We start from the raw sequence: 112598 nt of genomic DNA on the forward strand, positions 1-112598 counted from the left end.
CGCCATCCGGGTGGCGGGTCTGCACAAGTCCTTCGGTGAGCTGGAGGTGCTCAAGGGCATCGATCTCACCGTCCGGCGGGGCGAGGTGGTCTGTGTCATCGGCCCCTCGGGATCCGGCAAGTCGACGCTGCTGCGCTGTGTGAACCTCCTGGAGGAGCCGACCTCGGGCTCGGTCGCCGTGGCGGGGACCGAGGTCACCGACCCGGATGTGGACATCGACCGGGTGCGGCGGCGGATCGGCATGGTCTTCCAGGCGTTCAACCTCTTTCCGCATCTGACGGCGCTGGAGAACCTCACCATCGCCCAGCGGCGGGTGCTGCGCCGCGACAAGGCGGAGGCGGCGCGGATCGGCCGGGAGACCCTGCGGCGGGTCGGCCTGAGCGACAAGGAGTCGGTCTATCCGGCGCAGCTGTCGGGCGGACAGCAGCAGCGGGTGGCCATCGCCCGGGCGCTGTCGATGGACCCGGAGCTGATGCTGTTCGACGAGCCGACCTCGGCGCTCGATCCGGAGCTGGTCGGCGATGTGCTCGCGGTGATGCGCGCCCTGGCCGACGAGGGCATGACGATGCTGGTCGTCACCCATGAGATGAGCTTCGCGCGGGAGGTCGCCGACCGGGTCGTGTTCATGGACGACGGGGTGATCGTGGAGGAGGGCGGACCGGAGCAGGTCGTGTCCGATCCGGTCCACCCCCGCACCCGGGCCTTTCTCACCCGGGTGCTGAACCCGGCCGCGGCGCGGGTCGGGGAGGTGCCGGACACGGGCCCGCACGGAGCGCGGATCGACCGCTGAGCCGCGGGTGGGCGGGGTCCGCGTGGTCGACGCGTCGACGGCTCCCGGGACCACACGAAAAGCGGGCAACCTTATCGGGGGCGGCGGCGACAAGGAGTCGCGGGCCTCCCACCTCGACGACCGGGGTCTTCCCGGCGACTTGAGGCGGCCTTAGGGTTGGTAACCGATTGCTGCCCGGTCAGGGGTTCCACGTGGGCGGTTAGGGAAGGGAGTCTCAATGGCTCGTTCCTCGGGATCGACGGGCCCCACGCTGGCGGTCGTCGCCCGTGAGGCGGGTGTGTCGGTGCCGACCGCGTCGAAGGTGGTCAACGGCCGGGAGGACGTCGCCCCCGAGACCCGCCGCCGGGTCACCGAGGTCCTGGACCGCCTGGGGTACATCCGCAGGCAGCGCTGCGAGGCGCCCAAGCCGACCGCGATCGTCGATCTGGTGGTGCACTCGCTCGACAGCGCCTGGTCGGGGGCGGTACTGCACGGCGCTGCCGAGGCCGCGCACGAGGCGGGCCTCGAGGTGGTGGTCTCGGCCGCGGCCACCCGAAGTCGCGGCGGCCGGCTCGAGTACGGCTGGCCGGAGAAGCTGTACGCCCGGGGCAGCTCGGGTGTGCTCTTCCATCTCATCGAGCTCGCCCCCGCCCAGCATTCCTGGCTCGACGAGCGGCGGATCCCGTTTGTGCTGATCGACCCCGCGAACGACCCGCCGCCCGGGGTGCCGTCCGTGGCGGCCGCCAACTGGCAGGGCGGGATGGCCGCGACCGAGCACCTCATCGGGCTGGGGCACCGCCGGATCGCGGTGATCGGCGGTCTGGGGCGGGCGGTGCGCGACGGCGGCCGGGTCGCCGGATACCGTTCGGCGATGGCGGCGGCCGGGTTGCCGGTGCCGTCCGCGTATGTGCGCTACGGCGAGATCAGCGAGGCCGGAGCGCGCCACCGGATGGGTGAGCTGCTGGATCTGCCCGAGCCGCCCACGGCCGTCTTCGTATGCTCCGATCAGATGGTGCCGGGTGTGTACCAGGCGGTCAGGGGGCGGGGCCTGAGGGTGCCGCGGGACATCAGCGTCGTGGGCTTCGACGATCTTCCGCAGGCCCGCTGGATCACGCCCGCGCTGACGACGGTCCGTCAGCCGCTGTCGGAGATGGCGGGCGCGGCGCTGCGCACACTGCTGCGGCTGATGACCGGCGAGGTGCCGGAGGCCATCCGGACCGAGCTGTCCACCCGGCTCATGATCCGGTCAAGTACCGCTCCGCCACTCCGCGCTCGCTTATGACCGAGGAGTCGAACACTGCACGGATGACCGGACGATCCCATATCCCCCGTCCCCTCCATCACCCCCGACCCGACTCCCGAGCCCACTCCTCACCCGTAACCCCTTCACCGCACCGATCGCTACGGAGGTCCGCCCACCGTGTTCATCGACCTGCCCCTGGAGCAGCTGCGCACCTACCAGCCCCCGCTGCCCGAGCCGGACGGCTTCGACGCCTTCTGGAAGCGGACGCTCGCCGAGGCCCGCACCAGCGAGCTGAACGCGGTGTTCACCGAGGAGGACACCGGACTGACCCGAGTGCACACCTACGACGTGGAGTTCTCCGGCTTCGGCGGGCACCGGATACGCGGCTGGCTGCTCGCCCCGCGGGACGTGGCGGGCCCGCTGCCGTGCGTGGTGCAGTACCTCGGCTACAGCGGCGGCCGGGGACTGCCGCACAACTGGCTGCTGTGGCCGTCGGTGGGCTACGCGGTCTTCGTGATGGACAGCCGGGGCCAGGGGTGGGTCCAGCACTCCCCCGGCGTCACCCCCGATCCGGTCGGCGGCACCGGACCCGAGACACCGGGCAAGATGACCCACGGCGTCCTCTCCCCGGACGACTACTATTACCGCCGCCTGTACACGGACGCGGTGCGGGCGGTGGAGGCCGCCCGTGAGCATCCGCTGGTGGACCCCGCGCGGATCGTGGTCAGCGGGGGCAGTCAGGGCGGTGCGCTGGCCCTGGCGGCGGCCGGGCTGGTGCCGGACCTGACGGCGGCGCTGGTGGATGTGCCGTTCATGACCCACATCCGGCGCGCGGTCGAGATCACGGACGCGGAACCCTATGGTGAACTGGCGCGGTTCTGTGCCACACAGCGCGAGCTGGCCGAGCGGGTCTTCGCCACGCTCGACCACTTCGACGGGCTCAACTTCGCGGTCCGCGCCAACGCGCCGGCGCTGTTCTCGACCGCCCTGCGCGATGAGACCACCCCGACCTCCTGCGGCTTCGCCGCCTATCACCACTACGCCGGTGAGAAGGACCTCAAGGTGTGGTCCTTCAACGGCCACGAGGGCGGCGGTACCCATCAGCAGGCCGAGCAGATCGCCTATCTGCGGAGGCTGCTGGGCTGAGCCGGACGTGCCGGGCGGCGTTCGATCGCCGCCCGGCACGGGGTAGACAGGGGCTACCCGCATCGAAGGAGCCGCCCGTGCCCGCACAGCCCCTGGAAGGCATCACCGTCGTCGCCCTGGAGCAGGCCGTCGCCGCCCCGTTCGCCACCCGTCAGCTCGCCGATCTGGGGGCCAGGGTCATCAAGGTGGAGCGGCCGGGGCGCGGGGACTTCGCCCGCGAGTACGACCGCGAGGTCAAGGGCGCGTCGGCCTACTTCGTCTGGGTCAACCGCGGCAAGGAGAGCGTCGTCCTCGACGTCAAGGACGCCACCGACCGGGCACTGCTCGACGCGATGCTCGCCCGTGCCGACGTCTTCGTGCACAATCTGGCGCCCGGCGCCGTGGACCGGCTGGGCCTGGGGGCGCAGACGCTGCGGGCCGCCCATCCCCGCCTGATCACCTGCGCGATCTCCGGATACGGGGACAGCGGCCCGTACCGCGAGAAGAAGGCCTACGACCTGCTGATCCAGTGCGAGGCGGGGCTGCTGTCGATCACCGGCAGCCCGGAGGCACCGGCCCGCCCCGGAATCTCGATCGCCGATATCGCGGGCGGGATGTACGCCTACACCGGCATCCTCACCGCGCTGTACGAGCGGGAGCGCACCGGCACGGGGACCGATCTGAGCGTGAGCCTGCTCGACGCGCTGGGCGAGTGGATGGGCCACCCCTTCTTCGCCCAGGCGTACGGCGGCACCGGAGTCGTCCGCAGCGGCGCCCGCCATCCGTCCATCTCGCCGTACGGCGCCTACCGCTGCGGGGACAGCGGTCAGGTGTTCCTGAGTGTGCAGAGCGACCGTGAATGGGTGGCCCTGTGCGAGCGGGTGCTCCGCCGCCCGGAGCTGATCCGCGATCCCCGCTTCGCGGACAATCCGCTGCGCCGCACCCATGACGAGGAGCTGACGGCCGAGCTGGAGGCGTGTTTCGCGGGCCACACCGCCGACGGGCTGATCGCGCTGCTGGACGGGGCCGGTATCGCCAATGCCCGGCTGCGCGACCTCGCGGAGTTCGCCGCCCACCCCCAGTTCGACGCCCGCGACCGCTGGGGCGAGTTCGGCTCCCCGGTGGGACCGCTGCGCGGTCTGCTGCCACCGGTGGAGGTGGCGGGACGCAGGGCCCCGATGCGGCCGGTGCCGGGGCTCGGCGAGCACACGGAGGGGGTGCGCGCCGAGTTCTCCGAGCCGGTCCCCCGCCCCGGGAATCCGGGACCCGCCTGACGGGCGGCTCGACCTCCTGTGCTAGGACGCTGGTCATGGAGATCGAGCCGATCACCCTGTCCACGCCACGGCCCGTGCGACGGCCGACGCTGGTCCAGCGCTGGGATGAACTCACCTTCCTGCACTGGCCGGTGGAGCCGGAGCGCGTGGCCCCGCTGCTGCCCGCCGGTACGCGTCCCGACACCCTCGACGGCGTCACCTATGTCGGGCTGGTCCCGTTCCTGATGCGCGGTGTGGGCTTCGGGCCGGGGCCCGGCCTGCCGTATCTGGGCACGTTCTGCGAGACGAACGTGCGGCTGTACTCGGTGGACGGGCAGGGCCGGCGCGGTGTGGTGTTCCGGTCCCTGGACGCGGCCCGGCTGCTCCCCGTGCTGGTGGGCCGGCTCACCGTCCGGCTGCCCTATCGGTGGTCCACGATGCGGCTGCGCCGTGAGAACGACGTGATCACCTACAGCTGCGGCCCGCGACGGCGCCCGGCGGCCCGGGGTGGCACGAGCCGGGCCGTGGTGAGGATAGGCGGGGCCATCGCGGAGCCCACACGGCTGGAACGGTTCCTCACCGCCCGGTGGGGTCTGCACGTCTCCTGGCACGGCCGCACAGTGCACCTGCCGAACGACCACGCACCATGGCCGCTGCACCGGGCCGAGCTGCTCGATCTCGACGACGGCCTGATCGCCACCGCGGGCCTGCCGCCCATGGCGGGCCCGCCGGTGAGCGTGCTCTACTCCCCCGGGGTCGCCGTGCGCTTCGGGACCCCGCAGCGCGCCTATGAGTCCGGGAAGTGAGGAGCGGCACAGTGCTGGTGGAGCCGGTGCGGTCGCCGTCGGGTACGCGGTGCGCGGCGCCGCGTCGACGACGCGCATCAGCGTGGCACCACTGCGGGCCCTCCACGTTCCGGGACTGCGAGTTCGCCCGCGTCAGGCGATGACCGGCGCGATGGCCTCACCCAGCCAGCGTGCGATGGCGACCACGCGGGCATCAGTGCCCGGTTGTCCCATCACCTGAAGGCCGAAGGGCAACCCACCGACGGCCATGAGCGGAACGTTCACGGCCGGAGCGCCCAGGAGCGAGCTCGGGGTATTGAATACCGGGTCTCCGGTCGGCCACCGCGCCGGCGGCTCTCCGGCGACATCGCCAAGCCACTGCGGCGCCGAGCCGGTGGATGTCGGCGCGACGACGGCGTCCACGACGCCGCCCAGACCCGCGAAAGCCGCCTGCACGACTTCGCGGTCCTGCAATGCCCGTTCGTAGCCTGCCGCACCCAGCCTCTCCGCGGCGTCGATGAAGAAGCGCTTGCTTCGCGCGCTGATGCGGTCCGGGTGCGCCTCCGCCAGGTCGCGGAAGGCCCACAGATGCTCGCGCGCGAGGATCAGGCTGGTCAACTCGGTAGCACCGACCAGTGCCCGCTCGAACCGCTCGATCAGTGGTTCGTCGCCTCGGCGGAGCACGGTCACGCCGCGGGCCTCGATCTGTCGAGTCACGCGGTCGAACGCTTCGCGGCTCCGATCGTCCAGACGGTCCCAGCCTTCGGTCTCCATGACGGCGAGGGTGAGGGGCTTTCGAGCCGGTGGCGGCGTGGAGGGCCCGCGCAACGCCGGCCAGCCAGGATCGCCGCCCACGCGACTGGCGATCTCGATGGCCACCTGCCACATGTCCTCGGGGCACGCCGCCACCACGCCGTGGGCCGTCGTGCTCGCGGTCTGCCGTTCACCGCGGTTGATGGCTCCGCGTGACGGCTTCAGACCCCAGTTCCCACAAAAGCTCGCAGGCCGCATGAGCGATCCGCCGGACTGTGTGGAGATCGTCGCGGGCACCATCGACGCCCCGACGGCCGCCGACGAGCCGGACGACGATCCACCCGGCGTGTGCTTCGGGTTGAACGGGTTGGTTGTCGGCCCGGGTTCCGGGCCCGCCAGTTCCGTGGTGACGGTCTTCCCGACCAGGACGGCGCCCGCCTGCCGCAGTGCCCACACCGCGGCGTTGTCCCGCTTCGGGAAGTTGCCCGCGTACGCGGCGCAGCCGTACTCGGTGGGCATGTCCTTCGTTTCGAGCACGTCCTTGATCCCGATGGGCATTCCGTCGATGGGGGAGAGCGGCTCCCCCCGGCGGTAGCGACGGGTACTGGCGTCAGCCTGCTCGCGCGCACCCGACTCCTCGATCACGACCCAGGCTCGCACGGTCGACTCGAGTTCGGCGATCCTCGAAAGGCAACGCTCCAGGTAATCCCGCGGCGTGTCAGCGCCGCTGCGGAACTGCTCCACCGCCGTGTGGAACCGCAGTCCTCCGAACGCGACCGGGTCGTACGTGCCGACGGTCGCGCCAGCTGAAGTAGTCACGAACACCCCCATCATCGCCGTTCCGGAAGGCGAAGCTTTCACTTCGGACCGGTTGGTGTGCCGCATGATGGCACGGCATCTCTTTATGCAGCACACGCTAGGGATGGGCCGATCCGCATGTCAAGACCATCTCGGCCGACGGCAGCGCCGGGTCGGCCCGCCCGGAAGGTACGGCCACCGGGCCGCGTGCGCGGTCATGGGGCACCCCGTGGACGGGGCGATGGCCGTCGACGTCGTGGGCACATATGGGCACATAGGGGACGAGCACGGCTGACTTGCCGGTCAGGCGGACGAGACCAACTTGCTGATCTCGTCCGCAGCCGCGACCACCATTCGCGCGAGCGCCTTCTCCCGCGAGCGGACGTAACGCATCTGCGGAATCGCCAGCGTGACCGCCGCGATGGGCCGTCCAGCGGCATTCATGACCGCCGCTCCGATGGAGGAGACGTGTGGGCGGTACCACGACGACATGTCCAACGCGTATCCCCGCTTGACCGTCCGGGCGATCTCCTTCCGGAGTTCCCCGGAAGTCAGCACCGGCGTGTCCGCGAACTCCTCCAGCTCGGACTTCAGGAGTTCGTCCACCTCGCCCGGTTCCATGCGCGCCATGATCGCGCAACCGGCCGAGCTGGCGCGAAGCGGCACCCGCGTACCGACTTCCAGGAACACGCGGATGAGTTGCGTGCTGTCCTCCCGCGCGACGATGAGGTACTCATCGCCGTCACGCAGGCCGAGGAGGACGGTCTCGTCGGTCTCGGCGGCGAGGCGCTTGATGACCGGCCCGGCCAGTTCCCGCAGATCATGCTCGCCGGCGCCGCGCAACCCGAGCGTGAGAGCCCTGGTGGTCACCCCCCACCGCACGCGCTCCGGGTCGACGATCCTCAACCAGCCGGCTTGCTGAAGCGTCACCAGGCACCGCTGCGCAGAGCTCTTCGGAATGCGCATCGCTCGCGACAGTTCCGACACGCCGATCGGCTGGCGCACGGCGACTTCCTCAAAGACGCGAAGGGTGCTCAGCACACTGTTCATCGAGGAGCGGGGGCTGCTGCCGGCGCCTCCCCGGGCGGCCGGGCCGTCGGCGGAGTGATCTGTGCGCATGGCCTGGTCAGCGTAACACCCCCCAGCACCGCGCCCACCAACTCCGGGACCGCCTGATCGAGATGGCGAACCCGGAACGCCTCCGGAACGAGCGCACCGGTCACGAGATCGATCATGTCAACTCCCAACGGCCCGAGCCGCAACCGGCCGTCCACGCGCCCGCGAGCGAGGACAGCGCCACCCATGGCAACGATCTTCACCGCCTTCGCTCCGACCGGCAGAGAGTCCCGCGCGGTGGTTGACAGAACCGCCGCGCTCCCTTCAGATTCGTTCCGGGACGCAGCACATCGTTCCGTATTTCAGCACAACAGCAGTTGAGCCATGAGCGCGCTGCCTGGACCACGCGCCCCCTGTGCGACACATCGCACACGCGGAACCTGTCCCGGCGCCACCGAATCCAGCCGCGCCACGTGGCCTTGCCGGGCATCGCCCGGCGGGTCACCGTCACCACCGCCGCGGTCTCAGCAAGGCCGAGTCATGTCGTCGCTCCGGGCCTTTGGTGCCGCACGGCCCGGGCACACCACAGGCCTCCCCGCCCTCACTTCGGCCCGGGCCCCTCATACGGGTCCCGCCGGCAGCACGCCGTTTCGCAAGCAGTACGTCCACACTCACATGGAGGCGAAGTCGCGATGGCAACCAAGCGCTATACCGGTTACCGGTCCTTCTCATATCTGGAAGCCGGAACGGACTACACCGAGTTCACGCCCTCCGCCGATGTGGACCGGCTGCCCGAGCACGACCTCGGATTGACCGCCGACGAACAGGCCCGGGCCGAGCACCTGCTGACCGACAACATCGCGGTATCGCTCCACGACCACCCGGTGCGCCTCCCCCAGCGGGCCAGGACGGAACTGCTCCAGTGGAACCGCGAGGCCCGCCTCGCCTACGGCTACGAAGGACTGAGCCGGTCCGGACTGGACGCCGTGTTCGACAACCTCGGCTGGGGCGCCTGCGAGTCCCGGAACGGGTGGAAGTGGGACGACGTCATCACCGACCTGGGAATGCGCTTGTGCGACTTCGCCCACCAGGACTACGTCATCCGTGCCGAGTCGGTCGCCGACATCCGGCGCGCCCACGCCGATGGCCGACTCGCCGTGGTCGCCGGCCTCGAGGGAGCGGCACTGATCGAGAACGAGATCGACCGGCTCGACGTGCTCCACGGACTGGGCGTCCGTCAGATCGGCATCGCCTACAGCGACGCGAACTCCCTCGGCGGCGGACTGCGAGAGCAGACCGACGGCGGCCTGACCGCACTCGGACGGCGCGCGGTCCGCCGGATGAACCAGCTCGGCATCGCCATTGACCTCTCGCACGCCGGGGACCGGACCGCGCTCGAGGTGATCGAGGCCAGCGACAAGCCCGTACTGATCACACACGCCGGTGCCCGGGGACTGTGGAAGACCGCGCGGATGAAGCCCGACGAGGTCATCCGCGCCTGCGCCGAAACAGGCGGCATGATCGGCATCGAAGCGGCCCCCTACACCACCGTCAGCCCGCAGCACCGCCGCCACACCATCGAGTCCGTAATGGACCACTTCCGCTACTGCGTCGACCTGGTCGGCATCGAAAACGTCGGATTCGGTCCGGACACCTTCTTCGGGGACCACCTGGACCTGCACCACGTGATGAGTAAGAAATGGGGGGTCGCCGACACCATCCGGTCCGGCCCCGAATTCGAAACCATCGAATCCGTAGCCGGGTTGGAAAACCCCGGCGAATGTTTCCGCAACATCACCCGCTGGCTCGTCAAGCACGGGTACTCGGACAAGGATATCTCCGCGGTCATCGGCGGCAACGCACTACGGGTGCTCGAGAAGATCTGGTGAACCGCTGACATGCGCGGCAGCGCAAGCGAGAAACGTCCTCACAACATCCAATCCTTCTCCCATGGAGCAGTGGTGCAAAAGAAAATTCTCGGCGCCGCTATGATCGGGCACGCCGTCGAGTCCTACGACTTCGTCATCTACGGCTCCTCGGCGACAATCATCGCCAGACACTTCTTCCCCGAGGACAACCCGACCCTGGCGATCCTGTCGACCCTCGCCGTCTACGGCATCGCCTTCGTGGTCCGCCCCGTCGGTGCCGCCGTCTTCGGCAGCATCGGCGACCGTCTCGGCCGGCGCATCGCGCTGTCCACCGTGGTCCTGATCATGGCGATCTCGACCGCCGCGATCGCGCTGCTGCCCGGTTACACCACAGCCGGGATCGCCGCCCCGCTGCTGCTGCTGTGCTGTCGGCTCGCCCAAGGGATATCAATGGGAGCCGAATACACCAGCGCGGCGTCCTACGTCATGGAACAGGCCCCTCCGAACAGGCGCGGACTGTGGATCAGCGCCGTAGGCAGCGCCACCTTCATCGGCTCCGCATTCGCCGCCTTCGCGCTCCTAGCCCTCCACTCGGCGTCGCCACACGCCTATACGGAATGGACCTGGCGGATCGCCTTCCTCATCGGAGGCCTCATGGCCCTGGTCGGCCTCTACATGCGCCTCAGCCTCGAGGAGACCAGCACTTTCCGGAACCTGGAGGCCCACGGCGAAACCTCGGCCCGCCCCGTCAGGGACTCATTCCGCGACTGGCGCCTCTTCCTCCTCCTGTTCACCATCTTCGCCCTCCTCGCCGTCGTCGTCCACAACCTCCTGGGCTACCTGCCCACCTACCTCACGACCACCGGCGGTCTCACCCAGACCACCGCACTCGTCGCAGGCGGCATCGCCCTCCTGCTGTGCACAGGCCTGTGCGTCCTTACCGGCGCCCTCACCGACCGCATCGGACGCAAACCACTACTGATCACCGGAGTGGTCATCGCGGTCACGGGCTCCGTACCCGCTTACATCCTTGCCGGCGGCGGAACACTCCTCACCACACTGGCCGCGGAGACCCTGCTCGTCATTCCCGCCGCCCTCATCGGCATGCCGGCGACAATCATGGCCGTAGAACTCGTCCCACCCCACATCCGCACCACCAGCACGGCACTCGCCTACAACACCGCCTACGCCGTATTCGGCGGCACGGCCCCACTCCTCGGAGCCCTCCTCACCCAGCACTTCGGACACCTGGCGCCCGGCACCTACATCACAGTCCTCGCGGCCATCGCACTCGTCATCACCACCACCGCACTACCCGAAAGCCGCAACCACACGACGACCACACGCCCGCCACACAGACACGACCGCAAGCCCACCGGCCCGTGCCCCGCTCCCTTCGGGACGACCAGGTAGTCGGCATACTTCGGCCGGTCACCGGGTGTGCGCGAGCAGCGAGGACACCAGCGGGTCGCTCCCGGCGATCAGGTCCGCACCTGCATTGACGGCATCGCTGCGGGTCCCGGTCCTCATCCGTCGGCCACGGCCACGCGCAGAGGCGCCCGGAACGACAGCAGCCCGAGCATCGGTGCGCCCTCCGCGCCTTCCACGAGGCGTGCCTTCGGCAGGCTGCGGGCCGCTGCCCGCAGGGCCACCGCCGCCTCCGTTCGGGCCAACGATGCGCCCGGGCAGCGGTGGCGCCCGGTGCCGAAGGCCAGGTGGTGGCGGATGTTCGGCCGGTGTGGGCACATCCGTTCCGGATCTGCGAAGACCTCCGGGTCCGAACCGCTGCCCATGAGCATCAACAGCATCGGTGCTCCTGCCGGCAGTTCCACTCCGCCCAGTTCCACCGGCCGCGCCACGACCCTGCGCCAGGTGGTCACCGGTGGCTCGCGCCGCAGCACCTCCTCCACCCAGGCCCAGGCCGTATCCGTCTCCTGTGCCGCGCGCGGCCACAGCCCGGGCTCGGCAAGCGCTCGGCGCAGCACGGTGGCGATGAGCTGTCCGGTGGTCGACTGGCCGGCGATGAAGACGAAGAAGCAGGCCGCGACCGCCGTCTGGGGGTCCAGCGGTGTTCCGTCGGGCAGCCGGTGCCGGGCGAGTGCTCCGAGGAAGGAGTCGGCGGTGGCCTTGCCGGTGCGCACGGTCGTGGTCAGCCATTGGTGGAACTCACCGGCCTGTTCCGCCAGTTCCAGCTGTCGGTCCGGTGCGGGCCTGCCCCAGAACAGCTCCAGTGAGGCGTCGCTCCAGCGGATCAGCGTGGCCGGGTCGATGTCGTGGATGCCCAGCAGCTCCATCAGTACCCGACAGGGAAGGACCTGGGCGAAAGCGGTGAACAGGTCGTATTCGCCGTCGGCGTCGGTCCGCGCCCGCGCCGCCTCGAGCAGTTCCGCGGCCAGGCGCTCGATCACCGGTACGGCGGCCGCGACGCGCCGTGCGTTGAAGAACCGGGTGACCACCCGGCGCAGGCCGGGGTGGCTGTCGGTGCCGTTGTTGGCGAGCGCGGGCGGGAGCTGGAAGCCGGCCCGGGCGAGCACCCGCAGCACGGCCACCGGCAGCGGGGTGACCGCGTGCTGGGCGTTGTCCGGTCGGAAGGTGGCGGGGTCGAGCAGCACCCGGCGGATGTCCCGGTGGCGGCTGACCAGCCACAGACCGGTGCCCGCGTCGTGGTGCACAGGCGCCTGCGAGCGCAGCAGGTCCAGCCAGGGGTGGGGGTCGCGAACGAAGCCGTCCCCGAACAGGTCCAGACCCTCCAGCGGACCGCCCGCGCCGGGCGGCAGCGGTCCCGCCATCCCGCTGCCGGGTCCGCCGTCGCGGACCTCCGTACCAGGTGCGGAGGTGTCCAGGGCCGGGAGGTGCACGGACGGACGCTAACACGTGGCCGCCCCGGCACCGCCGCCCTGTGCGCGGTATCACTCGGACACCCGGCGGCCGCACCGGTCGCCCGCACCGCAAGCCTCCCCCACCCGCCGACCGGTCACCGGGCGCGTGCCAGAGTACCGATTCATGGCCCAGCACCCAGTCCAGCCGACCACGCCCACCCCGGCCTCGGGCGATCGGTCGCTTCCCGCACCGGATGCCACCGCGCCTTCCGCGAGCCGGACCGATCCACAACGCGCCCACCCAGGACATGCCGCCCCCGCCCCGGCGGCGGTCTTCGACTGGATCGACCGGCGCACCGAGTTGCGCCGCCGCGCCGGGCTGACCCGTCACCTGCGCCCACGACCGGCCGACGAGCCCGTACTGGATCTGGCGGGCAACGACTACCTGGGCCTGGTCCGCCATCCGCGAGTGGTACGGGCGGCCACGGAAGCGGTGGCCCGCTGGGGCGGCGGTGCCACCGGTTCACGCCTGGTCACGGGCACCACACAACTGCACCAGGAACTCGAGGACGAACTCGCGGACTTCTGCGGCTTCGAAGCCGCGCTGGTCTTCTCCTCCGGATACACGGCCAACCTTGCCGCCCTCACAGCTCTGACGGGGCCGGGCACACTCATCGTCTTCGACGCCTGCAACCACGCCTCCCTGGTCGACGGCTGCCGACTCTCCCGGGCGAAGGTCGCACAGGTGCCGCACCGCGAGCCGGACGCGGTGCGCACCGCGCTCACCCGGCACCGCGGGGGTCGCGCCCTGGTGGTGACCGACTCGGTCTTCTCGGTGGACGGGGACGCCGCGCCGCTGACGGAGTTGGCCGAGGCGTGCCGTGCGCATGGCGCCGCGCTGCTGGTGGATGACGCGCACGGCCTCGGAGTCGTCGGCGACGGAGGCAGCGGCGCGCTGTCCGCCGCCGGTCTGGCCGGATCCCCGGACGTGGTGGCCAGCGTGACACTGTCGAAGTCGCTGGGATCCCAGGGCGGGGCGGTGCTGGGCCCCCGCAGGGTCATCCGGCACCTCACGGAGACGGCCCGCACCTTCATCTTCGACACCGGGCTCGCCCCGGCCGGCGTGGGCGCGGCCCTGGGCGCGCTGCGGCTGTTGCGCGAGGAGCCGGAGCGCGCCGCACGAGCCCGAGAGGTGGCCCGGCGGCTGTCGGCGGGCCTGGCGTCCACCGGGCTGGAGGCGAGCGTGCCGGACGCCGCCGTGGTATCCGTCCGCGCACCCTCGCCGGAAGCCGCCGTGACATGGGCGCAAGCGTGCCGGGAGGCAGGCGTGGCGGTGGGCTGCTTCCGCCCGCCGTCCACACCGGACCACCACTCCCGGCTAAGACTCACCGCACGCGGCGACCTCACCGACGAGCAGATCGAGCAAGCCGTGGCGGTGATCACCCGCTGGGCCCCGCGCGGTGGCACGGACGCCTGACTCACCAACGCCACCGGTCCCGGGCTTCAACCCGGCTGGACGGACGGCCCGGGCCGTCCGCCGCAGCACCCGGATACGAGGGGATCACTCCGGATGGGCCACCGCGTCATCCCGTAGCCGCACCGCCGCCAGCAGACTCAGCCCCGGCTCTGCCCCGCGCAGCGCCTTTATCGCCGCGACCGACGTGAGGTCCCCGGAGAAGCCGACGTCGGCCAGCCGGGAGCGGACCCAATGACCGCGCACCTGGGTCTCGGTGGCGGCCGTGGTGGATTCGACGAGCGCGACCGCGTGTTCCAGGCCCGGGCGCGTCTCGGCCGTGGCCTCGTCCAGTGCCTGGCGCAGGGCCGCCGCGACCACATGCGCGTCCCGGATCAGCACGACGTTGTGGCTCTTGCTCATTTCTCGGTTCCTCCCATATGGATCACTGGTCTTGTCATGTCCGAGGTCCAGGCATACGCGAGCGCTGGAACCGCGATACGAACATTCCGGCGCCGACCAGCGACAAGGCTCCCGATCCGAAGGTCAACCCGAGCGGTTCGTCATTGACCAGGCTGAGCGTGAGCCCCATGGCCGAGCACACGGTGAAAATGGCCGCCCGGGTATCGCCCCGCGTCAGCCGGCGCACCCGGCTGGGCTCCTGTTCCGCCAACCGGAGTGCGTACAGCCCCACCGGGCCGAATTCGTCCCGGGGCGCCCGCTCAGCATCGATGACGTGCCGGGCCGCCTCTTCAGTGAGCTCCGCCGCGCGGGCACGAGACAGGCCGTGCCGTTCTTCCAGCAGCCGCGGCAGGATCCTCAGCCACTCCTCGGGCGAGTGAACGGTCTCCGGGATTACGTCAAGTCCACCCTTGCTGGTCGGCTTGCCGGGTACGGCGAACCAGATCGCCATCAGGGCGATCCCCACCAAGCAGACGATCGGCGTCGGAAGCCTGCCAAGTCCCGTCCTGGGCAGGGCGGTGAAGGCGATGGCCGCCAGGATCGTCGTAGCGGCCGAGGCAGACCACCACCCGACAGCCCGGCGCCGGGATGCTGACCGCGGCCCGTGCGCCGCGACCAACGCGGTCGCCAGAGCGAGCGCGGTAAGGGCTGTCCCCGCCAGGCCGGCCAGGGTCAGCGGGAGACTGCCACCAGTCGAGATCCACAGCAGGACGCCGGCCACCACCGTACTCATTCCCAGCAGACCGAACACGCCGGAGCGGCGGTCGGCCGGGGTCAGGCCGTCCCGGTCGCGGGCGGCACGGACCTGATCCGGGACCCGTTCGGCGGCGACCGTCGCCGCGAACTCCGCCGGTGAGCCGAAGGCCTCCCGCGGATGCTCACCGCTCTCCGCGCGGTGCTGCCCCACTTCGGTCAGCACCGTGTCGGCGGTGTCGCCCGGCACCGACAGGGCGGCAAGCCTCAGCCGAACCCTGGCGTACCAGACTTCGACGGTCTCGTCACTCACGTACGCTCCCTGTCGACGTCGTCAACTCTGGCCAGCAGACGATCCACGGAGCCGGAGAAGTGCTCCCAGCCCACCCGCTCCTCGCGCAGCCGCGCCCGCCCGGCGTCGGTCAGCCGGTAGACCTTGCGTCCCGGGCCGCCCTCCCCCGCCTGCCAGCGGGCCTCGACCAGTCCGTCGTTCTCCAGTCGGGCCAGCACCGGGTAGAGCGCACCGCCACGGACCGTGCCGAACCCCTGCGCGGCCAACTGCTGGACCAGTGCGTACCCGTGCTGGTCGCCCTGCGCGAGCAGAGCGACCAGCAGCAGAGGCAGCATTCCTCGCAGCCAGCCGGACGAGGGCTCTCCTGTCGGCATGAGCTACTCCCCTCATCCAACTAGTCGCGGTTCGTATCTAGTTCTGTTTCAGAGTAGTTAAACACGCTTCAAGATCCGACACCACCCCGGCCCGGTTCAGCGCGCGGCGGGCAGTTGGCCGCGGAACCGCGAAGTCAGCCGATGGAGAGACCCAGGTCGGTCACATACCAGCGGCCTTCCACGACGCCGGCCTCGATCCTGATACCGACCTGGTCCTCCTCCGCTCCGGTGGAGTGCGACAGGACGATGGCCTTCAATGTCTGACCGTCCACGGTGATCTGCTCACCGTCGACCGTCGCCTTCTTGTCCTTGACCGGGACCGCGGCCACCTTCACCGTCGGGGGATTCTTCGGCTGGTCGGGCGTGAACGAGGTGTGCATACGGTGGACTTGATCCGCCATCTGTTGCGCTTCCGGCCCCTTGCCTCCGCACATCGCCTCAGTGCTGGGCTTCGCGGGAGACCCGTTGGTGGCCGGTGTGGCCATGACCGAGCAGGCCTCCTTGGGACGGTCCTCGACGACCGCGGTCACCCACTTGGCCACCACCGCCTGCACCGTGGACTGATCACCGGGCTGCCCCTTCGGGGATGGAGTGGCCCCGGCCGTCGAGGCCGAGCCCTTCGGGTCCTTCGCGTCCTTCGTGTCCTCCGCCTTCGTCGAGTCCGCCGAACACCCCGCGAGGACCGACGCCGTGGCCATCACACATACGCCGACGATCCAGCCGACGACAGCATTCCTCTTCGACCTGGTCATTCCCATTTTGCTCACGTTTCCTCAGTGGTTCCTCATGGTCCGGCATCCCCGGAATGAATTGCACACGTTCCCCGGGTGGGGAGGCCAGCCTCCCGGTACCCCCGCCAGGGGAGTGGTCGTTCCGCGTTATGTCTGGGCGATTTCCATGTCCATGAGCGGGGCGTACTGCTGGCCGGCGTAGCAGTCGGTGTCGTGCGGGCCGCCCTGGGCGGCGGGCCGGGGCAGGGAGACCTTGACGGCGAGGGCCAGGGGGTGGTGGACGAGGAGGATCTGGTCGGGGGTGGTGCCGTAGAGGGTGGCGAAGAGCTCCTTGTTGAGGAAGCCGGTGGCGACGAGGGCGTCGTAGGCGGTCTGGTCGTGGCACATGAAGTCGAAGGTGAGGGTGAAGGGGCCGGCGTTCTTCGAGCGGATCAGGGAGCAGTAGTCGAGAAGGGTGGTCACGGGGTCACAGCTCCTCGGTGACGGTGCGGAACAGTTCGGTGGGGGTGACGCCGGTGGCGACGTGGTTGAGGGTGAAGCGGTACAGGGCTCCGCGGTCCATCTCGGGTGGGGAGTAGGGGTAGGCGAGGGTGGAGACCAGGCCGTCGTACTCGGCGATGGGCAGGTGGCTGCTGGCGTGGGCGACGAACGTGGCGATGGCGTGGGCGGTCTCCTGGTCGGGTGCGGTGACGGTGATCAGGACGCCGAGTTCGCGTGGGGTGAGCGGATCGGGTTCGCTGCCGGTGAGGACGGCTCCGGCGCCGTAGAGGCGGTAGTCGATGTCGATGTCGGCGGGGTCGACCTCGCCGTCGAAGATGTCGAGGATCTTGGCGTCGAAGTACCGCTCGGCCGTCGGCAGGAGCTTGGGGAGGGCGTCGATGACGACGCGGTCGCGTACGCCGCCGATGATGACGGTCTGGTAGCCGACGAGTTCGGCGCCTTCGAGCTTGTTGGTGTAGCCGTCGGCGGGGAGGTAGCGGGCGCCGCGGACACGGACGGTCTGTTCGTCGACCGGCTCGTAGGTCGCCTCGGTGGTGTCCAGCACGCCTGACGGTTCGGCGATGTGATAGGGGTCGGCGTTCTCGTACAGGGTGTGCGCGGCGACCGACCGGGGGGTCAGCCGGGTGCCGGCGGCCAGTGTGGTGACGTCGAAGTGGTCGTCCCGCAACGTGGCGAGCAGGCCGTTGGCGGATGGCGGGACGGCACAGGCGGCGCCGCACTCGATGGTCTTGGCCATGTGCCAGGTCAGGCCCGGGTCGGCACCTCGCATATGGGGCAGTGCCGCGAACAGGGCGGTGTCGCTGGCACGACCGGCGAGGATGACGTCGCAGCCCTTCCGGAGGGCTTCCCGGAGGGGTTCTACGCCCATCATCGCGACGGTGTGACCGCGCTCGAACAACTCCCGGTCGATCTCCGGCGCGTTCGCCAGGGGCTGGATCCGGCCCGTGTCGTAGAGGTCCTTCAGCCGCTGGGCGGGCTGGTCGGAGTAGATCAGGCCGAGCTTGACGTGCAGGTCTTCTTCCGCGGCGATGGTCCGGCAGAGGGAAGCGACCTGGTCGACTCCTGCGTCACGGCCGGAGGTACCGCAGGAGCCGATGATCAGCGGCACGCCGAGCTCGTCACGGCCCCTCAGGAGCAGCCGCAGATCGCGGGTGACCGCCCGCGCGGACAGCTTCGGGGTGCCCGAGCCGAGGGCGGCGGGGCCGGAATCGGTCGAACCGGCGTCGCAGGCGATCACGTCAGGGCGGGCGGCGAGGCCGCGCGCGAGCGCGTCGGCGTCGAACCCGGCGCCGAGCGCGCCGGTGGGGGCCAGGATGCGGAGTTCCATCAGGGTGGTGCCTTTCATCGTGTCTGGAGGGAGAGACGCGTTTCGCCTCAGGCGGTGACGCGGTCAGGGGCGCGTCGAGCCAGGCGGGTGAAGACGAGGAAGGTGACACCGGCGGCGACGGCGGCGTTGAGGAACATGTAGCGCCAGCTGGTCAGGTCGACCGTGGTGCCGAGGATGGCCGGGCCCAGCGCCATGCCGGACGCGGAGGCGATGGTGTAGAGGGCGGTGTAGGTGCCCAGCACCTTCTGCGTCGGCGCGAGGTTCCACAGCGCGACCAGCGCGTTGACCGCGAACGACGCGTACCCGAGGGAGGAGAGCACCATCGCCGCGACCGTGCCCGGGGCGGTGGGGACGGTGAAGCCGACCAGGACTCCGGCGATGAACAGAACGACGCCGTAGCGCACCGCGCGCAGCTGCCCGAGCCGGTTCGAGGCGTAGGCGATCGGCAGCACGGACACCAGGAACGCGACCGCGCCGGGCAGCACGAGGCCACCGGCCTCACCGCGGGTCAGGCCGAGAACCTGCGTACCGTACGGGGTCATCAGCGAGCGCAGCGCGGTCCACATCCCGGCGAAGCAGAAGATGCCGATCATCAGCAGCGGCGTCGGGCTGGACGGGGAGCGGAGCGCGTCCTTCAGCACCGCCCACGGAGAGCCGAACTCCCGCGCCCCGTCCGCAGTCTCCCCGTCCGCCGTCTCCTCGCCGGGCAGGAGGACGTCGGTGTGGCGGCGGCCGAGGAAGGCCCAGGACAGCGCGAGCACGATCAGCATCAGCAACGGGGGGATCGCGAAGGCGAGACGAAGGGACCGGTCGACGACCAGGAGGCTGATCAGGGAGGAGACGACGATGGTCAGGCTGACACCGGCCTTGATGAAGCCCTGGGCCTTGCCGCGGGCGGACGGCGCGACATAGTCCGAGATCAGGGTCTCGGTGACGCCCTTGAAGGCGTTGGCGACCGCGGCGAAGCCGACCACGCACACCATCAGCGCGGGCAGGTTCGTCGCCCAGGGGATGAGGACGAACGGCACGGTGGCGAGCGCGGCGCCGACCAGGACGATCGGCCACCGGCCGGTGCTGCGGCGGGCGAGCTTGTCGGAGAGGAACCCGACGGACGGCTGGGTGAAGATGCCCCAGGAGTGGTCCAGGCCCATGATCAGCCCGATCACGCCCGCGGAGGAGAAGTAGTGCCGCAACTGCTCGGGCACCTGGGCGTCGTAGAAGTTCCAGACCGCTTCCTGCGCGAACACCGCGAGGGTCACCCAGAGCACCGCACCGCGGTTCATGCGCTCGCCCACTGCCGGGCGGGGCGATGTCGTGGCCGTGTTGGAGGCGGGCGGGGAATCGAGGGTCATGGGGTAGTGACTCCTGTGCCATATGCTATAGCAAGCGTGTTATGGGGAGAGCCCCTCGGCGCATCCCGCACGTCGCGTCGGGGGAGGCAGGCGGATCGGGGGTCAGTCGCCGGACAACTGGGCGAGGGCGGCGCGGTGATGCCGCACGGCAAGCTCCTCGGCGCGGTCCTCATCCCGTTCGAGGAGAGCGTCAAGCAGCTCGCGATGCTCGTGATAGCGGGCGCGGAACGCCTCGGCATGCTCGGGAGCGAGCCGCATCGTCAAGTCGAGCCGCTCCTCGTCGCTGAAGGCCCGGGCCTGATCCAGCAGGCCCTCCAGGACGGGGTTGCCCGCGCACGCCTCCACCTGACGGTGAAACAGGCGCAGCTCCTGGAAGACGGCAGCGAGCCCGTCGGCCACATCGGCTTCCACGCCCTGCCCGGCGACGGTCTTCTCGATCCCGGCGACGATCCGGTCGGCCTGGGCGAGCAGTGAGACCAGGCCGGTGAGCTGCTCCGCGGTGGCGTTGCGGGCGGCGAGGCGCGCCATGAGGGCGGACAGGCGGACCTCGGCCTCCACGATCTCGGAGCGGGCCGCCGAGGAGTGGTCGGCGATCCGCAGGGCGCGCGGCCCCGCCCTTTCGACGACCTTCTCGTGCACCAACTGCCGCAGGGCCTCACGGACCGGGGTCGGGCTGACGCCGAGGCGGGCGGCCAGATCCCGCTCGGTGATCTTCTCACCCGGCCGCAGGACACCCCCACGGATCGCGTCGCGAAGCCGACGGTATGCCTGGTCGGCCAACGACGTGGTCTCCACGGAACCCAGGGCGTCAGCGCTCATGTCGATGAGAGTACTTCTGCTATAGCAAACAGTCAATGTGTCCAAGCTCCTGCATGAGCCCGGGAAACGGGCTTACGGTGGAAGGGTCATCGCGCGGATGTCCGCCACAGGCCGATGAGCGGATCGAACGGATCGAAACAATGGCCGAAGCGACCAAGACAGCCCCTCGTACCAGCGCGTCCTCACGGGGACAGGCATCGGCTCCGGCCGCGAGGAGACGCACCCGCGGCCCCCGCGCCGCGGCCGAGGACGTGTGCGCGCGCCATTCGGTGACCGTCCAGCTCGACGGGCGGCGGGTGGAGTTGCCGTCGGAGGACCAGCTCTGCTTCCTCGCCGGGCTCGGCGTCCTCGCCGCCGTCGGGATCATCGAATGGCCGGTGGCGGCGGCCATAGCGATCGGGCACGGGCTGGCCCACAGCCAGCACGGCAAGGCGCTGCGCGAGTTCGGAGAGGCTCTGGAAGAGGCATGACACAGCAGACGCCGGACACGCCGGAAACACCGGACACGCCGGACTACCCCGCGATGATCGTTCCGGTCGGGCACGTGGAGCCCGTGCCGCGCCGCATCCGTGGCTTCGTGGCCGGACGTCCCGTCTTCGACACCGTGCGGGCGCGCTATGTGTGGCTCTGGCCGGGCTATCCGCAGTACTGCGTGCCCCGCGACGACATCGCCGAGGGGGTGCTGGTCGACGAGGGCCGGAGCATGGCGCTCAAGGTCGGCGGGGCGCACCGCCGGACCCTCCAGCTGGGCTCGCTCACCCGCCCGGGCGCGGCCTGGGAGTGGGGCGGGGACGCGCCATCCGGCATCGTGGGCCATGTCAGCTTCCGGTGGGAGGCCATCGACGCCTGGTTCGAGGAGGACGAGCAGGTCTTCGTCCACCCCAGGAGCCCGTACACCCGCGTCGACGCGCTCCGGTCGGGCCGCGCCGTGCGCGTCGAGCTGGACGGCGCCGTGATCGCCGACGCCCCGGGCTCGGTGATGGTGCTGGAGACGGGGCTCCCGACGCGCTACTACCTGGACCGGGTGTATCTGGACTGGACGCGCATGGAGCCCACCGAGACCGTCACCAGCTGTCCGTACAAGGGCATGACGAGCGGATACTGGTCGGTCCGGACCGGCACCGCCACCCATCCGGACCTCGCCTGGACCTATGACTTCCCGACCCGTCAGGTGTCCCCCATCGCGGGGCTCGTCGCCTTCTACAACGAGAAGGTCGACCTCTACCTGGACGGCCGGCCGCTTCCCCGGCCCGCCCCGGTCTCCAGGGCGGGCTGGGAGAAGGAGCACCGGCAGGCGTAGAACTCCTCCTCGCCCGGAAGGGCCCTGGGCCTCGGCCCGGGGCCCAGGCGTGTGTCCCACGGCTAGGATTGACGACCCGTCAGTTCCGGTCACGGAACGCGCACGCCCCAGGCCCACGAGAGGAGAACCGCCCATGAAAGCGCACCGCGCCACCAGGTGGCTCCCGCTGCCCACCGCACTCCTGCTCGCCCTGCTCCCCACCAGCGCCTCCGCCTACCCCAACCCCGGCCGGGTGACGGGCGACACCGTCGTCCACGACCCGTCGATGGTCCGCGCCGCCGACGGCACCTATCTGCTCTACTCCACCCACGGCGGTCTGGAGGCCCGCACCTCCACCGACCGGATCGCCTTCAGCCGCTCGGGCAGCGCCTTCACCACCCCGCCCTCCTGGTGGCGGACGTACTCGGCCGACAACGACCCCTGGGCGCCGGACATCTCGTACCAGGCTGGCGGCTATCTGATGTACTACGCCGTCTCGTCCTTCGGCGCCAGCAATTCCGCCATCGGCCTCGCCACCTCCCCCAGCGGCCGGGCCGGGACCTGGACCGACCGCGGCATCGTGCACTCCACCACCGTCTCCAGCGACTACAACGCCATCGACCCCAGCCTCTTCGTCGACAGCGACGGAAAGTGGTGGCTGTCGTTCGGCTCGTGGTGGTCGGGGCTGAAGATGATCCGTCTGGACCCCGCCACCGGCAAGCAGTACACGGGCGACCGGACGGTCTACGCCATCGCCTCCCGGCCCACCGGCACCAAGGCGATCGAGGGCCCGTCGGTCGTCAAGCGCAACGGCTACTACTACCTGTTCGCGTCGTACGACACCTGCTGCGCGGGCACCAGCTCCACGTACAAGATCAAGGTCGGCCGCGCCACCAGCCCCACCGGTCCGTACTACGACAAGAGCGGGGTGAACATGATGAACAACGGCGGCACCCCGGTCCTCGAGTCCCACGGCCGCTACATCGGCCCCGGCGGGCAGTCGGTGCTGAGCGACGTCGACGGTGATCTGCTCGTCTACCACTACTACGACGGCCAGGACAACGGCACCCCGAAGCTGGGCGTCAACCTGCTGAGCTGGTCCGGCGGCTGGCCGACCGCGTACTGACCGCCGCGGGCCACACCGCTCGTGCCGCACGGTGCCGTGCGCACCGCCGGGACCGAGTCCCGAGCACATGGCGGCCACCATGTGCTCGGGACGCGTCATTTGACGCCGATGTGCGCTCCGGGGCCGAGCGGCAGGTCCAGGCCGTAGAAGATGCCGAGGATCGCCAGCCACACCAGCAGGAACGGCACCACGAAGATGGCCAGCCGGGAGATGAGGGTCCCGAGACGGGCCTCCGGTTCGTATTCGCGGACCATCGCCAGGACCAGGAGGAGATACGGGTTCATCGGGGTGATGGCGCCGGTCGCCGAGTCGCCGATGCGGAAGGCCGCCTGGCTGAGCGCCGGGCTCATGTCCATGAGCATGAACGCCGGGATGAAGACGGGGCCGACCAGGGACCACAGGGCGGATCCGGAGAGGATCACCAGATTGAGGCAGGAGGCCAGCAGGACGAACGCGATGATCGCCCAGAAGCCGGTCACGCCGATGGAGTTGAACAGCGCGGCCGCCTTCACCGCCAGCAGCACCCCGAGGTTGGACCAGGTGAAGACCGCGATGACCTGGGCGGCGAAGAACATCATCACGATGTAGCCGGACATGTTCTTCACCGAGTCGGTCATGGCGGTGACCACGTCCTCGGTGCCGGTGAGCCGCTTGACCGTGAAACCGTAGGTGAGCCCGGCGAGCAGGAAGGCGCCGAAGAGCACCGGTACGACACCGTTCAGCACCGGCGAGGGCACGAAGGCGCCGCCCTCCCCGCGCAGCGGGGCGCCCGGCGGCAGCCACAGCGCGAGGACCGCCGCCAGATACACACCGACGACCGCGCAGGTGACCGCGAGCCCCTTGCGCTGTACCGGGGTGAGCGCCAGGTCCTCCCCCGTGGCCTCGCCGTCGGCCGCCTGGTAGGTGCCCAGGCGTGGTTCGAGGACGCGGCTGATGAGGAATCCACCGAGCAGCCCCAGGACGACACTGCTGGCGGCGGTGAAGAAGTAGTTGATGAGCACATGGATATGGAGGCCCTCGGCGGCCGGGAGCACCGAGGCCGCCTGCTGGGTGATGCCCACGTACAGGGCGTCCAACGAGCCGATGGTGAACCCGGCGGCGTAGCCCGCGGTGACACAGGCGAAGCCACCGATGAGACCCGCGACGGGATGGCGTCCGGCGCTCTTGAACACCAGGCCCGCCAGGGGTGGCAGCACGATGGCGCCGACGTCGCTCATCATGTGCGCCTGGCTGGCGATGATCGCCACCGCGTACGGCAGCACGGCGCGCGGCACCCGGGCCAGCGTGGCCCGCATCGCGGTCTCCAGCAGACCGGTCTTCTCCGCGAGCCCGACCACCATCATCAGCACCAGCACGGCGCCGATCGGCGGGAAGGTGGCGAAGTTGGGGATCAGGTTCTCCAGCAGCCAGCGCAGCCCCTCACCGCTGAGCAGCCCGCCGATGGGCTTGGTGTCATCGGTGCCGGGGACGGTGACGGAGACACCGGCGAGGGCGAGGACGGTGGAGACGACCGCCAGCAGCGCGAAGAGCCCGGCGAACAGGACGATGGGATTGGGCAGGGCGTTGCCGGCGCGTTCGATGAAGGAGAGGACACGGTCGAGTCGGCCACGCCGCTCCTTGTCCGGCGAGGTGCCCCCGGGGGCGGGGAGCCCGGTCACCGCGGGCATCAGGGCCGCCCTCCGGCTGGCGTGGCCGAAGGCAGGAGGCCCTTGGTGTCCTTGCGGACGTGTCCGTCCTGCACGACGCACACCACGTTGGCGGGGTCGCCGAGCACACCGATGTCCGCGAGCGGATCGCCCTCGCAGACGACGAGGTCGGCGACGCGGCCGGGGGCCAGCGTGCCGAGCCGGTCGGCGACGCCGAGGAGTTCGGCGGCGGTCCGGGTGCCGGCCACGATGGCGTCCATGGGGTCCATGCCCAGGTCCACGAGGTAGGAGAGCTCCATCAGGTTCTGTCCGTGCGGACAGACGGCGGCGTCGGTGCCGAGCGCGATCCTGGCGCCCTGTTCGATGGCGCGGGAGATGTTCTCCTTGGTGATGCCGGACCAGCGCACCTTCTTCTCGTAGTGATAGTGCTCCATCGTGGCCTTGTTGATGCCCGCGTAGACGGTGGAGAGGGTCGGGACGACGAAGACGCCGCGCTCCCCCGCCATCTCCAGGGCCCGGTCGTCCAGTCCGTAGCCGTGCTCGATGCTGGTCACCCCGCCGCGGATGGCGTTGAGGATGCCCGCGTTGCCCTGGGCGTGGGCGGCCACCGGCTTGCCGCCGTGGCGCCGGCACTCGTCGACCACGGCGCGGATCTCCTCCTCCAGGAGCCCCTCGTCGTCCGGCTGGTCGTAGGGGCTGCCCATGCCACCGGTGGCGCAGATCTTGACCAGGTCGGCCCCCGCGCGCAGCACCTTGCGCACGGCCAGCCGCGCCTCGTCCTCGGTGTCGGCGAGCTCGGACATCTCACCGCCGCTGAGGTCGGTGCCGTCGGGCAGGCGCACATCGGCGTGGCCACCGGTGTGGCTGATGATCCGTACGGCGGTGTGCAGCCGGGGGCCCTCGATCCGCCCGGTCTCGACGGCGGTGCGGTATCCGGTGGACAGGCCGCCCAGGTCCCGGGCGGTGGTGATGCCCGCGTCGAGGGTCTGCCGCATGCGGGTGGCGGTGTCGAAGGTGACCAGGACCGGGTCGAGTTCACCGCGGCGGCCGGGCGGTGTGGCATGGCCGTAGGCGAGGTGGGTGTGACAGTCGAAGAAACCCGGCAGCACGGTGCGGCCGCCCGCGTCGATGACACGGCCGGTGAAGGCGGTGCCGGAGGCCGGGGGCGCGGTGGCCGCCGGGCCCGCATAGGTGATGGTTCCTTCGGCGTCGGCGATGACCACGGCGTCCGCGATCGGGGCCGCCCCGGTACCGTCGACCAACGTGGCGTTCTCCACGCGCAGAGCGGTCCTGGTGGTCTCGGACGTGGTGGGTTCCGTCATGAGCTCGATCTCACTCCTCGTTGAGAGAACTGGTGGGGAGGAGTGTCGGTCCATCGTGTGTTTCGGGTGTTATCATGCAGCATTCCATCGAGATTCACATGCGATACGCAGAAAAGCGCCGCCCATGCACACGCAGGATTTCGCCGCGCATGACCTGGACGAGCTGGATCGCGGCCTCATACACGCATTGCAGATCCACCCCAGGGCCCCATGGACTCTCGTCGGTGATGTTCTCGGGGTGAACCCGGTGACGGCCGCGCGACGCTGGCACCGGCTCCAGGAGGCCGGGCTGGCTTGGGTGACCGCCTACCCCCGGCTGTCGGACTCCCGGATCGTGGTGACCGGCATCGTCGAGGTGGACGCCGAGCCCGGGGTCGGGGAGGACGTGGCCGAGGCCCTGGCGGCCGACCCCTCGGTGGCGAACGTCAAGGTCACGGCGGGAAGCCGGGATCTGGTGATCGCGCTGCAGGCTTCCGACCTGGGTGAGCTCTCCCAGCTCAGCACCCTCCTCTTCCGGGGCGCGCCGGGGGTGCGGGCGACACGTACCCATGTGACGACGGCCCTGCCCTTCGAGGGCAGCCGGTGGCGACTGCGCGCCCTGGACGCCACGCAGTGTGCTCGGCTCCAGGAGGCGCTCCCGCCGACCGAGCCGCTCCCGTCGGGGACGACCGGCTGGGAGCCCCTGGATGTCCGGCTTCTGGAACTGTTGAGCATCGACGGCCGCATGGCGATCAGCGAGCTGGCGGAGCACGCCGACGCGCCACTGACCACGGTCCGGCGAAGGCTGCGGACGCTGCTCTGTTCACGGGTGTCACTCCGCTGCGACCTCGCCCGGCCGCTGTCCGGGTGGCCGCTGTCCGCGGTGTACTTCGCGTCCGTACCGGCCGAGCGTCTGGAGGAGACCAGCCGGGCGCTGGCCGGGGTGCGGGAGGTGCGGTCGTGTGCGATCACGGCCGGTCCGCACAACCTGGTGATCGACGTCTGGCTGCGCGCGTCCGGCGATGTGCACGCCTTCGAGGCACATCTGTCGAGGCGGCTGCCGCGGCTGACCATCGAGGACCGCTCGGTGGTGCTGCGCACCGTCAAGCACATGGGCCGGCTGCTGGACCGCGACGGCCACAGCGTGGGCATCGTCCCGCTGCGCCCCTTCGCCGCCCCCGCTGCCGGGAGTGCCACCGCCACCTGAGGCGCGGGCGCACGGTCCGGTATCGCGGTCACCTCGTCCGAAATGGCCGAACGGGCGGACCGGACGTGAAGGCGCTGTCCGGTGTTCGTGTGGGTGCCATCTGCCGGTACCCGCCGCCGGACACGCTGGGGCGCCATGGCACCTGTGCGCGCGATAGTCCAAGCCGTTCCGCTGGTGGCTACGGCCATCGTCATGCTCGACGCGGCCACCGACTTCTTCCCGGACGCCCCGCTGGTCGGCGTCATCACACCGGTGCGCCTCGCCGTGCTGGCGGGGCTGGCCGCGACGGTGGTGACGGCCCCGAGACTCGCCACGTTCCGCACCCGGCTCGACCTCGCCATCGCGCTGCTCCTGCTCAGTGCCATCGCCACCACCTACGTCGGCGGACACCCCGACGCGCCGCTGCGCGCCCTGATGACCGCTCTCGCCACCTTCTATCTGCTGGTCGGGGTGCGGCGGTCGCAGCCCGAATCGTGGCGGGCGGTGGCGCTGCTCGCGCTGGTCGGCGTGGCGGCCGCGGCCACTTCGGCGTTCACCCAGGTGACCAATGAGGTGCCGACCGGCTTCTGCCGCACCGGTCTCTTCACCGACGTCGACTGCGACAGCGGCGGGGCCGGTGCGATGATCCGCGCCACGGGCACCTTCGCCAACCCCAACCTGCTCGCCGCGTTCCTGGTGCTGCTCACCCCGATCGCCCTGCTGACGGCGGTGACGGTGGCCGAGCGCACGGCCCGGGCCGCCGTCGTGGCCGTGGGCCTCCTCGCGTACGGCGCGGTGCTGACCACCTTCTCGCGGGCGGGCTGCGTCGCGGCCGCGGCGGGTCTGCTGGTGCTCGGTGGCGCGTACTGGCTCGCCCCCCGCCTCGGCCGGTGGGGGGTGCGGACGCTGACGACCATGGGGCTGGCCGGGCTGGCGGCGGTGACGGTGGCGCTGTGGGTGGTGTCGAGGGCCGGTGACGCGCTCGGGGTCCGGGGGCAGGCGTGGAAGGCGGCCGTGGACCTGGCCGCGGACCATCCGCTCGGGGTCGGTCTCGGGCGGGCGGGCGACGCCGTCTCCGCCGCCGTACCCGGCGGCAGGACGTTCGTCCACGCGCACAACATGTGGCTGAACTGGCTGGCCGAAGCGGGTGTGGCCGGTCTGCTCGGCATCCTGCTGGTGACCGTGATCGCCGTCGCCTCGGCGGTCCGCGCCGCCCGGGAGAAGTCCGTGGCCGGTGTCGTCGGGCTCGCCGCCCTGACGGGGTTCTTCCTCGCGGCCACGGTGGACCACCCGGCCAATCCGGACCGGATCGCCATGCTCTTCTGGCTGGTCCTCGGCCTCGTCATGGCCGAGGTCCCGGGCGGGTGGCGGGAGTCCGGGCCGCCCGCGCGGGCCACCGGCCGGTCGGGCCGCCGGGCGCGGCGGAACTAGCGGGTCCCGTCCCGCGAGCCCTCAGCCACCGGGCGTCCCACGTTCCGAAATTCGCTCGCCACCTCCGCCTCCGCCCCGAACCATGGCCCCATGGTTGACACATCCTTGTACGCGGCGTTCCTCCTCGCCGCTTTCGTCCTCTGCGTCGTCCCCGGCCCGGACATGATGTTCATCGTGGCGATGGGCGGCCGGGGCGGCCCCGCCACGGGGGTCATGGCCGCGTTCGGGGTGGCGTGCGCGATGTTCGTGCACGCGGTGGCCGCGACGATGGGGCTGTCGGCCCTGTTCGCGGCGCTGCCGACGCTCTACCACGTACTGCGCTGGGCGGGGGTGTCGTATCTGCTGTACCTGGCCGTCAAGGCGTTCCGTGACCGCTCGCTGCCGGGCGAGGAGAGCGGACACGTCGGCCCGGGGCACCGGCGCGCGTTCTGGCAGGGCGCTCTCATCAACCTGCTCAACCCCAAGGTGATCCTCTTCAACATCGCCTTTCTGCCGCAGTTCGTGAACCCCGGACTCGGCCATGTGCCGGGCCAGTTCATGATCCTGGGGATCACCTTCGTGGTCATGGGCTTCTGCGTGGACGGGTCCATCGGCTTGCTCTCGGGGAAGCTCGGCGGGCTGCTGAGCCGCAGCCGCCGGGTGGCGCGGGGGCTCAACGTCTTCAGCGGGACGGTGTTCACCGGGCTGGCCGTACGGCTCGCCGCCGCACCGAAGTAGGCGGCCCGTCGGACGCCGTGGCCGCCCGGGGTCCGGACAGCGGACCGTCCTCCTGGCCCCGCCCGCTCGGTGGCGACGAGAGTGGGCGGGCGGTTCATGTCAACCGGAAGGCGGGGCACAGCGATGGCGGACACGGTGCGGCGGGGCTATGCGCCCAGCCCCTTCGGGCAGTTGCACTATGCGGAGTGCGGGTCCGGCGAGGCGGTGCTGCTGCTGCATCAGACGCCACGTTCCTGGACCGAGTACGCCGATGTGCTGCCCCTGGTGGGGCGGGCGCACCGGGCGATCGCCATGGACACCGTGGGGTTCGGCGCCTCGGCCAAGCCCGAGGGGCCGCATTCGATCGAGCGGTTCGCCGATGGGGTGGATGCGCTGGCCGACGCGCTCGGGCTGGCCGCGTTCCATTTGGTGGGCCATCACACGGGCGGTGTGGTGGCCGTGGAGGTGGCCGCCCGGCTGGGCGACCGCGTCAGCAGTCTGCTGCTCTCGGCCACGGCGTTCGTGGACGAGGCCAAGCGCGCGGCGGCTCCCGCGCGCCCGCCGGTCGACCATGTCGACCCCGAGCCGGACGGCTCACACCTGGTGGAGGTGTGGAACCGGCGCCGCGCCTTCTACCGGGCGGGCGAGGAGGCCGCGCTGCACCGCTATGTGATCGACGCCCTGACCGTACTGGACCGGGTGGAGGAGGGGCACGAGGCGGTGTACCGGTACCGGATGGAGGAGCGGCTGGCGCGCATCACCGCCCCGGTACTGGCCGTGTGCGCGCCGGAGGACCACTATTCGCTGCCCGCGCTGGAGAGGTTCGCGGCGGCGCTCGGCTGCGAGACCGCGGTCCTGTCCGGCGGCCACGTACCGGCGCCCGAGCAACTGCCCGGGGAGTTCGCCGGTGTCGTCACCGCGTGGGTGGACCGGCATCGGCGGTGACCCGGTCCCACGTCGTCCCGGTGACACCCCGCCTCCGCAGCGCCGCCTTGCGCACCTTGCCGGTCTCGGTGAGCGGCAGTTCGCCCAGGATGTCCACATAGCGGGGGACGGCGAAGGGTGGCAGCTCGCGCTCGCAGTGGCGGATCACATCGGCCAGGTCGAGCGTGCCGCCCGCGTGGGGCACCACGGCGACCATCACCTCGTCCTCCGCCAACTCGGACGGCACGGGGAAGACGGCCGCGTCGGCCACCTCGGGATGGCCACGGACGACCGTCTCGACCTCGCACGAGGAGATGTTCTCCCCCCGGCGGCGGATCACGTCCTTGATGCGGTCCACGAACCGGAACCAGCCGTCGGGTTCGCGGACCACCCGGTCCCCCGTGTGGCGCCACGCGTCCACCGGCTCCGCCGACTCGCCCAGGTAGCCGGTGGCGAAGGCGTACGGCCGGTGGCTGCGCACGACCAGCTCACCCGGGGTGCCGTCGGGGACGGGCGTGAGCAGTTCGTCCACCACGCGGGCGTCGAAACCCTCGCGCAGGGTGCCCATGTAGCCGGGCCGCTGCTCCTCGGCGGTCGTGCCGATGACCAGGTTGGTCTCGGTGGAGCCGAATCCGTCGACCAGCGTGACGCCGAACCGCTCGCGGAACGGCCCCCAGGCGTGGGCCGGTGTCGCCGGGGAGAGGCCGCGGACGGCCCGGTGCGCACGGTCGTACGGGCCCGGGGGCTGGGCCAGCAGCATCGGCACCATGGCGCCCAGCAGATAGACCACGGTCGCCCCGGCCCCGGCCGCCTCGGTCCAGTAGCGGGAGGCCGAGAAGCGGGGCGCGAGGGTGATCGACGCCCCCACGGTCATCGCCTGCGCCAGCGCGTTCAGCGCGTTGGTGTGGAACAGCGGGAGGCAGATGTGGAGGACGTCGTCCGCGGTGAGGCGCAGCGCGTCGGAGACGTTGCGCCCCCACCAGACGAACTGGGCGTGGGGGCAGCGCACCCCGCGGGAGGTGCCGGTGGTCCCGGAGGTGAACAGGACACACGCGGTGTCCTCCGGGCGGACGGGGGCCGCCGGGAAGGCCGGGCCGCCGCCGGGCCGGGGCGCGCCGGCCGCACCCGCGCGCCACAGCGTGCCCCGGTACCCGGCCGCCCGCACGCGGTCGGCCGTCTCGTCCTCCGCGAGCAGATGGGTGGCGCGGGCCTGGTCCAGGGCCTGTCGCAGCCCGCCGCCGCGCAGCCCCGTGTTCAGGGGGACCAGCTCGGCGCCGAGCCAGGCGGCGCCGAGGAACAGGTCCACGAGTTCGATCCGGTTGCCCGTCATCGCCGCGATGCGCTCGCCCGGGCGGCAGCCCTGGACCACGAGGGCCCCCGCCATGGTGGCGGCGGCCTCCCGCGTCTCGCGGTAGGTGCGGACCGTGGTCCCGATCCGCAGGAAGGGGCGGTCCCCGTGGTCCCGGGCCGCGGCCTGGAGCAGCCCGGGAATCGTCAGGGTGGTCACCTCAGCACCTCGCGCTCGCGCAGTGCGCGGATCCGCTCCGGTGACAGGCCCGCGACCTCGCGCAGCACATCGTCGGTGTCGGCGCCGAGCACGGGGGCCGCCTTACGGATGCCACCGGGCGTGCGGATGAGCCGTACGGGCGGCCCCTCGTGCAGGAAGGCCCCCGCCACCGGGTGTTCCGCGCGGACGTAGAAGCCCCTGGCCCGCAGCTGCGGATCGTGTTCCACGAGGTCGCGGCCGTCCCGTACCGGGCCCGCGGGTATGCCGTGCTCCTGGAGGAGTCCGGCGGCGGTGTCGGCCGGCAGGGTCCTGGCCCAGCCGGCGAGTGCGCCGTCGACCAGTTCGGTGTGGTGTGCGCGCCTCTCCGCCGTGCGGGTGCGGTCGTCGGTGGCGAGGCCGGGGCGGCCGATCACCGTGCACAGCGCGGCCCATTCGGTGTCGTCGCGGACGCTGACGGCCAGCCAGCTGTCGGCGCCGAGGCAGCGGTACACGCCCTGTGGGCTCCACCGCGGATCGGTGTTCCCGGCGGGCTCGATGGGGTGGAGGAGGCTGGTGCCCATATGCGAGGCGATCGCCTCGAGCTGGGACAGGTCGATGTGCTGTCCGCGCCCGGTCTCCTCCCGGTGCTCCAGGGCGGCCACGGTGGCGAGCGCGGCCTGCAGCCCGGCGACGATGTCGCCGTGGCCGTAGATCACCCCGACCACGTCGTCCGGCCCCCACCCGGTCAGGCCGGTGAGCCCCGAACTGGCGGACACGGTGTCCGCGTACGACACCCAGCCGCTGCGCGGGCCGGTGTGCCCCATGCCGGACATGCTGATGTACACCAGCCGGGGATTGATCTCGCGGAGGGTGTCGTAGCCCAGGCCGAGTTTGGTCATCACGGTGGCGCTGAAGTTCTCCACCAGGACGTCGCAGGAGGCGATGAGGTCGCGCAGTACGGCGATGCCGTCCTCGGTGCGGGTGTCGAGGGCCAGGCTGCGCTTGTTGCGGTTGACCTCGTTGAAGTATCCGTTGGTGTTCGGATCGGTGTGCGGGCCGCGCGAGAGATGCATGAAGGGCGCGAACCGGGTGGGGTCGGGACGGCCCAGGGACTCCACCTTGATGACATCGGCGCCGTGGTCGGCGAGCACCTTGGTGCAGTACGGCCCGGCGAGCACCCAGGTCAGATCCAGGACGCGGACGCCGTGCAGGGCGGGCCGCGCGGGTTCCGCGGACGCCGCGGGCACCCGCGGGGCCGGGCGGTGCTCGTGCAGCAGCCGCTGGTCCGCGCCCCCTTCCGGGACGTCCAGCTCCTTGATCCGGTGGCCTTCGGGGAACGCGAAGGGGAAGCCCAGGTCGGTGCGGTCCCCGGCGCGGAGGAAGAAGTCGCGGGCGGCGAGCTGCGGGTTGCCGGGCAGCTCGTGCGGCAGGTCGACCGCCGCCCACGGCAGCTTCCTGGACTGGGCGAGCTCGGCGAACTCGGCCTTCGGCCAGCGGCCCGCGAACTCCTGCACCACCGCGAAGACATGCTCCTGGTGCTTCTTGCGCTCCACCGGATCCTGCCAGCGCGGCTCGGCGAGGTCGGCCTCGGCGCCCTCCTCGCGCAGCCAGACGAGCAGCGCGTCCCACATGCGGGGGCTGCCGCCGAGGCCACCGCCGAGGTGGCCGTCGGCGGCCCGGAACAGCCCGTGCGGCACCAGCGGATGCACCCGGCCCGGGCGCGCGGGCACCCGGTCCTCGTGCAGATAGGCGAGGGCGCCCGCCTCCAGGGCGGCGGCCACGCACGCCTGGGCGGACACGTCGGCGAGCTGGCCCGGCCCCGTGCGCCTGGCCCGCAGCCCGAGCAGCGCGGCGATCGCGGCGTGCACCCCGGCGAGCTGCTCCGCCTGGTTCTCCGGAAGGCGCAGGGGCGGGCCGTCCGGGTCGCCGACCTGCGCGAGCATGCCGCCGAGCGCGGCGACCACCAGATCGGTCCCCTGCCAGTGGCTTCGGGGGCCCACGGTCCCGAACGGGGTGACGCGCACATGGACCAGGTGGCCGAGTCCCGCGACGGCCTCCGGCGCGCCGTCCGGTGTCCCGTCGAGGAGGACGTCGGCTCCCGCCACCAGGTGCCGCAGCTCCTCCAGGGACGCGGGGGTGACGGACCGCTTGCCGGCGTGCCAGTGGACGAAGGCGTCGCCGTTGAGTTCGCGCCGTGTCGGATCGCCCTCCTCGGGCTCGACCAGGACGACCTCGTGTCCGAGGCCGACCAGGAGCCGGCCCGCGAACCGGGTGAAGGGGCTGGACAGTTCGACGACGCGTACGGCCGGGTTGCTCACTTGTCCTCCGCGGGACGCTCAGTCGTGCTGCTGGTTCAGGAAGCCGGTGACCGCGGTGTAGTAGGCGTGCGGCCGCTCCTCCTGGGGGTGGTGGGAGGCGTGGTGCATGACGTGCAGATTGCCCTTGGGGACCATGCGGGCGAGCATCAGCGGATAGTCGGGGGTGAGGAAGGCGTCGTACATGCCCCAGACGAAGAGGGTGGGGGCCTGGATGGCGCCGAGTTCGGCGGTGAGGTCCTGCCAGTCGCCGCGCGGGTTGTCGGAGGCGCCGGCGAGGGCGGTCTCCTCCGGGTCCAGGCTCTGCTCATAGCGCAGGGTGACGGTGTCATCGGGGATCGCGGCGGGGTCGTACCACTCCAGGCGGGCGATCAGCTCCCGCATCTTCTCCCAGGAGGGGCCGGTGCCGCCGTAGTACACATCGCGGGCGTTGCGGCCGCGCCGCCCGCCCTCCGGCAGCGGGGCCAGCGGCCCGTGGAACACGGGCATGCTGCCGGTGATGGTCAGCGACCGGGTCCGCTCGGGGTACTTCGCGGCCAGGTTCAGCGCGATGGTCCCGCCCCATGAGTTGCACACGAAGTCGGCGCGCTCGATGCCCAGGGTGTCCAGCAGGGCGACCGTCTTGGCGGCGTGGTAGTCCCACATCGGGCCTTCGATGACGGGCTTGGCGGACTTGCCGTACTGGAGGATGTCCACGAGGTAGCAGTGGCGGTCCTCGGCGAACAGCGGTGCCACCTGCCCGAAGTCGGACCAGCCGGTGCACCCGGGGCCGCCGCCGTGGAGGAAGACCGTCGGCCTGCCCGTCGTGCCCAGTTCGAGGTAGTGGTACGTGACGCCGTCCGCTTCCGCGTGGGCGCCCTCCGGCGGCTTCTGGATGGTCATGAGGTCCATGTCCCGATGGTGTGCCGCCGGTGATCTCCGCCCAAGCGGACCGGTCCGCTGAGCGGGCCGGTCCCGTGGTGAGGGCCTCCGGGCGGTGACTAGCCTCCCGGCTCATCGAGTCCCCGACGATTCGTGTCCCCGATGATTCGCGTCCGCAGAAAGGCAGCACATGTCCGCGTGGGAAGTGGCCGAGGAACGGGCCAGGGCGGTGATCGGCCGCCCGGACCACCGGGACCTGGGGGTCGTACGGGCCGAGGACGCGGCGGAGTTCGCGCGCGCGGCCGGGGAGACCAGCCCGCGGCTGACCGACCCCGGCCACCCCGGATTCTCCGTCCATCCGCTGTACGTGGTGAGTCTGCTGCGCGGCGCGGGCGGCGCCGGCCAGGGCGAGTTCCGGCCGGACGGGATGTACCGCGACGAGGTCCCGGGCACCGACGGCCTGGACGTACGGCTCATGGCGGGCGGCCAGGAGGTCCGGTTCACCGGCGAGGTGCGGGCGGGCGACCGGATCGCGGTCCGCCGTGTCCTCACGGATGTCGCCCGCAAGGGCAGCGATGCCCCGTTCCTGCTGCTGACCGTCGAGAAGACGTACACGGCGGAGCGGTCCACGCTCGTCCGGGTGCGGGAGAGGTTCATCGTCCGATGAGGGTGCACACGGGACAGCCCGTACCGCCGGTGGAGTTCACCCCGGACACCGTCACGCTGCTGCGGTTCGGGGCGGTCACCCGCAACGCCCATCGCATCCACTACGACACCGGGTTCGCGCGGTCCGAGGGGCTGGACGGCCCGGTCGTCATGGCGCAGTTGCACGGCTGCCTGATGCACCGCGCCGCCATGTCCTTCGCGGGCCGGGACGGACAGGTCCTGGAGGTCGAATGGCAGAACCGGGCACCGGCCCTGGCCGGGGAGCGGCTCGTGGTGAGCGGCACGGTCGGCGCCGTCGATCCGGTGTCGGGCCGGGTCACCCTGGATCTGGTCGAGCACGGTGGGCGGGGCGATGTGGTGTGCTGCCGGGGCCGGGCCGTGGTCCTGATGGGGTGAGGCCTGTGTCGTATCACCCGTCGGATCAGCGTGCGGCGTCCGGGGGCACCTCCCAGCGGTAGCTGGGGGAGCGTGCGATCGCAAGGCGCCGGAGCGCCCTCGTGGCGGAGCCACATGGGCGTTTCGGCAACGCGGCGAGAGGGGGCAGTGCCAGGCGTCGCACGCCCGGCCGGGGATATGACACAGGCTCTCAACGGCCCCGCCCGGGCGCGGGACCGTTCAGCCGAGGTCGAGGACGACCTTGCCCACCGCCTCCCCGGACCGCAGTCGTGCCACGGCCTCCGCCAGGCCGTCGATGCGATGGCGCTCGACGGGCAGGGTCAGCTCACCGGAGGTGAGGTCGCCGAGCAGCCGCTGGGCGTCGGCGGCCACCTCCTGGCCGCGGGTCATCAGGTTCACCGGCAGCAGCGACACATCGGCGAGGAGGAAGTCGGCCAGGTCCACGGTGAGCTCACGGCCCGCGGTGTAGCCGACGAGGGCGACCCGGCCACGGGGGCGCACCAGCGGCAGGGAGTCGCGCAGGACCGGCCCGCCCACGGTGTCGACGACGACGTCCACCGGGCCGCCGATCGCGTCGGCGGACAGGTCGGCGGCGAGCAGCGCCTTGGCGGGGGCCGGGACGTGCGGCAGTTTGGCGGGGCGGCCCACCACGCCGATCACCTCGGCCCCGGCCCGGGCCGCGACCTGCACGGCGAGCGCTCCGACCGCACCGGCCGCCCCGGTCACCAGGACCCGCTCCCCGGGCCGGACGCCCGCCACGGTGTGCACCGAGGCCCAGGCCGTGCCGGCAGGGGAGAAGAAACTGCAGGCCAGAGCGGGGTCCGTACCGTCGGGCACGGCCTCCACGGCGGCGTCCGGGACCAGTGCGTGGCCGCCCCAGGTGCCGTCGCGGCGCAGTCCGAGTGCCTTGCCGCGCAGGCGGACGAGGCTCCCCTCGGGGTGGGTGCCGGAGGCGACGACGATGCCGCTGCCTTCGGTCCCGGGCACCGACGGCAGGTCGGGAAGGATGCCGAACCTGCCGTCGACGACGTTCAGATCGAGGTGGCTGACGGCGGCCGCCTTCATCCGCACCAGGGTGTGGCCGGGGCGTGGCTCGGGCACCGGCCGTTCGACGAGCCGCGGCAGGGTGCCGAACTCCTCCAGCACCAGGGACTGTGACGTCGGGTGGCTCACGTTTTCGCTCCGTATCCACGGGCTCGCGGCCCGGTTCGGTGAGGGGGCGGACGCGGCGCACGCTAGACCGCGCCCCTCGGTCCGCGCACCGGGCGGGGTCCGCTCAGCGGGACGCCCCGCCGCCACGCCGTCCGGCCGCCACGCCGCCCGGACATCCGCCGGCGTCCGGCCGCCCCGCCGTCCGGTCGCCCGCCGGGGAGAGGCGGTCTGCTCAGCGGACCGGATCCCTTGGGCGGATCCGCGCCGGGCCGGATGCTCGGGTCCACCGAACACCGGCAGCAGGAGGACACGCACGATGACGGTCGAGGACTCTCCCGACACGGCCACCCCCGTCCGGAGCCGCCGCGGAAAACCGGCCGAACCCGGCCGCCAGGACTGGTCGTCCTGGCCCCACTACGACGGTGCGGCGGCGGGCTTCCGCGGCTACTGGTACCCGGTCACCTGGTCCAGCCAGATCACCGGCAAGCCGCTGCCGTTCACGGTCTGCGGCGAGCGGATCGCGCTGATCCGCGACAACGGCACCGCGTACGCCCTGCACAACCGGTGCCCGCACCGCGGTGTGCCGCTGTCGGAGGGCGATCAGCAGTTTCCGGGCACGGTCAGCTGCCCGTATCACGGCTGGACCTTCGATCTGCCCACCGGGCGGCTGTCCGCGGTCATCACCGACGGCCCCGGGTGCCGGCTGACCGGGAAGCTGGGCGTGCGCACCTATCCGGTCGAGGAGCGCCTCGGGATGGTGTGGGTGTACATCCCGATCGCCGACGAGGAGCCGCATCCGATCGACTCCCAGCTTCCGGAGGAGCTGGTCGGCAACGCGTTCGTGATGGGCGGACGGATCGAGCCGCGCGGCGGCAACTGGCGGTTCGCCTGCGAGAACGGCTTCGACGAGGGCCACGCCAAGTATCTGCACCGCACGGCCCTGTGGCGGCTGTTCAAGCCCATGCCGACCTGGAACATCACCCGGATCGTGCCGCGTGGCCGCTGGATCTTCCGAGTGCAGGACGAGGTGCACTGGGACGCGGAGTACCCCGGGGTGGGCCGCTGGACCAACAAGCGCTGGTGGAAGATGCAGCCGCCGAAGGAGACCTTCAACATCGGCAACACCGGCAAGGCCGACCAGATCGACCCGACGATCGAGGCCCAGGAGTTCCCCGGCTTCGCCTCGCTGTCGATGCCGGGTGTGCTGCGCATCGCCTACCCCAAGTTCATCCACTACGAGTTCTACGTCCCGGTGGACGAGGGCAACCACCGCTATGTCGGGGTGATGGTCAACTTCACCGAGGGCTGGGACACCCTGCGCTTCTACGCCAAGTACCTGGGGGCGATCCGCTGGCTGTTCCACGGTCAGTTCTCCGGCCAGGACGCCTGGATGGTCGATGTCACCGACGCGCCGCCGGAGAAGCTCTACCGGCCCGATGTCTCGCTCACCGCCTGGCGGAACCTCAGCGAGGAGGAGTACGGCAAGAAGCTGGCCGCGGTCGGCGGCGCGTCCGCATCCGCATCCGCATCCGCATCCGAAGAGAAGGCATGACATGTTCCGTACCCTGTTCACCCTGTTGCTGGGCGCGGCGATCGCGGTCGGGATCCCGCTGGCCACGAAGCGCGTCGCGCGGACCACGATGACCCAGGTCCACCGGATCAACCAGTGAGCGCCGACGGCCTGGCGGGCCTGGACGAGCGGCGGCGCTCCTGGGCGCTCGACGCCGCCCGCCACATCAGCGCCGACCGGCTCCGCGAACTGATCACGGGCCTGGTGGACATTCCCAGCCCCACCGGCGACGAGGGCCCGCTGGCCACCCATATCGCCGACACTCTGCGCGCCACCGGCTGCCACGCGGCGGCCCAGCCCCTCGACGACCGGCAGGCCAACGCCTGGGGGCGGCTGACCGGTGACGGCACCGGCCCCGACCTCATGCTCTACGCCCCCATCGACACCCTGACCGTGGGCGAGGAGAGCGAGGACGTGCCGTGGATCGGCCCGGAGCTGCGCGAGGACATGCGGCCCGCGGCCACCGTCTACGGCGACCTGGTGACCGGGCTCGGCGCCTCCAACCCCAAGGGGCACGCGGCGTGCGTGATGATGGCCACCGAGGCGATCTCCCGGGCCGGTGTCCCGCTCACCGGTGACCTGGTGGCGGCCTTCGGCGCGGGCGGTATGCCCACCAACGCCCGGCCCGTGGGGACGCGCCGCAACACCGGCCAGGGCGCCGGGTGTTCGTTCCTGCTGGAGCAGGGCGTGTGGACCGACTACGCGGTCATCGCCAAGCCCGGCTGGACCGTCTCGTGGGACGAGGTCGGACTGGTCTGGTTCGAGGTGACGGTCGGCGGCACCCACACCTACGCGGGCTCCCGCCACCGGCTCCCGTACGACAACGCCATCGCCCGCGCCGGGGAAGTGGCCGCGTATCTGGAGAGGTGGTTCGAGGAGTACGCCGAGCGGCACACCTCGGGCACGGTGGCGCCGCAGGGCATCGTCTCCTCGATCCGCGGCGGCTGGCCGCGGATGGCGGCGGTCACCCCCGCCGTGTGCACCTTGATGGTGGACCTGCGGATCAGCCCGGACATCACACCGATGCGGGCCAAGCGGGAGTTCATGGACGCGCTGGCCGCGCTGCGGGCCGCCTCGCCCGGTCTCGACGTCCGGGCGGAGATGGTGCTGGCGATCCCCGGCACCCGCACCCCGCGCGGGTCGTGGATCCAGCGCAGCGCCACGGCCGCCTGGGAGGCCCTGGAGGGGCGTGCGCACGAGGTGATCGCCGGGAACAGCGGCGCCACCGACGCCAACATCCTGCGCGGCCGCGGCATCCCCACGGTGCGCGTCGGCATGCCCAAGGTGGCGGAGGCGCCCTTCGAGATCGACTTCGCCCGCGGCATGAACACGGTGTCGCTCCGGGCCATGGAGAGGCTGACCCGCCATCTGATCCGCACGGCCGTGGACACCGTCACCCGGACCCGCGCCGAGGTGGCCGAGGCGGAGGAAGGAGCTGTGGCATGACGGAGATCGTGCTGGGGGTCGGGGCGTCGCACAGCACGCTGATGAACACCCACTGGGAGGAGACGTACCACAAGGACCGCGCCGAGCGGTTCCGGGACGCGCTGGGCGAGGCGCGCGACGCGCTGGCCGCGGCCCGCCCCGACACGGTGGTTCTGATCGGCTCCAACCACTTCCGGGGATTCTGGCTCGACCTGATCCCCAGCTTCACCCTCGGGGTGGACGAGTGCGTCTCCAGCGGCGAGTCCGGCACCCCGAAGGGCCCGCAGCCGGTGGACCGGGAGCTGGCCCTGTACCTGGCCGGCGCGCTGGTGGAGCGGTCCGGTTTCGATGTGGCGTTCTCCGCCCGGCTCCAGATCGACCACGGCCAGTCGCACGCCGTGCAGTATCTGCTCGACGGGCTCGACGTCGACCTCGTACCGCTCGTGGTGAACGTCTTCGCGCCCCCGCTGCCCACCCTCGACCGCTGCGAGCGGCTGGGCCGGGCGATCCGGGAGGCGGTCCTGGCGTTCCCCGGCGACCGCCGGGTGGCGGTCATCGGCTCCGGCGGGCTGTCGCACCGGCTGCCCTGGCCGGACTGGCGCGACCCGCGGGGCGAGGACGAGGAGTTCATGGTCGGCGCCTGGCTCAACGGCCGGGAGAACTGGCAGGACTACGACGCCCGGCGGCGCGAGATCATCCGGGCCGCCGAGGCGGCGCTCAACCCGGAGTTCGACGAGGAGTTCCTGTCCTGGCTGGAACGCGGACAGGCCCACCGCCTCACCGAGTACACCACCGCGGAACTGGAGAAGGTGGCCGGCAACGGCGCGCAGGAGCTGCGCACCTGGCTGCTGATGGCCGCGCTGCTCGACCACGCCCCGGGGCGGCGTCTGGCCTACGAGCCGATGCCCGAGTGGCTCACCGGCATGGGGGTCGCCGTGCTCGACCCCGCGCAGACACAGAACAGCGAAAGGCAGTCATGAGCATCTGGACCGAACTGTCGGGCATCGACTACCGGCACGCCTACGTGAAGACCGGCGACATCACGACCCGCGCGCTGCAGGCCGGCCCGGAGGACGGCGAGCACGTGGTGTTCCTGCACGGCACCACCGGCCACTTGGAGGCGTTCGTACGGAACATCCCGGCGCACGCCGGACGCTACCGCTGCCACTCCATCGACATGCTGGGCCACGGCTACACGGGCAAGCCCGACCGCCCGGGCGAGATCCCGGCGTACGTCGAGCACCTGATGGCCTATCTGGACGCGGTCGGCGCCGAGCGCGCCCATCTGGTCGGCGAGTCGCTGGGCGGCTGGGTGGCGTCGTGGGCCGCGAGCGAGCACCCGGACCGGGTCGCCTCCCTCCAACTGCTCTGCATGGGCGGCACAAAGGTCAATCCGGCGGTGATGGAGCGGCTGAAGAAGTCCACCCGCAGCGCCTCCCTGGAGGACGACATCTCCTTCACCCGGGACCGGCTGCGGCTGCTGTGGGCCGACTGGGACGAGGAGCTGGGCGAGGAGCTGACCCGGCTCCGCTACGAGATCTACCACCACCCCGACTTCCAGCGGAACCTGCACAATCTGCTGGCGCTCCAGGAGACCGACACCCGCGAGCGCAATCTGCTGCGGCCCGACCGCATGGCCCGGATCAAGGCACCGACGCTGGTGGTCTGGGGCAACAAGAACCCGTTCGGGGACGTCCCCGAGGCCGAGGCCATCGCCACCGCGATCCCCGGCGCCCGTCTGGAGATCTTCAACGAGTGCGGCCACTGGCCGCAGCACGAGAAGGCGGATCTGTACAACCCGCTCAGCCTGGAGTTCCTCGCCGCGTCCTCCACCACCTGATCGTGAGGTGCCTGCCATGACCGTCGTCCCCGTCGACCACGCCACCAGAGCCTGTCCCGACTCGATGAACTCCGTCCTCGGCAAGGTCCGGTCCATCCTGGAGGCGTTCACACCCGACGACGACTCGCTGTCGCTCGCCGATGTGGTGCGCCGCTCGGGCGTGGCGAAGGCGACCGTCCACCGGCTGTCCCAGGAGCTGGTCGCGTGGGGGCTGCTGGAGCGGGCGGGCTGCAACTACCGGCTGGGGCTGCGGCTGTTCGAGATCGGGCAGCGGGTGCACCGGCAGCGGATCCTGCGGGAGGTGGCGCAGCCGTACATGGAGGATCTGCTGCTGGCCACGCGGGAGACCATCCACTTCGCCATCCACGACGGACTGGACGTGGTGTACCTGGAGAAGATCCTGCCCCACCGGGGGCTGAGCGAGGAGTCCCGGGTGGCGGGGCGGCTTCCGCTGTACTGCACGGCCACCGGCAAGGCGATCCTCGCCCACTCCCCCGGAGCCCTGTTCGGCGAGGTGATCAGGAGCGGCCTCAAGCCGTTCACCCGCCACACCATCACCTCGCCGGGCCGGCTGCGCGGCCAGCTGGACCGCGTCCGCGAGCAGGGCATCGCCACGGAGGCGGAGGAGGTGCGGCTGGGCTATATGAGCATGGCGGTACCGGTCTTCGGGCGGCAGAACACCCTCGCCGGGGCGCTGTCGATCACGGCGCCGACCTACCGTGTGGACGCGATCGCCCACGCCAGCGCGCTGCGTACGGCGGGTCTCGGCATCAGCCGCTCTCTGAGGTCGGCGCTGTGACGGCCCCGGCCGTGTCCTCCCCCGCCCTGGAAGAGGTGCTGGCCCGGGCGCGGGAGCTGATCGGCCAGTGGCGGGACGAGGACTGCGGCACCCCGACGGTCAAGGACTTCTGCCGTTACGCGGCCGCCCTCAACGACGGCGGGTACATCAGCCGGGCCCGCGCCCTGGAGGCGGACGGCCGGCCCGTCGAGGCGCCCGCCCTGTTCCTCGCGGCCACCATGAGCTGGGAGGACGGCCCCCCGGAGGACGAACTGCGGCCCGATGGCCTGGCGCTGCGGGAGTCGCCGTGCACCGAGGGCCTCCCGGTGCGCCAGGTGCACGGCGGCCAGTCGGTGCGCCTGGCCCGGCCCCCGGTGGCCGGGACGCGGATCACGGCGACCCGTGCGGTCGTCTCCGCGCGGCACAAGCACGGGCGGTCTGGTGAGTTCGTCCTGCTGGGCGTCCGCACCCGGTTCCTGTCCCCGGACGGGGACGAGCTGACGGCCGTGGACGAGACGATCGTGGTGCTCGACGCCACCGGAGGTGACCGATGACGGCTCTCGCTGCCGGGGCGGAGTGTCCGCCACGCCGGTACGCCCACACCAGTGTGCAGTTGTTCCGCTTCAGCGCCGTGTCGTGGAACGCCCACCGGATCCATTACGACGCCGCGTACGCGGCCACCGAGGGATTTCCCGACGCCGTCGTGCAGTCCACGCTGCACGGCGAGATGCTCACCCGGCACGCCCTGGAGTGGGCCGGGCCGGGCGCCCGGCTGGAGTCGGTGGCATGGCGCAACGTCGCCACGGCGGTGGCCGGTGAGCGGCTGACCTGGGCCGCGACGGTGTCTTCGGTCGAGGGCGCGCGGGTCCGGCTCGACGCCCGCATCCTCAAGGCCGACGGCTCGGAGTGTGTCACGGGGACGGTGGAGGTGACGCGCGCCGGATGACGGCCCGGCGCGTCCGGGCGCGGGAGCGGTGGCACTCAGGGCTGCGGGGGCCTTGGGTGCCACCGCTTCGGCGTGTCCGGAGCCGCTTCCGCGTGTCCGGGGCGGCCTCCGCGTGTCCGGGGCGGCCTCCGCGTGTCCGGTGCGCGGCGCCCGAACGGGTTCTGCGGCGCTGTCCCGGCAGGCGGACCGATTCCATTGGACCGTGATCGCGGCCTGCCTAGGCTCCTCGACCATGAGCGTTCTCAACGATGAGCCGGTCGCCGCGGAGGACGCGGCGGTGGTCGAGACGGACATCCTGATCATCGGCGCCGGACCGTCGGGTCTGTACGGCGCGTACTGCGCGGGCTTCCGGGGCTTGCGCGTGGCCGTGATGGATGTGCTGCCCCAGCGGGGCGGCCAGATCAGCGCGATGTATCCGGAGAAGCCCATCTTCGACATCGCCGGATTCGCCTCGGTGCGCGGCCGCGACCTGGTGGACAGCCTGGTGGCACAGGCCGAGGCACACGGCGCCCGCTATCTCCTCGGCCACCGCGCGGTGGCGCTGGACTACGACGGTGACGGCCTGCCCGTGGTCCGCAGCGACCGGGGGACGGCGGTACGGGCCGGGGCCGTCGTGATCACCGGAGGCGTGGGGACCTTCACACCCCGCCCGCTCCCGGCCGGGGAGGACTTCCTCGGCCGCGGCCAGGTGTACTTCGTGCCCGATCCGTCCGCCCACGCCGGTCATGACGTGGTGGTCGTCGGCGGTGGCGACAGCGCCTTCGACTGGGCGGCCCTGCTGGCCCCCGTGGCGCGTTCGGTCCGCCTGGTGCACCGCACCGCCCGGTTCCGCGCCCACCGCGCGTCGGTGGAGAAGGTCCAGGCGCTCGGCATCGAGACGCTCACCGACTCCGAGGTCAGCGGCCTGTACGGCGCCGCACACCTGGAGGAGGTCGAGATCCGCCACCGGCCCACCAAGGACACCACGCGCCTCCCGGCGCAGACCGTGGTGGCGGCGCTCGGCTTCCTCGCGGACCTCGGCCCGCTGCGGGAGTGGGGCCTGACCCTGCAGGCCCGCCGGATCGCCGTGGACACCCGCATGGCCACCAACCTGCCCCGTGTCTTCGCGGCCGGCGACATCACCGACTACCCGGGCAAGGTGCGCCTGATCTCCGTCGGCTTCGGCGAGGCCGCCACGGCCGTCAACAACGCCGCGACGGTCATCGACCCGGAGGCGGCGCTGTTCCCCGGGCATTCCACCGAGAAGGAGAACTGACATGGCCTACGTCATCGGCGCGTCCTGCGTGGACATCATGGACCGGTCCTGCATGGAGGAGTGCCCGGTCGACTGCATCTACGAGGGTGAGCGCAAGCTGTACATCAACCCGGTGGAGTGCATCGACTGCGGCGCCTGCGAGATCGCCTGCCCGGAGCAGGCGATCACCGTGGACCGCAAGGCGGACCCCGAGCACCGCGCCGACAACCGGCGGTTCTTCGAGGAGGCCCTGCCCGGCCGGGACGCCCCGCTGGGCACCCCCGGTGGCGCCGGAGCGGTCGGCCCGCTGGGGGTCGACACGGCCCTGGTGGCGGGCCGGTGAGCGGATCACCGGCCGCGAGATCGGGTCGACCCCCGCCGAATTCCGACCCCTCCCACCATTCCTACCAGGCAAAAAGATATCTATATTGGCCATCCTCAGCACACATGGCGGCCTTGATCGAGGCACACCGGCAGGCGAGGAGGGCATGTCGTGACGACTGCGGCGGTACCTCGTGGCAACGGCGAGGAAGCCGAGCCGGACGGGCGGTCCCCCAAGTCCGTCCTCGGCAAGGTCGGGCTGATCCTGTCGGCCTTCGGCGACGGCGACCTCTCCCTCAGCCTCACGGAGCTGACGACGCGCACCGGGGTCGCCAAGGCCACGGTGCACCGGCTGTGCCAGGACCTCGTCGCCAGCGAGATGCTGGAGCGGGACGGCTCCCACTACCGGCTCGGCCTGCTGCTGTACGCGATCGGCCTGCGCGCGCCCCGGCAGCGCACCCTGCGCCACGCCGCGCGGCCGGTGATGGAGAACCTCGCGCAGGCCCTCGACAGCCCCGTCAGCCTGTCCGTGCCGAACGGCACCGACCTGCTGTGCATCGACAACGCCGGCCGCCACCGCAACCGGGCCGGCGCCTCGATCGGCGGACGGCTGCTGCAGCTGCACAGCACGGCCCCGGGAAAGCTCACCCTGGCCCTGCTGCCCGACCAGTACCCGCTGGCGCGGCTGGCCCCCCATATGCGCCGGATGACCGCCCGCACCCTCTCCGCCGACCGGCTCCCGGGCGAACTCGCCCGGATCAAGGAACAGGACTACGCCACCGACTCCGAGGAGCACCGGCTCGGCTATTCCGCCGTGGCCGTGCCCGTGCGCGGGCCACGGGACGGCGCCTATCTGGGCGCGCTGTCGGTCGTCGCCGCCACGGCTCGCCACAACGCCCCCCGTACGCTGGCGGCGCTGCGGAACGCCTCGGAGGCCGTCACCACCCGTCTCGCGGTCATCGAGGCGTACCGCGCCGAGCCCTAACCCTCAGTCGACGAGCAGCCGGGCTATCCCGCGTTCGCTGAAGACGTCCGCGGTGGCGAGGGCCACCGCTCCGTGCACGGGCGAGGCGGCGCCGAGCCGTGTCGTGGTGATGGTCAGATTCCGGGTGGCCAGCGGCAGGGCGCGCTGGTAGACCACGGCGCGTACCCCGGAGAGCAGGTCGTCGCGCAGATCGCTGAGCGGGCCGCCGAGGATCAGGGTGCGGGGGTTGTACATGTAGACGAGCATGGCGGCGAGTTCGCCGATCTCGGTGGCCGCCTGCCGCAGGGCCCGGACGGCGGGCGGGTCGTTGTTCGCGACACGCTCCGTGAGTTCGTGAACCCCGTACAGCGGGTCCTCCTCGGTGGACTCGGGGATGTCCAGGCTCCGCAGGACGGCGCGGTGAGAGGCGACGGCGCGCACACAGCCGACGTTGCCGCAGGTGCACAGGGCGGTGCCGCCGCCGAGGGACCGGATGTGGCCGACATCGCCGGCCGCGCCGTCCGCGCCGCGGTAGATCCGGCCCTCCGCGGTGATGAGCCCCGCCCCGATCCCGTTGGCGATCTTGAGGCAGAGCACCGGGGTTTCGGCCCGGGCCTGAACGGCCTCGCCGAGGGCCATGAGGTTGGCGTCATTGTCCACCTGGGCGGGGGCCCGGAACCGTGCACGCAGCCGTTCGGCGACCGGGTAGCCGTCCCAGCCCGGCATGCCGTTGGGCCTGAGCGGGCAACCGCGCTCCCGGTCCACGGGGGCCGGCAGCCCCATCACCACCTGACGCACCCGGTCCGGATCACGCCCCGACCGCTCCAACAGGGCGTGCAGCCGGTCGCACACCGCCTCCAGGACCGTTTCCGGCCCCGTGTCGATGCGCACGGTCACCGTGTCCTGGGCGATGAGACGCCCGCCGAGGTCGGCGATCGCGATCCTGGTGTCCAGGGTGTCCACGTCGGCGACGGCGATGGTCCCCGCGTGCGGGCTGAGGGTCAGCAGCCGCGGCGGCCGCCCGCGCACCGATTCGCCGGACTCCAGCTCCTCCAGGATGTCGCGGCCGAGGAGTTGGTCCACCTGCTGGCCGACGGTGGAACGGGCCAGACCACTGCGCCGCGCGATCTCGGCCCGGTTGGTCGCCTCACCGGCCAGCACGAGATCCAGCACCCTGCGCAGTCCGGCGGGAACCGCCGGCAGCAGCGTCTGATCGGCGGAATAACCGTCACCTTCACGCATTTCCCCAACCTAGCCGCCGTGGATCACCCCGGAACAGCCCTCCTTTAAGACGTTATTAGTTTGCAAGAAAAATTAACAACCGCCTCTTGTTCGGGGTAACCGAACTAAACGAAGGTGTTAGGCGACGCGAACACGCCTTACGCAACCGCCGGAAGCGGGCGGTCCGCTGGCGCCCCCGTTCCCGAAGTCAAGGGCGGTGGACCGCTCGACGCGACACCGCGGGGCCCGGCAGGGCACCACCACACCGCACACGTTCGCCGATCACCGGCAAAACCCGACCATCCCCCGCACCACTCCCGGGAGAGGAACCCACGGCCATGGCCAAACAGACGCACCGCATCGGCATCCTGGGCAGCGGCAACATATCCGGCCGGTATGTCACCGGTCTCGCCCGCTACCCGGAGCTGGAGATCGTGCGGGTGGCCGACATCGATGTGGCACGGGCGAAGCGGGCCGCCGCCGACCACTCCATCCCGGCCTGGGGTGACGACCGCGAGCTGTACGCCGACGACTCGGTGGACATCGTGGTCAACCTGACGCCGCCGGTCCACCACGCCCGTACGATCATCACGGCCCTGGAAGCGGGCAAACACGTCTACGTCGAGAAACCGCTGGCCACCACGGTCACCGACGGCGAGGCGGTCCTCGCGGCGGCCTCCCGCACCGGGCGTGTCCTCGGATCCGCGCCGGACACCTTCCTCGGCAGCGCCGCCCAGACGGCGCGCAAGGCGATCGACTCGGGCCTGATCGGAACGCCCATCGGCGCCTCCGCCTTCATCGGGCACAGCAAGGCCGAGACCTGGCACCCGAACCCGGCTTTCCTGTTCCAGCCGGGAGGCGGCCCGGTGATGGACATGGGTCCGTACTACCTGGCCGTCCTCGTCAACTGCCTCGGCCCCGTCTCCACCGTCTCGGCGGCCGCCCGCATCGGCGTGCCCGAGCGCACCGTCACCGCGCCCGAACGGACCGTGGACACCATCGAGGTCACCATCCCCACCCACACCGGTGCGGTGCTCACCTTCGCCTCCGGTGTCATCGCCACCACCCAGATGAGTTTCGACGTCTGGGACAGCGACCTGCCGTACCTGGAGATCTACGGCAGCGAGGGCACCCTGTCGCTGGCCAACCCGAACCACTTCGACGGCGATGTGCGGCTCCGGCGGCACGGGGACGGCGACTGGACGGTCCTGGCACCGGCCCTCGAACTCTTCGGCGCCGTCGGCACCCGCGAGCAGGCCCGCCGCGGGCTCGGCGTCCGCGACCTCGCGAACGCCGTCGAGGGCGGCCCGCACCGCGCCGACGCCGCCTTCGCCTTCCATGTGCTCGAAGCGCTCTGCGCGTTGGAGGGCTCCGCCCAGCAGGGCCGGTCCGTGGCATTGAACAGTTCCTGCGAGCGCCCCCAGCCCCTTTTCACCGTCTGACACCCGCCCGTCCACCGCCCCGCCCTCAGGGAAAGGACTTCCCAATCGTGATGTCAAGCCGCAGTCGTGACGGGAGGTGAACCTTGGTAGCACTGTCCGTCACGGATCATCGCCCACAGGACGTTGAGCCTGCGGCGGGCGAGCGCGAGCAGGGCCTGCTTGTGGCCCTTACCCTCGCTTCTCTTCCGCTGGTAGTACGCCTTGGACGCGGGGCATGTCGTGATGCTGACCATCGCCGAGAGGTACATCGACCGCAGCAGTCCGCGGTGGTAGCGCCGGGGGCGGCGCAGGTTGCCGCTGACGCGGCCGGAGTCACGGGGCCTGGGGGCAAGGCCGGCGAAGCCGGCCAGGCGGTCGGCGCTGCCGAAGGCGTCCATGTCACCGCCGGTCGCGGCGATGAATTCGGCGCCGAGCTTGGGGCCCATACCGGGCAGGCTACGGATCACCTCGGCGTGCGGATGCTCGCGAAACGTGGCCTCGATCAGGGCGTCAAGCCCGACGATCTCCTCATCAAGGGCCATCACCCCCTTCGCGAGGCGGACCACCATGGCGGCCGCCAGCTTCTCGCCGGGCAGTGCGGTCATCTGGGCCCGGGCGGCCTCCACAACCGTCTTCGCCAGCGCCGCGGCACCGCGGACCTTGCGGTTCTTCAGCCAGGTCTCGATCCGCTGGACGCCGGCGCGGCGGATCGCGGCCGGGGTCTGGTAGCCGGTCAGCAGCATCACCGGGCCTTTATTGACCAGGTCCAGCGACCGCTCCAACGCGGGGAAGATCTCCAGCAGTTGGGCGCGGAGCCGGTTGATCTGCCGGGTGCGGTCGAAGACCACGTCAAGGCGCCGGTTGGTCAGCGTGCGCAGGTCGACAGCGATCTCGTCACCGGGCCTCAGCAGCCCGAGGTCCCGGCGAACGCGGGCCTGGTCGGCGATGACAAAGGCGTCCTTCGCGTCCGTCTTGCCTTCGCCCTTGTAGGTGGCCGAGGCACGGTGGACTGCCAGGCCGGTCAGATAGGCCATCGGCTGATCGTGGCTGAGGAGCAGGCAGATCAGCAGGGCAGCTCCGCCGTGGTTGAGATCGACGGCCCACAGCACGTCCGCGGATATCGCCAGGACATCGCCGATGAGGTGAAGCAACTCGGTCTCATCGTTCAGGACCCGGCGCGACAGCAGCCGTTCGCCGTCCGCGTTGATCACCACGCAGTGGTGGTGTTCCTTGCCGATGTCCACTCCGGCCCAGATCTCGGGCACGGCCACCTCCGCCAGCTCGCCGTCTCACATGTCACCCGCAGACGACCTCGCCGACGTTGTCCTACAGCAGCGATCGAGTCGCGTCTCCCAATTGGCGGTCGAGTCGTCGCGGGGTCCCGGGCGGCCAAGTCCTTTGAGCCTTGCCAACGGCGCCCACATGCCAGCCATACCCAGAACCCCTGGGCCCTCCGATCTTACGAATGACCAGAGCAACCACCCTTGAAAGGTAGGACCCTCATGACCATTCGCCACGACAGGATCGCGATCAACCCCCTCCAGTGGATCGCCACCGACGACGGCTGGATCGACCCCGCCCTGGCGCCGCCGCTGCCCGAGCGCCTCAAGGTCATCCACGAGGCCGGCATCGCCGCCGTACACGCGGACGTGCCCGCCGGGATGACGGCCGCCGAGTACGGCCGGCTGCTCGACGAGCACGGTCTGGCGCCCGCCCCGGGCTATGTCTCGGGCCCCCTCCCGGAGGACGAGAGCGGTCTGCGCGAACTGCTCGACAAGACCGACCGCGTCAGCACCCAGATGGCCGAACTGGGGCTGCCCACGGTCTTCGTGGCCACCGGCATGAACAAGCAGGCCCCCCGTGTGCACCGCCCGGCGGTGGGCGCGGAGGCGACTCCCGAACGGCTGGAGCGGGTGCGCGAGGTGTTCGCCCGCATGGGCGAGACCACCAGGGCGAACGGTGTAGCCGCCGCGTTCCACCCCCACATCGGCACCTGGGCGGAGACCGAGGAGGAGACCCGCTTCATCCTCGACGGCGTGGACGCCGACGTCCTCTCCTTCGGCCCGGACATCGGCCACCTCGGCTGGGCCGGTGCCGATGTCATCGGCCTCATCCGCGACTACGCCGACCGGGTCGCCGCCCTGCACATCAAGGACTTCGACGCCGACGTCGCCGAGCGGGGCCGCGCCGGGGCATGGACCTATCAGCAGACCGTGCTGGCCGGCCTGTGGGCCGAGCCCGGCCACGCCTCGGTCGACATCCCCGCCACCCTCGCCGCGCTGCCCGCCACGTTCGACGGCTGGCTGGTGATCGAGGTCGACCGCGGCGCCCAGGCCACCCCCGAGGAGAGTGTCCGGCTCTGCGGCGAGTGGGCCAGGCGCCAACGCTGAGCACGGCATCCGAGAACAGAAGGACGACATGCGAAGAATGGTCATGGCAGGGGCAGCCCTCACCCTCGTGGCCGTGTCGGCGTGCGGCCGCTCCGGCGCCACGGCGTCCGCCACCGGAGACGACACGCTGACGCTGTCCATCGGCAACGCCCATACCGGCTGGGACCTGGCCTCCGCCGCCCTGGGCGACAACATCCAGTACTACGAGCCCGTCTTCGACTCCCTGGTCCGGCTGGACCCCGAGGCACGTCCGCACCCGAACCTCGCCACCTCCTGGTCCTACGACCGCGACCGCACCGCGCTGACCATGAGGCTCAGAAAAGACGTGAGGTTCACCGACGGCACCGCGCTCGACGCGACCGCCGTGCGGAAGAGCCTGCTCCACACCAAGGAAGGCACCAACGAGGCCGCCGGCAAACTGCGCGCCATCGACTCGGTCGAGGTCGTGAACCCCCGGACCGTGGTCCTCCATCTGTCGGCACCCGACCCCCAGCTCGTGGCGAACCTCGGCGACCCCTCGGGCATGATCGCCAGTCCCGGGGATCTCACGGCGAAGGGCGGTCCGGTCGGCTCGGGCCCCTACGTCCTGGACAAGGCGGCCACGACCAACGGCAGCACCTACGCCTTCACCCGCAACCCGGACTACTGGAACCCGAAGGCGTACCCCTTCGACAAGATCGTCATCAAGAACGTCAGCGATCCCACCGCTCGGCTGAACGCCCTGCTCAGCGGGCAGGTCGACTGGGCCCGTATCACCCCGCAGACCGCCCGGTACGCCAAGGGCCACGGCCTCGGGGTGCGGGCGCACGCCGACAGCGTCGAGGGCCTGTACATCTGGGACCGCACCGGCAGGACCGTGCCCGCCCTGGGCAAGGTGAAGGTGCGCCAGGCCCTGAACCACGCCTTCGACCGGAAGACCATCGTCGAGAAGCTCAACCTCGGCTACGCCACGGCCACCTCGCAGTTGGCGACCGCGGGCAGCACCTGGTACGAGAAGTCCCTCGAGAGCAACTACGCCTACGACCCGGCCAAGGCCAGGAGGCTGCTCGCCGAGGCGGGTTATCCGCACGGCTTCACCGTCACCATGCCCGATGTCTCCTCCGTCGCGCCGGGCCAGCAGGTCGTCATGGTCCAGGCCCTGGAGGACATCGGCATCAAGGTCAAGGTGGACAAGATCCCGTTCACCCGGCTGTTCACGGCTCTCCAGTCCGGCGAGTACCCGATGTCATGGTTCAAGCTCCAGTCCGGCCAGCCCTGGGACTTCATCCAGTCCGAGCTGACCAGAGGCGCCGCCTGGAATCCCGCCAAGGACTTCGACCCGAAGCTCAACCGCATGATCGACAAGGCGCAGAGGGCCCGGGGCGGGGCGCAGACCGCGGCGTTCCGCGCGATCAACTCCTACCTCCAGGACAACGCCTTCAACGCGCCCTGGGATGTGCTGGACGCCGTCCAGGGCAACTCCAAGAGGATCAAGGTGACGCCCCGGGCCTTCGTCTCCGCGGTGCCGATCTCGAACATGGCCCCCGCCGGCTGACGCGGAAGGAACGAACGCGATGCTGACCTTTCTCGTACGCCGCGTCACGGCCGGTCTGGTGCTCCTCTATGTGCTCGCGACGGCGGCGTTCGCGATGATGAGCCTCACCGGGGCCGACGCCGCGCGCAACATCGCCGGCACGATGGCGACATCGGAGCAAATCGCCGCCAAGCGACATCAGCTGGGCCTGGACCGGCCGTGGATCGGCCAGTACGGGCAGTGGCTGACCCACGCGGTCCGGGGCGACTTCGGGACCTCCTGGTTCGGCGGCGACTCCGTCTCCGAGAGCCTGGTGCTCAAGGCGCCGGTGTCGCTGTCCATCGTGGTCAGCGGGCTCCTGCTGGCCACCGTCCTCAGCGCGGTGCTCGGCGTCGCCGCCGCCGTACGGCGCGGCTGGCTCGACCGGGTGGTCCAGGCGACCGCCATCGTCGGGTACGCGGTGCCGAGCTTCCTGATGGCGCTGTTGCTCTCCGCCACCCTCGCCGTCCAGCTCGGCTGGCTCCCCGCCACCGGATATGTGCCGCTCGCCTCCTCCCCCTCCGACTGGCTCCGGTCCATCACCCTCCCCGCCGTCTCGCTCGCCATCGGCGCCATCGCCGCCACCGCCCAGCAGGTACGCGGGTCGGTCATCGACGTACTGCGCCAGGACTTCGTGCGCACGCTGCGCAGCCGGGGGCTGAGCGAGCGGAGGGTGCTCTTCCGGTATGTGCTGCGCAACGCGGCGCCCCCGGCGCTGACCGTGCTCTCCCTCCAGTTCATCTCCCTGGTCGGCGGCGCCGTCGTCATCGAGAAGGTCTTCGGACTCCCCGGAGTGGGCTCCGCCGCGGTGACGGCGACCATCAACGGCGACACGCCCCTCGTCATGGGCGTCGTGGTCTACCTCGTCCTCATCGTCGTGGCGGTCAATCTGCTGGTGGACCTCGCCTACGGCTGGCTCAACCCGAAGGTGCGTGTCCGATGAAGCGTTCCGCGACCCGCGATACCCCCGGCACACCCGGTTCCGCGCCGGGCGCCGCCCGCCGCCGCGGCCGTCCGCTGGGCCGGCCGCTCCGCCATCCGGTGGCGGTGGTGTGCCTGGTGCTGCTGGCCCTCATCGTGGCGGCGAGTGTCTGCGCGCCCCTGCTCACCTCGGCCAGTCCCACCCGCGCCACGCTGGCCGACGCCTTCGCCCCACCCGGCGGCGGCCACCCGCTCGGCGCCGACAGCGTCGGACGGGATGTGCTCGCGCGGCTGCTGTACGGCGGACGGGTCAGCCTGCTCGGCGGGTTCATCGCCGTCGCGGTCGCCCTGCTGATCGGTGTGCCGACCGGGCTGCTCGCCGGCTACTACCGAGGCCGGCTCGACGCCGTCATCAGCTGGCTGGCGAGCCTCGTCATGGCCGCGCCCGCCATCATGGTGCTGCTGGTCTCCATCGCGGCGATCGGCCCCGACACCAACGCGACGATGGCGGTGCTCGGCATCATCCTCGCGCCCGGGGGCTTCCGCCTCGTACGGGCCTCGGTCACCTCGGTCCGCGAGGAACTGTACGTCGACGCCGCCCGGGTCTCCGGACTCGGCGACACCCGTATCGTGCGCCGGCACATCCTGCCGGTGGTGCAGGCACCCACCATCGTCCAGTCGGCGCAGATGTTCGGCGTGGCCGTGGTCATCCAGGCGGGCATCGAGTTCCTCGGCCTCGGCTCGGCCGGGCAGGCCAGCTGGGGCGCGATGCTCAACGACGCGTTCGCCAACCTGTACACCAAGCCCTCCCTGCTGGTGGCCCCGGGCCTGGCGATCGTGATCACCGTGGCGGCGCTCGGCCTGCTGGCCAACGCCCTGCGCGACGCGCTCCTGGAGACGGACACCCCGGCGGCGCGGCGGCCCGGACGGCCCGGGGCGGCGCGGCCCAGCGCCCTCCCGGCGCGCGGGGACGACAGCCTCCTCGCGGTCGAGAACCTGCGGGTGACCTACCCCGCCCGCGACGGCGAGCGCACCGTGGTGGACGGGGTGTCGCTCACCGTACGCCGTGGTGAAGTGGTCGGTCTGGTCGGCGAGTCGGGCTCGGGCAAGAGCCAGACGGCGTTCGCGATCCTCGGACTGCTGCCCCCGGAAGGGCGGAGCGAGGCCGACCGGCTGAGCTTCGACGGCCGCGATCTGCGGGCGCTCGGACGCAAGGAGCGGAACGCGCTGCGCGGCTGCCGCATCGCCTACGTCCCCCAGGAGCCGATGTCCAACCTGGACCCGGCCTTCCGCATCGGCACCCAGCTCATCGACCCGATGCGGCGGCATCTGAAGCTGACGGCCCGGGAGGCGCGGGAGAAGGCCCTGGCCCTGCTGGAGCGGGTCGGCATCGCCGAGCCGGAACGCGTCTACCACGCCTATCCGCACCAGATCTCCGGCGGCATGGCCCAGCGGGTCCTCATCGCGGGCGCCGTGTCCTGCGACCCCGATCTGCTGATCGCGGACGAGCCCACCACCGCGCTGGACGTGACCGTCCAGGCGGACGTGCTCGATCTGCTGCGGGAGTTGCAGCGGGAGCGGCGGATGGGTCTCATCCTGGTGACACACAACTTCGGCGTGGTCGCGGACATCTGCGACCGGGTGGCCGTCATGCGGAGCGGCCAGGTGGTCGAAACCGCCCCGGCCGAGCGGCTGTTCACCGAACCGCGCCACGAGTACACCCGCATGCTGCTGGACTCGACGCTGGAGAACACCCCGCCCCGCACCCCACTCCGGCAGGCCCCGGCGACCGGCACGTCCCTCCAGGAGAAGGTATGAACACCACCCCGGCCCATGTGCTGGAAGTCGACGAGGTGGTCGTGGAGTACGCCGCCAAGGGGCGGCGCGCCCGGCCGTTCCGCGCCCTGCACGGAGTCTCCCTGGACATCCGGCCAGGCGAGACGGTGGGGCTGGTCGGCGAATCCGGCTCGGGCAAGACGACGCTCGGACGCGCGGTGCTCGGGCTCGCCGCGGTGACCGAGGGCGAGATCCGCTATGCGGGCCGGGTGATCTCACGGCTGAGCGCGCGGGAGCGGCGCGCGCTCAGCGCCGAGATCCAGGTCGTCTTCCAGGACCCCTACACCTCGCTGAACCCGGCGATGACGGTGGGCGACATCCTCACCGAGCCCCTGCTGGTCTCGGGCACCGCCCGCGCCTCCGCCGAGGAGCGGGTCCGCGGACTGCTCGACCAGGTGCGCCTGCCGGCCGACGCCGCACACCGGCTGCCACGGGAGTTCTCCGGCGGTCAGCGCCAGCGCGTGGCGATCGCGCGGGCCCTGTGCCGCGAGCCACGGCTGATCGTGTGCGACGAACCGGTCAGCGCGCTGGACCTGTCCACCCAGGCGCGGGTGCTGGAGCTGTTCGTGGAGATCCAGGAGCGCACGGGTGTCGCCTATCTGTTCATCACCCACGATCTGTCGGTGGTGCGGTGTGTCAGTCATCGCGTGGCCGTGATGCACCGTGGCCGGATCGTGGAGTCGGGCGAGGCGACGGCCGTGACCGGCGACCCGCGGGACCCCTATACGCGACGGCTCATGCTCGCCGCCCCCGTACCGGACCCGGAACGCCAGCGGGAACGCCGTGAGCGGCGTCGGAGCCTCATGCCCGCGGCGGCAGAATGACCCGCATGGACAACGCATACGGATTCACGGAGTACGGCGGCCCGGACGTGGAGCGCTTCCTGGACCTTCCGCTCCCCTCCCCCGGACCGGGGGAACTGCTCGTCGAGGTGTACGCGGCAGGGGTCAATCCGGTCGACTGGAAGGTGCGCGAGGGGATGCACCGGTCGTTCCTGCCGCTCGGCCTCCCGGCGGTGTTCGGGCGCGAGGCGGCCGGGGTGGTGGTGGACCTCGGCCCCGGGGTCGAGGGGTTCGCCGTGGGCGACGCGGTGTTCGGCAGCAGTGCGCGTGGCTGCGGCGGCTATGCCCACCACGCCGTCCTGACCGCCGACTTCACGATCGTCAAGCCGGATGGGCTGTCGTACACCGACGCGGCGGCCCTCCCCGTGGCGGCGGGGACCGCGTACGACTCCGTGCGCGGACTCGAGGTGACCGCCGGGGAGACCCTGCTGATCCTGGGCGCCGGAGGCGGGGTCGGGGTGGCGGCGGTCCAGCTCGCCGCGTCGGAGGGGGTGTCGGTGGTCGGCACCGCGTCCGGTGCGAAGCGGGAGTTCGTGTCGTCCCTGGGCGCCACCGCCGTTCCGTACGACGGTGACGACACCGCGGACCGGCTGGCCGCCGCCGTCCCGAGCGGTGCGGACGCCGTGCTGGACCTGGTGGGCGGCGACGCCCTGGACACGGTCTCCGGCCTGATGTCCCCGGGCTGCCGGGTCCTCACGGTCGCCGCCCCAAAGACCGCGGCCCGCTTCGGTGCCCGGCAGCTGTCCCGTGGCAACCGGGCGGAAACCCTCGCCGGACTCGCCCGCCGGGTCCGGGACGGCCGGCTCGACCCCCACGTCCGGGAGGTCTTCCCCTTTGCCGAGGCCCCGGCCGCCCTCCGCGCGGTCGAGTCCGGCCACCCGTGGGGGAAGGTGGTGCTGGAGATGCGTACCAGGACTCGATGACGTTCTCACCCAGGTACCAGCGGTGTGGCGCCCAGGCGGTGGAACGCCCGGTTGAAGTAGACCAGGCTCTGCCCGCCCGAGCGGGTGCGGATCTGCTCGATGTCGACGAACAGCACGCTGTGGGAGCCCATGGGAACGGCGTCCGTGATCGTGCCGACGACGCTCACCAGGGCGTCCTTGAGGACCGGCACATCGTGGGCCCGGTCCCAGACGTCCCAGGTGAAGCGCTCGGCCATCGGCACCTTCGTGGCCCCGGCGAAGTGCAGGGCCAGCTCCTGCTGGGCGCCGCCGAGCACATTGACGCAGACCCTTCCGTTGGCCCGGAACACATCGTGCATGGCGCTGCCGCGGTTGACGCAGACCAGAACGGTCGGCGGAGCGTCGGTCACGGAGCAGACCGCGCTGACGGTGATGCCACAGCGGCCGTTCGGGCCGTCGGTGGTCAGGATGTTGACGGCTGCCGGGAGATGCGCCATCGCCTCTCGGAACTGGGACCGGTCGGGGGTCACGGCCGTGCCCTCCTCTGCTGTCTCGGTTCGGATTCACTCAAGTGGGCGCGGTGCTCGGGGGAAGCGTCAGCGCAGGTACAGGCCGCCGTTGGCGTCCCAGCACGCGCCGGTGACCGCGTCCGCGTGGTCGGCAGCGAGCAGCACGGCCATGTCGGCGATGAACTCCGGGCGTCCCAACCGTCCTACGGGGATGGCGCGTTCGAAGGCGTCGATCTTGTCCGGCGAGATGATGTCGCGGACCACCGGCAGGTCCAAGGGCCCCGGGGAGATGGCGTTCACCGTCACCCTGTGCGAGCTGAGCTCGCGGGCGAACACCTTCGTCAGGGTGGCCACTCCCCCCTTCGCCGCCGCGTAGTGCGCACCGGTCCCCGTGCCGCCGTTCTGACCGGCGAGGGAGGCGATGTTGACGATGCGCCCGTAGCCCTGTTCGGCGAAGTAGGCGCCGAAGACCTGGCAGCCGAAGAAGGCGCCGTTGAGGTTGGTGGACACGATCCGGTCGAAGCTCTCGGGACTGATGTCCATCACCGATTCGGCCTTGGTCAGTGCGGCGTTGTTGACCAGTACATGGACGGCGCCCCAGCGGTCGACGAGCCGATCGCGGACGGCCGCGAAGGCGCTCTTGTCGCGCACGTCCAGGGCCAGCCCGACGGTGGCGCGACCCTCCGGGTCGAGGTCCGCCGCGACCTTCACCGCGCCCTCCTCGTCCAGGTCGGTGAGGGCGACGCGGTAGCCCTGGCCGTACAGCCGCCGGGCGATGCACGCGCCCAGACCGCGGGCGGCCCCGGTGACGAGGGCGACGCGGCGGTTCTCCGCGGTCATCGGGTGGCCTCCGGCTCGGGCAGCGGACGGCCGACGCGCGCCTCGATCTTCATATAGCGCCACAGGCCGTGCTCGCCGACCTGGACGGTGCGGAAGAGGTCGCAGGCGGCGGCGACCGTCGGCTGGTCGGCGACGTCGGCGAGGAGGTAGCAGGTCCAGGGCCAGGAGTCGGAGGGGCCGACCATGTGCCGGTCGTCGTCGATGGTGCCCAGGACGGTCACTCCGGGCAGTTCGTACAGCTGGCCGAGCATGGATGTGAAGCCATCCCAGACGATCTTGCTCCGGCCCGTGGGCAGGTCGAAGAAGTTCTGGTTGACGCCGATGCAGAACAGCACGCGCAGCGGCGCCTCGGGGGAAGCGGACATGACGGATTCCTGCCTTTCGGAAGTGGCCGGGTCAGAGGTAGCCGGGGAAGGGCTGAACGCCCATGAGGACCGCGCCCGCGCCGTCGTACATGCCCTCCTGGAGGAAGGCGTGCTGCGGGACGACCGAGGCATCGCGCAGATAGCGCTCCATGGGATTGCCGTCCGCGATGGCGGCGATGCCGCCGAGCTGGTAGGCGGCTCGGACGACCTCGAAGGAGATCTTCGCGAGGTGGGCGGAGGCGAGCCGCAGCGAGCTGGTCTGCCGGGCGCTCGCGGGGTCCCCCGCCGTCACGGTGGCCCACACCTCCTCGGTGGTTTCGTAGAAGTAGGCCCGCGCGGAACGGAGTTGGGCCTCGGCCTGGCCGACCGCGATGCGATAGGTGGCGCGCTCGGCGGGGACCGGGGCGCCCGTGTAGCTCGCGCGTCCGCCCTGGGCGATGACGTGGTCGAGCGCGGCCCGCGCCACCCCGAGGCCGACGACGGCCAGCACCTGGGCGGCGTAGGGGACGGACGGGTAGCGGTAGAGCGGTTCGTCCACGGTGGGCTCGCCGCCGCGGACGAACGTCCACTCGTCGGGGACGACGGCCCCGTCCACCACCAGATCGTGGCTTCCGGTGCCTCGCATCCCGATGACGTTCCAGTTCTCGACGATCTCCACCTGCTCCGGCCGCAGGACGGCGGTGAGCGGCCGGCCGCCCTTGGCCTCCCCGCCCTTGATGCCCACGCCGAGCACGTCCGCGCCCAGGCAGCCGCTGGCGAACTTCCAGCGGCCGGAGACCCGGTGGCCACCCGGAACCCGCTCGGCGGGCCGCACCGGGAACAGTCCGCCGGCGAAGACCAGATCGGGCCCGTCTGCGTACAGTTCGGCCTGGGTCTGCGACGGAAGCGCGGCCAGGTAGATCAGGGACGAGCCGAAGCTGGCGACCCAGCCCGCCGAGCCGTCGACGACCGCGATCCGTTCGATGAGCCGGAGGAATTCGGCGGGCGGCAGGGCGTCTCCGCCGAATTGCTTCGGGGTGCTCGCCCGGTAGATTCCCGCGTTCTTGAATTCCTCGATCACATCCCGCGGCACATGCCTCTTCTCATCGAATTCGGCACGCCGCCGTTCGACCACGTCCAGCACCCGGTCGAAGGCCGCTCCGGAGGCCGACCGCCCCGCGGCCGCCGCCTTGGCGGCATCCAGCGTCTGCGTCATGAGCGAATCCCCTCGCATTGCCGGGCGGTTCTCCCGCCCGCCTTGTCAGCACGCTAGGCGCGGCCGCGCGGGGGCCTCAATTGGGCGTCGGATTCATCGCGTAGGGGATTTCCCCTACGCGCGACCATCGGCTACCGGCCGGGAACGGCCATGGGCAGCGTGAAACGGAAGACCGCGCCGCGCGGCTGGTTCGCTCCGGTCTCGAGCCGGCCGCCGTGACGGGTGATGATGCGGTGGCTGAGGGCGAGGCCGATGCCGCTGCCGTTCTCCTTTGAGGTGAAGACACCGTCGAAGATCCGGTCCCCGGGCGGCGGTCCGTTCCCCTGGTCCCGGACCTCGAGCACGGCGGATCCGTCGCCGCCGCGCCGGGTGGTGACCCGCACCTCTCGTTCCGCCTCCGGCCAGCCGGCCATCTCGTCCACCGCGTTGAAGGCGAGGTTCATCACGACCTGCCCGATGAGCACGTTCTCGCACAGCACCGGCAGCGGCTCGCCGGTGAGGCCGTACTCGACGGCCACCGCGTGCTCCCGGGCCCTCAGCTCGATGAAGTACGCGCAGTCGCGCACGATCGCGTTGAGGTCGGCCAGTTGCTCGGACTGCTCCAGGCGGCCGACATAACCGCGCAGGCTGCCGAGGATCCGCCGGGCCCGCTCGATCTGCCGGACGGCGTTGTCCAGCCCCCAGGCCACGGCCTCGTCGCCGCCTCCGAGCCGGCCGCGCGCCCCTTCAACGAAGTTGTACGCGGCCGCGAGTGGCTGGCTGACCTCGTGCGCGATCGCCATCGCCATGTCGCCCATGGCGTTGTTGCGGGCCAGATGGTTCAGCCGCTGGGTGTCGCGGCGGTGCTCCTCCTCGGCGCGGACCCGGTCGGTGATGTCGTAGAAGAGCAGCATCCGGCCGTGCAGATCGCTCTCGATCTCGATGTACTGGCAGGTGGCCGCGTACCAGCGGGGCTCGTCGCCGGGTGCGGCGAACCGGTAGCGGCCCTCCCGGTCGGGTACGGGTCCGTCGCGGCAGTAGCCGGTGAAGTCCGCCCCGTGGAGATCCCCGCCGAGCAGCCTGGCCGCGGATTCGCTGGCGAAGACCACCCGGTCGGCGTCGTCGAGGACGACGATCCCTTCGGCCAGACCGCTCAGAAAGGCCCGCAGCCTGCTCTCGGTGCGGGACAGATCGCGGCGGACCGCCTTCTCCTCGGCGATGTCCCGGAACTGGACCATCACCACCGTCCGGGCCGGCAGGGCGACGCGGATGGCGATCGCCTCGGTGAGGATCTCCTCGCCGCTCCGGGAGCGATAGCACCACTCGGTGGCGCTGATGCCGTGCCGCGCCGCCTGCCCGAGCCAGCGGTGCCCGAGTTCACGGCTGTACTGCCGGGCGTTCTTGCTCATGTCCGGCGCCTTGAGGGGCTTCAGCTCGTCGACGGTCCAGCCGAGCAGTTCGCAGGCCGCCCGGTTGGCCCAGAGGATCTCGTACGTCCGGGCGTCGTGCAGCAGGACGCAGTACTTCAGGGCCTCCATCAACGTCCGGAAGCCCGCGGCGGGAAGACGGCCCACGGCGGTGTCCCTCATCGTTCCGCCGGGGGCCGCAGCCCCAGCCGGAGGATGTCGTGCACGAGGGCCGCGATGGACTCGGCGCCGGTCTTCTCCCGGATCCGGGCCCGGTGCACATCGACGGTCTTGGCGCTGATGCCGAGCCGGGTGGCGATGCGCTTGTTGGGCACGCCGTCGACGGACAGCGCGAGCACCTCCCGTTCACGGGCGGTCAGCCGGTCCAGACCGGCCCGCAGTTCCCGCTGGACGGCGACCCGCTCGAAGCGTTCCCGCGCGGTGCGCCGCGCGGCCTGCACGACGTCCAGCATGTGCTGGGGGTCGTAGGGCTTCTCGAGGAAGTCGACCGCGCCGTTCTGCAGGGCGCGCACGGACATTCGGATGTCGCCGTGCGCGGAGACGAAGACGACGGGCATCGGCGCGCCCGTCTCGTTCAGCAACTGCTGTACGTCGAATCCGCTCAGCTCGGGCATGCGGACGTCCAGGACCAGGCAGGCGGGCCGGTCACGGTCGTAGGAGCGCAGGAAGGCCCGGGCGTCGTGGAAGCGCTCCGAGCGGATGCCGACCGACTCGAGGAGCCAGGCGAGCGATTCGCTCAGCTCCTCGTCGTCGTCCAGGATGTAGACGAGGGACATCTCAGCCGTCCCGCCGGTGAACCCGGTCGAGCCCCCGGATGCGGAAGGTCATGAGGCGGCCTCCTTCAGCCGTTCGGCCCGGCGCCGCGCCTGGCGGTCGGGGTCCGGCACCGGCGCCGCGAGCAACAGCCGCCGCGTGTAGGCGTGCTCCGGTGCCTCGGTGACCTGGGCGGCGGCGCCCGTCTCCACGATGTCGCCACGGTACAGCACGGCCACCCGGTGGCTGATGTGCCGGACCACGGACAGATCATGGGTGACGAAGAGGTACGCCACGCCCGTGGCCTCCTGGATCTCGGTGAACAGGTCGAGCACCCGGGCCTGCGTCGTCAGGTCGAGGGCGCTGACCGGTTCATCGCAGACGATGAGCCTGGGGTCCCGGCACAGGGCGCGCGCGATGGCGATCCGCTGGCGCTGGCCACCGGAGAACTCCCGGGGCAGCCGGCGCACCGAGTCGTGCGGGAGGTACACACGGTCGAGCAGGGTCCGCACCCGCTGTTCCGCGTCCCGCCGGGCGACGCCGGTCACCAGCAGCGGTTCGGTGAGGATGTCCAGGACCGTCATGGCCGGGTTCAGCGAGGTGAACGGGTCCTGGAAGACCACCTGGATGTCCTTGCTGAGCGCGCGCCGCTCCCGCTTGCCGAGCCGGGAGATGGCCCTTCCGCCGTACCGGACCTCACCGCCGGTGACGGGCGCGAGGCCGAGGACGGCCCGGCCCAGGGTGGTCTTGCCGGAGCCGGACTCGCCGACCAGGCCCAGGGTCTCACCGGGGGCGATGGTCAGGGAGATGCCGTGCAGGACCCGGAAGGGTTTCCCGCCACGGCCCTTCCCGGGGTACTCCACCACGACGTCGTCGAGTTCGAGGAGCGGAGCGGTCATGACGTCACCCCCTTGAGAGGCTGATCGGCACACGGGGGGCCGGACGGTTCGCCCCGGACCGGACCGCCGTCGAGCGTCGAGGCCAGCAGCGTCCGGGTGTACGGGTGCCCGGGCGCCGCGAAGATCTGCCGCATCGGCGCCGTCTCCACGATCCGCCCGCCCCGCATCACCGCGACCCGGTCGCAGATGTCGGCCACCACGCCGAAGTCGTGGGTGACCAGGACCATCCCCATGGCGTGCTCCTGCTGGAGGGAGCGCATCAGGTCCAGCACCTCGGCCTGGACGGTGACGTCCAGGGCCGTGGTCGGCTCGTCGGCGATCAGCAGCCGGGGGTCGCAGGAGACGGCACCGGCGATGAGCACACGCTGCGCCATACCACCCGAGACCTGATGCGGATACGCCCTGAACACCCGCTCCGGATCGGGGATGCCGACCCGCTCCAGCAGCCCCAGCGCCCTGGTGCGGGCCTCGGCGCGGGACAGCCCGAGGTGGGTGCGCATGGGCTCCACGAGCTGGAAGCCGATCCGGAAGCAGGGGTCGAGGTTGGACATGGGCTCCTGGGGGACGTATCCGATCCCGTGGCCACGCAGCCGGTTCAGGGCGGCGGTGTCCATGCCCAGCAGGTCCTGTCCGTCGAAGGCCAGCCGCCCGGCCACCACCTCGGCGTCGTCCGGCAGCAGTCCGAGGACGGCGAACGCCGTCTGGCTCTTGCCCGATCCGGACTCGCCCACCAGGCCCAGGACTTCTCCGCGTGACACGGTGAGGCTCACCCCGTCGACCACCGTCCTGTCACCGCCGGGCCTCGGGTAGCCGACCCTCAGTCCCTCCACCGTGAGGAGGCGGTCGGCCGGTACGTCGGCGGCCGGTGCGCCGCCGCGCACAACGCGCTTGTGGCGCTTCTTCGCCGGGCTCCGGCGCTCGGTGGTGCCCAGCGCGTCGCGCACCGCGTTGCCCAGCAGACTCGACGCCAGGATGGTCAGGCCCATCGCGGCGCCCGGCCACACCAGCAGCACGGGCGCGTCGTAGACGTTGGTGAAGGCGTCGCCCAGCATCGCGCCCCAGCTGGCCTGGGACGCCTTGCCCAGACCGAGGAAGGCCAGCCCGGCCTGGATGCCGATCGCCACGGCGAACACCTGGGTCGCCTGGATGACCGACGGCGCGACCACCACGGGCAGCACATGGCGGCGCATGACGCGCCCGTCGCCGAGCCCCGAGACGCGGGCGGCGTCCACGTACAGCTCCTCGCGGACCGCGACCACGGACGCCCGGATGAGCCGGAAGACCATCGGGGCCATGATGACGCCCAGGACGACCATGGCCACGTTGAGGTCCTGCGAGACGGCGGCCATCACCACGAGCATCACGATGATGGCGGGCACGGCCATGATGACGTTGACGATCCAGCCGGCCACGGCGTCGAACCAGCCGCGGAAGAAGCCGCTGATCACACCGAGCGGCCCGCCGACGGCGAAGGCGACGAGAACGGCGAGGCCACCGCCCAGGAGGCTGGTGCGGCCCCCGTACAGCAGCCGCGAGAGCACATCCCGGCCGACACCGTCGGCGCCGAGCGGATGGGCGCCCGAGGCGGGCGCGAGGGTGTCCGCCATGACGCTGCGGTCGGGGGCATGGCCGGTGAACAGGGGCGCCGCCAGGCTCGCGACGACCACCAGGACCAGGACGGCCAGGCAGGCGGCGGCCAGCGGGTCGCGCAGCGTCCGGCGCAGGAGGTGGTCCCGCTTGGGGACCGGAGCGGACTCCACAGCGGTCATGAGACACGCACCTTGGGGTTGAGCCAGCCGTACGCGATGTCCAGCAGCAGATTGACGGCGACGACGATGGCGACGGTCACCACGACCGTGCCGAGCAGCACGGGCGCGTCGCCGCGTACGGCGGCCGAGTTGGCGAGGGTGCCGATGCCCGGCAGGCCGAACACCTTCTCCACCACGACGGCGCCGCTGATCAGCCCGATGAACTGGAGGGCGAGCACGGTCAGGGCGGGCGGGGCGGCGTTGCGCAGCGCATGCCGGAACACGATGCTGCGGGGCTTGAGGCCCCGGCTGCGCAGGGTGCGCACGTAGTCCGCGCGCAACACGTCCATCAGCGCGCCCCGCACCTGCATCGCGGTGGCGGCGGTCGCGGCGACGGCCAGCGACACCGCGGGCAGGGTGATCGAGCGGAGCCAGTCGACGACGGAGGCGTCGATGGCGACATAGCCGGTGGCCGGCAGCCATCCGAGCCGGACCGCCAGGGTGACGGCGAGGACCAGGGCGATCAGGAAGCTGGGTACCGCGGTGCCCAGCACCGCGGCGAACTGCACCACGCGGTCCACCCAGCCGCCGCGCAGCGCCGCCGCCGTGCCCAGGGCGACGCTGAGGACCGCGGCGATCAGCAGGCCGGCGAGCACGATGGAGAGGGTGACCGGCAGGGTGTCCATCAGGGACTGGTTCACCGGGTCGCCGGTGAACCACGAGGTGCCCAGGTCGCCCCGCAGGGCCTGCTCGGCCCAGTGCCAGTAGCGCTCCACCAGGGGCTGGTCCAGGCCGAGTTCATGGCTCTTGGCGGCCACGGCGGACCGGGTGGCGGTCTCGCCCAGGATGTTGCGGGCGACGTCGGTCCCCGTGAGGTTCAGCAGCAGGAACGTGGCGGTGGCCACGACGGCGACCAGGGCCGCGCCGGCGGCGATGCGCCGGATCAGAAAGGTGAGCACGGTCGGTCTTCCTCCTTCCGCGGTCGGATCGGGCCGGTGGCTACTTCGCCGCCGGCGCGTAGGCGTGCAGCGGCGGGTACTGGAGGCCGGCCTGCGGGGTCGTCGTCACGCCCTTCGCGGTGGCGTAGGCGTTGGCCACGACGCTCCAGGGCGCGTTCCACGCCTGGTCGACGACATAGGCGTTGAGCTGCTTGAACAGCGCGTCGCGCCGCGGGCCGGTGGCCTTGCCGATGCGGGTGATGAGGTGGTCGGCCTTCGGGTCGTGGTACTTGAACGGGTTCCAGGTCGACTTCCCGGTCAGTTGCAGCTGGACCTTGTCCCATCCCGTGGGCGCGCCGAGCTTGAAGTACGACATCGCGTACTTGCCGGACAGCATGCTGCTGAAGATCTGGTCGCCGGGCACATTGTCCAGCTTCACCTTGACGCCGATGTCCTTGAGGGCCTGGGTGAGCGCGGCCTGCTCCCGGGGGAAGGCCGCGGAGAGGTCCGGGAGGGTGACGGAGAAGCCCTTGGGATAGCCGGCCTCGGCCAGCAGTCTCCTGGCCTTGGCCGGGTCGTAGGAGTAGGTGTCCTCGAGCCGGGCGTCATGGCCGTCCTCACCGGGCGCGAACAGCTGCGCGGTGGGCGTGCCCAGTCCGGTCTTGGCCGACTTGAGCATGGCCTTCTTGTCGAAGGCGTAGTTGAGTGCCTGCCGGACCTCTCGCTTTCCCAGGGCGGGCACCTTCTTTCCCGCCCGGTCCCATATGTAGAGCCCCTCGACGTCGCCGGGCTGGTAGGTGGCGACCTTCAGGCCGCGGGCCTGCACGGTCTTCACCCGATTGAGGTTGACCGTGCCGCCGTCGATCTGGCCGGACAGCAGCGCGTTGGTGCGCGCGGTCGGGTCGGACAGGTACTTGATGACGACCTTGTCGTAGGGGTAGGCCTTCTTGTTCCAGTAGCCGGGGTTGCGGGTGTAGGTGTACGTCTGGCCCGCGGTGGTGGCCGACGTGTCCAGCTTGTACGGGCCCGAGCCCACCGGGGTCTTCGGGTCCTCCAGCGACTCGGGGCCGGCCATCATGCCGGAGACCTGGCCCAGCGCCGGAAGCAGGGACGCGCTGGGGTGGCTCAGATGGATGGCCACGGTGTGGGCGTCGATGACGTCGACGCCGCTGATGTCGCGGATCTCACCGGCCGCCGAGGCGGCGCCGCTCCTGGTGTGCAGCAGGTTCCGCTTGACGGCGTCCGCGTCGAGGGCCGTGCCGTCGGTGAACTTCACCCCGGTGCGCAGCTTGAGCGTCAGCGTCGTCTGGGGCTTGTCGTACGACCACGATGTGGCCAGGTTGGGGGTGGGCTCGCCGTTCCTGTCGAGCCGGACCAGCGTGTCGAAGACCGGCTGGTAGTACTGGGACTCGGGGCCGAGGCTGGCCTTGGCCAGGTCCCACGGCGTGGCCGTGACGGACTCGGCGAGGGTGAGGGTCGTGTCGCCGCCGGCGGACGCTCCGCCGCCACAGGCCGTCGCCGTCGCTGTCAGAAGTGCGGCGCCGATGAACGCCACTGTCTTGCGCATGGTCTGCTCTCCACCTGGTTCATGTGTCGGATCACCTCGATGTCCCCCCGGGTCGTCCTGCCTCCGCGCCGTGCACCGGCCGGTTCCGCTCCGCGTAACCCGGTCATGGCCGCGCGTGCCGGGTGGCCCACTCCCCGCACAGCCGCACGCTCTCCTCCGGGCTCGGCCGGGCCCCCCGGTCGACCTCGATGATCAGCCAGCCGTCGAAGTCGTCCGGCAGCGCGCCGACGAAGCCCTCGATGTCGGCGTTTCCGTGGCCCGGCTCCGACCACAGCCCCGCGAGCACCGTTTTGCGGTAGTCCCAGCCCGCTTCCCTGGCCTGGGCCGCGAGGCCGAGGTCCAGGTCCTTGATGTGGACGCTCGCCACCCGGTCCGCGTAGTCGCGCACCAGCTGTGCGGCATCTCCGCCCGCCCAGGCCAGATGGCCCATGTCGGGCCCGAACCCGAGGACGGACGCGTCGACGGTGTCCAGGACGAAGCGGGTCTCCTCCTCGGTCTCGGCCCAGGTGCCCACGTGCGGGTGGAAGGCGGGGGTGATGCCGTGTGTCCGGATGACCCCGGCGATCTCGGCCAGCAGGTCCCGTACCCGCTCCAGCCGGTCCCGGTCGGCGAGGTGGCCGACCGCGGGGCGGACCACCCGCTCGGCGTCCTTCGCCATTCCCATGGCGAGGAAGACGGTGGGCACGCCCAGCGCCGCGTGCTGTTCGGCGACGCGCGCCGCGTTGTCGCGGAACGTGCGCAGTTCGGCCTCGTCCCCGGGGAGCCGGACGGGTATGTAGCCGGGCGCCGGGCTGATGCCGTGGTCGGCGAGCCGGGCCGCGTATGCCCCGGGGGTCATGTCGCCGGGCACCGCGCTGTGCAGGGCCGTGATGCCCGCGTCGCGGATGACCTCGAGCTGCCGGTCGAGCGACGGGGCGAGGGTGGGGTCGATCCAGCCGTCGGCGCTCGCGACCCACTGAAGGGGGTTGATGGCGAGGCGGTCCTGCCTGATCTTCATGGTCGGTGGTCCTTTCGGTGGCGCGGTCGAGGGCCGGGGTCAGTGGGCGGTGCGCGGCTGGGGGCGTTCGCAGCCGCTCACGATCGCGACGACCCGGTTCTCCCGCTGCGCGGTCTCGAAGGCGGCCAGCACCTCGAGGGTGTGGAAGGCGAATCGCGGATTGGCGCGGTGCGGGCCGCCGTGGACGGCGCCCGCGAGGTCGTGTACGCCGAGGCCCCGGCGGTGCTGCTCGGGGGTGTTCACGGCGCCGAAGAGTTCGGTGACCGGGGTGAGCACCTCCCAGTCGTCGTCGTGGTGGCGCCTGACCCGGACATCGCCGTCGAAGCAGTTGGGGTTGGGCAGCGAGACGGTGCCCTCGGTGCCGTAGATCTCCATACGGGGCAGTTCGGTGTCCCAGACGTCGAAGCTCATCAGGGTGGTGCCGATGACTCCGGAGGCGAAGGTCAGCACGGCCGAGGCATGGGTGGGGACCTCGACGGTGATCTCGTCGACCACCCGCTCGGGGCTGGTGACCTCGCGGGTCTTCGCGCCGACGCGGGTGGCGGCGGACACCTGCCGGACCGGGCCGAGGCAGTTGACGAGCGCGGCCAGGTAGTAGGGGCCCATGTCGAGTACGGGCCCGCCGCCCGGCCCGTAGAAGGCCCGGGGGTCCGGGTGCCAGGTCTCGGACCTGCTGGACCGCACGAAGGCGGTGGCACCGACGGGTTCGCCGATCAGGCCGGTGTCGACGGCGTGCCGGGCGGTCTGCACGGCGCTGCCGAGGAAGGTGTCCGGGGCCGAGCCCAGCAGCCTCCCGCTGCGCTCGGCGGCGTCGAGGACCTCGCGGGCCTCCTCGACGGTGGCGGCGAGCGGCTTCTCGACGTAGACGTGCTTGCCCGCCTCCAGCGCGGCGATGACGGTCTTCGCGTGGAACGCCGGCGGGGTGATGTTGATGACGATCTCGACGGCGTCGTCGTCGAGCAGTTCGCCGGGGTCGCCCCAGGCCGGTATGGCGTACTCGGACGCGGCCCGCCGAGCGCGGGCCGTGTCGACGTCGGCCACGCGGATCACGTCGAGTTCCGGAAAGGTGCGCAGCCCTTCGGCATAGCGGCCGAAGATGTTGCCCGCGCCCAGGATCCCGATGCGGTGGCGTGCGGTGTGCTGAGCCATGAATCACCTGCGATCGTGGTGGGTGTGCGTGGAGCGGATGAGTGGCCGTCAGGCGACGATCAGCGGGCGCAGTGTGCCGTGGGCGATCTCGAGGCCGGTCTTGACCTTCTCCTCGGTGCCGCCCCACACCGGGTCCTCGTGTTCGACGGAGAGGGTCCCGGTGAAACCATGCTCGTAGAGGGCGTCCACCACGGCGTTCCAGTCGACCTGGCCCCGGCCGGGTACGCGGTAGCGCCACCAGCCGGTGTCCCACGGGTCCTCCCGCCGGACCGCCTTGCCGAAGACCCCGTAGCGGTCGATCGCTCCGGGCAGGATCTGGAGGTCCTTGGCCTGGGCGTGCACGATCCTGTCCGCATACGGCGCGATGGTCTTCACCGGGTCGACGCCGATCCACGTCAGATGCGACGGATCCCAGTTCAGATACAGCCCGAGGGAGAACATCCACTCCCACAGCTCGGGCGAGTAGGCCAGGTTGCCCGGGTAGCCGTCCGGGTGCCAGCCCTCCATCACACAGTTCTCGATGATGAGGCGGACGCCCTTCTCCCCGGCGTACTCGACGAGTTGGGGGAAGACCTTCTCGGCCTCTGCCAGGTTCCGCGCCACCGGCCGGGTCCAGTCGCGGCCCACGAAGGTGCCCACGTACGGGACCTCCAGCGCCGCCGCGACGTCGATCACCGCCCTGAGATGGGCGTGGACCTCCGCGCGGCGCGCGGTGTCGGGGTGGAGGTTGTTCTCGTAGTACGCCAGGGCCGAGAGGTGGAGGCGGTGGCGCTCGAACAGTGCCCGGGTCTCGTCGGCCTCGCGTTCGCCGAAACCGGCCACGGGCAGATGCGCGGCCTCGAAGTCCCGGCCTCCGGTGCGCGGCCAGGCCGCGACTTCCAGGGCCTCGTAGCCCGTCTTGCCCGCCCATGCGGCGATCTCGGCGAGGGAGAGCTGGGGCAGACAGGCGGTGAGCATGCCGAGTTTCATGCGGTGTTCTCCAGGGCTATGGCAGTGGGGTCGACATCGGCCCAGGTCAGCGAGGCGGAGGAGGTCAGCACGGCCTCGGTGAGCCGTGCCGAGCGGACGCCGTCCGCTCCGGTGGGCAGCCCCTCGCGCGGTTCGCCGCGGATCGCCGCGTAGGCGTCGTCGACAAAGGAGTGGAAGCAGTCGGCATAGCCCTGGCCGTGGCCGGCGGGCAGCCGGGAGAGCCGTCGCTGCTCGGCCGATCCATGGCCGGGATCGCGGAACAGCACCCGCGCCCCGTCCGGTGCGCCGAGCCACGCGGTCTCGGGGTTCTCCTGGTCGAAGACCGCGCTGCCCCGCGCGCCGTCGAGTTCGAACCACAGCCGGTTCTTGCGGCCCGCCGACACCTGGGAGACCGTCAGCGTGGCCAGGGTCCCGCCGTCGGTGCGCAGCAGTACGGTCGCCACGTCCTCGGTGCGCACCCGGACCCGCCGGCCCTCCCCCGTGGCGGAGAAGGTGGCACCCGTACCGGCGGGCCGGGTGGGAACCGTGGTGCCGAGCCTCGCGGTGAGTTCGGTGAAGCGGATTCCGGCGACCCACTCGACCAGGTCGCACCAGTGGGACCCGATGTCCGCGAACGCCCTGGAAGGGCCGCCCTCGGACGGGTCGACCCGCCAGGACATGGCGTCCTCGGAGAGCATCCAGTCCTGGAGATAGCTGCCGTGGATCAGCTGCCAGGCGCCGAACTCGCCACGCAGCCGTCGCTCCCGGAGCTCCCGGACGAGCGGGTGGTAGCGGTAGACGAAGGGGACCGCGAGGACCAGTCCCGCCTCCTCCGCCAGGCGGGTCAGCCGCCGCGCGTCGGCGGTCGCGGTGGCGAGCGGCTTCTCGCAGATCACATGCTTGCCCGCGCGCAGTGCCGCCTCCGCCTGGCCGACGTGCAGCGCGTTCGGGGTGCACACATGGACGACCGACACGCTGTCGTCGGCGAGCACCGCCTCGAAGTCCGGGTAGCGGGCGGGCACCCGCCACTTCTCCGCGGCCAGCGCACCGCGCTCGGGAGTCGAGGCCACCACTCCCGCGAGTTCTCCGCCGCTCGCACGGATCGCGGCCGCGTGCACGGCACCGATCATCCCGGCGCCGGAAACCACCGCTCGAAGCGAACCACTCATCTGACGCACCTCCGACGTCCAACCGCCGATCGCGGTCCGACGCCGCGCTGCGCATCACCCTGGTTTAGTTCAGCCAGCAAGCACAAGGCGGCATATTTAATTTTTTTCAAGGCCTAAAAATGGCCAAACTTCCACGGGCCTGCCCGATCAGTGTCGGTGATCACCTGCCCAGACGGTCCATGGGCGGTGCCCGAGGAGAGGAGCATTGACGAACCGAAGGGGGCAACATTACGGTCCCAGGAATGCATAAAGACGACGGCTACGCGGAGGAATCAAGCGCCACCGCATCGGTTCCCCTCGCACTGCGCCGGGTGCTGGGACTCGTGGTCTCCGGGGCGGCTACCAACCGCGCGGAACTCGCGCGGCGCAGCGGCCTGGCCCGGTCGACCGTGGGCCAGCAGGTGGAGAACCTCGTCGGCAACGGCATCCTCCAGGAGGTCGAGTCCAGGCGGTCCGTCCGCGGCCGGCCGCCCCGGGTGCTGACGATCAGCCCGCGGGCCGGAACCGTCCTCGCCGTGGACATCGACACCGCCGTCTCCCATCTGGCCATCGCCGACCTCAGCAGACGGCTGATCGCACAGGACACGGTCGACGTCCGGATCGACGCGGGCCCGCGGACCGTGCTGGACGCGGTGTCCGAACGGCTGCGACGGCTACTGGAAGAGCACGACCGCGATCCCGGCCGGGTGCGCGAGGTGGTCGTCGGCCTCCCCGGGCCGGTGGACTTCCAGCAGGGTTGCGCGGTGCAGCCCACCGGCATGCCCGGCTGGGACGGCTATCCCGTCGCCGACCACCTCCGGGAGCGCTTCCGCGCCCCGGTCGTGGTGGACAACGACGTCAATCTGATGGCACTGGGAGAGGCCGAGCAGGGCGGGGCGGAGACACCCCTGCTCTGCATCAAGATCGCAAGCGGTATCGGGGCCGGCCTCATCACCGCGGGCGGGGATGTGTACCGCGGCGCCGACGGCGCGGCGGGCGACATCGGCCACACCCGCGCCGTGGGCGGAAGCAACGTCCTGTGTGTCTGCGGCAACGTCGGCTGTGTCGGGGCGATCGCCTCCCACCGCGCCGTCCTGCGCGGCCTCGGCATCCCCGAGTCGACCGACGACGACCTGCTGCACGGCACCCGTGTGCTCGCCCAGCGGGTCGCCGACAGCGACCCGGCCGCACTGCACGCGGTACGTCAGGCGGCCACGGAGATCGGCGAGGTGGTGGCCGTGCTGGTCCATATGTTCAATCCGCGCAGCATCATCCTGGCCGGTCCGTTGAGCGAACTCCGCGACGACCTGGTCTCCGCCGTACGAGCCGTCGTGTACCAGCGCGCCCTCCCGCTGGCCACCCGCAAACTGACCATCACCGCGACACAGTTCAAGGGCGGTTCCGGGCTCCACGGCGGCATCGCCCTCGCCACCCAGGACGTCTTCGGGCCGGCGGGCATCGTACGGCTGCTGGCCGACATGTCCGGAACGGGTGAGTAGGCGGACCGCTTCCGGACGGGTCCGGAAGCGGGACCGTTGCCGTGGCGAGCGTCAGACCACCGCGGCCGGGTAGGTCGGGTACTCCACCCCGGAGACGTACTGGACGACGCGGATGACCTGGCAGGAGTAGCCGAACTCGTTGTCGTACCAGAGGTAGAGGATCGCGTTGTCGCCCTCGACCTTGGTGGCGCCCGCGTCGACGATCGAGGCGTGGCGCGAGCCGATGAAGTCATTGGAGACCGCGTCGGGGGCGCTGATGAAGTCGATCTGGCGCTTGAGCGGCGAGGTCAGGGACACATCGCGGAGATAGTCCAGGACCTCCTCGCGGGTGGTCTCCCGCGCGAGCTGCAGATTGAGGATCGCGATCGAGACGTCCGGTACCGGGACGCGGATCGAGCTGCCGGTGATCTTCGCATCGAGGTCGGGCAGGGCCTTCGCCACCGCGGAGGCGGCACCGGTCTCGGTGATGACCATGTTGAGCGGCGCCGAGCGGCCACGGCGGTCGGACTTGTGGTAGTTGTCCAGCAGGTTCTGGTCGTTGGTGAACGAGTGGACGGTCTCCACATGGCCGCGCAGCACGCCGTACTCGTCCGCCATCGCCTTCAGCGGCGGGACGATCGCGTTGGTGGTGCAGGAGGCGCAGGAGAGGATCTGCTCGTCCGGCTTGACCGTGTCGTGGTTGACACCGTGGACGACGTTGGGGACGTCGCCCTTGCCCGGCGCGGTCAGCACCACCTTGTCGATACCGGGGCGCAGATGCTTGGACAGCCCTTCGCGGTCGCGCCACTTGCCGGTGTTGTCGATGAGGATTGCGTCCTTGATGCCGTACGCCGTGTAGTCCACCGACGCCGGGTCGTCGGCGTAGATCACCTTGATCTCGTTGCCATTGGCGATGATCTTGCTGTTCGCCTCGTCCACGGTGATCGTGCCCTGGAACTGGCCGTGGATGGAGTCGCGGCGCAGCAGCGAGGCCCGCTTGACGAGATCCTCACCGGCCCGCCCGCCGCTCCCGCGGACGACGACGGCCCGCAGCCGCAGCCCGTTGCCGGACCCGGCCTTCTCGATGAGCAGACGGGCGACCAGCCGCCCGATCCGTCCGAACCCGTAGAGGACGACATCGCGTCCCTCACGGCACTCGATCTTGTTGGCCCCGGTGGCCCCGGCGACGGCCCCGGCGGTGAACTCCTCCACGGAGAGGCCGCGGTCATCGGCCCGGTACGCCTCGGCGAGCAAGCCGATGTCGATCTGGGAGGGGCCGAGATCCAGCGCGGTGAGCGCCTCCAGGAACGGCAGGGTGTCGGTGACCGAGAGCTCCGCACCGGCGATCTGACGGGCGAATCGGTGGGTCTTCAGGATGCTGACGACCGACTTGTTCACCAAGGAGCGGCTGTGCAGCAGGACCGTGACGTCCCGCTCCCGGTGCAGCTTCCCGATGAGCGGGATCATCGACTCCGCGATCTCCTCGCGGTGCTTCCAGTTGGTGAACGAGTCCTCGTTGAGAGTCACAAGTTTATCTTTCGAGCTAGGTGGCGCTCATATGCTAGCTCCCCAGGTCATGGGCGGCGTCGGCGCCCCCCGCCAGCCGCACCACGCGAACCCCCGGCACGGCCCCCGCATGCCCGGCCGAACGACACGGCGCCGTTCCTTCTCTTTCGTATACCGCCGGTCATTCCCCGATGAATTACGACGCGGATATCAGCCGTAAAATAGCGACTTAGTGGGCGTCGTTTTTCGGACAGCACTCACGGCGAAACTTACCATTAACAGGAATTTACCAGTGAGAAATACCACTCCCCCAGAGATCAGCTCCCGGTAGCGATCCCCCTCCGGAGAGGTAGATGGTTTTCACAGGCAACCATCTCCCGCTGAGTGAAAGGGATGATCACTGTGTGCGGCATCACCGGCTGGGTCTCCTACCGTCGCGATCTGACCTCCCACCGCCAGGTCCTCGACACCATGACGGAGACGATGGCCTGCCGGGGCCCGGACGCGGCCGGAGCGTGGGTGACCGGCAGGGCGGCGCTCGGGCACCGCAGGCTGGCCGTCATCGACCTGCCCGGCGGGGCGCAGCCCATGGCCGTCGACACGGCCGATGGCCCCGTGAGCATGGTCTACTCCGGTGAGGCGTACAACTTCACCGAGCTGCGCGACGAACTGCGCCGCAGGGGTCACGGCTTCACCACCGACTCCGACACCGAGGTCGTACTGCGCGGCTACGTCGAGTGGGGCGAATCCCTCACCGAGAAACTGAACGGCATGTACGCCTTCGCCATCTGGGACTCCCGTACCGAGAAGCTGGTGATGATCCGGGACCGGATGGGCATCAAGCCGTTCTACTACTACGAGACCGACGACGGCGTCCTCTTCGGATCCGAGCCCAAGGCCATACTCGCCAATCCGCTCGCCGCCCCCGAGGTCGGTCTGGACGGACTGCGGGAGATCTTCTCGTTCGCCAAGACCCCGGGCCATGCGATCTGGAAGGGCATGAAGGAGCTGCGCCCCGGCCACATCGCCGTCGTCGACCGCAATGGACTTCGTGAGCAGGCGTACTGGCGTCTGGAGGTTACCGAGCACACCGATGACCAGGAGACGACCGTCGCCCATGTGCGGGAGCTCCTGGAGGACATCATCGCCCGTCAGCTCGTCGCCGACGTGCCCCGCTGCACCTTGCTCTCCGGGGGGCTGGACTCCTCGGCGATGACCTCGCTCGCCGCCCGCAAACTCGGCGAACACGGCGAGACCGTCCGCAGCTTCGCCGTGGACTTCCCCGGACAGGCGGAGAACTTCCGCGCGATCGACGTGGCGCCCAGCGTCGACACCCCGTATGTGCACGCCGTGGCCGAGCATGTGAAATGCGACCACCGGGACATCGTGCTCGACGGCTCCGCCCTGTCCGACCCGGCCGTCAGGCAGGCGGCCATCGCGGCGAGGGATCTGCCCATCGGGCTCGGCGACCGGGACAACTCCCTCTATCTGCTGTTCAAGGCCGTTCGCGAACAGTCGACCGTGGCCCTGTCGGGCGAGTCGGCCGATGAGGTCTTCGGCGGCTACCCGTGGTTCCACGACGAGCGGCGCGAGGCCGACACCTTTCCGTGGCTCGCCGGAGGGCTGACGCTCGGCGACACCAAGGACCTGCTGTCCCAGGACCTCACCGAGAAGCTCGACCTGGACACCTACCTGCACGACCACTACCGCAGCGCCCTGGACGAAGTCCCGCTCAAGGACGGCGAGACCGGTCTGGAGAAGCGCATGCGGCAGGTCTGCTATCTGCACCTCACCCGCATGGTCAACACCCTGCTGGACCGCAAGGACCGGATGAGCATGGCCGTCGGCCTGGAGGTCAGGGTGCCGTTCTGCGACCACCGCCTCGTCTCCTATGTCTTCAACACTCCCTGGTCGCTGAAGACATTCGACGGACGGGAGAAGAGCATCCTGCGCGAGGCCACCCGCGATGTGCTGCCCGAGTCCGTGGCCAACCGTAAGAAGAGCGGTTACCCGGGCAGCTTCGACCCCGCGTATCTCGCCGCCATCAGGCGGCAGGCGGGCGACCTCATCACCTCGGGACACCCGGCCCTCGAACTGTGCCGCATCGAGACGCTGAGGGAGGCGCTCGACGCACCGGCGGAGGTCATCACCGCTCAGCAGCGCGCCACCGTCGAACGCGCCCTCGACCTGGCGGCATGGTTCGACCTGCGCAAGCCCATCATCACGATCGACTGATTCACCCATCACACATCACGAGGGACGGGCACCCGGGCCACCGGGTGCCCGTCCCTCGTCCCGTGGCCGCTCAACCCCGCCGGCCCCGCCCGGCGCGGCCGTGACATAGCGGGTGAGCATCGCGACGAGTTCGTTCTCCAGCCGGGTGGTGTCGATGGAGCCGGGCGCCGCGATGAGCTGGTGGACGATGAGCTCGACCGTGGAGACGACCAGCCGGGCGGCGACATGGGTGTCCTCGACCCGGACCTCGGGATGGCGCTCGAGCAGCTCCTGGGTGTAGACGACCCGATCCCGCTCGTGCCGGGTGATCTTCTCGAACAACTCGGGCGACCGTGGCCCGTGTTCCATCATGACGCGGAGCAGCTGCGGGTCATCGAGGTGGTTCTCGATCACCGCGCGCACGAAACCGCGGATGATCTCTTCAAAGGAGTCGGGCTGCTCCTCGTTCTGACGGCTCCTGATGGCGTCTCCCCCGGCGTCGAGGTGACGGGTCAGCAGCTCGGCCAGGATCGCGTCCTTGTTCGGATAGTACTGATACAGCGAGCCGATCGAGATCCGGGCGCGCTCGGCGATGCGATTGGTGGTCCCGGCGGCATAGCCGTACTCGGCGAAAACGTGAGCAGCGGCGGTGAGGATGCGCTGCCGGGTGAGCTCGGCCCGGGCCTGGCGTGGCTGTTTACGTGGCTGAAGTCCACGACGGCCGGTCGTCATGACACCTCCTGCACAGCGCCTCGAAAGCGAGTGGCGCGAGACCTGAGTAATTGCTCACAATAGTGCCATGAACTGCGGCGGAGCGGTGAGCCACCGTCGTCGGCAGGGAGGCGGGAGGCGACCGGCACGGGCCCCGCGCCCTCCGCTCCACCCCTCCCGGAAGGAGTCCTCATGACGCAGACCAGCACACGCCCCCGGCGGTTGTCGCCGACCGAGGTCCACGCCCTGCTCGGGGAGCCCGAGGCCATGGTCAAGGGCAAGATCCAGGACCATATCGACGAGTACTTCCGCCTCTTCATCGCGCACTCCCCCTTCCTGTCCATGGCCACGGCGGACGCGGAGGGGCGCGCCGACTGCTCCCCCCGTGGCGACTACCCGGGGTTCGTGAAGGTCCTGGACGACCGCACGCTCGCGATTCCCGACCGCCCCGGCAACAAGATCGCCGACTCCTTCCGCAACCTCGCCGAGAACGACGGGATCGGGCTGCTCTTCCTCATCCCCGGGCTCCGGGAGACCTTGCGGGTCAACGGCCGCGCCTACCCCACCGACGACCCCGACGTGCTCGCCCGGATGCGCACCGAGGCCAAGGATCCGGTGCTGGCGATCGTCGTCGAAGTGGCGGAGGCGTACTTCCACTGTGGCCGCGCGCTCATCCGCTCCCGGCTGTGGGATCCCGCGAGCCAGGCCCTCGCCGACGAGATTCCGTCGGTCGGCGAGATCGCCAGCTCCCAATTCGGGGTGGACATCGACCCTATGGCGCTCACACAGGCTCTCGAAGAGGGCTACCGGAAACTCTACTGACCACGGCACAAACCACGGCACAAGGTGAATCAACGATGCAACAGACCGTCGTCGACCACATCGAGCAGGTCGCCGAAGACGTCGTCTCCCTCGTCCTGCGGGGCGCCACCGGCCCGCTGGCGCCCTGGGAGCCGGGCGCCCATATCGACCTGGCGCTGCCGAACTGGCTGACCCGCCAGTACTCGCTGTGCGGAGACCCGGCGGACCGGGAGTCCTATCGCGTCGCGGTACGCCACGACCGCCTCAGCCGGGGCGGTTCGGAGTACATCCACCGGTTCCTGCGCCGGGGCCGCGCCCTCGATGTGTCGCAGCCGCGGAACCACTTCCCGCTGCTCCCCGCGCCGGAGTACCTCTTCCTCGCCGGCGGGATCGGCATCACCCCGATCCTGCCGATGCTGCGGGCGGCGGCCGCGTCGGGCGTCCCGGCGTCGCTCGTGTACCTGGGGCAGTCGGTGGCGTCCATGCCCTTCGTCGACGAACTGCGCGCCTCCTACGGCGACCAGGTGCGGATCGTCGCCACGCGGCAGCAGGGCAGGCCGGACTTCGCCGCTCTGGCCTCCGCGCTGAGCCCCGGTGCCGTGGTCTACGCCTGCGGCCCCGGACCGATGCTCGCCGCGGCGGAGGACGTGTTCCCCTCGGGGCGGCTGTACGCGGAGCGGTTCCGCCCGGCGCCCAGGACGTTCGCGCCCAACACGGCGTTCGAGGCGGTGTGTGCCCGGTCGGGGCGGACGGTTCAGGTGCCCGGCGACGAGTCGCTGCTGGACGCCCTGACCCACGCCGGATTCCCCGTGGCGTCCGGATGCCGCGAAGGCGTCTGCGGCAGTTGCGAAGTGGCCGTACTCGACGGCGAACCGGAGCACCGGGACGACATCGGCGCCCCCGCGGGCCGGATGTACGCCTGTGTGTCCCGCGCCCTGTCCCCGCGGCTCGTCGTGGATCTGTGACCAGCCGGCGAGCGGCCCCGACTCAACGCGAGGAACGACATGTTGCCCAAGACACGCACGCCCGAATCACGGCAGATGATCACGCTGGAGGTGCGCCGGAACACATCGCTGACACCCGCCTTCTCGACCATCACCCTCGGCGGACCCGAACTGGAGCATCTCAAGCCCATGGGCTTCGACCAGACCGTGCGGCTGTTCTTCCCCCGCGAAGGGCAGGACGGGCTGAGGATGCCGAGGCTCTCCAGTGAGGCGTGGATGGCGGAAATACTCCTCCTGCCGAAGTCACGCCGCCCATGGGTGCGCAACTTCACCATCCGGCGCGCCCGGCCCGAACTCGGCGAGGTGGACATCGAGTTCGCCCTGCACGGCGACACCCCGGCCTCCACCTGGGCCCGCCGCGCCCGGCCCGGCGACCCGGCGGGCATCTTCGACATGGGCATGAGCTATCTGCCACCGGCCCATGCCGAATGGCAGCTGCTGGCCGGGGACGAGAGCGCCGTACCCGCGATCCTCGCCATCCTCGAGGACGCTCCGGCGTCACTGGTGGCGGACGTCTTCCTGGAGGTGCCCGGGACCGCCGACATCCGTACGGACATCAGCGCTCCCGAGGGCGTACGGGTGCGATGGCTGGCCCGGGACGGCGCGGACACCCGGCCCGGCGAGCTGGCCCTCGACGCGGTCAGAGCGTCGTCGCTGCGCCCTGGCCGGTTCTACACCTGGGTCGCCGGGGAGGCCGGACTGGCCACCGGGCTGCGCCGCCACTTGGTGCGCGACCGCGGTGTGCCGAAGCCGGACATCGCGTTCTTCGGCTACTGGCGGCACGGCCGTTCCAGCCCCGGCTGAGAGCCTGTGTCATATCCCCGGCCGGGCGTGCGACGCCTGGCACGCACGCTGATCCGACCGGGGATATGACACAGGCTCTGAGCTCACACCAGTGGCCGCGGGTCGTACTGGATGCCACGCCGCACCTGGCGTGCGCGCTCCGGCGACGCCAGCCTGGCGACCAGATGAAGGGCCATGTCGATACCGGCCGAGACCCCCGCGGAGGTGATCAGGTCGCCGTCGTCGACGAACCGCTCGTCGGGCCGTACGTCGATCGTCGGGTCGAGCTCGGCGAGCCGGTCCAGCGACGCCCAGTGCGTGGTCGCGGGCCGCCCGGTCAGCAGTCCGGCCGCCGCGTAGACCAGCGAGCCCGTGCACACGCTCGTCATCAGGGGTACGGATCGCCGCTGGGCCCGGACCCAGTCCAGATGCCGCTCGTCCCCGAGCTGGGGCCGGGTGCCCTGGCCGCCGGGGTGCAGCAGCACATCCAGAGCGGGCAGGTCGGCCATCGCGTGATGGGCCGCGACGGTGAGCCCCTTCGCGCAGGTCACGGGGTTTCCATCGACGGAGAAGCAGAACACCTGCCAGCCGTCCTCGGCGAAGTTGCGCGTCCAGTAGGACAGCACCTCCCAAGGACCGATGGCGTCGAGCTCCTCCACGTCCGGGAACAGCAGGATCCCGATCTTCCGTGTGTCTTCCTGGGCCATACCTCGATCCAATCAGACCCTTCCCCGCCCGGCCACGGATTTCACGGGGAGGGGGCGAGGCCGCCGATCGATGCCGGCGGCCTCGCGCTGCCGCGACGTGGTCGCGGTCCGGGTCAGAGCCGCAGTCGCGGTCGCGGTCAGTACGCCACCGGGCGGTTCTCCCGCGCCCAGAGCTGCTCGGCTTCGCTGCGCGAGGGAGGGGGCCACATCCCGTCGATCATCCAGAGATCCCGGGGCGTCTCGTCGACGTGGAACTCGCAGCGCAGCCCGCGGTCCCGGGTGTGAGGGGCCAGCAGGCGGCTGAGCCCCTCGGTGCCCTTCTTCCGCACCTCGGGGTCCGTCAAGTGGCGGGCGATGTGCTCGACCACGACCCGGACGGTGTTGTCCGACGGCTCCCCGCCGACCAGGAACGAGGACTCGGGGACCTCGTGGAACAGGGTGACGACGTAGAACTTCGGCAGACCGACCCGGGTGTAGTACTCCGTGACGTCCGCGGCGAACTGCCGCTTCTGTTCCGCGGAGTAGGCGTCGACCGGATGGTAGACGTGCCACAGGGGCATTGCTCTCTCCTTCAGGACGAGTGAGGTCGAACGGTGGCGACGAGCGGCCGTCCGCGGCGGGCGGTCAGCCTCCGAGACGGACGGTGAGGCCCTCCACCGGCCCGGCGAGCGCCGCCTTCATCTGCCGGGTCACGGCGTCGACGAGCACCTCGTTGCCGCCGCTCTCGACGCCGTCCAGGACCGCCTCCACGACCTCGGCCGGGGAGATCTTCTGACTCGGTATCCCGGCGACCATGTCGGTGTCGGCGAGCCCGAGGTGCACCCCGACCACCTGGGTCCCCTGCTCCGCCAGCTCGATGCGGAGGGAGTTCGTGATCGACCACAGGGCGGCCTTCGATGCGCCGTAGGCGGCCGCGCCGGCGCCCCAGGACAGTACGGAGTGCATGTCGACCAACGCGCCGCCACCCCGCGCGGCGAGGACCGGGGCGAACGCTCGGGCCACCCGGAGGGGCCCGAAGACATTCGTTTCGAACGTGGCCACCACGTCGGCCATGTCCGCCGTCAGCAGTGGCGCGGGCAGGAGCACTCCCGCGTTGTTGATGACGATGTCCACATCCGTGGCCCGGCCGGCGAGCGCGGCGACCGCGTCCGCGTCGTTGACGTCGAGGGAAACGGCCTCTACCCGCGGGTCCTCGCCGGGGGCGGGCTTCCGCGCCGTCGCGTAGACCTTCGCCGCCCCACGCCGGAGCAGTGCCTCCACATACGCCTTGCCGATGCCACGTTGGCCTCCGGTCACCAGCACCACGGAACCATCGATCGCAACCATGTCGGACCTCCCTGTCGAACGTGTCGAACGTGTCGAATCGCGCGCACGAACCGGCGGGGACGGCGGCCCATGGGGCCGCGGCCCAACGGCGGCGCGCCAAAATAGATTATTAGCATCATCTAAAATGGGCCGCAAATATCATCGACGCGGTACCGGCATCCGGTACCCCAGTCCGGCACCACACGCAGAAGGAAGTACCGACCATGCCCCGAGCATCCCGAGCCGAGGCCGAACGCCACCGCGAGCAGGTGATCGCGGCCACCGCGAAGCTGGTGCGCACCCACGGCGCCGACAAGGTGAGCGTGCCCCAGGCGATGGCGGCGGCAGGTCTGACCCACGGCGGCTTCTACCGCCACTTCGCCTCGAAGGACGACCTGGTCGCCCAGGCGTGCTCGGCCGCGTTCGCCGAACGTCTCGCCGCCATGGAGGAACCCCCCGAGGGCGAGGACACGAGCGGCGCCCGGGCCGCCTTCCTGGCCACCTATCTGTCCGCCCGGCACCGCGACAACCCCGGCCTGGGGTGCGCCGCCGCGGCGCTGGCGGTGGACGCCGCACACGCGGAGCCCGGTGACCCGCTCAAGGGGGCGTACATCGAAGGTGTGCGCAACCTGATCGGCGGGATGGAGCGCAACGCGAGGACGTCCGGCGACACGGCGGCCGACGAGGAGTCCGTTCTCGTCGAACTGTCCACCATGGTCGGGGCGTTGGTGCTGGCACGGGCCTGCGCGGGGGACGATCTGTCGGACCGCGTCCTGGCCGCGGTGCGCGACCACGTCCTCAGCGCGTATGAGCACACCCCTGACGGGAAGGACGCGTCCGGCACCGCCGAATGAAACGCGCTCGCGTCAGGGGTTCGCACTCACCTGGTGCCCGCATTCCGACGGGCGGGGGCTACCGTCCGAGCGCCGAGGACAGCCGCGCCGCGAGCGGCTCGCCGTCGAGGAAGTCCAGCAGCTCGCCGACGGTCGGCCCGGTGGCGGGGCCGTGCCGGGTGACCGCGAAGGCGGCCGCCGCGTTGGCACCCCGTACGGCGCCGCTCAGGTCCAGCCCGTGGCCGAGGAGGGCCAGGAACGCTCCCGTATGGGCGTCGCCCGCGCCGTTGCTGTCGACCGCGGTCACCCGGCGGCCGGGGATGTGCGCGGGCTCGCCGCCGGGCGGGACCAGCCAGCAGCCGTCCGCGTCGGCCCGCAGCAGCACACCGGTGCGCGGGCCCAGCCGGGCGGCGAGCGCCGCCGCGGCCTCCCGGGCGTCGTCCCGGCCGGTCAGCAGCCGCCCCTCGCGCTGGTTGCAGCTGACCCAGTCGCAGCGCGCCAGCACGGGCTCCAGCACCTCCTCCGGGATCTGGTCGGCCAGCGGGCCCGGGTCGAGGAAGACCCGGGTGTGCTCCGGCAGCCGTGCCACGAGCGAGGCCAGGACCGGGCCGTTCACCGGGTAGGCGAGCCCGTATCCGGAGATCTGCACCAGGTCGCCGGGGCGCAGCGCGGCGAGCACGGCCGTCGCGTGGGCCTCGGTCAGCCGCGCCTCGGCGCCGAGGCTGGTGGCGAAGGTGCGTTCGCCACCGCCGTCGACGAAGGCCACGCAGAATCCGGTGTCCTCGTCCGTGACCGGATCCAGCGGCACCTCGATGCCTGTCCGGGCGAGGTCCGCCCGGACCCGGTCGCCGAACGGCCCGGTGCCGTGGGCGCCCGCGTACACGGCCGGCAGGCCCAGGCGGCGGGCGGCGGTGAGGACGTTGAATCCGCCGCCCGTGGTGAGCGTGGTGTCCCGCGAGACGATGTCGCCGCCGCGCTCGGGCAGTGCGGGCACCCGCATCACCAGGTCGACGATGGCGTTGCCGAGCAGCACCAGCCGACCGCCCGTGGCCTCGCCGGAGGCCCCGGGGACGCCGTGGTGGCCGGTCATGAGACCTCCCGCGCGGCCGGGGCGGGCAGCACCTGCTGCTGGGGCGGTTGCGCGGACGCCTCCTCGCGGACGGTGCCGTCGAACCGGCGCAGCAGGGCGTAGACACCGGCCGCGAGCACCAGGGTCACCACCCATCCCAGCCCGTTGGACCCGATCCAGCTGTGGGCGAGCGGCCCGGAGAACCACACATCGGTGGCGCTGGTGCTGGCCTCGGTGAACAGCAGGCCCACCACGATGGCCGCCGCCCAGGCGATCATCGCGGCCCAGGCGACCCCACCCCGGAACCAGTAGCGGCTGGAGCGGCCGACGTCCATCAGGGCCGCGCCGTCGTAGGACCGGCGGAGTATCAGGTCGACCGCGAAGACGCCCACCCAGGCGTTGATGGGGACGGCGAGGAGGGTCAGGAAGGTGATGAACGGGCCGTAGAAGTCCTTGGCGATCAGGATGAAGTAGATCCCGCCCGCGAAGGTGACGACCACGTCCAGGCCGACGGCGAGGGTGCGCCGGACCCGTATCCCCAGGGTGATCATGGTGAGCCCCGCCGAGTAGACGGACAGGTGGTTGGAGAGCAGCAGTCCGCCGAACGCGGCGATCAGATACGGGATCGACATCCACGACGGCAGCATCGTGTTGATCGCCGAGACGGGGTCGGAGGCAGAGGCCAGATCGGGTTCACCCGCCGCGAGGAGCGAGCCCAGCGAGATCAGCACCACCAGCGGGATACCGGCACCGAAGGCGGAAGCGGCCACCAGCCTGCCGCCGGGAATCCGGCGGGGCAGGTAACGGGCGTAGTCGGCCCCGGTGTTGGCCCAGCCGATCCCGGTACCGGCGGCGATCATGCCGACGCCCACGACCATCGAGCTCACCGGCCCGACCTGGGCGTGGAAGACCTTGCCCCAGTCCACGGTGGTGGCGAGAAAGCCGATCACGACCAGGTTCAGCAGCCCGAAGACATAGCTGGCCCACCTGTTGATCCACATGATGGTGGCGTGGCCCAGGCCGCTGATCAGCAGGGTGCAGCCGATGAAGACCAGCAGGCACACCACGGTGAGGACGGTGTTCCGCCGGATGCCGAAGGCGGCGTCGAGCAGCGCCAGCAGGGCGAAGGCGGCCGTGGTGGTGTTGATGGTCTCCCAGCCGAGCCGGCTCATCCAGGTGACCAGTGTGGGCCCCGCGTTGCCACGGACCCCGAACACCGCGCGGGAGAGGGTGAGGGCGGGCGCTCCGCCCCGCTTCCCGGCGATGCTGAGGGCGCCCACCAGGGCGAAGGAGCCGAAGGAGCCGAGGATGGCCACGACGGCCGCCTGCCAGATGTTCAGGCCGCGGAAGCTGACCAGCGCCGCGCCGAGCGGCAGGCCGAGGATGCTGATGTTCGCGGCGAACCAGGTCCAGAACATCTGGCTCGCGTGGCCGTGGCGCTCGGCGTCGGGAACCGGCTCGATGCCTCTGGTCTCCACGGAGCCGACGCGGTCGTTCTCTGAAGCCGCCATGGTGGTACCTGTCTTTCTGTCCGGGGGCGCTCCGGTGCGGATGTGGGGGCGGAGGTGTGTGTCATTCGGCCGTGTCGGCGCGCAGCGCGAGCAGGGCCTTGGCCAGCGGTTCCAGGTCGAGGTCGTTGACCGAGCGCAGGGTGGCGAGGGCGTCGTCGGGCAGGGCGGAGGCCCCGCTGACGGCACCGGCTATCGCGCCGGCTATGGCACCGATGGTGTCGCAGTCGCCGCCGAGGTTGGCGGCCAGCAGGCAGGCCCGCCATGGCTCGCCCTCGGCGAGGGCCAGCACGGCGAAGGCCGCGGGGACCGACTCCTGGCTGGCGACGCTGGTGCCGACCAGGTCGCAGACGCGGTCCAGGGCCTGCCGCTCGGGCAGTCCGCGCACCAGTTCCACGGCCCAGCCGATGCGCGCGGCGATATCGGCCCCGGCGACCCAGTGGCCGCGCTCGGCGCCGGCCGCGGCCGCCGTGATCGCCGCGCCGATGGCGTCCTCCAGATCGCCGCCGCCGATGCCACGGCTCACCGCGGCGGCCACGGCGGCCGCGGAGGCGATGCCGATGGAGGTGTCATGGGTGACCTGGCACGCCTCCGCGACCCGGTCGAGGAAGGGCTCCAGGGGGGTGTCGGGGAAGGCCACGCCGACGGGGGTGATCCGCATCGCCGCGCCGTTGGTGGCACCGGACTTGCCCGCCTCCTCCGGCGGTACGCCACGGGACACGGCCTCCAGTGCGGCCTTGGTGGAGGGGCCGAGCAGGTCGAAGGAGCCCTTGGCCTTCATGGCGCGCTCCCACTCCAGGAGCTCGTGCGCGAGCCGCATTGGGTCGATCCGGCCGCCGGACCCGGTCAGCAGCCGTCCGACGATGACGGCCTGGTCGGTGTCGTCCGTGACCGAACCGGCGGGCATTCCGGCGCTCACCGGGTTGTCCTCCGGACCGGGTTCGAAGTCGGTGACGTCGCCGAACCGGGCGACGATGGACCGCCGGGACATGATCTGGGTGGGCATACCGAGGGCGTCGCCCATCGCCAGGCCGTAGAGGGCGCCGAGCGCGCGGTCGTGCTGGTGGTTCATCGGGACTTCCTGTCAGTGCGCGGAGGCGGTACGTCGGGCGTGGGCGGGCGCGGTGTGCGGGCTCATCGGGGCTGCTTCATCGCGGATGCCCCATCGCCGCTGCCCAGGGCCGTCTCGTCGGGGCTCTCGCCGAAGCCGAGGTGCAGCTGGAAGCGGGCGGGGTCCAGGAGGCTGGTCACCTGCTCGACGATCCGGCCATCGGCCCCGCGGCTGACCCGGCGGGTGTTGAGCCAGACCTCTCCCACCTGGCGGCGGAGCAGGGTCGCCTCGTCGGTGGCCAGTTGGCGCACGGACGCCCACTCGTCCCCGTGCGTGGCCCGGATGCCGACCGCGGCGAGGGTCTTGGTCAGCGAGCCGTCGAGGAGCCCGCCGAGCGGGACATCGGCCAGGGCCGGGACCATGGGAACCCGGCTGCGCTCCAGCGCGACCGGAGTGCCCTCCGGCAGCACCCGCAACCGGTCTAGCGCCATGAACTCGACGCCCTCGATGTCGAGTTCACCGGCCAGCCGGGCATCGCGCACCGCTTCGAGGCGGAGCACCTCGGTGGTCACCTGGGCTCCCTGGTCGGCCAGCGCCCTGGTCCACCCCAGCCGGTTGTCCAGCAGGCCGCCGTCGAAGGTGACGAACGAGCCGACGCCCGCGTGGGTGGAGATCAGCCCCTGCTTGCTGAGCTCGTCCAGCGCCTGCCGGACGGTGGCCCTGCTGACCGCGAAGCGCCGGGTGAGCGCGTGTTCGCCGGGCAGCCTGCTGCCCGGCTCCAGGGCGCCGCTGTGGATCTCACGGGCCAGGACGCGGGCGATGCGCTGATGCTTGAGGACCTGTTTAGGCATGTCCGGACGTTAGCCATACATGTTCAGTCCTGTCTAGAGTCGCAAGCACTCGAATCGGGAACTGATCACTCTTGGTCCGGGAACGCCGCAGACAGCGGGATCTGATGGCAGCGGGGACCGACGGCAGCGGGAAAGCCGATGGCACGGCCCGCCGTGAAGCGGGCCGTGCCATCGGCGAGCAGAGGCACCGGAGTCCCGCGCGGAGTGACACGGGATGGGTCGAGCACACCGGGGTCGTACCGGTGTGACGCTCAGCCGCGGGGCCGCCGTACGGCGGTGTCGGCCACGGCGCGACGCGCCCGCTCCAGTGTCTCGGCGTGCCCGAACAGGCCCGGCAGCCCGCCGGTGTGCACGAAGACCGTGCGCTGCCCGGGGCGCACCTGGCCGTCGTGGACGGCCGCGATGAGACCGGCCAGGGCACGGCCGGTGTAGATGGGGTCGAGGACGATGCCTTCGGTGCGGGCCGCCGTGGTGATGGCGTCCATGACCGGTTCGGTGAGCGCGGAGTAGCCGGGCCCGACCTGATCCAGGCGCAGCCGCAGGGGTGTGGCCGCGGGCTGTCCGGCCAGCCCCTCGACCAGGTGGCCGACGGTGCGCCCGGGGTCGGGGACGGCCCCGCAGTGCACCCCCAGCACCCGCTCGGCTCCGAGGGTGTGCACGAGCCCGGCCATGGTGCCGCCCGATCCGACCGCCACCACCACCGTGGCCAGGTCCGGGTCCTGCACCAGGAGTTCCGTCCCCGCCGCGGCATAGCCCTGGGCGCCCAGCACGCTGGAGCCGCCGAAGGGGATCACCGCGGGCCGGGCGCCCCGCTCACACAGGTCGCGGGCCACGTCCTCCACGGCCGCCGCGAGTTCCGCCTCGCTCACCTCACCCGCCCATACGACGCGGGCGCCGAAGAGACCGTCGAGCGCGATGTTGCCGGTCATGCCCTCGGTCGGCGCACCGGCGAGGACCAGGACCACGTCCATGCCCAGCCGGGCCCCGGCCGCGGCCGTCAGCCGGGCGTGGTTGCTCTGCGCGGCCCCGCTGGTCACCAGCGTGGTGGCGCCCTCGGCGCGGGCGGCCCCGGCCGTCCACTCCAGCTTGCGGACCTTGTTGCCGCCGCCGCCCAGCCCGATCAGATCGTCACGCTTGACCCACAGATCATCGGGCTCCAGCCCGATGGCACGGGCCAGGCGCGGCGCGGCCTCCAGCGGTGTGGGCCTGCTCATCAACTCGGCCCGCGTGGTGTCCTGACGCTCTTCTGACACGATCGCCGCCTTCGCCCCACATCCGATCCGGCCCAGCTCTCCGCCCGCGAGCATAGGCGCTACGTACCGTTTCCCTACTCAGCTACGGAGGAGCCGGGCGCGGGTCGCCGCCGCTCGAGTTCGGTGTAGCGGGCGCGCATCGCCTCACTCGCGGCCGGACCCGCGGTGAACACGTACATCTCGCTGTCGGCGAGGCTTCGGCCGGTGCGCGCGTCCACCACGACGGGTTCGGCCTCCTCGCCGGTGTGGGCGTCGACCAGGATCATGGCGCGCTCCTCCGGCGCGAGGTGCTGGTTGCCCCAGGCGGCCAGCGCGACGACCACGGGCCGCAGCGAACGACCGCGCCCGGTCAGCACGTACTCATGGCGCACCGGGTTGGACTGGTAGGGGCGCCGCTCCAGCAGGCCGTCCGCCACCAGGGTCTTCAGCCGGGTGGTGAGCATGCTGGTGGAGATGTTCAGGCTCTGCTGGAACTGGTCGAAGCGCGTATAGCCGTCGAAGGCGTCATGGAGGATCAGCAGCGTCCACCACTCCCCCACGTGCTGAACCGTGGTCGACAGCGGGCACTCACGGTCCTCCAGCCTGATCCGGCTTGCCATTGCGACACCCTCCCGGGTTACTGCTAATGTGAAAGTTACTTGCTTCTATTTTAGCAGTCACAAGGGGTGTGCCCTGCGCGCACTCCGGAACGGACAGCCTTGCCCACACCCGATGACTCCCTCTCCGGCCGTCGCGCCCTCGTCACCGGTGGCACCAAGGGCACCGGAGCGGCGATCGCGGCCCGGCTGCGGACGGCCGGTGCGACCGTACTGGTCACCGCCCGCTCCCAGCCCGGGGACGTCCCCGACGACGCCTTCGTGGGCGCCGACCTGACCACACCCGAAGGCGCGGAACACATCGCGCGGGAGGTGCGGCGTCGGCTGGGCGGCACGGACATCCTGGTCCATACGCTCGGCGGCTCGGCCGCGCCCGCCGGTGGCTTCGAGGCGATGTCCGAGGAGATCTGGCAGCAGGAGCTCAACCACAATCTGCTCGGCGCCGTCCGCCTGGACCGCGCCCTGATCCCGGGCATGATCGAACGGGGCGGGGGCGCGGTGGTCCACGTCTCCTCGATCCAGCGGCGGATGCCACTGTGGAACGGCACGCTGGCCTACGCCGCCGCCAAGGCCGCGCTCACCACCTACAGCAAGGGCCTGGCGAACCAGGTGGCACCGCTCGGGGTGCGGGTGAACACGGTGTCCCCCGGGTTCATCCAGACCAGCGCGGCCGACGCGCTCATCGACCGCATCGCCGAGCGGACCGGCGACCGGGAGTCCGCCCTGGCATCGCTCATGGACTCCCTCGGCGGCATCCCCCTCGGGCGCCCCAACCGGCCCGGAGAAGTCGCCGAACTCGTCGCCTTCCTCGTCTCCGACCGCGCCTCCGCCATCGTCGGCGCCGAGCACGTCATCGACGGCGGCACCGTACCCGCCGTCTGAGGACCGTCCCCACCGTCGACCTCCGCCATCGCTTCACGCTCCGTCAGGGCCTGGTCGGCCACCTCACCATCGCCCCCTGGGGCGCTTCAGACGCTCTCCACCGCGGGGTCATCGGGCACGGCCCGCACCCGACCGGGGCGCACCACGTTGCTGAGCGGGCTCTCCGCCTCCAGGCGGTTGATGTTGGCCGCGATATCGGTGGCGCGCGCGGCGAACGTCTCCTCCGTGTGGCCCGAGTTGTGCGGTGTCATCACCACGTTGGACAGCGTGTGGAACGGCAGACGGCTCGGCGCGTGTGGTGGGCCGGCCCACCACACATCGAGGGCGGCCCCGGCGATGGTGCCGGCCGACAGCGCCTCGTACAGCGCCTCCTCCTGTACGACCGGGCCACGGGCGACGTTGACCAGGAGGGACCGCGGGCCCATCGCGGCGAGTTCGGCGGGGCCGATCAGTCCGCGGGTCGCGGGGCTCAGTGGAACGGTCACCACGACGATGTCGGAGTCCGCCAGCAGTTCCGGGAGCCGGTCCGTGCCGCCGACCCAGTCGGGGCGCAGATCGTCCGGCAGCGGGGCCGATGGATCGCGGCGCACGGCCCGTACGCGCAGGCCGACCGCCTGGCACAGCCGGCTGATCTCCCGCCCCGTCTCGCCGAAACCGATGACGCCGACACGGCGGCCCCGCAGGGTGTCCCCGAAGGGCAGCGTGGCATCCACGGCCACGTTCCGCCACCGCCCGGCCCGCAGCTCCCGGTCGGCGGTGAGCACCCGCCGGGACAGCATCAGTACGCACATCAGGACGTGTTCGGCGATCGACGCGCCGTGGTGAAAGGTGTTCGCCACGGTCACATCGGGCCCCAGCGCCTCCAGGGGGATGCCGTCGTAGCCCGCGCCGACCACGTGGACGAGGCGGAGGCGCCGGGCCCGGCGCGCGTGGTCCTCGGCGAGCTGTGAGCCCACGTACACATCGGCGGAGGCAATGGCGTCGGCGATCCGTGCCGCGTCCCAGTCGCAGACGTCCAGCCACTCGTGCCGGTCCTCGGTCTCCTCCTTCAACCGCTCGCCGAACCTGCTCAGAATCCGGTGGTCGAGCACGATGCGCATCCCCCGGTCACCACCGGGGGCAGCCATCCTGGCCATGACCACCATCCTCATATATAGGCGCTGTCTTCATTTGTGCACGCGATCCATGGGACTGTCAATGATCGGGAAGCATCGGCCAGGGACCGCCCTACCTGCACTTGTTGTCAGATCCCTTGACGCCCCGGCACCTCCGGTTTAGCTTCGGCGTCCACAAATGCAGACCGGGTACGTAAGTGTAGACAGCCATGTCGACTGTCGTTCTCGGGCGGCAACCCGCCAGCACCCTCGGAGATACGCCGACGATGAAGTCCTCCGTACCCTCCGGCCCGCGCCGGGAACGAGGCCGGGCCCATACAGTTCTCGCCCTCCTCACGACCGGCACGCTGCTGCTGACCAGCGCGTGCGCCGTGGCGAACAGTGACGCGGCGGGTGACGCCGGCAGCGCGGACGGCCGCACCCTGCGGCTCGTCCTCACCCAGGAGCCCCCGACGCTGGAGCCCTGCGAGTCGTCGCTGACCGCGACCGGTGTCGTCGTCCGCTCCAACATCACCGAGCCGCTGGTGGAACGCGACCCCACCTCGGGGAAGCTGGATCCGCTGCTGGCGACCGGATGGCGGCAGACGAAGCCCACGACCTGGACCTTCGACATCCGCCCCGGTGTGAAGTTCCAGAACGGGCAGCCGTTCACGGCGAAGGACGCCGCCTTCTCCATCGACCGCGCCGTCAACTCCGATCTCGCCTGCAACGTGGACGGCTACGTCTTCGGCGACGAGAAGCTCGAAGTACACACCGTCAGCCCCACCCGGCTGACCGTCACCACCGAGAAGACCGACCCCATCCTCCCCCTGCGGCTCAGCTTCGTCGAGATCGTGCCACGCACCACCAGCACCAAGGCCAAGGTGCGGATACCGATCGGGACCGGCCCCTACGCCGTCAAGTCATGGCAGACCGGTGTCTCCATCTCCCTCGCCCGCAACGAGGACTACTGGGGGAAGGCGCCCGCCTACCCCCGGGCCCGGTATGTCTGGCGCAGCGACGCCAGCGTCCGCGCCGCGATGATCGACAAGGGCGAGGCCGACATCGCGACGGCGCTGGACCACACCAGCGCCGACAAGGGCAACACCGTGGCCTACCCCAACAACGAGACCACCGCCCTGCGTCTGGACGGCCGCGAGGCGCCGCTCGACGACATCCGGGTGCGCAAGGCGATCGGCATGGCCGTCGACCGCAAAGGCATCATCGACGCCCTCCTCGGCGGACTGGCCAAGCCCGCCGCACAACTCGTCCCGCCCGGTGTGGTGGGCCACAACGACGACCTCGCCCCGGTCCCGTACAAGGTGGCCGCCGCCCGCGCGCTGGTGAAACAGGCCGCCGCCGACGGTGTCCCCGTGCACCGGCAGATCACCCTCGTGGCGCGCAACGGCATGTTCGCCGGGATCTCGGAAGTGGCCGAGGCCCTGCAGTACGAGATGGCACGGGTGGGGCTGAACGTGAGGATTCGCATGGCGGACACCGCCACCCACCTCCAGTACCAACTGCGCCCGCTGCCCCGTGACGTCGGGCCGGTGGCGCTGCTGATCATGCACGGCAACCAGGCCGGGGACGCCGCGTTCACCACCAGTCAGTACCTGGTGAGCGACGGCCCGCAGTCCACCTTCGGCACCAAGGAGCTCGACCGGCGCATCGCCGCGGCGGACGCGCTGTCCGGCAAGGCCCGCGCGAAGGCCTTCGCCGAGGTGCTCGGCTACCAGAACGAGACGGTCGCGCAGTACGCCTATCTGGCCCATATGCGCGGGCTGCTGGGACTGTCGCCGAAGGTGCGGTACCGGCCGGACTCCGCCACCGGGGACGAGATGCGGCTGGCCGAGGTCAGCCCCGCGAAGGCGGGGAGGCACTGAGATGACGTCCTTCCTGCGCAAGCGCATCATCTCCAGCGCGATCCCCCTGGTCTTCGTGGTGCTCGGCGTGTTCTGCCTGGCCCGGCTGACCGGCAGCCCCGTCGATCTCTACCTTCCGCTGAGCGCCACCCCACAGCAACGCGCCGAGTTCTCCGCCGCCCACGGCTTCGACGACTCCATTCCGGTACAGCTGTGGGACTACCTCACCAACGCCGCGCAACTCGACTTCGGGACCTCGCTGCGCACCGGGGAGTCGGCCGGTTCGATGGTGCTCAAGGCGTTTCCCGTCACCCTCCAACTGGCCGGGATGACGATGCTCCTGGCGATCCTCGGGGCGCTGCTGGTCGGAAGCCTCGCCGCGTACCGGCCCAACTCGCTCATCGACCGGATCGCCGGTCTGCTGTCGATGACGGCGGCCAGCATCCCCGACTTCTGGTTCGCGATCGTGGGGGTGCTGGTCTTCGGCGTGGGCCTGGACTGGCTGCCGACCTCCGGCACCCTGGGCGGCCCGGAGATCTGGGTGCTGCCCATCGCCACCCTGCTGATCCGCCCGTTCGGGGTGCTGGTGCAAGTGGTCCGCGGCAGCATGGTCGGCGCGCTGTCCGCGCCGTATGTGAAGGTCGCGCGCAGCAAGGGGGCCGACCCCAAGCGTGTGGTGTTCGGGCACGCGCTGCGCAACTCCATCACGCCCGTGCTGACCGTGGCCGGGGACCTCACCGTCGGTCTCGTCAACGGCGCGGTGGTGGTGGAGACGATCTTCGGCTGGCCCGGGATCGGCAAGCTCATGATCGACTCGATTCTGCAGCGAGACTTCGCGGTGTTGCAGGCCGCCGTCCTGCTCACGGCGGTGACGATCTTCGCGCTGAACATCCTCGTGGACGTCTGCCACGCCCTGATCGACCCCCGAGTGCGCCAGGCGGTGCCGGCGTGAGCGAAGGAGCCACCATGACCGACCCCGCCGACCCCACCGGCCCCACCGGCTCCGCCGACCGGCCCTCCGGCACGGCGGCCGTCCCGTCGCCCCGGCGCCCGCCCCGCTGGTGGCTGCTGCTCGGCCGGGACCGGGCCGCGGCCGTCGCGGCCGTCATCCTCGCCGGGGTGTTCCTCGTCGCGCTGTTCGGCCGGCTGTTCATCGGGGACCGAGCCGTACGGCAGGAGCTGCGCGCCTCGCTGCGCCCGCCCTCCCTCGATCACGGCTTCTACGGGCTGCTCGGCACCGATGTGCTGGGCCGAAGTGTGCTGGCCCGGCTGGTGGACGCCGCCGGGACGACGCTGTCCGTCGCGGTGCCCGCGGTGCTGTGCTCGCTGCTGATCGGCTCGGCGCTGGGGCTGTGGGCCGGATACCACGGGGGCATGCGGGAGAACGTCGCGATGCGGGTCGCCGATGTCATCCTCAGCTTCCCGTCGCTGCTGATCGCGGTGGTGGTGCTGTACGTCTTCGAGCCCAGCGCGATGAACATCGTGCTGATCCTCGCCATCGCGCGCGTCCCGGTCTATCTGCGCACCGCCCGGGCCGAGTCGGCCGAGCTGAGGAGCCGTCTGTTCGTGGACGCGGCCCGGACCTTCGGCACACCGAGCCGGAACATCATCTACCGGCACATTCTGCCGATCGCGCTGCCCACGCTGCTGACCGTGGCCACGCTCGACTTCTGTTTCGTGATGCTGACCGAGTCGTCCTTGAGCTTCCTCGGCATCGGCATCCAGCCCCCCGATGTGAGCTGGGGGCTGATGGTGGCGCAGGGGCGCCAGTACCTCCAGACGGCCTGGTGGATCGCCGTGCTGCCGGGTGTCGCGATCGTGCTCACCACGGTGTCGGCCACGGTGCTCGCCGCCTGGGTCCGCCTGGCCACCGACCCGGCCCAGCGCTGGCGTCTGACGTTGCCCAGGAAGCGGCGCGGCAACCGGGCCGCTGTTCCCTCGGAGATGATCGCGTGAAGTCCTCCACCCTGCCCGGGCCCACCGGAACCGGCAGCCCCGCGCTCGAAGTCGAGGGGCTGTGTGTCGACTTGCGCACCCCCTCCGGGACCGTACGCGCCGTGAACGGCGTCGGCTTCCAGGTGCGCAAGGGGCGCACACTGGCGCTGCTGGGCGAGTCCGGCTGCGGGAAGTCGATGACCGCGCTGTCCATCGTCGGACTGCTCGACCCGACGGCCGAGGTGACGGGCGGATCCGTGAAGGTGTCCGGCACCGATGTGCTGCGGCTGGGCCAGGCGGGGCGCAGAAAGCTCGCCGGTCCCGTGCTGTCGATCGTCTTCCAGGACGCGCTGACCGCGCTCAACCCCGTACAGCCGGTCGGCAGGCAGCTCGCCGAGCCGTTCCGCATCCATCGCGGGATGTCGCGCCGCGATGCCCGGGAGAAGGCGGTCGAGCTGATGACCCGCGTCGGGATCCCCGAGCCCCGGCTGCGGGCACGCGCGTATCCGCATCAGTTCTCCGGCGGTATGCGCCAGCGGCTGCTGATCGCGATGGCCGTCGCGCTTGACCCCGATGTGCTCATCGCCGACGAGCCCACGACCGCGCTCGATGTCACCGTGCAGGCGCAGATCATGCGGCTGCTGCGGGATCTGCAGACCGAGCGGGACATGGCGCTGGTGCTGATCACCCACGATCTGGCGGTGGTGGCCCAGCGCGCGGACGATGTCGTGGTGATGTACGCGGGCAACGTGGTGGAGACCGGCCCGGTGGCGGAGGTGTTCTCCCGCCCCCGCCACCCCTACACCAGGGGCTTGCTCGACTCGGTTCCCGAACACGCCGTCAGGGGCTGCCCGTTGCCCGCCGTACCGGGGAGCCCGCCCGAGCTCAGCTCGGTCCCGTCCGGCTGTGTCTTCCAGGCCAGATGTCCGCTGGCCCAGGAGCGCTGCGCCCAGGAGCGTCCCCGTCTGATGTCCGTCGGGGCCTCGCGTTCGGCCGCCTGCCACTTCTCCGAGGAGCTCGACCGTGTCTGAGACGCCCCTCACCGACGCCACGGCCGCCGGCCCCCGGACCGATGGCTCCGCCGCTCCCCCGCCCCTGCTCGAGGTCCGCGGCGTGACCAAGTCGTTCGGCCATGGCCGCCGGCGACTGACCGCGCTCGACGGCGTCGATGTGCGGGTCGAGCGCGGGCAGACGCTCGGGCTGGTGGGCGAGTCCGGATGCGGCAAGTCGACCCTGGCCAGAGTGGTGCTCGGGCTGGAGCGCCCGGACTCGGGCACCGTACGCTTCGACGGCACCGATCCGTTCACCCTCAAAGGCAAGGAACTGCTGGCCTGGCGGCGCCGGGTGCAGATGGTGTTCCAGGACCCCTTCGCCTCGCTCAACGCCCGGATGTCCGCGGCCGACCTCATCGGCGAGCCGTGGCGCACCCACCGCGACATCGTGCCCACGGCACAGGCGCGGGAGCGGCGGGTCCGTGAGCTGCTGTCCCTCGTCGGGCTGCGGGACGGCGACGCCCACCGCTACCCGAACGAGTTCTCCGGCGGGCAGCGGCAGCGCATCGGCATCGCCCGCGCGCTGGCGCTGGACCCCGACCTCATCGTGTGCGACGAGCCGGTGTCCGCGCTCGACCTCTCGGTACAGGCCCAAGTGCTCAATGTGCTCTCCGAGTTGCGGGAGCGGCTCGGTGTCTCCTACGTCTTCATCTCGCATGACCTCTCCGTGGTCCGGCATGTCTCCGACCGGGTGACGGTGATGTACCTGGGCAAGGTCATCGAGCACGGCCCCACCGAGGACGTCTTCGACCGGCCCGTGCATCCCTACACCGCCGCCCTGATGTCCGCGGCGCCCACCCTCGACGTGTCCGGGCAGGCCCGGGACGACGAGATCCAGCTGCGCGGGGAGATCCCGTCCCCGTACGACATCCCGTCGGGCTGCCGGTTCCGCACCCGCTGCTGGAAGAGCGAGGACCGGTGTGCCGAACTCGCTCCTCCTGTCGTGATCCGCGACGGCACGGCGGACACCGGGCGGGAGCCGCACGAGGGCCTGTGCCACTTCCCGCTGGGCGCCGGGCCGATGGAAACATGAGCTCGCCGGAGTTCGCCCTGCTCTTCATCACGGTGGCGGCCGGGGCGCTGCTCCAGGTCTCCATCGGCTTCGGGCTCGGTCTGCTGGCCGCCCCGGTGATCGCGATATTCGACCCGTCGCTCACCCCCGTGGCCGTCCTGCTGCTCGCCACCGGGGTCACGGCCGCGGTGCTGGTGCTGGAGGGCGGCCATCTGGACCTGCGGGGCGCGGGGTGGGCGCTGGCCGGCCGGGTGCCGGGGGTGCTGGGCGGCGCGGCGCTGGTGGCCGTGCTGCCCGCCCGGTACCTCGCCCTCCTGGTGGCCGTGGTCGTCCTCACGGGTGTGGCGGTGAGCCTGCGCGGCTTCGTGCCCGCGCCGCGCCGGCGGTCGGTGCTGCTGGCCGGTCTGATGTCGGGGCTGATGGGCACGGCTACCGCCATCGGGGGGCCGCCGATGGCCATGGTCTGGCAGCGCCTGAGCGGACCGCGGCTGCGCGCCACGATGAGCGGGTTCTTCCTGGCCGGTTCGGTGATGAGCCTGGCCACCCTGGCGGCGACGGGGGCGGTGCACACGTACAGCCTGTGGCACACCGCCCTGCTGGCCCCGGCCGCGGCGATCGGGGTGCTGCTGGCCCGCCCGCTGTCGAGCAGGCTGGACATGCGGCGCACCAGGGCCGTCGCCATGGTGCTGGCGGTGGCGAGCGCGACCGTGCTGGTGGTCCAGCAGTTCGTCTGAGCCGGGCGGCACCTTTCGCCGCGTGGGTCAGCCCTCCGCCGCCGCGGGGACGGCGCGGCGCTCTCCGGTGACCTTGGAGGAGGGCAGCCGCCCGGCCTTGGAGGTGCCGGTCATCGTCTCGCCCTCGACGGTCATCGTGAACGCGAGGTTCAGCCGCATCGGCTTGGTGATGGCCTGACGCCAGACGAGCTGGTCACCGTCGAGCGCCAGATCGGCCAGCGGGACCTCCTCCCCCGCACCGTGGGCCGTGCCGCTCAGGGTGCCGCCCTCGTCGCGGAGTTCGATCACGGCCTTGATCCGGCCGATGGGTGTGGAGATGGACAGATCCCAGGTGCCTTCGACGGAGTCTGCGACGGACATGGTGGTGTGCTTCCTTACGGTGGGTCGGGGCGGATGGCGGTGGGGCGGTGCGGTCACAGGGCGACGGGCGCCGGCCCGTGGTGGCGCCAGGGGGTGCCACGGCGCTCGTAGGCGAACAGCTCCTCGACGGCATGGGCGATCCGCGGCCCCAGTTCGCGCTCCAGCAGGTACAGGCCCAGATCGAGTCCGGAGGTGACACCGGCGCCGGTGACGAGGTCGCCGTCGTCGACGACGCGGGCCCTGACCGCGTTGACGCCGGTGGCGTCCAGCATGTCCAGGCCCATGTGGTGGGTGGTGGCGTAGCGGCCCTCCAGCAGACCGGCCATGGCCAGGACGAGGGAGCCGCCGCACACCGTGGCGACGGTCACCTCCGGGCGGTCCATGGCGGCCTTCAGCAGCCCCGGCAGCTCGGTGTTCAGGGTGCGGCCCAGCAGGACGGGGATGAACTCGTCCGCCCGCCACTCGCCCGCGCCCGCGTCGTGGTCCGGGACCTCGCCGGGCTCTCCGACACGGCCGGCGGCACCGGGGACCACCACCAGGTCCGCCCTCGCGGGATCGAGCGCGGCCGTGGCGCGCAGCGTTACGCCGCCGACCCCGCTCACCACCTCACGCGGCCCCTCGGCGGACACCAGCTCCGCGCGCAGCGCTCCTCCGGAAGCCATGCCACCGCCGTACAGCACTTCGTAGGGGGCGAGCACATCGAGGAGGTCGAAGCCGTCGAACAGGACGATCTGGGCGAGCATGAAAAGGTTCCCTCACATGCGGTGATGGCCAGTCCGTCTGGCCCTGTTCCGACGCTATGCGAGGGCGGAAACGGCTCCCAGTGGCACGAGTGACATGGTTCAACGGGTTCTCGCCAAGCGGCTTGGAGGGTGCGGGGAGGTGCCTCGGAGCAGGCGTCTCAGACCGCGTCGGGCGGCATGTTGTACGGCGTGACGACCTGGATCGGCGAGGGCAGGGAGGGGCCGTCGTCGGGGAGGGCTCCGTGGGCCCGCATGATGATCTGGCAGGCGCGGCGCATGTCCTGGCGCAGGTCGTGGTGGAGCACCGCGGACAGCCGGCGCTCGCGCAGCAGCCGGGTGTTGTCGTGGTCGAGGTCGTGGGCGATGAACACCTCGTAGCCGCGGCCGAGTTCCTCGAAGGCCTGGATCGTCGCGGTGTTGCCGCCGCCGATCGAGTATACCGCCCGGATGTCCGGGTCGCGGCGCAGCGCCCGCAGGACCAGGTCGCGCTGGGTGGCGTCCAGGCCGTCGCTGTCGGTGACCTCGACGAGGGTGCGCCCGGGGTGTGCGTTGCGCAGGGTGCTGCGGAAGCCCATCTCGCGTTCCTCCTCACCCCGGAAGGAGCCCCGGCTGACGGTGGTGAGCACATTGCCGGGGCGGTCGCCGAGCCACTGGCCCATGAGGTACGCGGCGGTGGCTCCGGCGGCGCGGTTGTCGATGCCGACGTAGGCCCGGCGTGCGCTGCTGGGCAGGTCGGTCACCAGGGTCACCACGGGTAGCCCCAAGGCGGCCAGGCGGCCGACGGCCGCGGTGACCTCCGGGATGTCGGGCGCCTTCAGGACGATCCCCTGGCAGCCGCCGCGTTGGGCGATGCGGTCCAGCGTGGCGATCAGCTCCGCCACCGGACCGGTCTCGCGGAAGTGGAAGCGCGACCGCATCACCGCCGGGCGCAGCGAAGGCAGCTCCGCCTCCAGAGCGGTGCGGACCGCCGAGGAGAAGCGCTCGGGGGCCTGCATCACGATGTCGATCATGAAGGTGCGGCCGCCGATGCGGACCTGGGTGCGCTGCCGGTCCAGGTCCTTGATCGCCTGGTGGACCTCCCGGGTGGTGCTCTCGCGCACCCCGCCCCGGTCGTTCAGCACCCGGTCGACGGTGGCCTCGCTCAGCCCCGCCTGCCGGGCGATCTCCCGGATGGGATACGGATGGGCCATCGGCGCGCCTCCCTGAAGGGTTTTTGATGGGCTGCTGAGGATTGCCCGATGCTCGGCCGATCACAACACTGACAGAAAGCCGCAGCCCACGGGAAGGATCGGAAGGCAATGCCCCTCATCGCTCCGAGGTCTCATGGCCGGCTCAGTGAGGCCGACTGCTCCCTCGAGACCTTCCGCGCCCTGGTCGAGCGGACCACCGACCCCGGCGACCACCCCGGTGCCGACGCCGTACAGCACAACGTCCCCGTCTACGACGGCGCCCGCCTGCGGGCCCGGGCCGCCACGGCCCCCGGCCGCCGGGAGGCACAGGCGGAACTGGTCCACACCCTGCTGGACGGCCCCGGCATCGTGGTGTTCAAGGGCGCGTTCCCCGACGCGTCGGTCCTGGACCGGGCCACCGAGGCGTTCACTGCGCTGATCGAGCGGGAACGGGCGGCGGGCGCCGCCCGCGGTGACCACTTCGCCAGGCCAGGCGCCAACGACCGGGTGTGGAACGCGCTGGACAAGCTGGCCCTGAGCGCACCGGAGGTCTTCGCCGACTACTACGCCAACGACCTCATCGCCCTCGTGGCCACCGCCTGGCTCGGCCCCGGCTACCAGGTCACCTCACAGATCAACCAGGTCAACCCGGGCGGCGCGGCCCAGAGCGTGCACCGCGACTACCACCTGGGATTCCTCTCCGAGGCGCGGGCCGCGGCCTATCCCGCCCATGTCCACCGGCTCTCCCCCGTGCTGACCTTGCAGGGCGCGGTCGCCCACTGCGCCATGCCGGTCGAGTCCGGCCCGACGCTCTACCTGCCGTACTCGCAAGCGTACGAGCCCGGCTATCTGGCCTGGCGCCGCCCGGAGTTCATGGCCTACTTCGCCGAGCACCACGTCCAGCTGCCGCTGGAGGCGGGCGACGCGGTCTTCTTCAACCCCGCGCTCTTCCACGCCGCCGGACACAATCGCTCGGCGGACATCCGGCGGATGGCGAACCTGCTGCAGATCTCCTCCGCCTTCGGCCGCGCCATGGAGACCGTCGACCGCGAGGCGGTGGCCAACGCCGTCTTCCCCGTACTGCGGCGGCGCAAGGCCGAAGGCGCCACCGAGGACTGGCTGCACAACGTGGTCGCGGCCTGCGCCGAGGGCTACCCCTTCCCCACCAACCTCGACCTCGACCCGCCGGTCGGCGGCCTCGCCCCGGACTCCCAGGCCGACACCCTACGGCGCGCCCTGGAGCGGGACTGGACCCCGGACACCCTGCGTACGGAGCTACGGGCCGGCGCCGAGCGCCGCCAGAGCCGAAACCGCCAGAGCTGAAGGAGACGGACCGCCGATGGGACTGTTGCAGGACAAGATCGTCCTGGTCAACGGGGGCAGCCAGGGAATCGGCGCGGGCATCGTCCGCGCCGCCGCCCGCGAAGGGGCCACGGTGGCCTTCACCGGACGCCGCCCCGACTCCGGTGAGCGGCTGGCCGAGGAGCTCGCCGACCGGGGAGCCACGGGCTCCTTCGTCCGCGCCGACCTGGCCGATCCCGCGCAGGCACGCGGCAGCGTGGAGCAGGTGGTGGCGGCCCACGGCAGGATCGACTGCCTGGTCAACTCCGCCGGGCTCACCTCGCGCGGGACGCTGCTGGACACCACGCCCGAGCTCTTCGACGCGCATGTCGCGATCAATCTGCGCGCCCCGTTCTTCGCCATGCAGGCCGCCGTCGCCGACATGGTGGCCAGGAAGGCCCCGGGCACCATCGTCAACATCATCTCCAACTGCGCACACGGCGGATATCCGTTCCTGGCGCCGTACGCCGCCGCGAAGGCCGGGCTCGCGGGCCTGACCCGCAACGCCGCACACGCCCACCGCTGGGACCGCGTCCGCGTCAACGGCCTCAACCTGGGCTGGACCGACACCGAGGGCGAGGACGCCATCCAGCGCGCCTTCCACGGCGCGGGCGACGACTGGCGCGAGGAGGCGGCCCGCGCCCAGCCGATGGGCAAGCTCGGCCAGGTCGACGAGATCGCCGATTTCGTCGTCCTCCTCCTCTCCGACCGCAGCGGGGTCGTCACCGGCTCGGTCATCGACTGGGACCAGAACGTCCTCGGCGGACTCGGCTGACCCGCCGCATCGCCAGAGACGACTCCGTCCAGAAGCAACACCACCCCTGAACCCCACCGTCACCACCCGCACCACCAGAAAGGGACACGACTCCCCATGCGTATCGGCATCATGGGCCTGGGCCGGATCGGCTCCTTCCACGCCGAGACCCTGTCCACGCTCGACACGGTGGACTCCCTCGTGGTCACCGACCCGGTCGCCGCGGCCGCCGCCACCGCCGCCGAGCGGTTCGGCGCCCACGCGGCCGACTCGCCGGAGGCCGTACTCGCCGCCGGTGTGGACGGCGTCGTGATCGCCGCGGCCACCGACGCCCACCCCGAGCTCATCGTCGCCGCCGTACGGGCGGGCGTACCGGTCTTCTGCGAGAAGCCAGTGGCGCGCACGATCGAGGAGAGTCTCGATGTCCTCCGCGCGGTGGAGGGCGGCGGGGTGGAGGTCCAGATCGGCTACAACCGGCGGTTCGACCCCGGTTACGTGGCCGCGCGGGCGGCGGTGGTCAGCGGTGAACTCGGGCCGCTGCACACCGTGCGGTCCACCACCTTGGACCCCGAGCCGCCCCCGGCCGCCTATGTGGCCGTCTCCGGTGGCATCTTCCGCGACTGCGCCGTGCACGACTTCGACACCGTCCGCTGGATCACCGGCCACGAGGTCACCGAGGTCTACGCGACCGGCGCCAACCGCGGCGCCGAGTACATCGCGGCCGCCGGAGACGTGGACACCGCCTCCGCCCTCCTCACTCTGGACGACGGCACCCTCGCCGTGGTCTCCAACACCCGCCACAACCCCCGCGGTTACGACGCCCGCCTGGAACTCCACGGCATGACGGACAGCGTGGCCGCGGGCCTGGAGGACCGGCTGCCGCTGCGCTCGGTCGAACCGGGCGCCGTCTTCCCCGGCGGCACACCGCACCACTTCTTCATGGACCGCTTCGCCGCCGCCTACCGGGCCGAGCTCACCGCCTTCACCGAGGTCGCGGCGGGTCTGCGGCCCTCCCCCTGCACCGTCGCCGACGCCGTCGAGGCCGGCTGGATCGCCGAGGCGTGCACGCTTTCGCTGCGCGAGCACCGCCCCGTGACCATGGAAGAGGTACGCAAGGCATGACGACAGCCGAGCCGCTGCGCATCGGGGTCCTGGGCGCCGCCCGGATCTCCGAGCTCTCCCTCGTCGGACCCGCCCGTGCGGGCGGCCACCGCCTCGTCGCGGTGGCCGCACGCTCCCGGGGCCGGGCGGATGCCTTCGCCGCCGAGCACGGCGTCGAGCGCGTCCTGGACTCCTACGCCGATGTGATCGCCGACCCCGATGTGGAGGTCGTCTACAACCCGCTGGCCAACAGCCTGCACGGGCCGTGGAACCTCGCCGCGCTCGCCGCGGGCAAGCACGTGCTGACCGAGAAGCCCTCGGCGAGCAACGCCGAGGAGGCCGCCGAGGTGCGCGACGCGGCCGCCAAGGCGGGCACCGTCTTCATGGAGGGCTTCCACTACCTCTTCCACCCCGTGACCCGCCGCCTCCACGAACTGCTCGACTCCGGGGAACTCGGAGAGCTGCGGCACGTCGAGACGATGATGGCCATGCCGCCCCCGCCCGGGCCCGACCCCCGCTGGTCCCTGCCCCTGGCCGGGGGCGCCCTGATGGACCTGGGCTGCTACAGCCTGCACGCGCAGGCCACGCTCGCCCCCTGGGCCGGTGGTCCCCCGCGCCTGGTCACTGCCCGGGGCGGCGCCCGGCACGGCGCACCGGAGGTTGACGAGTGGCTGGACGCGGACCTGGTCTTCCCCGGCGGCGCCACCGGATCCGCCCGCTGCCATATGGCACATGAGGAGTGGCGGATGAGCTTCACGGTCATCGGCTCGCGCGGTGCGGCGACGGCGATGAACTTCGTCCAGCCCCACCTCGACGACCGGGTCGTGGTGCGTACGCCCGCGGGTGAGCGGACGGAGCTGCTGGGCAGGCGGTCCTCGTACACCTACCAACTGGACGCGTACGCCGCGCATCTGCGGCACGGCACACCGCTTCCGCTGGACGCGGAGGACGCGCTGACCACCATGTCCCTGATCGACACGTGCTACCGCGCCGCCGGTTTCCCGCCCCGGCCGCGCACCGCGCTCCCGCTCCCGGGCTGATCCGTGAGACAACCCGCGCTACGGAGTGCCACCGCCCGCGGCCGGGCGGGGGCCTCCGGCCGGGCTCGGCCCGCCGGGTCGGCCGCCGCCCCCGGCCGGGCTCAGCTCGCCCCGTCGGCCGCCGCCCCCGGCCCGGCCACCCCGGGCGCGCCCGCGCGCAGCCCGTCCATGACCAGGTCCAGCAGCCGTCGGGCGCGCGCCTGCCCGTTCTCGTCGGGGCCGATCTGCCACAGTCCGGCGATGGCGAGCAGGAAGTCGTCGGTGGTGACGCCCGGGCGGATGGTGCCGAGCTCATCGTTGGCCCGCAGCAGGAGCGCCACGGCCTCGGTCATCTGGCCGTGCCCCGGTTTCTCCTGGCCGCAGGAGGCGCTGATGGCCTTGTGCAGCGCGTCGGCGAGACCGGCCTTGGCCATGGCGAACCGGGCCAGGTGCCCCATCCACTCCCGCAGGGCCTGGTCCGGGGCCCGGGTGCGCAGCAGTTCGGCCGCGGTGTCGGCCACCTGCCGCATCTCATGGCGGTAGATCTCCAGAACGAGGGCCTCGCGGCTGGGGAAGTTGCGGTACAGCGTGCCCTGCCCGACGCCCGCCTTCTTCGCGATGGCGCTCAGCGGGACGTCCGCCGAGCGCGTCAGCTCCGCCAGCGCCACTTCCAGGATGCGCTCGCGGTTCGCAGCCGCGTCCGAGCGCAGACGCGCTTCCCGCGCTGCCCGCTCTGCCCGCACTCGTCCTCCTTCCGGACCCCGCCGTGGCGCCGACCTTGCTCACCGGACAGCTGTCCGCTAAGTTTCAAACACAGCGGACAGCTGTCCGCTTAGGTCCACCTTACCGGCTGAAACGGCCAGTGTGGATGGCCGAAACCGAGCGCCGACCGGCATTGTCCCGCATCCCATATCCTCGGGACTCCCTCCCTAGGCCCCGGGCGCCCTCCATCGGACGACTTCAACGCGCACCACACCCGCGAAAGAAGGCTGATCATGGCCCCATCGACGTCCAGCGTCATCACGCTGACCATCAACGGCGAGAAACACACGCTGCCCGTCGACCACCGCACCACCCTGCTCGACGCCCTGCGGGAGCAGCTCGACCTCACCGGCACCAAGAAGGGCTGCGACCAGGGCCAGTGCGGTGCCTGCACGGTGCTGATCGACGGCCGTCGGGCCGTCTCCTGCCTCCAGCTCGCGGTGGCGGCCGAGGGCCGTGAGGTGACCACGATCGAGGGCGTGGCCGAGGGCGACGAGCTGCACCCGGTGCAGCAGGCCTTCCTCGACCTCGACGGCTACCAGTGCGGTTACTGCACCCCCGGGCAGATCTGTTCCGCCCTCGCGGTGATCGAGGAGCACGCGGCGGGCTGGCCGAGCGCCGCCACCGCCGATGTCCGCCCCGAAGCGGGGCCCCCGCCCCTCAGCCCGGACGAGATCCGGGAGCGGATGAGCGGCAACCTGTGCCGCTGCGGCGCCTATGTGTCGATCGTGCAGGCGGTCGCGCGGGCGGCCGAGGCGCGCACGGCCGGGACCGAGGAGGCCCTCGCATGAAGGAGTTCGGCTACCAGCGGGTCCTCGAGGTCTCCGAGGCGGTCTCCGTGCTCGGCGCCGACCCCGACGCGCGCTTCCTCGGCGGCGGCACCAATCTGGTCGATCTGATGAAGACCGGTGTCGAGCGGCCGGGACGCCTGGTCGACGTGCGCGAACTGCCCCTGGACCACGTCGAGGTGACGCCGGACGGGGCCTTGCGCATCGGGGCCACCGTGACCAACAGCGATCTCGCCGCCCACCCCGAGGTGCGGCGCCGCTACCCGGCCCTCACCCAGGCCGTCCTGGCCGGTGCGTCCGGGCAGCTGCGCAACATGGCCACCGTCGGTGGCAACCTCCTCCAGCGCACCCGCTGCGGCTACTTCACCGATGTGGCCGGCCCCTGCAACAAGCGCCTCCCCGGCAGCGGCTGCCCGGCCATCGAGGGTGAGCACCACAACCACGCGATCCTCGGCGCCTCCGGGCACTGCGTGGCCACCCACCCCTCGGACATGGGGGTCGCGCTCGCCGCCTTCGACGCCGTCGTACGGTACGAAACCGCCGACGGGCCGGGCGAGTTGCCGCTCGCGGACTTCTATCTGCCCGTGGGCGACACCCCGCACCTGGAGACCGCGCTGCCGTCCGGCGCGCTGATCACCGGTATCACCCTGCCCCCGGCCCCGGTGGCCGCCCACTCCCGCTACCGCAAGGTCCGCGAGCGCGCGTCCTACGCCTTCGCGATCGGTTCGATCGCCGCCGCCCTCGACGTCCGCGACGGGGTCGTCCACGAGGTCCGCCTCGCGTTCGGGGCGGTCGCCTCCCGGCCGTGGCGGGCGCTGGCGGCCGAGCGGGCGCTGACCGGGGGCCCGGCGACCGCGGAGGCGTTCGCCGCCGCCGCGGACGCGGAACTGGCCGCCGCCGAGGCGCTGCCCCACAACGGATACAAGGTGCCGCTGATGCGCAACCTCGTCGTGGCCCTGCTGACCGAACTCACCGAGGAGGCCGCCCGATGACCACGACGACCGGAACCACCACGACGACGGGCGCCTTCGGCACCGCGCGCACCCGCGTGGAGGGCCGGGAGAAGGTCACCGGAGCGGCCCGCTACTCGGGCGACATCCCCCTGCCCGACCTCGCCCACGGCTGGATGGTGCTGTCCACCGTGGCCCGCGGCCGCGTCAGCTCGGTCGAGTCCGAGCCGGTGCTCGCCATGCCCGGTGTCCTCGCGGTCCTCCACCACGAGAACGCCCCACGGGTCAACCTGGACTACATGGGCATGATCGGGAAGCCCGACCCGATCCTCGCGGTCTTCCAGAACGACCGCGTCCCCTTCATGGGCTGGCCGGTGGCGCTGGTCCTCGCCGAGCGGCCCGAGCAGGCCAGGGAGGCCGCGGAAGCGCTGGTCGTCCGGTACGACCAGGAGCCGCACGACATCGGCTTCACGGCCGGCCACCCGGATATGTACACCCCTCCGGACTCGCCCTTCGGACCGGCGGTGGCGTCGAAGGGCGACGTCGAGGCCGAGCTCGCCGCGTCCACGTTCGTCGTGGACTCCGAGTACACCACTCCGGAAGAGCACCACAACCCCATGGAGCCGCACGCGGCGACGGCCCACTGGGACGGCGGCCGGCTCGAGGTCTTCGACTCCAACCAGGGCAGCACGATGGTGGCCGCCGAGCTCGCGCAGATCTTCTCGCTCGACGCGGAGTCGGTACGGGTGCGGTCCGAGCACGTCGGCGGCGGCTTCGGTTCCAAGACCACCCGCCCGCACCAGGTGGCCGCCGCCATGGCCGCCACCGTCCTCCATCGCCCGGTGCGCGTCGTCATGACCCGCCGCCAGATGTTCTCCACGATCGGCTACCGCAGCCCCACCGCGCAGCGGGTCAGGCTCGGCACCGATGAGTCGGGGCGGCTGCGGGTGCTCGACCACCGGTCCGAGTGCGTCACGTCGACCGTCCACGAGTTCATCGAGCGGAGCGCCACGGTGGGCCGCGTGATGTACGACGCGGACGCGCACTACACCAGCGACCGGGTCGTACGGCTCGATGTGCCGAGCCCGACCTTCATGCGCGCGCCCGGCGAGGCACCGGGCTCGTTCGCGCTGGAGTGCGCCATGGACGAGCTCGCCGAGAAGACCGGCATCGACCCGATCGAGCTGCGCGTCCGCAACGAGCCCGACCGGGGCCCGGTCTCGGGCCTGCCGTTCAGCAGCCGCAATCTGGTCGCCTGCTACGAGGAGGGCGCCCGCAGGTTCGGCTGGGCGGACCGGGACCCCCGTCCGGGGGTGCGCCGCGAGGGACGCTGGCTGCTCGGGACCGGTATGGCGGCGGCCAGCTTCCACTCCGGCGCCGGGCCGTCCACGGCGGCCGTGACGGCGGAGGCGGACTCCACCTTCACCGTGCGCATCAACGCGGCGGACATCGGCACCGGCGCCCGGACCGCGATCAACCTGATCGCCGCGGACGCGCTGGCGGTGGACCCGGAGCGGGTCCGGGTGGTCATGGCGGACAGCGACCTCGGCCCGGCGATGCTCGCCGGTGGCTCGATGGGCACGCGCTCCTGGGCGTGGGCGGTGGCGATCGCGGTGAGCGAACTGCGCGAGCGGCTGGCCCTGGGCGGCGACATCCCGCCCGAGGGGATCACCGCGCGGTCCGACACCACCGAGGCCATCGGTGCCCTGGCCAATAAGGAACGTCACTCCTTCGGCGCGCAGTTCGCCGAGGTGGCCGTGGACGTCACCAGCGGAGAGGTCCGGGTGCGGCGGATGCTCGGCATCTTCGCGGCGGGCCGGATCGTCAACCCGCTGACCGCGCGCAACCAGCTCGTCGGCGGAATGATCTGGGGCATTTCCATGGCCTTGCACGAGGAGGCGGTCAGGGACCGGGCCTCGGGCGGCCTCGTCTCGCCCGACCTCGCGGGCTATCACTTCGCCGCGAACGCCGATGTGCCGGTCGTCGAGGCGGACTGGGTGGACGACCCGGACCCGGACGACCCGGTCGGCATCAAGGGCGTCGGTGAGGTCGGCATCGTGGGGGCCGCGGCGGCGATCTCCAACGCGGTGTGGCACGCCACCGGCGTCCGCCACCGCAACCTGCCGATCCGCCCGGACCGGGTCCTGTCGGCGGGGACGAACGTGCCGGAGCCCGGTCACGCGGGCTGACCCTCGCACCGTCGAGTGCTCGGCGCCCGCCAGGTTTCCCACCCGGCGGGCGCCGAGCTCGTCAGTACCGGGCACGCCGCATGAACCTCTCCACCCGCCACATCTGACACCGCGTCGAGGCCGCACCGGCCCCGGGATACCGCCGATCGGCTGGCGCTGTGCGGCGATCCAGTCATCTTCCCGCTCCGCCCGCTTCCCTCCGGGCCCCGGCGGGGAACACTCGCCGGAGCCGAGGAGAGCAGAGAGGGCACCGATGAGCGACGACTTCGTACTGGACGTGACCAGGATCCGCGACGACGCCCGCCGGAAGATGGCGGCGGGCCCGGTGACGGACACCTACGGTCTGGACAAGGACCGGGTCATCGGCATCCTCAATGACGTCATCGCGACCGAGGTGGTGTGCTGGCTGCGCTACACCCGTCACGCCATCTCGGCCAGCGGGATCGACCGCGCCCAGGTGTCCTCGGAGTTCACCGAGCACGCGAAGGAGGAGATGCAGCACGCGCTGCGCGCCGCCGAACGCGTCTCCCAGCTCGGCGGCGACCCCGACTTCGACCCCGCCTCGCTGCCCCAGCGCTCCCACACCGACTACACCACCCCGCCCGACAACGATCTGAAGGCGATGCTGGAGCACAATCTGCTCGCCGAGCGCATCGTGATCGCCAGCTATCAGGAGATCATCCGCTGGCTGGGCGAACACGACCCGACCACCCGCCGGCTGATGGAGTCGATCCTGGAGGAAGAGGAGGAGCACGCCGACGATCTGGTGGATCTGATCGGCGTCTGAACGCCTGTGACGGGTCGGCTCATGACCACGCGGTGGCCCCGCCCGCTCTCCTGCCTCATCGTGACCGCCCTGTCCTCGGCCCTGCTCGCCGGGTGCGGGGAGGGCGACGCCCACGGCCGGAGCTGTTCCGGCCGTACGGGCAAGGATCTCTCCAGCCGCGCCGTGGCCGGTGGCGACCTGTGGCAGAAGAAGCTGCGGTGCGTCAATCTCGAACGGTCCACCCTGACCGGGCTGGTGTCCGAGGCCAATCTGCGGCGCGGCAACCTCTACGCGGCACGGCTGGCCGCGGTGTCGCTGGAGAACGTCGATCTGCGGGGCGCCGACCTCCGGCGGGCGGACCTCACCTCCGCCACCCTCTCGCAGGTCGATCTGCGCGGCGCCGATCTGAGCGGCGCCAGGCTCGGCAGGGCTCTGCTCACCGATGTCAGTTTCGAGGGCGCACGGCTGGACGACGTGTATCTGCGGGCGGCGTCCCTCACCCATGTCGGCCTCAACGGAGCGGATCTGAGCGGCGCCGATCTGTCCGGAGCCACGGTGTCCGACTCCGATCTCCGCGGCGCGCGGCTGCGGGACGCGGACATCTCGACGACGAGTTGGGAGAACGTCCTCTGCCCGGACGGCTCCCGGTCGAGCGCACGGGTGTCCTGCGCCGACCATCTGGACCGGGCGGCGAACCGGGCCTCGGGTCAGCTTTCCCCGCCTTCCGCCGCCTTGCCGGTCTCCCCCTGAGAGGTCTTCTTCGCGGCACGGTGCGCCTGCTCCAGACCCTTCATATAGGCGTCCAGATAGTCGGCGTCCGACAGCCGGGCGCAGGGCGCGGGGACGGGGTGGGAACGGACCGCTCCGCCCTTGTGGGCGGCGGCCCGGTCGGCGATGGCATCGACACAGGCCCGGGTGACCCGGGCCTTCTCGGCGGCGGCCGGGGTGCCGGTCGGGGTGCTCTTGTCACTCGCGTCACCGCCGGTGGAACAGCCGGTCAGGAGCAGGGTGATGGCGAGGACTGCCGCGGCTTGGACGGTGCGGGTGCCCATGAGTCTCCCAGGTGCGTGGATGGTGGGGTGCATCATGCGGCTCGGCGGCGGCGAAGTGGGAGGGCCATGTATGCCTTGTGATGAAACGGTGACCGAACGGGCGTACAGATGAACCCCCGCCGGAATCCGGGCAAAGCGACGGCCCGGGCGGCCCGTGACGGACCGGCATACCCGACCGGACCGGGCACAGGATGTCGGGTCCGGCAGGGTGCCGACTTCCTAACGTGATGAGCGTCAAGGAAGGAGACCGAGGTGCTGGAGCGGCTGAACGAGGCCCTGGACCACATCGAGTCGCGTCTGGATCAGCGGATCGAGGTGGCCGAACTGGCGCGGATCGCGATGACGTCGGAGTACCACTTCCGGCGGCTGTTCTCCGCGCTGGCGGGGATCTCGCTGTCGGAGTACGTCCGGCGCAGACGGCTCACCCTCGCGGGGGCCGAGGTGCTCGCCGGGGAGCGGACGCTCCTGGAGATCGCGGTGCGCTACGGCTACGGCTCGGGGGAGGCGTTCGCACGGGCGTTCCGGGCCATGCACGGTGTGGGCCCGGGCGAGGCCCGGCGGGCGGGTGCCTCGCTGAGCTCCCAGCCGCGGATGTCCTTCCGTCTCATCGTCGAAGGGAGCAGCAGTATGCGATACCGGGTCGTGGAGAAGGACCGGTTCCAGGTGGTCGGCAAGAAGGTCCGTGTGCCGCTCGTCCATGAGGGGGTGAATCCGGGGATCGCGGAGTTCATCCGGGGGATCGGCCAGGAGACGATACGGCGGATCGCCGCGCTGTCCGATCAGGAGCCGGAGGGGATCCTGGGGGTGAGCGACAACCTCGACCCGAGCCGGGCCGAGGGAACCGAACTCGACTACTACCACGGGGTGGTGACCGGGGCCGCCGCTCCGGAGGACCTGGACACGCTGGCCGTCCCGGCGGGGACATGGGCCGTCTTCGAGAACTCCGGGCCGTTCCCGCAAGCGCTCCAGTACCTGTGGCGGGACGTCTTCACGCAGTGGTTCCCGTCCAACCCGTACCAGAGCAGGCCGGGTCCGGAGATCCTGCGCACCCGGCTGTCGCAGGACGGGGCGCGGGCGGACGCGGAGCTGTGGATCCCCGTGGAGCGGACCGCGGTCTGACGCCTTCGTACCGTGCGCCGGTCCGGCCGCCCGTGCCTTGGCCCGGGCGGCCGGACCGGACGGTTCTCACATCCGCTCCCGCGCGCCGCGGGGGCCTCGGACCAGGCCCGCGACGAGGGCGAGGAAGGGGATGACGCCGAGGACGACGCTCGCGCCCACACCGACGCCGGTGACGAGGGTGAAGTTGGAGAACACCAGCCACAGCGCGGTCAGCAGTCCGGCCACGGCCAGCACCGGCGCGATCCGGGTCTGCCAGGCCCTGCCCGAGGCGAGCCGGGCGTCGCGCGCGAAGAAGGCGACCACGGCGATGGACGTGATGAGCATGAGCAGGATCATGCCGACCGTCGCCACCCCCGCCATGGAGCCGAAGACGCCCACCAGTGGATCGAGTCCGGCGACCGCGCAGCAGACGACCAGGACCAGCGCGGTGGCGGTCTGGACGACCGAGGAGACGGACGGCGAGTGGTGGCGCGGATGGACGGCGCCCAGCCGTGCGGGGAGCAGGTCCTTGCGGGCGAGGGTGAAGGTGTAGCGGGCGATGACGTTGTGGAAGGAGAGCACACAGGCGAAGAGGCTGCTGAGCAGCAGCACCTGCATGACGTCCCGCAGCGCTGTGCCGACGTAGGCCTGGGCGGTGTCCATGAGCATGTTGCCCTGCCCGTCCAGGGTCTGCTGGGCCAC

General features: G+C 71.3%; 108 protein-coding genes (2 of these 108 cut by a window edge). 57 read left to right on the forward strand and 51 right to left on the reverse strand.

The window, feature by feature from the left end:
* The 5 genes from LIV37_RS04135 to LIV37_RS04155 all read left to right on the forward strand — a co-directional run.
* Positions 1-790: the 3' portion of an amino acid ABC transporter ATP-binding protein gene (locus LIV37_RS04135; RefSeq protein ID WP_020865836.1), read on the forward strand. 47 nt of this gene lie to the left of the window's left edge; the window shows 790 of its 837 coding nt (coding positions 48-837); the start codon falls outside the window, past its left edge; its stop codon occupies positions 788-790.
* Between the two features lie 217 nt (positions 791-1007).
* Positions 1008-2051 (forward strand): LacI family DNA-binding transcriptional regulator, encoded by a 1044-nt coding sequence (locus tag LIV37_RS04140; RefSeq protein ID WP_020865837.1) that lies wholly within the window; start codon positions 1008-1010, stop codon positions 2049-2051.
* Positions 2052-2189: 138 nt separating this feature from the next.
* Complete coding sequence (locus LIV37_RS04145) at positions 2190-3158, forward strand: acetylxylan esterase (protein WP_020865838.1); 969 nt, start codon at positions 2190-2192, stop codon at positions 3156-3158.
* A gap of 77 nt (positions 3159-3235) precedes the next feature.
* The gene (locus tag LIV37_RS04150) at positions 3236-4411 is read left to right on the forward strand and encodes a CaiB/BaiF CoA transferase family protein (RefSeq protein WP_020865839.1); all 1176 of its coding nucleotides are present in this window, start codon (positions 3236-3238) and stop codon (positions 4409-4411) included.
* 35 nt (positions 4412-4446) lie between these two features.
* Positions 4447-5196 (forward strand): YqjF family protein, encoded by a 750-nt coding sequence (locus tag LIV37_RS04155; RefSeq protein WP_020865840.1) that lies wholly within the window; start codon positions 4447-4449, stop codon positions 5194-5196.
* 132 nt (positions 5197-5328) lie between these two features.
* Here the strand turns inward: LIV37_RS04155 and LIV37_RS04160 are convergent, their stop codons facing one another.
* On the reverse strand, positions 5329-6813 hold the full coding sequence (locus tag LIV37_RS04160) for an amidase (RefSeq protein ID WP_202979656.1): 1485 nt from the start codon (positions 6811-6813) through the stop codon (positions 5329-5331).
* A 216-nt stretch (positions 6814-7029) separates the two neighbouring features.
* On the reverse strand, positions 7030-7776 hold the full coding sequence (locus tag LIV37_RS04165) for an IclR family transcriptional regulator (RefSeq protein WP_243146409.1): 747 nt from the start codon (positions 7774-7776) through the stop codon (positions 7030-7032).
* A 698-nt stretch (positions 7777-8474) separates the two neighbouring features.
* Between LIV37_RS04165 and LIV37_RS04170 the strand changes: the two genes are divergently transcribed.
* Together LIV37_RS04170 and LIV37_RS04175 are read left to right on the forward strand one after the other, a co-directional pair.
* On the forward strand, positions 8475-9671 hold the full coding sequence (locus LIV37_RS04170; protein WP_020865844.1) for a dipeptidase: 1197 nt from the start codon (positions 8475-8477) through the stop codon (positions 9669-9671).
* A 72-nt stretch (positions 9672-9743) separates the two neighbouring features.
* Complete coding sequence (locus LIV37_RS04175) at positions 9744-11063, forward strand: MFS transporter (protein WP_158634941.1); 1320 nt, start codon at positions 9744-9746, stop codon at positions 11061-11063.
* 113 nt (positions 11064-11176) lie between these two features.
* Here LIV37_RS04175 and LIV37_RS04180 read toward each other — a convergent pair whose 3' ends face one another.
* The gene (locus tag LIV37_RS04180; protein ID WP_243146408.1) at positions 11177-12508 is read right to left on the reverse strand and encodes a cytochrome P450; all 1332 of its coding nucleotides are present in this window, start codon (positions 12506-12508) and stop codon (positions 11177-11179) included.
* A 145-nt stretch (positions 12509-12653) separates the two neighbouring features.
* Between LIV37_RS04180 and LIV37_RS04185 the strand changes: the two genes are divergently transcribed.
* On the forward strand, positions 12654-13946 hold the full coding sequence (locus LIV37_RS04185; protein WP_020865847.1) for an 8-amino-7-oxononanoate synthase: 1293 nt from the start codon (positions 12654-12656) through the stop codon (positions 13944-13946).
* Positions 13947-14030: 84 nt separating this feature from the next.
* Here the strand turns inward: LIV37_RS04185 and LIV37_RS04190 are convergent, their stop codons facing one another.
* The 8 genes from LIV37_RS04190 to LIV37_RS04225 all read right to left on the reverse strand — a co-directional run bounded on the left by LIV37_RS04190 (position 14031) and on the right by LIV37_RS04225 (position 20473).
* Complete coding sequence (locus LIV37_RS04190; RefSeq protein WP_020865848.1) at positions 14031-14345, reverse strand: hypothetical protein; 315 nt, start codon at positions 14343-14345, stop codon at positions 14031-14033.
* A gap of 34 nt (positions 14346-14379) precedes the next feature.
* Positions 14380-15390: a hypothetical protein gene (locus tag LIV37_RS04195; RefSeq protein WP_020865849.1), complete on the reverse strand. Its 1011-nt coding sequence runs from the start codon at positions 15388-15390 to the stop codon at positions 14380-14382.
* Positions 15387-15743, reverse strand: coding sequence for a PadR family transcriptional regulator (locus LIV37_RS04200; RefSeq protein WP_121825830.1), 357 nt, complete (start codon positions 15741-15743; stop codon positions 15387-15389). Before LIV37_RS04200 ends, LIV37_RS04195 begins: the two co-directional genes overlap by 4 nt.
* 134 nt (positions 15744-15877) lie before the next feature.
* Positions 15878-16495 carry a hypothetical protein gene (locus LIV37_RS04205; RefSeq protein WP_148717871.1) on the reverse strand — a complete coding sequence of 206 codons (618 nt, stop codon included), beginning with the start codon at positions 16493-16495 and terminating at the stop codon, positions 15878-15880.
* Between the two features lie 126 nt (positions 16496-16621).
* On the reverse strand, positions 16622-16936 hold the full coding sequence (locus LIV37_RS04210; RefSeq protein WP_020865852.1) for a DUF4387 domain-containing protein: 315 nt from the start codon (positions 16934-16936) through the stop codon (positions 16622-16624).
* Positions 16937-16940: 4 nt separating this feature from the next.
* Positions 16941-18320, reverse strand: coding sequence for an acyclic terpene utilization AtuA family protein (locus tag LIV37_RS04215; RefSeq protein WP_020865853.1), 1380 nt, complete (start codon positions 18318-18320; stop codon positions 16941-16943).
* A gap of 29 nt (positions 18321-18349) precedes the next feature.
* Positions 18350-19654, reverse strand: a complete 1305-nt coding sequence (locus LIV37_RS04220; protein ID WP_020865854.1) for an MFS transporter — start codon at positions 19652-19654, stop codon at positions 18350-18352.
* A gap of 102 nt (positions 19655-19756) precedes the next feature.
* A complete protein-coding gene (locus LIV37_RS04225) occupies positions 19757-20473 on the reverse strand; it encodes a GntR family transcriptional regulator (protein WP_020865855.1) in 717 nt (238 codons plus the stop codon).
* 140 nt (positions 20474-20613) lie between these two features.
* On the opposite strand from LIV37_RS04225, the gene LIV37_RS04230 reads away from it, so the two are divergent.
* The 3 genes from LIV37_RS04230 to LIV37_RS04240 all read left to right on the forward strand — a co-directional run bounded on the left by LIV37_RS04230 (position 20614) and on the right by LIV37_RS04240 (position 22878).
* Complete coding sequence (locus LIV37_RS04230) at positions 20614-20943, forward strand: hypothetical protein (RefSeq protein ID WP_214662968.1); 330 nt, start codon at positions 20614-20616, stop codon at positions 20941-20943.
* Positions 20940-21773: a DUF427 domain-containing protein gene (locus LIV37_RS04235; protein WP_020865857.1), complete on the forward strand. Its 834-nt coding sequence runs from the start codon at positions 20940-20942 to the stop codon at positions 21771-21773. Before LIV37_RS04230 ends, LIV37_RS04235 begins: the two co-directional genes overlap by 4 nt.
* A gap of 133 nt (positions 21774-21906) precedes the next feature.
* Positions 21907-22878 carry an arabinan endo-1,5-alpha-L-arabinosidase gene (locus LIV37_RS04240; RefSeq protein WP_020865858.1) on the forward strand — a complete coding sequence of 324 codons (972 nt, stop codon included), beginning with the start codon at positions 21907-21909 and terminating at the stop codon, positions 22876-22878.
* Between the two features lie 95 nt (positions 22879-22973).
* Here LIV37_RS04240 and LIV37_RS04245 read toward each other — a convergent pair whose 3' ends face one another.
* Both LIV37_RS04245 and LIV37_RS04250 read right to left on the reverse strand, forming a co-directional pair.
* Complete coding sequence (locus LIV37_RS04245; protein WP_020865859.1) at positions 22974-24545, reverse strand: AbgT family transporter; 1572 nt, start codon at positions 24543-24545, stop codon at positions 22974-22976.
* A complete protein-coding gene (locus LIV37_RS04250) occupies positions 24545-25846 on the reverse strand; it encodes a metal-dependent hydrolase family protein (RefSeq protein WP_020865860.1) in 1302 nt (433 codons plus the stop codon). Before LIV37_RS04250 ends, LIV37_RS04245 begins: the two co-directional genes overlap by 1 nt.
* 124 nt (positions 25847-25970) lie before the next feature.
* On the opposite strand from LIV37_RS04250, the gene LIV37_RS04255 reads away from it, so the two are divergent.
* The 4 genes from LIV37_RS04255 to LIV37_RS04270 all read left to right on the forward strand — a co-directional run bounded on the left by LIV37_RS04255 (position 25971) and on the right by LIV37_RS04270 (position 30083).
* Positions 25971-27032 (forward strand): Lrp/AsnC family transcriptional regulator, encoded by a 1062-nt coding sequence (locus LIV37_RS04255; RefSeq protein WP_020865861.1) that lies wholly within the window; start codon positions 25971-25973, stop codon positions 27030-27032.
* A gap of 135 nt (positions 27033-27167) precedes the next feature.
* Positions 27168-28442 carry an O-antigen ligase family protein gene (locus LIV37_RS04260; protein WP_121825828.1) on the forward strand — a complete coding sequence of 425 codons (1275 nt, stop codon included), beginning with the start codon at positions 27168-27170 and terminating at the stop codon, positions 28440-28442.
* Positions 28443-28532: 90 nt separating this feature from the next.
* Positions 28533-29159 carry a LysE family translocator gene (locus LIV37_RS04265; RefSeq protein WP_020865863.1) on the forward strand — a complete coding sequence of 209 codons (627 nt, stop codon included), beginning with the start codon at positions 28533-28535 and terminating at the stop codon, positions 29157-29159.
* A gap of 123 nt (positions 29160-29282) precedes the next feature.
* A complete protein-coding gene (locus LIV37_RS04270; RefSeq protein ID WP_020865864.1) occupies positions 29283-30083 on the forward strand; it encodes an alpha/beta fold hydrolase in 801 nt (266 codons plus the stop codon).
* On the opposite strand, the gene LIV37_RS04275 is transcribed toward LIV37_RS04270, so the two are convergent.
* From LIV37_RS04275 to LIV37_RS04285, 3 genes are read right to left on the reverse strand one after another with little or no spacing between them, the layout of a single operon-like run.
* Complete coding sequence (locus LIV37_RS04275) at positions 30052-31569, reverse strand: AMP-binding protein (RefSeq protein WP_121825827.1); 1518 nt, start codon at positions 31567-31569, stop codon at positions 30052-30054. The genes LIV37_RS04270 and LIV37_RS04275 overlap by 32 nt on opposite strands.
* A complete protein-coding gene (locus tag LIV37_RS04280; protein ID WP_020865866.1) occupies positions 31566-33866 on the reverse strand; it encodes a CaiB/BaiF CoA-transferase family protein in 2301 nt (766 codons plus the stop codon). The genes LIV37_RS04275 and LIV37_RS04280 overlap by 4 nt, the downstream gene beginning before the upstream one ends.
* A gap of 18 nt (positions 33867-33884) precedes the next feature.
* Positions 33885-34754: an alpha/beta fold hydrolase gene (locus tag LIV37_RS04285; protein ID WP_020865867.1), complete on the reverse strand. Its 870-nt coding sequence runs from the start codon at positions 34752-34754 to the stop codon at positions 33885-33887.
* 160 nt (positions 34755-34914) lie between these two features.
* Between LIV37_RS04285 and LIV37_RS04290 the strand changes: the two genes are divergently transcribed.
* Entirely contained in the window at positions 34915-35391 is a 477-nt protein-coding gene (locus LIV37_RS04290) for an FAS1-like dehydratase domain-containing protein (protein ID WP_020865868.1), read from the forward strand.
* The gene (locus LIV37_RS04295) at positions 35388-35786 is read left to right on the forward strand and encodes a hotdog family protein (RefSeq protein ID WP_121825826.1); all 399 of its coding nucleotides are present in this window, start codon (positions 35388-35390) and stop codon (positions 35784-35786) included. Before LIV37_RS04290 ends, LIV37_RS04295 begins: the two co-directional genes overlap by 4 nt.
* A gap of 219 nt (positions 35787-36005) precedes the next feature.
* On the opposite strand, the gene LIV37_RS04300 is transcribed toward LIV37_RS04295, so the two are convergent.
* A complete protein-coding gene (locus tag LIV37_RS04300) occupies positions 36006-36959 on the reverse strand; it encodes a quinone oxidoreductase family protein (RefSeq protein WP_020865870.1) in 954 nt (317 codons plus the stop codon).
* A gap of 295 nt (positions 36960-37254) precedes the next feature.
* Between LIV37_RS04300 and LIV37_RS04305 the strand changes: the two genes are divergently transcribed.
* From LIV37_RS04305 to LIV37_RS04350, 10 genes are all read left to right on the forward strand, one after another.
* Positions 37255-38490 carry a Rieske 2Fe-2S domain-containing protein gene (locus tag LIV37_RS04305; protein ID WP_020865871.1) on the forward strand — a complete coding sequence of 412 codons (1236 nt, stop codon included), beginning with the start codon at positions 37255-37257 and terminating at the stop codon, positions 38488-38490.
* Between the two features lie 114 nt (positions 38491-38604).
* Positions 38605-39954, forward strand: a complete 1350-nt coding sequence (locus LIV37_RS04310) for a M20 family metallopeptidase (RefSeq protein WP_020865873.1) — start codon at positions 38605-38607, stop codon at positions 39952-39954.
* Entirely contained in the window at positions 39951-40913 is a 963-nt protein-coding gene (locus tag LIV37_RS04315) for a DODA-type extradiol aromatic ring-opening family dioxygenase (protein WP_020865874.1), read from the forward strand. Before LIV37_RS04310 ends, LIV37_RS04315 begins: the two co-directional genes overlap by 4 nt.
* On the forward strand, positions 40910-41773 hold the full coding sequence (locus LIV37_RS04320; RefSeq protein ID WP_020865875.1) for an alpha/beta fold hydrolase: 864 nt from the start codon (positions 40910-40912) through the stop codon (positions 41771-41773). The genes LIV37_RS04315 and LIV37_RS04320 overlap by 4 nt, the downstream gene beginning before the upstream one ends.
* Before the next feature lie 16 nt (positions 41774-41789).
* Entirely contained in the window at positions 41790-42572 is a 783-nt protein-coding gene (locus LIV37_RS04325) for an IclR family transcriptional regulator (RefSeq protein WP_020865876.1), read from the forward strand.
* Complete coding sequence (locus LIV37_RS04330; RefSeq protein WP_020865877.1) at positions 42569-43105, forward strand: FAS1-like dehydratase domain-containing protein; 537 nt, start codon at positions 42569-42571, stop codon at positions 43103-43105. The genes LIV37_RS04325 and LIV37_RS04330 overlap by 4 nt, the downstream gene beginning before the upstream one ends.
* Positions 43102-43497, forward strand: coding sequence for a hotdog family protein (locus LIV37_RS04335; RefSeq protein WP_121825825.1), 396 nt, complete (start codon positions 43102-43104; stop codon positions 43495-43497). The genes LIV37_RS04330 and LIV37_RS04335 overlap by 4 nt, the downstream gene beginning before the upstream one ends.
* 232 nt (positions 43498-43729) lie before the next feature.
* Positions 43730-44752, forward strand: coding sequence for an NAD(P)/FAD-dependent oxidoreductase (locus tag LIV37_RS04340; protein ID WP_020865879.1), 1023 nt, complete (start codon positions 43730-43732; stop codon positions 44750-44752).
* A gap of 1 nt (position 44753) precedes the next feature.
* On the forward strand, positions 44754-45074 hold the full coding sequence (locus LIV37_RS04345; protein WP_020865880.1) for an indolepyruvate ferredoxin oxidoreductase subunit alpha: 321 nt from the start codon (positions 44754-44756) through the stop codon (positions 45072-45074).
* 150 nt (positions 45075-45224) lie between these two features.
* Entirely contained in the window at positions 45225-46037 is an 813-nt protein-coding gene (locus LIV37_RS04350) for an IclR family transcriptional regulator (RefSeq protein WP_020865881.1), read from the forward strand.
* A gap of 3 nt (positions 46038-46040) precedes the next feature.
* Here the strand turns inward: LIV37_RS04350 and LIV37_RS04355 are convergent, their stop codons facing one another.
* Positions 46041-47258, reverse strand: coding sequence for an ROK family transcriptional regulator (locus LIV37_RS04355; protein ID WP_020865882.1), 1218 nt, complete (start codon positions 47256-47258; stop codon positions 46041-46043).
* A gap of 317 nt (positions 47259-47575) precedes the next feature.
* Between LIV37_RS04355 and LIV37_RS04360 the strand changes: the two genes are divergently transcribed.
* Positions 47576-48679, forward strand: a complete 1104-nt coding sequence (locus LIV37_RS04360; RefSeq protein ID WP_020865883.1) for a Gfo/Idh/MocA family protein — start codon at positions 47576-47578, stop codon at positions 48677-48679.
* 53 nt (positions 48680-48732) lie between these two features.
* Here LIV37_RS04360 and LIV37_RS04365 read toward each other — a convergent pair whose 3' ends face one another.
* The gene (locus tag LIV37_RS04365) at positions 48733-49929 is read right to left on the reverse strand and encodes an IS110 family RNA-guided transposase (protein ID WP_167525894.1); all 1197 of its coding nucleotides are present in this window, start codon (positions 49927-49929) and stop codon (positions 48733-48735) included.
* 231 nt (positions 49930-50160) lie between these two features.
* Between LIV37_RS04365 and LIV37_RS04370 the strand changes: the two genes are divergently transcribed.
* The 6 genes from LIV37_RS04370 to LIV37_RS04395 are packed head-to-tail and all read left to right on the forward strand — an operon-like array spanning position 50161 to position 57122.
* The gene (locus tag LIV37_RS04370; RefSeq protein ID WP_020865884.1) at positions 50161-51048 is read left to right on the forward strand and encodes a sugar phosphate isomerase/epimerase family protein; all 888 of its coding nucleotides are present in this window, start codon (positions 50161-50163) and stop codon (positions 51046-51048) included.
* Between the two features lie 43 nt (positions 51049-51091).
* Positions 51092-52582: an ABC transporter substrate-binding protein gene (locus LIV37_RS04375; RefSeq protein ID WP_243146407.1), complete on the forward strand. Its 1491-nt coding sequence runs from the start codon at positions 51092-51094 to the stop codon at positions 52580-52582.
* Between the two features lie 19 nt (positions 52583-52601).
* A complete protein-coding gene (locus LIV37_RS04380) occupies positions 52602-53543 on the forward strand; it encodes an ABC transporter permease (protein WP_020865886.1) in 942 nt (313 codons plus the stop codon).
* Positions 53540-55339, forward strand: coding sequence for a dipeptide/oligopeptide/nickel ABC transporter permease/ATP-binding protein (locus LIV37_RS04385; RefSeq protein WP_020865887.1), 1800 nt, complete (start codon positions 53540-53542; stop codon positions 55337-55339). The genes LIV37_RS04380 and LIV37_RS04385 overlap by 4 nt, the downstream gene beginning before the upstream one ends.
* Complete coding sequence (locus LIV37_RS04390) at positions 55336-56181, forward strand: ATP-binding cassette domain-containing protein (protein WP_020865888.1); 846 nt, start codon at positions 55336-55338, stop codon at positions 56179-56181. The genes LIV37_RS04385 and LIV37_RS04390 overlap by 4 nt, the downstream gene beginning before the upstream one ends.
* A gap of 5 nt (positions 56182-56186) precedes the next feature.
* Positions 56187-57122 carry an NADP-dependent oxidoreductase gene (locus LIV37_RS04395; protein WP_020865889.1) on the forward strand — a complete coding sequence of 312 codons (936 nt, stop codon included), beginning with the start codon at positions 56187-56189 and terminating at the stop codon, positions 57120-57122.
* Between the two features lie 5 nt (positions 57123-57127).
* Here the strand turns inward: LIV37_RS04395 and LIV37_RS04400 are convergent, their stop codons facing one another.
* From LIV37_RS04400 to LIV37_RS04465, 14 genes are all read right to left on the reverse strand, one after another.
* Positions 57128-57631 (reverse strand): flavin reductase, encoded by a 504-nt coding sequence (locus tag LIV37_RS04400; protein WP_020865890.1) that lies wholly within the window; start codon positions 57629-57631, stop codon positions 57128-57130.
* 66 nt (positions 57632-57697) lie between these two features.
* Positions 57698-58450 carry an SDR family NAD(P)-dependent oxidoreductase gene (locus LIV37_RS04405; RefSeq protein WP_020865891.1) on the reverse strand — a complete coding sequence of 251 codons (753 nt, stop codon included), beginning with the start codon at positions 58448-58450 and terminating at the stop codon, positions 57698-57700.
* Positions 58447-58815: a hypothetical protein gene (locus LIV37_RS04410; protein ID WP_020865892.1), complete on the reverse strand. Its 369-nt coding sequence runs from the start codon at positions 58813-58815 to the stop codon at positions 58447-58449. The genes LIV37_RS04405 and LIV37_RS04410 overlap by 4 nt, the downstream gene beginning before the upstream one ends.
* Positions 58816-58846: 31 nt before the next feature.
* Positions 58847-60010, reverse strand: a complete 1164-nt coding sequence (locus LIV37_RS04415) for an acyl-CoA dehydrogenase family protein (RefSeq protein ID WP_020865893.1) — start codon at positions 60008-60010, stop codon at positions 58847-58849.
* A 131-nt stretch (positions 60011-60141) separates the two neighbouring features.
* Positions 60142-61563 (reverse strand): PAS domain-containing sensor histidine kinase, encoded by a 1422-nt coding sequence (locus tag LIV37_RS04420; RefSeq protein WP_243146406.1) that lies wholly within the window; start codon positions 61561-61563, stop codon positions 60142-60144.
* An 11-nt stretch (positions 61564-61574) separates the two neighbouring features.
* Positions 61575-62192: a response regulator transcription factor gene (locus LIV37_RS04425; RefSeq protein ID WP_020865895.1), complete on the reverse strand. Its 618-nt coding sequence runs from the start codon at positions 62190-62192 to the stop codon at positions 61575-61577.
* A 48-nt stretch (positions 62193-62240) separates the two neighbouring features.
* The gene (locus LIV37_RS04430) at positions 62241-63068 is read right to left on the reverse strand and encodes an ATP-binding cassette domain-containing protein (RefSeq protein WP_020865896.1); all 828 of its coding nucleotides are present in this window, start codon (positions 63066-63068) and stop codon (positions 62241-62243) included.
* On the reverse strand, positions 63065-64837 hold the full coding sequence (locus LIV37_RS04435) for a dipeptide/oligopeptide/nickel ABC transporter permease/ATP-binding protein (protein ID WP_020865897.1): 1773 nt from the start codon (positions 64835-64837) through the stop codon (positions 63065-63067). Before LIV37_RS04435 ends, LIV37_RS04430 begins: the two co-directional genes overlap by 4 nt.
* Positions 64834-65775, reverse strand: coding sequence for an ABC transporter permease (locus tag LIV37_RS04440; RefSeq protein WP_020865898.1), 942 nt, complete (start codon positions 65773-65775; stop codon positions 64834-64836). The genes LIV37_RS04435 and LIV37_RS04440 overlap by 4 nt, the downstream gene beginning before the upstream one ends.
* A 40-nt stretch (positions 65776-65815) precedes the next feature.
* Complete coding sequence (locus LIV37_RS04445; RefSeq protein ID WP_020865899.1) at positions 65816-67321, reverse strand: ABC transporter substrate-binding protein; 1506 nt, start codon at positions 67319-67321, stop codon at positions 65816-65818.
* 103 nt (positions 67322-67424) lie between these two features.
* Positions 67425-68318 (reverse strand): sugar phosphate isomerase/epimerase family protein, encoded by an 894-nt coding sequence (locus LIV37_RS04450; protein ID WP_020865900.1) that lies wholly within the window; start codon positions 68316-68318, stop codon positions 67425-67427.
* Positions 68319-68357: 39 nt separating this feature from the next.
* On the reverse strand, positions 68358-69467 hold the full coding sequence (locus LIV37_RS04455; RefSeq protein ID WP_020865901.1) for a Gfo/Idh/MocA family protein: 1110 nt from the start codon (positions 69465-69467) through the stop codon (positions 68358-68360).
* Between the two features lie 48 nt (positions 69468-69515).
* Positions 69516-70436, reverse strand: coding sequence for a sugar phosphate isomerase/epimerase family protein (locus tag LIV37_RS04460; RefSeq protein ID WP_020865902.1), 921 nt, complete (start codon positions 70434-70436; stop codon positions 69516-69518).
* Complete coding sequence (locus LIV37_RS04465; RefSeq protein ID WP_121825822.1) at positions 70433-71584, reverse strand: Gfo/Idh/MocA family protein; 1152 nt, start codon at positions 71582-71584, stop codon at positions 70433-70435. Before LIV37_RS04465 ends, LIV37_RS04460 begins: the two co-directional genes overlap by 4 nt.
* 242 nt (positions 71585-71826) lie before the next feature.
* On the opposite strand from LIV37_RS04465, the gene LIV37_RS04470 reads away from it, so the two are divergent.
* On the forward strand, positions 71827-73062 hold the full coding sequence (locus LIV37_RS04470) for an ROK family transcriptional regulator (RefSeq protein WP_020865904.1): 1236 nt from the start codon (positions 71827-71829) through the stop codon (positions 73060-73062).
* A gap of 51 nt (positions 73063-73113) precedes the next feature.
* Here LIV37_RS04470 and LIV37_RS04475 read toward each other — a convergent pair whose 3' ends face one another.
* The gene (locus LIV37_RS04475; RefSeq protein ID WP_020865905.1) at positions 73114-74568 is read right to left on the reverse strand and encodes a glyceraldehyde-3-phosphate dehydrogenase; all 1455 of its coding nucleotides are present in this window, start codon (positions 74566-74568) and stop codon (positions 73114-73116) included.
* A gap of 381 nt (positions 74569-74949) precedes the next feature.
* Between LIV37_RS04475 and asnB the strand changes: the two genes are divergently transcribed.
* A complete protein-coding gene (gene asnB, locus LIV37_RS04480) occupies positions 74950-76782 on the forward strand; it encodes an asparagine synthase (glutamine-hydrolyzing) (RefSeq protein ID WP_121826237.1) in 1833 nt (610 codons plus the stop codon).
* 15 nt (positions 76783-76797) lie between these two features.
* Here asnB and LIV37_RS04485 read toward each other — a convergent pair whose 3' ends face one another.
* On the reverse strand, positions 76798-77493 hold the full coding sequence (locus tag LIV37_RS04485) for a TetR/AcrR family transcriptional regulator (RefSeq protein ID WP_020865907.1): 696 nt from the start codon (positions 77491-77493) through the stop codon (positions 76798-76800).
* 171 nt (positions 77494-77664) lie between these two features.
* On the opposite strand from LIV37_RS04485, the gene LIV37_RS04490 reads away from it, so the two are divergent.
* Genes LIV37_RS04490 through LIV37_RS04500 form a run of 3 tightly spaced genes read left to right on the forward strand, consistent with a single transcriptional unit; the run spans position 77665 to position 80081 of the window.
* The gene (locus LIV37_RS04490; RefSeq protein ID WP_020865908.1) at positions 77665-78294 is read left to right on the forward strand and encodes an MSMEG_1061 family FMN-dependent PPOX-type flavoprotein; all 630 of its coding nucleotides are present in this window, start codon (positions 77665-77667) and stop codon (positions 78292-78294) included.
* Between the two features lie 35 nt (positions 78295-78329).
* A complete protein-coding gene (locus tag LIV37_RS04495; RefSeq protein WP_020865909.1) occupies positions 78330-79238 on the forward strand; it encodes a PDR/VanB family oxidoreductase in 909 nt (302 codons plus the stop codon).
* Positions 79239-79277: 39 nt separating this feature from the next.
* A complete protein-coding gene (locus LIV37_RS04500) occupies positions 79278-80081 on the forward strand; it encodes a siderophore-interacting protein (protein WP_020865910.1) in 804 nt (267 codons plus the stop codon).
* Between the two features lie 83 nt (positions 80082-80164).
* Here LIV37_RS04500 and LIV37_RS04505 read toward each other — a convergent pair whose 3' ends face one another.
* The 3 genes from LIV37_RS04505 to LIV37_RS04515 all read right to left on the reverse strand — a co-directional run bounded on the left by LIV37_RS04505 (position 80165) and on the right by LIV37_RS04515 (position 82093).
* Entirely contained in the window at positions 80165-80767 is a 603-nt protein-coding gene (locus LIV37_RS04505) for a DJ-1/PfpI family protein (RefSeq protein WP_020865911.1), read from the reverse strand.
* 137 nt (positions 80768-80904) lie between these two features.
* Positions 80905-81327, reverse strand: a complete 423-nt coding sequence (locus LIV37_RS04510; protein WP_020865912.1) for a tautomerase family protein — start codon at positions 81325-81327, stop codon at positions 80905-80907.
* 64 nt (positions 81328-81391) lie between these two features.
* Positions 81392-82093: an SDR family oxidoreductase gene (locus tag LIV37_RS04515; RefSeq protein WP_020865913.1), complete on the reverse strand. Its 702-nt coding sequence runs from the start codon at positions 82091-82093 to the stop codon at positions 81392-81394.
* Positions 82094-82296: 203 nt separating this feature from the next.
* Between LIV37_RS04515 and LIV37_RS04520 the strand changes: the two genes are divergently transcribed.
* Entirely contained in the window at positions 82297-82926 is a 630-nt protein-coding gene (locus tag LIV37_RS04520) for a TetR/AcrR family transcriptional regulator (RefSeq protein ID WP_020865914.1), read from the forward strand.
* A gap of 58 nt (positions 82927-82984) precedes the next feature.
* Here the strand turns inward: LIV37_RS04520 and LIV37_RS04525 are convergent, their stop codons facing one another.
* The 6 genes from LIV37_RS04525 to LIV37_RS04550 all read right to left on the reverse strand — a co-directional run bounded on the left by LIV37_RS04525 (position 82985) and on the right by LIV37_RS04550 (position 89236).
* A complete protein-coding gene (locus tag LIV37_RS04525; RefSeq protein ID WP_020865915.1) occupies positions 82985-83995 on the reverse strand; it encodes a PfkB family carbohydrate kinase in 1011 nt (336 codons plus the stop codon).
* Positions 83992-85485: a purine-cytosine permease family protein gene (locus LIV37_RS04530; RefSeq protein WP_020865916.1), complete on the reverse strand. Its 1494-nt coding sequence runs from the start codon at positions 85483-85485 to the stop codon at positions 83992-83994. The genes LIV37_RS04525 and LIV37_RS04530 overlap by 4 nt, the downstream gene beginning before the upstream one ends.
* A 61-nt stretch (positions 85486-85546) precedes the next feature.
* Positions 85547-86554 (reverse strand): ADP-ribosylglycohydrolase family protein, encoded by a 1008-nt coding sequence (locus tag LIV37_RS04535; RefSeq protein ID WP_020865917.1) that lies wholly within the window; start codon positions 86552-86554, stop codon positions 85547-85549.
* A 62-nt stretch (positions 86555-86616) separates the two neighbouring features.
* Positions 86617-87384 carry a GntR family transcriptional regulator gene (locus tag LIV37_RS04540; protein ID WP_020865918.1) on the reverse strand — a complete coding sequence of 256 codons (768 nt, stop codon included), beginning with the start codon at positions 87382-87384 and terminating at the stop codon, positions 86617-86619.
* A 251-nt stretch (positions 87385-87635) separates the two neighbouring features.
* The gene (locus LIV37_RS04545) at positions 87636-88598 is read right to left on the reverse strand and encodes a pyridoxal-phosphate dependent enzyme (RefSeq protein ID WP_121826236.1); all 963 of its coding nucleotides are present in this window, start codon (positions 88596-88598) and stop codon (positions 87636-87638) included.
* A 113-nt stretch (positions 88599-88711) separates the two neighbouring features.
* Positions 88712-89236, reverse strand: coding sequence for a winged helix-turn-helix transcriptional regulator (locus LIV37_RS04550; protein WP_020865920.1), 525 nt, complete (start codon positions 89234-89236; stop codon positions 88712-88714).
* A 99-nt stretch (positions 89237-89335) separates the two neighbouring features.
* On the opposite strand from LIV37_RS04550, the gene LIV37_RS04555 reads away from it, so the two are divergent.
* Positions 89336-90115 carry an SDR family oxidoreductase gene (locus LIV37_RS04555; protein WP_020865921.1) on the forward strand — a complete coding sequence of 260 codons (780 nt, stop codon included), beginning with the start codon at positions 89336-89338 and terminating at the stop codon, positions 90113-90115.
* An 86-nt stretch (positions 90116-90201) separates the two neighbouring features.
* Here the strand turns inward: LIV37_RS04555 and LIV37_RS04560 are convergent, their stop codons facing one another.
* Positions 90202-91251 (reverse strand): 2-hydroxyacid dehydrogenase, encoded by a 1050-nt coding sequence (locus tag LIV37_RS04560; protein ID WP_243146405.1) that lies wholly within the window; start codon positions 91249-91251, stop codon positions 90202-90204.
* Between the two features lie 245 nt (positions 91252-91496).
* Between LIV37_RS04560 and LIV37_RS04565 the strand changes: the two genes are divergently transcribed.
* From LIV37_RS04565 to LIV37_RS04590, 6 genes are read left to right on the forward strand one after another with little or no spacing between them, the layout of a single operon-like run.
* Positions 91497-93092 carry an ABC transporter substrate-binding protein gene (locus LIV37_RS04565; protein ID WP_020865923.1) on the forward strand — a complete coding sequence of 532 codons (1596 nt, stop codon included), beginning with the start codon at positions 91497-91499 and terminating at the stop codon, positions 93090-93092.
* 1 nt (position 93093) lies between these two features.
* Positions 93094-94023 (forward strand): ABC transporter permease, encoded by a 930-nt coding sequence (locus tag LIV37_RS04570; RefSeq protein WP_020865924.1) that lies wholly within the window; start codon positions 93094-93096, stop codon positions 94021-94023.
* A 14-nt stretch (positions 94024-94037) separates the two neighbouring features.
* Entirely contained in the window at positions 94038-95027 is a 990-nt protein-coding gene (locus LIV37_RS04575) for an ABC transporter permease (protein WP_020865925.1), read from the forward strand.
* Positions 95024-96037, forward strand: coding sequence for an ABC transporter ATP-binding protein (locus tag LIV37_RS04580; RefSeq protein ID WP_020865926.1), 1014 nt, complete (start codon positions 95024-95026; stop codon positions 96035-96037). The genes LIV37_RS04575 and LIV37_RS04580 overlap by 4 nt, the downstream gene beginning before the upstream one ends.
* Complete coding sequence (locus tag LIV37_RS04585) at positions 96030-97091, forward strand: ABC transporter ATP-binding protein (RefSeq protein ID WP_020865927.1); 1062 nt, start codon at positions 96030-96032, stop codon at positions 97089-97091. The genes LIV37_RS04580 and LIV37_RS04585 overlap by 8 nt, the downstream gene beginning before the upstream one ends.
* Positions 97088-97804, forward strand: coding sequence for a sulfite exporter TauE/SafE family protein (locus LIV37_RS04590; protein ID WP_020865928.1), 717 nt, complete (start codon positions 97088-97090; stop codon positions 97802-97804). Before LIV37_RS04585 ends, LIV37_RS04590 begins: the two co-directional genes overlap by 4 nt.
* A gap of 27 nt (positions 97805-97831) precedes the next feature.
* Here the strand turns inward: LIV37_RS04590 and LIV37_RS04595 are convergent, their stop codons facing one another.
* From LIV37_RS04595 to LIV37_RS04605, 3 genes are all read right to left on the reverse strand, one after another.
* Entirely contained in the window at positions 97832-98164 is a 333-nt protein-coding gene (locus LIV37_RS04595; RefSeq protein ID WP_020865929.1) for a hypothetical protein, read from the reverse strand.
* Between the two features lie 53 nt (positions 98165-98217).
* Positions 98218-98907, reverse strand: a complete 690-nt coding sequence (locus LIV37_RS04600; RefSeq protein WP_020865930.1) for a DJ-1/PfpI family protein — start codon at positions 98905-98907, stop codon at positions 98218-98220.
* 158 nt (positions 98908-99065) lie between these two features.
* Positions 99066-100097, reverse strand: a complete 1032-nt coding sequence (locus tag LIV37_RS04605; RefSeq protein WP_020865931.1) for a LacI family DNA-binding transcriptional regulator — start codon at positions 100095-100097, stop codon at positions 99066-99068.
* Positions 100098-100205: 108 nt separating this feature from the next.
* Between LIV37_RS04605 and LIV37_RS04610 the strand changes: the two genes are divergently transcribed.
* The 4 genes from LIV37_RS04610 to LIV37_RS04625 all read left to right on the forward strand — a co-directional run bounded on the left by LIV37_RS04610 (position 100206) and on the right by LIV37_RS04625 (position 104312).
* Positions 100206-101399, forward strand: coding sequence for a phytanoyl-CoA dioxygenase family protein (locus tag LIV37_RS04610; protein WP_020865932.1), 1194 nt, complete (start codon positions 100206-100208; stop codon positions 101397-101399).
* Between the two features lie 16 nt (positions 101400-101415).
* Positions 101416-102192, forward strand: a complete 777-nt coding sequence (locus LIV37_RS04615) for an SDR family oxidoreductase (RefSeq protein ID WP_020865933.1) — start codon at positions 101416-101418, stop codon at positions 102190-102192.
* 96 nt (positions 102193-102288) lie between these two features.
* Complete coding sequence (locus LIV37_RS04620) at positions 102289-103293, forward strand: Gfo/Idh/MocA family protein (RefSeq protein ID WP_020865934.1); 1005 nt, start codon at positions 102289-102291, stop codon at positions 103291-103293.
* The gene (locus LIV37_RS04625; protein ID WP_020865935.1) at positions 103290-104312 is read left to right on the forward strand and encodes a Gfo/Idh/MocA family protein; all 1023 of its coding nucleotides are present in this window, start codon (positions 103290-103292) and stop codon (positions 104310-104312) included. Before LIV37_RS04620 ends, LIV37_RS04625 begins: the two co-directional genes overlap by 4 nt.
* Positions 104313-104413: 101 nt before the next feature.
* On the opposite strand, the gene LIV37_RS04630 is transcribed toward LIV37_RS04625, so the two are convergent.
* On the reverse strand, positions 104414-105034 hold the full coding sequence (locus tag LIV37_RS04630) for a TetR/AcrR family transcriptional regulator (protein ID WP_020865936.1): 621 nt from the start codon (positions 105032-105034) through the stop codon (positions 104414-104416).
* A 252-nt stretch (positions 105035-105286) separates the two neighbouring features.
* Between LIV37_RS04630 and LIV37_RS04635 the strand changes: the two genes are divergently transcribed.
* The 5 genes from LIV37_RS04635 (at position 105287) to LIV37_RS04655 (ending at position 110496) form a co-directional block, all read left to right on the forward strand.
* Positions 105287-105844 (forward strand): (2Fe-2S)-binding protein, encoded by a 558-nt coding sequence (locus tag LIV37_RS04635; protein ID WP_020865937.1) that lies wholly within the window; start codon positions 105287-105289, stop codon positions 105842-105844.
* Positions 105841-106833 carry an FAD binding domain-containing protein gene (locus LIV37_RS04640; RefSeq protein WP_020865938.1) on the forward strand — a complete coding sequence of 331 codons (993 nt, stop codon included), beginning with the start codon at positions 105841-105843 and terminating at the stop codon, positions 106831-106833. Before LIV37_RS04635 ends, LIV37_RS04640 begins: the two co-directional genes overlap by 4 nt.
* The gene (locus tag LIV37_RS04645; RefSeq protein WP_020865939.1) at positions 106830-108980 is read left to right on the forward strand and encodes a xanthine dehydrogenase family protein molybdopterin-binding subunit; all 2151 of its coding nucleotides are present in this window, start codon (positions 106830-106832) and stop codon (positions 108978-108980) included. Before LIV37_RS04640 ends, LIV37_RS04645 begins: the two co-directional genes overlap by 4 nt.
* Positions 108981-109233: 253 nt before the next feature.
* A complete protein-coding gene (locus LIV37_RS04650; RefSeq protein WP_020865940.1) occupies positions 109234-109767 on the forward strand; it encodes a ferritin-like domain-containing protein in 534 nt (177 codons plus the stop codon).
* A 21-nt stretch (positions 109768-109788) separates the two neighbouring features.
* Complete coding sequence (locus tag LIV37_RS04655; RefSeq protein ID WP_020865941.1) at positions 109789-110496, forward strand: pentapeptide repeat-containing protein; 708 nt, start codon at positions 109789-109791, stop codon at positions 110494-110496.
* Here the strand turns inward: LIV37_RS04655 and LIV37_RS04660 are convergent.
* Positions 110454-110798 carry a hypothetical protein gene (locus tag LIV37_RS04660; RefSeq protein ID WP_020865942.1) on the reverse strand — a complete coding sequence of 115 codons (345 nt, stop codon included), beginning with the start codon at positions 110796-110798 and terminating at the stop codon, positions 110454-110456. The two genes, LIV37_RS04655 and LIV37_RS04660, sit on opposite strands and share 43 nt — an antisense overlap.
* A gap of 252 nt (positions 110799-111050) precedes the next feature.
* Between LIV37_RS04660 and LIV37_RS04665 the strand changes: the two genes are divergently transcribed.
* Positions 111051-111917, forward strand: a complete 867-nt coding sequence (locus LIV37_RS04665; RefSeq protein ID WP_020865943.1) for an AraC family transcriptional regulator — start codon at positions 111051-111053, stop codon at positions 111915-111917.
* A gap of 66 nt (positions 111918-111983) precedes the next feature.
* On the opposite strand, the gene LIV37_RS04670 is transcribed toward LIV37_RS04665, so the two are convergent.
* Positions 111984-112598: the 3' portion of an APC family permease gene (locus LIV37_RS04670; protein WP_020865944.1), read on the reverse strand. It continues 822 nt past the right edge of the window; 615 of the gene's 1437 nt are visible here — the last part of the coding sequence; its start codon lies beyond the right edge, outside the window; the stop codon is at positions 111984-111986.

Origin of the sequence: Streptomyces rapamycinicus NRRL 5491 (assembly GCF_024298965.1) — a bacterium.
GTDB lineage: Bacteria > Actinomycetota > Actinomycetes > Streptomycetales > Streptomycetaceae > Streptomyces > Streptomyces rapamycinicus.

Bases quoted from the DNA above. Each gene is read 5' to 3' on its own strand.
- LIV37_RS04140 (WP_020865837.1), top strand. From the start codon at position 1,008: ATGGCTCGTTCCTCGGGATCGACGGGCCCCACGCTGGCGGTCGTCGCC.
- LIV37_RS04155 (WP_020865840.1), top strand. From the start codon at position 4,447: ATGGAGATCGAGCCGATCACCCTGTCCACGCCACGGCCCGTGCGACGG.
- LIV37_RS04160 (WP_202979656.1), bottom strand. From the start codon at position 6,813: ATGCGGCACACCAACCGGTCCGAAGTGAAAGCTTCGCCTTCCGGAACG.
- LIV37_RS04165 (WP_243146409.1), bottom strand. From the start codon at position 7,776: ATGAACAGTGTGCTGAGCACCCTTCGCGTCTTTGAGGAAGTCGCCGTG.
- LIV37_RS04170 (WP_020865844.1), top strand. From the start codon at position 8,475: ATGGCAACCAAGCGCTATACCGGTTACCGGTCCTTCTCATATCTGGAA.
- LIV37_RS04185 (WP_020865847.1), top strand. From the start codon at position 12,654: ATGGCCCAGCACCCAGTCCAGCCGACCACGCCCACCCCGGCCTCGGGC.
- LIV37_RS04190 (WP_020865848.1), bottom strand. From the start codon at position 14,345: ATGAGCAAGAGCCACAACGTCGTGCTGATCCGGGACGCGCATGTGGTC.
- LIV37_RS04200 (WP_121825830.1), bottom strand. From the start codon at position 15,743: ATGCCGACAGGAGAGCCCTCGTCCGGCTGGCTGCGAGGAATGCTGCCT.
- LIV37_RS04205 (WP_148717871.1), bottom strand. From the start codon at position 16,495: ATGACCAGGTCGAAGAGGAATGCTGTCGTCGGCTGGATCGTCGGCGTA.
- LIV37_RS04215 (WP_020865853.1), bottom strand. From the start codon at position 18,320: ATGAAAGGCACCACCCTGATGGAACTCCGCATCCTGGCCCCCACCGGC.
- LIV37_RS04220 (WP_020865854.1), bottom strand. From the start codon at position 19,654: ATGACCCTCGATTCCCCGCCCGCCTCCAACACGGCCACGACATCGCCC.
- LIV37_RS04225 (WP_020865855.1), bottom strand. From the start codon at position 20,473: ATGAGCGCTGACGCCCTGGGTTCCGTGGAGACCACGTCGTTGGCCGAC.
- LIV37_RS04230 (WP_214662968.1), top strand. From the start codon at position 20,614: ATGGCCGAAGCGACCAAGACAGCCCCTCGTACCAGCGCGTCCTCACGG.
- LIV37_RS04235 (WP_020865857.1), top strand. From the start codon at position 20,940: ATGACACAGCAGACGCCGGACACGCCGGAAACACCGGACACGCCGGAC.
- LIV37_RS04240 (WP_020865858.1), top strand. From the start codon at position 21,907: ATGAAAGCGCACCGCGCCACCAGGTGGCTCCCGCTGCCCACCGCACTC.
- LIV37_RS04245 (WP_020865859.1), bottom strand. From the start codon at position 24,545: ATGCCCGCGGTGACCGGGCTCCCCGCCCCCGGGGGCACCTCGCCGGAC.
- LIV37_RS04250 (WP_020865860.1), bottom strand. From the start codon at position 25,846: ATGACGGAACCCACCACGTCCGAGACCACCAGGACCGCTCTGCGCGTG.
- LIV37_RS04255 (WP_020865861.1), top strand. From the start codon at position 25,971: ATGCACACGCAGGATTTCGCCGCGCATGACCTGGACGAGCTGGATCGC.
- LIV37_RS04260 (WP_121825828.1), top strand. From the start codon at position 27,168: ATGGCACCTGTGCGCGCGATAGTCCAAGCCGTTCCGCTGGTGGCTACG.
- LIV37_RS04265 (WP_020865863.1), top strand. From the start codon at position 28,533: ATGGTTGACACATCCTTGTACGCGGCGTTCCTCCTCGCCGCTTTCGTC.
- LIV37_RS04270 (WP_020865864.1), top strand. From the start codon at position 29,283: ATGGCGGACACGGTGCGGCGGGGCTATGCGCCCAGCCCCTTCGGGCAG.
- LIV37_RS04285 (WP_020865867.1), bottom strand. From the start codon at position 34,754: ATGGACCTCATGACCATCCAGAAGCCGCCGGAGGGCGCCCACGCGGAA.
- LIV37_RS04290 (WP_020865868.1), top strand. From the start codon at position 34,915: ATGTCCGCGTGGGAAGTGGCCGAGGAACGGGCCAGGGCGGTGATCGGC.
- LIV37_RS04295 (WP_121825826.1), top strand. From the start codon at position 35,388: ATGAGGGTGCACACGGGACAGCCCGTACCGCCGGTGGAGTTCACCCCG.
- LIV37_RS04305 (WP_020865871.1), top strand. From the start codon at position 37,255: ATGACGGTCGAGGACTCTCCCGACACGGCCACCCCCGTCCGGAGCCGC.
- LIV37_RS04315 (WP_020865874.1), top strand. From the start codon at position 39,951: ATGACGGAGATCGTGCTGGGGGTCGGGGCGTCGCACAGCACGCTGATG.
- LIV37_RS04320 (WP_020865875.1), top strand. From the start codon at position 40,910: ATGAGCATCTGGACCGAACTGTCGGGCATCGACTACCGGCACGCCTAC.
- LIV37_RS04325 (WP_020865876.1), top strand. From the start codon at position 41,790: ATGACCGTCGTCCCCGTCGACCACGCCACCAGAGCCTGTCCCGACTCG.
- LIV37_RS04335 (WP_121825825.1), top strand. From the start codon at position 43,102: ATGACGGCTCTCGCTGCCGGGGCGGAGTGTCCGCCACGCCGGTACGCC.
- LIV37_RS04340 (WP_020865879.1), top strand. From the start codon at position 43,730: ATGAGCGTTCTCAACGATGAGCCGGTCGCCGCGGAGGACGCGGCGGTG.
- LIV37_RS04345 (WP_020865880.1), top strand. From the start codon at position 44,754: ATGGCCTACGTCATCGGCGCGTCCTGCGTGGACATCATGGACCGGTCC.
- LIV37_RS04355 (WP_020865882.1), bottom strand. From the start codon at position 47,258: ATGCGTGAAGGTGACGGTTATTCCGCCGATCAGACGCTGCTGCCGGCG.
- LIV37_RS04360 (WP_020865883.1), top strand. From the start codon at position 47,576: ATGGCCAAACAGACGCACCGCATCGGCATCCTGGGCAGCGGCAACATA.
- LIV37_RS04370 (WP_020865884.1), top strand. From the start codon at position 50,161: ATGACCATTCGCCACGACAGGATCGCGATCAACCCCCTCCAGTGGATC.
- LIV37_RS04375 (WP_243146407.1), top strand. From the start codon at position 51,092: ATGGCAGGGGCAGCCCTCACCCTCGTGGCCGTGTCGGCGTGCGGCCGC.
- LIV37_RS04380 (WP_020865886.1), top strand. From the start codon at position 52,602: ATGCTGACCTTTCTCGTACGCCGCGTCACGGCCGGTCTGGTGCTCCTC.
- LIV37_RS04385 (WP_020865887.1), top strand. From the start codon at position 53,540: ATGAAGCGTTCCGCGACCCGCGATACCCCCGGCACACCCGGTTCCGCG.
- LIV37_RS04390 (WP_020865888.1), top strand. From the start codon at position 55,336: ATGAACACCACCCCGGCCCATGTGCTGGAAGTCGACGAGGTGGTCGTG.
- LIV37_RS04395 (WP_020865889.1), top strand. From the start codon at position 56,187: ATGGACAACGCATACGGATTCACGGAGTACGGCGGCCCGGACGTGGAG.
- LIV37_RS04405 (WP_020865891.1), bottom strand. From the start codon at position 58,450: ATGACCGCGGAGAACCGCCGCGTCGCCCTCGTCACCGGGGCCGCCCGC.
- LIV37_RS04410 (WP_020865892.1), bottom strand. From the start codon at position 58,815: ATGTCCGCTTCCCCCGAGGCGCCGCTGCGCGTGCTGTTCTGCATCGGC.
- LIV37_RS04415 (WP_020865893.1), bottom strand. From the start codon at position 60,010: ATGACGCAGACGCTGGATGCCGCCAAGGCGGCGGCCGCGGGGCGGTCG.
- LIV37_RS04425 (WP_020865895.1), bottom strand. From the start codon at position 62,192: ATGTCCCTCGTCTACATCCTGGACGACGACGAGGAGCTGAGCGAATCG.
- LIV37_RS04430 (WP_020865896.1), bottom strand. From the start codon at position 63,068: ATGACCGCTCCGCTCCTCGAACTCGACGACGTCGTGGTGGAGTACCCC.
- LIV37_RS04435 (WP_020865897.1), bottom strand. From the start codon at position 64,837: ATGACCGCTGTGGAGTCCGCTCCGGTCCCCAAGCGGGACCACCTCCTG.
- LIV37_RS04445 (WP_020865899.1), bottom strand. From the start codon at position 67,321: ATGCGCAAGACAGTGGCGTTCATCGGCGCCGCACTTCTGACAGCGACG.
- LIV37_RS04450 (WP_020865900.1), bottom strand. From the start codon at position 68,318: ATGAAGATCAGGCAGGACCGCCTCGCCATCAACCCCCTTCAGTGGGTC.
- LIV37_RS04455 (WP_020865901.1), bottom strand. From the start codon at position 69,467: ATGGCTCAGCACACCGCACGCCACCGCATCGGGATCCTGGGCGCGGGC.
- LIV37_RS04460 (WP_020865902.1), bottom strand. From the start codon at position 70,436: ATGAAACTCGGCATGCTCACCGCCTGTCTGCCCCAGCTCTCCCTCGCC.
- LIV37_RS04465 (WP_121825822.1), bottom strand. From the start codon at position 71,584: ATGAGTGGTTCGCTTCGAGCGGTGGTTTCCGGCGCCGGGATGATCGGT.
- LIV37_RS04470 (WP_020865904.1), top strand. From the start codon at position 71,827: ATGCATAAAGACGACGGCTACGCGGAGGAATCAAGCGCCACCGCATCG.
- LIV37_RS04485 (WP_020865907.1), bottom strand. From the start codon at position 77,493: ATGACGACCGGCCGTCGTGGACTTCAGCCACGTAAACAGCCACGCCAG.
- LIV37_RS04490 (WP_020865908.1), top strand. From the start codon at position 77,665: ATGACGCAGACCAGCACACGCCCCCGGCGGTTGTCGCCGACCGAGGTC.
- LIV37_RS04495 (WP_020865909.1), top strand. From the start codon at position 78,330: ATGCAACAGACCGTCGTCGACCACATCGAGCAGGTCGCCGAAGACGTC.
- LIV37_RS04500 (WP_020865910.1), top strand. From the start codon at position 79,278: ATGTTGCCCAAGACACGCACGCCCGAATCACGGCAGATGATCACGCTG.
- LIV37_RS04505 (WP_020865911.1), bottom strand. From the start codon at position 80,767: ATGGCCCAGGAAGACACACGGAAGATCGGGATCCTGCTGTTCCCGGAC.
- LIV37_RS04510 (WP_020865912.1), bottom strand. From the start codon at position 81,327: ATGCCCCTGTGGCACGTCTACCATCCGGTCGACGCCTACTCCGCGGAA.
- LIV37_RS04515 (WP_020865913.1), bottom strand. From the start codon at position 82,093: ATGGTTGCGATCGATGGTTCCGTGGTGCTGGTGACCGGAGGCCAACGT.
- LIV37_RS04520 (WP_020865914.1), top strand. From the start codon at position 82,297: ATGCCCCGAGCATCCCGAGCCGAGGCCGAACGCCACCGCGAGCAGGTG.
- LIV37_RS04525 (WP_020865915.1), bottom strand. From the start codon at position 83,995: ATGACCGGCCACCACGGCGTCCCCGGGGCCTCCGGCGAGGCCACGGGC.
- LIV37_RS04530 (WP_020865916.1), bottom strand. From the start codon at position 85,485: ATGGCGGCTTCAGAGAACGACCGCGTCGGCTCCGTGGAGACCAGAGGC.
- LIV37_RS04535 (WP_020865917.1), bottom strand. From the start codon at position 86,554: ATGAACCACCAGCACGACCGCGCGCTCGGCGCCCTCTACGGCCTGGCG.
- LIV37_RS04540 (WP_020865918.1), bottom strand. From the start codon at position 87,384: ATGCCTAAACAGGTCCTCAAGCATCAGCGCATCGCCCGCGTCCTGGCC.
- LIV37_RS04545 (WP_121826236.1), bottom strand. From the start codon at position 88,598: ATGAGCAGGCCCACACCGCTGGAGGCCGCGCCGCGCCTGGCCCGTGCC.
- LIV37_RS04550 (WP_020865920.1), bottom strand. From the start codon at position 89,236: ATGGCAAGCCGGATCAGGCTGGAGGACCGTGAGTGCCCGCTGTCGACC.
- LIV37_RS04560 (WP_243146405.1), bottom strand. From the start codon at position 91,251: ATGGCCAGGATGGCTGCCCCCGGTGGTGACCGGGGGATGCGCATCGTG.
- LIV37_RS04565 (WP_020865923.1), top strand. From the start codon at position 91,497: ATGAAGTCCTCCGTACCCTCCGGCCCGCGCCGGGAACGAGGCCGGGCC.
- LIV37_RS04570 (WP_020865924.1), top strand. From the start codon at position 93,094: ATGACGTCCTTCCTGCGCAAGCGCATCATCTCCAGCGCGATCCCCCTG.
- LIV37_RS04575 (WP_020865925.1), top strand. From the start codon at position 94,038: ATGACCGACCCCGCCGACCCCACCGGCCCCACCGGCTCCGCCGACCGG.
- LIV37_RS04590 (WP_020865928.1), top strand. From the start codon at position 97,088: ATGAGCTCGCCGGAGTTCGCCCTGCTCTTCATCACGGTGGCGGCCGGG.
- LIV37_RS04595 (WP_020865929.1), bottom strand. From the start codon at position 98,164: ATGTCCGTCGCAGACTCCGTCGAAGGCACCTGGGATCTGTCCATCTCC.
- LIV37_RS04600 (WP_020865930.1), bottom strand. From the start codon at position 98,907: ATGCTCGCCCAGATCGTCCTGTTCGACGGCTTCGACCTCCTCGATGTG.
- LIV37_RS04605 (WP_020865931.1), bottom strand. From the start codon at position 100,097: ATGGCCCATCCGTATCCCATCCGGGAGATCGCCCGGCAGGCGGGGCTG.
- LIV37_RS04610 (WP_020865932.1), top strand. From the start codon at position 100,206: ATGCCCCTCATCGCTCCGAGGTCTCATGGCCGGCTCAGTGAGGCCGAC.
- LIV37_RS04615 (WP_020865933.1), top strand. From the start codon at position 101,416: ATGGGACTGTTGCAGGACAAGATCGTCCTGGTCAACGGGGGCAGCCAG.
- LIV37_RS04620 (WP_020865934.1), top strand. From the start codon at position 102,289: ATGCGTATCGGCATCATGGGCCTGGGCCGGATCGGCTCCTTCCACGCC.
- LIV37_RS04625 (WP_020865935.1), top strand. From the start codon at position 103,290: ATGACGACAGCCGAGCCGCTGCGCATCGGGGTCCTGGGCGCCGCCCGG.
- LIV37_RS04635 (WP_020865937.1), top strand. From the start codon at position 105,287: ATGGCCCCATCGACGTCCAGCGTCATCACGCTGACCATCAACGGCGAG.
- LIV37_RS04640 (WP_020865938.1), top strand. From the start codon at position 105,841: ATGAAGGAGTTCGGCTACCAGCGGGTCCTCGAGGTCTCCGAGGCGGTC.
- LIV37_RS04645 (WP_020865939.1), top strand. From the start codon at position 106,830: ATGACCACGACGACCGGAACCACCACGACGACGGGCGCCTTCGGCACC.
- LIV37_RS04650 (WP_020865940.1), top strand. From the start codon at position 109,234: ATGAGCGACGACTTCGTACTGGACGTGACCAGGATCCGCGACGACGCC.
- LIV37_RS04655 (WP_020865941.1), top strand. From the start codon at position 109,789: ATGACCACGCGGTGGCCCCGCCCGCTCTCCTGCCTCATCGTGACCGCC.
- LIV37_RS04660 (WP_020865942.1), bottom strand. From the start codon at position 110,798: ATGGGCACCCGCACCGTCCAAGCCGCGGCAGTCCTCGCCATCACCCTG.